Source organism: Bacillus sp. Xin1, from assembly GCF_013314535.1.
Classification (GTDB): Bacteria; Bacillota; Bacilli; order Bacillales; family Bacillaceae_G; genus Bacillus_A.
Genome location: NZ_JABUAE010000017.1, coordinates 1 through 93,473, shown reverse-complemented (window position 1 = coordinate 93,473; position 93,473 = coordinate 1). Strand labels below are relative to the sequence as shown.

Here is a 93,473-nt window from a genome sequence, read left to right as displayed (position 1 = left end):
GTTTATTCTTTCCCTCCCGACTTTTAATCAAATACTCATTGTCTTCTCTTTCTTCAGTGTACCAACGTAGTTCTCTTTTTAGTGCTGGAGTCAATTGAATCCGTTTCTGCTTGCCTGTCTTTTTTTCTCGCATTGAAATATGACTACCTTTTAAATCACTAACTCTTAGTTTTAAAATATCACTAATCCGTAAGCCTGTATTAATTCCCATTACAAAAAGAATATAATTACGCTCATTCTTTTCCTTGAGGTGCTCTTTAATTTGTTGTATTTGCTCTGGATCTCGGATAGGTTGGACAAAGTTCATAGATCATCCCCTCCGTGATGCTCTTCTGTCTCATATATTTCTAATCTAAGAGCAAAAGCTAGTTTATAAAAAGCGTTGGACTTATTGCGTCTATATGTACGCTCACTCATGCCAATCTCGTTATAGACCATGTAATCAAAGACCTCTTCACCTTCTAAATATCGTTTTACAATAATGTCTCTTTGATTCTTACTGAAACGACTTAACACCTTATCAATCTGAAAAGATAGACGCTTTAATCTCTCTTCTCGTTTATTCAATTCTAAATTAGCCAAAGCAACATCCTCAGCTGGTTTGCCTACAACGTTTGTTGGGCCATGATATCTTACTTCACAAGAAGCTGTAACCTTCATCTCATGTCTAATCATCCCAAACTGTCTATAAATACGAACGTCTTCAAGAATCTTTTCTAAACGAGCCTGTGTTGCTTTACGATCAATCTTTGGCAAGAAAGTTAATTGAGTCATATATAAACACTCCTTGTCTATTTTATTAATGAAATAAAAAAAGCAGACATCAAACTACAGAGCAATATTATTAATGCTCTTTATAGTTTGATGTCCGCTGGTTCTTCCAGTAGGACTGATAATTCAATTGTATTTATTATACCATTTTCTTCTTTTTTGGTAATTTATAAAAGGATTATTTTATTAAGTTTTGTTCCCTTAACTGAAACCAAGTTTCCATGCCTCTTATATCTTTCTTATACAACGGCATTACATATATCTCTTCATTGATTAACAGTTGCAACTCTACACATTGTTTTTCTTTATTCCACCCATAAGATGCCATAGGTACCATTTTCCGCTCTTTTTGCTCTACCATTTCCCTCTACCTCCCTATTCCCAGCTATAAACACAATCCCAACAAAATACATCTTCTTCATGTAATAAACCGGTTGTTATTTCTTTTCCACATTCTTTATCCATACCTCTACCCCCTGAATAAAACTCAATATTCCGTCAATAATGTAGATACCCATTTCTCTATTACCCATGACCTGAGCAGTTAGCTTTTGCTAGCTGCTCTTTTAGTTTTTCCGAATAAAAATCCAAGTCTCGGCTACACTATAAACGGGCTGGTGAATATCCATAATCCATTTTTGCAGTACCAAAGCTCTTTCTTCCTATTCCCTTGGGCTGAGCAGTTAGCTTTTGCTAGCTGCTCTTTTACTGCTTCACGACATCTTTTGGGCAAACACGTAAAATGTATGGTAATTCTCCTGTTTTAGATAACCCAAAATCCCCCAACCTCGATACCATTACCACTGTATATTCTTCTCCTTTATAGAGAACCTTGTCCCCTTTTATGATCCCGTTATAACCGACTATTCTGTTGTACCCATACATCGTTATACCTTTTAATTTTTTATCAATTTCAATCATTGCTATTGTTTTGATTCCATCATTATTATCATCAGCTTCATGCCATTCTACATTACCCATATCAATCACCCCTTGAATAAACTCAACATCTTGGCATATAATGTCTATGCATCGAATCATCATTTTTGGAGAGAGCAGTTAGCTTTTGCTAGCTGCTCCTTTTGGTTACATTTACCATTAGTAACCATATCGATTACACCTTATAATGTAGAGGCTTGATTAAATCGAGTTGTTATACCCATTACCCTAGGAAACTAGGGTTTTGTTTTGTATAAAATGAAATTTTTATTAATTTCTCTAACATTCGTGAATACTTATTCAAATATCGTGCAAATTATAGATAGGCTACCAGCCATAATTCTATTCCCGTGAAATCGCGCTAAACTCTAACTCCTTAAGAGACAGTTGTGACAACCGAGCAGTTGGTTTATTGAGCCAGCTGCTTTGTTGTATAGATTTTCAATGTAAGTACATACTACCTTTGTAGGGCTTGATTAATTGTCATCTGAGAGGCTCTCTGGTTTACCCCACTTCTGTTTAGGAGAATAGCTTTAAAAACTGTTCTTCTCTATTTAGTGGGACAAAGTTTTTGTTCTCAAGTGAAATTTTATTAGGTTCTTTCAATCCCGTATAATATTTCAAATCCCGTTTAAACTATAGCTGTAACTTTAGGTTACAAACCATTGCTGTAAGCGCGGCGCTTCTTTTATGCAACAAATAGTTAGCTAATTGAGCTAGCTGCTTTGTTGCATAAAACTCCATTACTAGTACATACTATTTCTGGGATGCTTAATTGATTGTCATTTGAGATGTTATTTAACTTCGATGCTCCTGCTCCTTGGGAGAACAGTTTATACAACTGTTCTCCTATTTTTATTTAATTTTCACCTTTCAATAAAAAAATATATACTATCATGAAGTTACCTCTTACTATTAGGATGCATCTTAGCAAGAGCACTATTTGAAGGTGCTCTTTTTTCTTTAGCGAATAAATATTTTGTCTGCCTTTACATATTTTTAGGAAAAATACACACGCTATCCATAAGCCATTCGAACTAGTGGCTTCACTCTTCTTGTAATAAGAATGCGATTCATTACAATTAGATAACTCATTCAACTCACAGGCAGGCAACTCAAAATGTTGTCTGCCAATCATTAACAAATTTTGTATAATTAGCACTGATTTTGTACATACTCTTTAAAGAGCTATTGACATTTCCATAATTTCTCCAACGGACTCCCCTCCGTTATCCGAGAGCTTTAATAACAGACAAGTGAAAAAAGTTGTCTGTTATTTTTTTGTATAATTCTTTTCCGTTCACACATACTATCCATGAGCCAGTTTACCAATACGAGTCATTTTGGTGATTTTAAAATCTTCCTAAGTTATTTTACTCCTCATAGGACAAGCAATTTAGCTTGTCCTATTCGCAATAAAAGTTTTATATTTCTTTTCCCTATTCTCTATTCAAATGAAGTATTTATTAAGTTATCGTTTCATTCCGCATAATATTTCCAAACTCGTTTATACTAAAACTGTAACTTCAAGTTACAAATCATTGCTTGTAGGGCCTAGTTTCTTTTGTACAACAAACAGCTAGCTAATTAAGCTAGCTGCTTTGTTGTGCAAAATAGCGTGTTTGTTCAAAATGATAGGTCTTATTCATTTGGACACATTTACCAATATCATTTCCAAAAAGTTCATGTTATGGTTAATTAGTCGAGTACGTCATTACTTGACGATTACCCTTAGAAGCCCCGTAGATAACGGGGTCTCTTTTGTTTAAATAACTATTTTGTTATAAAGTCACTGCTTCTGCTGCAGGTTTATTTTTCTCTAATTGCTCAATGGCCATTTGTAGCCCCAACCAGTAGCCAATTAAACGACGCGGTAACCTTTCACCGAAATTCCAAACATCTTCCATCGTGTCAGAATCTAATGAGCTATTATGATAAACATCACTTAACCAAAAGTGGTAACTTTCCATAGATGAACTCTCATCAATCGCTGAAATAATGCCATCATATACTTCTTGTCCGCTTTCTGTTGTTTCATTCATATCGTATTCTTTCCAATATTCATCAAGTTCCCTTTTAGCCTTTTCTTCATCGAAATTCCAACGTTCTTCACAAAAAGCCGTTAACTTTCCAGTAAAATACCCTAAATCGAATCCTTTGATATTTTCTAATGTTGCTGGACATGTAAGGTTGTACACCGCTTCACCAATATCACCAGAAACAAACACGTTATATCCTGAAAGAACAAATTTAGTGCGATACATATTCGTCCCAGGCTTGCCCCAATAAATAACCTGTAATCCTTCTTCACCTTGAATTTCAGCCACATGTTCTTCAAACCAATTCTCTTTAATGTCTTTAGTTGCTTTTTCAATATATTCCATCTCTCATTCCCCTTTACGAATAATCTTTTTTGTATTACACATACTACCTCTGAGCCGGCTTCCCTACGGCTGTACTCTTTCAAAACGGAGCTCTCTCCTCCGTGTCGTTTAAGAACAGGCGGGTAACTTAATTAGTTGCCTGCCTTTTTGTGTATAGACGTAAAAATATTGTCCATACTTATTGGTGAAGACATTGTTAGCTATTCGTAGCGACCTCCAACAAATGCTTCTTTCAGGACCGTTCTCATAAAAGGAGCGGTCTTATTTCATCTCCGCATCCCCCATTTCGATTAAAATAACGCTTTTGTTATAAATCAATCATTTTGAAAAGTCTTTTATTTTACTATTATTAGAAAATCAGGAAGCATTTCCCCTTTGTTTTTTCTGAATAATCATGATACTATTCGGTTGCTGGCGTTCATCATCTCACGAACTCAGTAACTTCATCCAAGGACCCTGCTCTCATTATTGAGAGCAGGGTCTTTATTTATAGAATTATCCCACTCCCTTACTTTTCTATAAAATTCAAATTTGGTATTAAATCAACTGCGTCTTCCGTTCATCCATACGAGTTACTTTTCCACTTTTATATACAAAGGACTGTTCCCCGTGACCACTTGTGGGTGGCTCTATTGGATGAACTTGTCCATCTTTCACAACATAAATCATATTTTCTGCTAATGAAATTTCAGCCTTCATTTCTGCAATGTTTTCCTTAATAATTGCCACCGGAACCACTCCTATTTGTGTTATAATTACTTTGCCGAATAATTATGTCGGGAGTGATCCCGGCTTTTTTATTTGCCTATAAATATTGCACAACATTCTCTGGAATGAACGGTTGCTCAATAGATAAGTGAAGCCGTATCGAAATTGGCTTTTTACTATCCCTTGCTCGCTTACACATTTCTTCCGCTTCTTCCCACTCAAATTGTTTATCCTCCGCTCGTTTATAACGCCAAACCCCAATTGCGTACTCTTCAAATAATTCATAACGATCATCTGGTGCTGTCGTTGGTTTCAATTCATCAATTGCTTTGGCTTGACGAGGTATTTGTACAACTACATCAGCAAAACGTAATTTTGAATTCAATCGATGAACATTCGCTTTATTGAGATCAAATGAAACAACAGGCTCAACATCAAAAATCGTTAGCTGCTTCATAATCTTCACTCTTTTCTTTTCTCATCATTACAACATAACAAGTATCAGCATCCGTTTGTTTAAAGCTATAATTAGCTGTACTAATCTTTCCGTTCGTTCGCTTATGAATGAATTCTCTCTGCCACTGCACTAACGATCTAATCGGATGAACACATGAATATCCTCTTTTTTCTAAATCCTGTACGGCATGTAGGATATCTTTAAATTTTTTACGTTTGAGATGAATCGTATCTCCATTACGCCAATTTCTTGTTAGAATCATTTTTTGTTCCCTCCAGCACTTGCAAGCTTGCTGCTAAAATCCCTTCAAGCTGCGTTAACGTTAATTGGTCTAATGTTTGTCCGTTTATTTCAGATAATCCTAAATCTAGTAATTTACGAATAATAAATAACTTTCTTCTTTCAACTTCCCGTCGTAATAACATTACCGTGCCTCCTGTTGGTTATCGTATCTTCTCTCTAAATTAATGAATTTGCTAAACTCTTTAATGAATGCAAGCTCTACTGTACCGACAGGCCCATTTCTCTGCTTGGCCAGAATAATTTCAGTTATGTTTTTGTTCGCTGTTTCTGCATCGTAATAATCTTCACGATATAAAAATGCAATCAAGTCAGCATCTTGCTCAATTTGCCCTGTCTCACGTAAATCAGATAACAGAGGACGTTTATCTTGTCTGCTCTCAACAGCACGACTTAATTGTGATAAAGCAACTACACATACATCTAATTCCCTGGCCATCAATTTCAACTTACGACTAATCTCACCAATCTCTTGCATACGATTGCCTCGATGCTTTAGATCACCAACAATAAGCTGTAAATAATCAATCGCTATTAATACCTTTTTATCTGGATGTTTACGTTTTAGTTTTCTGGTTTTTGCATAAATTTCTTGCATTGTTACATTTGCTTTATCGTATATTTCCAGCGGTAAATTATTTATCAGCCCCATCGCTTGACTAATATTTTCCCAATCTTTGATATTGCAAAGCTTCTTAGGATTTTTCATTTTGGTTGCATCAACATTACCAGCACTAGAAATCATTCGCTTGAGCAATTGTTCTTCTCCCATCTCTAAAGAAAAGATTCCAACTGCTGTATCCGAGCTTGCCGCATGATAAGCAACGTTCAGTACAAATGCTGTTTTACCCATTGCTGGACGTGCACCAACGATGATTAAATCTCCTGCTTGTAATCCAGAAGTCATTCGATTCAAGTCGCTGTATCCTGTATCGATGCCTGTTAAATCACCAACATCGATTTGCATTTTCTTATATAGATCAACAAGCGTTCCCTTTAAATCAAACTCACCTGAATAACCTGTTTCCTCTATCGCATTTAATTCATCAATTGTATTGCTGATTACACTAATATCTTTGTCCTTCTGAAGACGCTTATATAAATCACCAGCAACCTCTTGAGCATGTCGCATTTTCCATGCTTCTATCACAAGACCCTCGTGATACGAAAAGTTTTTTGTTGTTGAAACGCCCTCAGCTAAATTAACTAAAAACTGAATGCCACCAATTTGATTTATAAAACTATCTAATTTTTCAACTACAGTCACAAGATCTATAGGACTTTCAGCATCTTCAAGTTCTCTCATCGCTTTAAAAATGGCTTGATGTGTTGGAAGAGAAAACTGATTTTGTTTTAACTGACAATCTTTTATCAAATCCCCTTCGATGATGATGCTACCTAAAACACTTTGTTCGGCTTCTACATTGCGAATGATTTCGTTACTCATTGCATCATCCATCCATTCTGTTGGTTAAGTGCTGCAAGTTCCTCGTCTGTAGGAATGTTTTGTTTCCATGATTCTTGCTGCTGTAACACTTGCTTAGTAGATTCAGACATAGCTGCCGATTGATATACAGGTTGTTGCTTTGCTTGTGCTGTTCGTTTATCACGAAATGCTTTATCAGCTGCCTCAACATCACCTACTGTTTTCAAGCCTTTAAGATGCCAATCTCGTAAAATCGTATTTACGTAAGACATGTTTCTAGTATTTTTTTCTAAAGCAATCTCCATTGCCTTAACAACTAACTCTGCATTTAAGTCATCTACCCATGCGTTAATGCCTTCTGCGATAAAAGGTGTAATGAATCCGAAGTTTTGTTCGTAAAAAGAAATTGGATTAACAACAACCTCTTCCGCATTCGCACGTTCTTCTTGTTGTTGTTCTTCTTTTTCTTTTTCTTCTTCTTTTTCCCCACTTATCGTGGGCGTATCGTGGCACGTATCGTTAACAGCAAGAAATTCTTCAAAAATAGTACGGATTTTATCATTTTTAACTTTTGGAGCGACTAAACTAACAAGACTAATATCAACTACCCCATCCAGTTCTTTGCGAACACAATCCTCAATTGGTTTACCTCCTCTATTAAGGTTGTATTTCCCCCAGTTGATAATCGCTAGTTCGCGTGTTTCTGGATTATACTTAACTAATTTATGATGGTTTTCAAAACGATCTAAGAGTGAATTAACACTTTCCATGGAGTAACCTAAATCAAAAGCCATTTGCTTTTTGGTGATTTGGTATACACCTATTTGAGTAGTACATGGGTTTGTAAGAAGATACAGATTAAATAATTTATCTTCTGGAGTCATCTCCTCAATAACTTTTGCATCCTGCCAAAATGAAACTTGTACTGGTCTAAAAACTGCCATGCTATTCATCCTCCCGTTTACATATCGCAACCCCGTCCTCTACACGTAATAAGCGATAATTTTTATAACCTTTTTTAAGATATTACTGTACTAAATAAGTAAGGTGTTGTTTTGGCTTTACCTTTTGAACAATCTTGGGGTTTAACAACACTCTATGTAATGTTTTGTCTAAAAGCATGCAATACACTCCATTGTTATACCGTTTATGATTTGGTATAATTAACCTAACCAAAATTTACCTACCACTATTTATCTATCACTCGGCAAAGTGATAGATTTTTTATTTCCTACGACTTACCAGTGAAGCGTTAACGTCTTTAGAACGAGGTCCTTTAATAATCACACTATAACTTTTAGATACTTCATGTTCTTCCTTTTCTTCACGAAGCATCTTAAACTCTTTTACACATCGATTAAGCTCTTCTTCCCAATAATTCGCTTCCTTATGAGATTTAGCGTTGAACATGTTGTAAATGCATGTATTCATGCAATCATGAAGTTCATTTGCAAACGAAAAGTCTCCTAGAAGAACAAGATTATGCAGACAATTGTATTCAGTTGTCATGGTTTTCACCTCTTTACTATGTAAATTAATGCTGTACGCATCGTTACAACCAGAAAGGGATATCTTTAAAGGGGATGGAGGGGTAACAATCCTTTCTGGTCATAACGACAAGCACAACGGCTTGTCCAAACAAATAATAAAGTGTTATAATTGCTTCATCATATTTTTTCAGAGCTACTGTTTCCTAGGCGGTAGCTTTTTCTTTTGCCCATTTATGTTTTAACGTAAATGACGCTTCAATAATTTTTATACGAATTCCCACTAACTTCTTTTCCCTTTGTAACGCTTCAAGTTTTTTTGCATCGTTAAATGTTTTAGCTATTTTTATCTCACCATCTAGCTTTGCCTCGTAACGAATTAAACTCTTATAATCGTTTAAATTAGGATTCTTATAATCTACTGTCATATGTATTCCCCCTTACAACACTTTTGTTAAATTCATTAAACTGTCCACGGTTTGTACAACAACGTTTTCCGAAATCGCCTTTTGCAACCAACTTCTTTGTATTTGGTCCATAATTCCAAAATGAATTTGATCTAACGCTTGTACTACACATTGTGTGGCTTGCATCATATCGAATATTTCTTTTGCGTGCCTTGCATATTCATGTTTTTGTTTTTCATCTAGCTGCCAAGAACGGTTTGTAACTTGTAATTTCATGATTTCCTTCGCGGCCGCAATACCCTCTTCAGCTTGCTTGATGTAATTCATAAGCTGTAAGTTCACATCGCTTGTTAAACGTGGATCTGTAGGTGGTAACCCTACACCATAAATATGTTTGATTGCTTGTTTGTTTATCGGTGCTTCCGTTGCATCACACCAATCCATTGCTAATTCAAAAGGCACTTTAGAAAAACCAGATTCAATATTTTTCAAACGTTCGTAAGTGATGCCGAGGTATTCTGCTAGACCTTTCTTTGTTCGATAATGTGCATTTCCACAACGTTCTCTCGCATTACGTAATAATGTTCCTACTGATGAATTGCAATATATACTTGTTCCCATATTTGTTCGCCTCCGTATTCATCTTTCAAAGGATTACAATAAAGTATAAAGAATATATAACTTGTCTATTCTTTATGTAAGAAGAGAGGAATTAATCCTCGATACTTTCTTTTGCTTGCATTTCTTTGATGATGGCCCAACCAGCCTCGTAATATGCTCGAAGGATTTTATCAATTTCCTTTTGCGATTTTGGTTCAGGAGCCACAACATGGACTTTCGTTTTTCCGAATTCATAAGTCGCTGCATATTCTTCTTGTTGGCTCATGGTGTCACCTCTTGAAGTGCTTTTTACATTTGTATGCTGCTGATCTGTTGGTACTGCCATTTGAATTGCTGTCATTTTCCCACCTTCTTTCTAACTAGTTTATACGTGCGTTTTTCGAACTTTATATTTAAAAATTTTTTCTACAGTACTTTCTAATGCTTCTGCGATTTTTAAGGCTACATCTAAAGATGGTTTATGCTTTCCATTTTCTAGATTTGATAAGTAAGCTCTTGTTATTCCGATTTTTACAGCTAACTCTTCTTGGGTTATTCCTTTTTCTTTTCTTAAGTTTGTGATCTTATTCAATTTTTCACCACCTTACGTGCGTTTTTCGAACTTTATAAATACATAATATGTTCTTAAAACGAACATGCCAATAGGTTTGTTCGTTTTTCGCACTGTTTTTTCCACGAACATATCATGTTAAAATCTTATTTATAAAGGAGGGATAAATTTGTCATTTTCTACAAAATTAAGAGAACTCAGGGAATCTAAAGGACTTTCGCAAGAAGAATTAGCAGCTAAACTAAATATCCCTCGTTCTTCTATCACGCATTATGAAAATAGTGACGATCGTTTACCAAGAAAATCACGTTTACTCGAAATCGCAAACTTTTTTGGTGTTTCTGTAGATTTTCTTCTTAATGAAGAATCCATCCTTCCGAAAGAAAACGAGATAGATCATAATTTAGAAAAAACACTTAACGATCCTGAACTTGGTCTTTGGTTTAAAGATATAAAGGATGCTTCTCCTGAAAAACAAGAAGAGCTTAGACAGTTTTGGGAATTTATTAAAAATAAAGAAAAAAATCGTAAACCTGGGGATAAACAAAGCTAATTAAATAAGATACATAATAAATTACACGCTAAATTGCGTGTATTTATTTGGTCAATGAATGGTTAATTGTTCCTATATTATTAGATTTTAGAAAAATGGAGAAATCACCTTAGATACTTGGAGTTATATTTTTAGCCCCTTCACGGGCTTTTCTTTTTACAGTAAAATAAGAACGTACGTTTGTATTTTTTTGACAATGGAGTGAAATGATATGCATAAAACACAGCCTTACTACACAACACAAATCGAAGATTATATTAAAAATTTGTATCATTCTTTATCTATTTTTATTCCAGAACAAATTGATATGATAACAATTACCCAAAAACTAAATATTTGGTTACATTTTGCTCCATTTGGAAGTCGTGCTATTTGTAGAAATAATTTGCCCAGTATTATTATTGATAATCGAAACATGGCTTATCAACAATGGGAGGACTTTGGTCATGAGCTTTGTCATATTCTATTCCATGTAGGAAATCAGCTATACATACCGAAATTATTTTTAGACTACCAAGGAGCAAAAGCAAACAATTTCAAGCTACATTTTTGTATTCCTACTTTTATGTTAAGGACACTAACCCTCCCCGAAACCAGAAAAGAATCGATTTACCTCATTGCAAAAACTTTCAATGTTTCATTTCATACTGCGGAGCAACGCTTGTTGCATTATGAAAATCAGCTGCTAGCTAGTCATTTGCAAAACGTTTTTTCACAAACATATTTAATTATGCAGTAAAAACTATAGATTCTACTTGAATGCACTTAATGACTAACTCACTTAACTTTTTATAATTTATACCACTTGCTTTTCGTATAATTAATACTACTCAAAGGAGGATTCTCTATGAAAACCGCAATCTACCTACGTAAATCCCGTGCCGACCTTGAAGCGGAAGCACGCGGTGAAGGCGAAACTTTAGCAAAGCACCGTACTACCCTGCTGAAAATCGCTAGGGAGAAAAACTTAAATGTTTTAGCTGTCCGTGAGGAAATCGTTTCTGGTGAGAGCTTAGTGAAACGTCCTGAAATGTTGGCGCTTCTTGAAGAAATTGAAGATAACAAATATGATGTTGTTCTTTGTATGGATATGGATCGTCTAGGTCGTGGTGGTATGAAAGAACAAGGAATCATCTTAGAGACGTTCAAACGCTCGAATACGAAGATTATGACACCAAGGAAGACTTATGATCTTAATGATGAGTGGGACGAAGAATACAGCGAATTTGAAGCGTTTATGGCACGTAAGGAATTAAAGATTATTACACGTCGTATGCAACGTGGGCGTATTGCAAGTGTAGAAGCTGGTAATTACCTTGGTACACATGCACCATACGGATATGATATCCATCGTCTAAATAAGCGTGAACGTACATTAACGATTAATTCAGAAGAAGCTTCTGTTGTCAGAATGATATTTGAATGGTATGCCAATGAGGATATGGGTGCAAATGCAATTATGCGAAAACTAAACGAACTTGGCTACAAAAGTAAGTTAGGTAACGCTTGGAATCCATATAGTATATTAGATATGTTAAAAAATCACGTCTACATTGGAAAAGTAACATGGCAAAAGAGAAAAGAAGTAAAGCGTCCAGATGCTACGAAGCGTAGTTGTACAAGGCAAGATAAGTCAGATTGGATTATCGCGGACGGAAAGCATGATCCGATTATCCCAGAAAGCCTATTTGAAAAAGTACAGGAGAAATTAAACACGAGGTATCATATTCCCTATAATACAAATGGATTAACGAATCCACTAGCTGGAATTATTAAATGCGGGAAATGCGGCTATAGTATGGTACAACGATATCCAAAGAATCGAAAGAATACAATGGATTGTAAACATCGCGGTTGTGAAAACAAATCCAGTTATACAGAATTAATTGAAAAACGTTTACTCGAAGCATTAAAAGAGTGGTACATCAATTATAAAGCTGATTTTGAAAAACATAAGCAAGATGAAAATACAAAAGAAACGCAAATTATCCAAATGAACGAGGCTGCATTACGAAAACTTGAAAAAGAGTTAGTGGATGTCCAAAAGCAAAAAAATAATTTACATGATTTATTAGAGCGTGGTGTTTATACTGTCGATATGTTTTTAGAACGTTCTAATGTTGTTTCTAATCGTATTAATGAAATTACTGAAACGATGGAAAATCTCAAGAAAGAAATTAAAATAGAAATCAAAAAGGAAAAAGTAAAGAAAGATACAATTCCCCAAGTCGAGCATGTTCTTGATCTGTACTTCAAAACAGATGATCCGAAAAAGAAAAACAGCCTCCTAAAGTCGGTTTTAGAAAAGGCTGTTTATAAGAAGGAAAAGTGGCAAAGACTCGATGATTTCGAACTTGTGCTTTACCCTAAGCTCCCTAAAGATGGCGACAAATAAGCGTTCGCGCTTTGTTGCCATCTTGTTGGTGTAATTAGGTTTACGCCATTTAAACCAAGAGCATCATTTGTAGAAACAGCTAATACAACCGGTTTTCCATTTCGAAGCGTTGCCTTCGCTGCCATTAATACTGGAGAATCTGTCATTGCATTTGCAAATTTACTCATTGAATTTCCTGTTAAAGGAGCGATAACCATACAATCTAGCGGAATCTTTGGACCAAGAGGTTCTGCTCCAACGATTGAATTAATTACTTTATGTCCCGTTACTTCTTCAATCTTTTTAATCCACTCTGCCCCTTCACCAAATCTAGTATTTGTCGATTGTACAGTATAGGAAACAACCGGTCTCACTTCCGCTCCTTCTGCAACTAACTTTTCTAAATGTGGCATAACTTCTTCATACGTACAATGAGAACCTGTAAACCCAAACCCAATTCGTTTCCCTTTTAAACTCATCTTCCATTCTCCTCCTTCGCAATCATATCTGCTGTTAATAACTGAGAAAGAACATTTGCTAAAATTTGTCCTGCTGTTTTTGGCGCAACAATCCCTGGAAGACCAGGTGCTAACAAAGCTTTAATCCCCCGCTTCTCTGCATAACGAAAATCCGTACCACCAGGCTTAGATGCCAAATCAATGATCAATGTATGAGCTGGCATCCGCGAGATAACACTTGCCGTTACAACAAGATGTGGAATTGTATTAATGACAATATCAACATCACTTGCTTCTTTCTCAATATCCTGCATATAAAAAGGAGAGAACATCATTTCCGAAATACGAGCAATATGTTCTGAGCGTCGTGCTCCTACTTTGACATGAGCTCCTAGTGATTGAAAAGCTCTCGCTACACTCATTCCTGTTCTACCAAACCCTAAAACCATGACATTTGAACCATGAATTGTATAATCTGTATGTTGAATAACCATCATTAATGTTCCTTCTACCGTTGGGATTGAATTGTAGATTGCCACATCATCACGATCGAATAGTTTTACAAGTTTTCGATTTGTAGTAGATACAATGCTCTCTAAATACGGCGTACCAATTCCTGAATATATAGTAAAGTTTGCTGGTGTTTTTTCAATCTGTTCTTTCGTTAGCATAACTTTTTCGTTTGAAAAAATAGTATCTACTTCTCCTTTTGCATTTGTTCCTGCTACCGGCAAAATAATTGCATCTAAAGAAGTGAAATCTAGATTTTGCATACTCTCTTTTGCTGCCCCTGTAAAACCATGATCCAGTTGATCAAATCCTACTAATGAAAGTTTCGCATCAAGTTCAACCAACTTACGAATCACTTCTAGCTGCCTTGCATCTCCTCCTATGACAGCAATGTGCATCTCAGTCAACATTCCCTACTTCACCTTCTTTTTTCTTTCATTTATAAGAAAAGTGCCTACTTTTTCTTTTTCCTCCACATCATATGTACTGTATAAGCTTTGGGTGATTGAATTCAAACGGAAAGGTGTACTATTTTAAAATATAATATTAAGATAAACAAATTTATTAATGACACTTGTCCAAAAAGGAAAAAATTAATATAAAACCCTTCGCCAGCTTCTACATATAGTATCAGTGTATTGACAATCAAGAACGAGCTGTTGCACTGACAAAATTAGCTCTTTTTAGCTTACTTCCATTACTAGCTGTATTGTTAAAACTTTTGGTAGTATTGGGAAGTTTATTTTTGTATAGAGTGGAGGGGAGATCTCTTGGCTGAACAAATAGGATATGGATGCGGTGGTTACGGAGGATTTGCTTTACTAGTCGTGTTGTTTATTCTCCTTATTATTATTGGAGCAAGCTGTTGGAGTGGCGGATTTAATGGTGGTTAAGTAACACCTTTCGCATCTTTTTAAAGTCACATAATGGATTGCTTCACATTGTGTGAAGCAATCCTTAATTCATATATCATATGTTTAAGATAATCTATATGTTCATTTTTAATCATTTACGTTACCTTAAATTATAAATTTCTACTGTATTTGCTACTATTCCAAATCAAAAATAATCATATCATGTCCAACCTTCTTAATCCTGCTCCACTCTACCTTTACTTCTTGCTGTTCTCTTTTGAATCCACCCCATTTTCCAACTGGTATGATGAGGGCTTGAATCTTCCCGTCTTTTTCATTAATTTCTAAATCAGCGTGACCTAAAACCCCCATTTTTTCTGCCCGCTCTAGGTCCACAATTTCTTTTCCACTTAATTCACTTAAACGCATATGACTCTCTCCTTTCTAAACATCTTTCATACAGTATCCTCAAATCCCATCCTATAATAAGTACGTATTCTGCATGTCTGTAAAAAATACCAAAAAATGCGCTCCACTCCCCCTATTCAAAAGTTTTATAATTGCAAAAGCTTTGTACACAAAAAACCGCATCTCCTCGTAAGAGATACGGTTTTTCTCCCTATTTCATTCCTTTTGGAAGCTCTCCATTTGGACTAATAAGCGCTGCAGAAAATTCAGTTGTAAACATACTGCGAATCAGTGAATCTACATCTGATTTCGTAACGCTGTTTACACTCTCAATAATTTCATCAAGAGAACGATGCTTTCTAAGAAGCAATTCATTTTTACCATTACGGCTCATACGGCTATTCGTGCTTTCTAAACTTAACATCAGATTTCCTTTAAGCTGCTCTTTACTATTCACAAGTTCCTTCTCTGTGATACCTGTATTTTTTAACGTCTCTAAAGTTTCTTGCATTGTATCATATAAAGTATCCAATTGTTGGCTTCCTGTACCACCATAAAGTGTTAGCATTCCTGTATCTTCATAAGAAGAATGATAAGAGAACACTGAGTATGCTAAACCACGTTGTTCACGCACTTCTTGGAACAAACGGCTACTCATACTACCACCTAATATATTATTTAATACAATTAAGTTATAAATATCATCATGACCCATTTGCAAACCTTGGAATCCTAAACATAAATGAGCTTGTTCTGTTTCCTTTTTGCGGGCCACTTTGTTAAAATGAAAAATCGGGCTATGTACTTGTTCACGATTTGTTGTTCCCTCGTAGTTACCAAAATATTGTTCCACTGTTTGCACAAATGCTTCATCAATATTTCCAGCAATCGAAACGACAACATTTTCAGGTGTATAATGATCTTTTATATATTGACGCAGTGTATCCCCTGTAAATGTTTCAAGTGTTTCTTCTGTACCTAAAATTGGGTATCCCAATGGATGCGTTTCATAGGTCGCTTTTGTTAACATGTCATGTACGATATCATCTGGTGTGTCCTCGTACATTTTAATTTCTTCAAATACAACGTTCTTCTCTTTTTTCAATTCTTCCTCATCAAATGTGGAGTTAAAGAACATGTCAGCTAACACATCAAGCGCATATTTTGCATGTTCATCAAGTACCTTTGCATAATAGCACGTGTATTCTTTTGAGGTAAATGCATTCACTTGACCACCAATGCTATCAAATGACTCTGCAATTTCTCTTGCACTACGTGTCTCTGTCCCCTTAAAAAACATGTGTTCTAAAAAGTGTGAAACCCCATTATTTTTTTCATTTTCATTTCTTGAACCTGCATGAATCCATATACCAATTGCAACAGAACGAACAGTTGGTATATTCTCCATAACAATTCTTACACCATTTTTACAAGTATATTTTTTAATCAAAAACTTTCCTCCTAATGCCAGTTTATCTAAATAATTGCTATTATTTAATGATAACAAGTTTGCACATGAATGTCATGCAAATGTATTTAATCAATACGTTTTTCATCTAGTAATTCTGTAATATTTCCTACTTTATACCCTTGTTTTTTTAACTGTGCAATCATCGTATCTAATGCCTCAGCTGTTGGAGATGTCGGATGCATCAATACAATTGCACCTGGGTGCACTTTCCCCATCACACGCTGGAGAATCACTTCAGGCTCCGGACGTTTCCAATCGATTGTATCTACTGTCCACATAATAGTCCCCATCTTTAATCCATCCGCCACTTCTACAACTTCATCGCGGAAACTTCCACTTGGTGGTGCAAACCATCGTACTTTTTGATTTGTAGCTGCCTCAATCATTTGATTTGTCTTTTGTAATTGCTCTAGTATTTGATTTTTAGACAGCGTTTTCATATCTGGATGTGTATAAGAATGATTTCCTACTTCTTGCTTTGCATCTACAATCATTTTTGCGAATCTTAAATTTTCTTTTACCCAGCGTCCTTCTAAAAAAAAGGTTGCCTTTACATCATGCTTTTTCAACGTTTCTAATATACGCGGAAGATACTCATTTCCCCATGCCACATTTATTGTTAATCCCACCATCTTTTTATGTGGATGTCCACGATAAATGGGAGAAGGCGATAAATCTTCTAAATGCGTGTTTGGTGAAACTTCCCGATATACAAATTGCTTCTCATCAAATTTCCCTATTTTCTTCATGTTATTATATGACGCTTCAATATCAACCTCTTTACCATTATATCCTGGCGTAGCCTTCCAAATCTTATCAATTATTGCATTTTGCGGCGCAATTGAATATTGTTTGGCTTGTTTCTGAATTTCCTCATAAAGATTATCATTTGCTAGCGCTGAATATGAGCATAAACTTATACAAAGAAAGAATACAGATATGAATATAACTATACGAGTTCTCATATAAACCCTCCCATTAACTATACAAATAAGAAAAATCCTTTTTCCTATTATCCTTGTTAATTTGAGCGTTATCATGAAAACTATACCTTTTTATCAATAAAAATCAATGTATCAAATATATTTTGTTTAACAAAAAAAGCCAGGAAACCTGGCTTTTTTACTTATTTTTGTTCTTGTGTATTTTCTTGTTTTGAAGCTTCTTCTTTTGCCACTTCTTTTTCTTGCTCTTCTTTTAGCAATACTTTTCTAGATAAGTTTACACGACCTTGTTTGTCAATCTCGATAACTTTTACTGAAATCTCGTCGCCAATTTTCACTACGTCTTCTACTTTACCTACGCGCTCAAGCGCAAGCTCAGAAATATGAACAAGACCATCTTTACCACTGAACAATCCAACGAAAGCACCGAACTTCTCGATACGTTTTACTTTTCCTAAGTAGATTTCGCCTACTTGTACTTCGCGAACGATATCTTCGATAATTTTCTTCGCCTTTTCATTCATTTCTTGATCAACGGATGAAATAAAGACTGTACCATCTTGCTCAATATCAATTTTCACGCCAGTTTCTTCAATAATTTTGTTAATTTGTTTACCGCTTGGCCCAATAACATCACGGATTTTATCCGGATTGATTGTCATTGTAATGATTTTCGGAGCATATGCAGATAGCTCTTTGCGAGGCTCAGCGATAGCAGTTAACATGTGATCTAGAATATGCATACGACCAATCTTAGCTTGTTGCAATGCTTCTTCTAAAATTTCACGAGATAACCCATCGATTTTAATATCCATTTGCAATGCAGTTACACCATTCGCCGTACCTGCCACTTTAAAGTCCATATCACCTAAGTGATCTTCCATACCTTGGATATCCGTTAAAATTGTGTAGTGCTCACCAGATTTCACTAGTCCCATAGCAATACCAGCAACCGGTGCTTTTAATGGTACACCAGCATCCATCATCGCTAAAGTACTACCACAAATACTTGCTTGTGAAGTAGAACCATTTGATTCTAAAACTTCAGATACAAGACGAACTGTATACGGGAAGTCTTGCTCAGATGGAATAACAGGTTCAAGAGCACGTTCACCTAATGCACCGTGACCGATTTCACGACGACCTGGTCCACGCATTGGTCTTGTTTCACCAACACTAAAGGATGGGAAATTGTAATGGTGCATAAAACGTTTTGATTCTTCTACACCTAGGCCATCTAAAATTTGCACATCTCCTAATGCACCTAATGTACAAATACTTAATGCTTGCGTTTGTCCACGTGTGAATAATCCAGAACCGTGAGTACGAGATAGAATGCCTACCTCTGACGCTAAAGGACGAATTTCATCACTTTTACGTCCGTCTGGGCGGATTTTTTCAACTGTAATAAGACGACGTACTTCTTCTTTTACAATTTTATATAAAATCTCATGTACTTGTCCTAATACTTCTGCTTCTACTTCCAGCTCTTCATAGTGTGCAATGACGCGTTGTTTTACTTCATTAATTGCGTCTTCACGTGCATGCTTTTCATGTACTTGAATTGCTGCATGCATATCTTTCTCTGCCATTTCACGAATAGCTTTTTCAAGATCAGCATCCACTTCATAAAGCTTTACTTCCGCCTTTTCTTTTCCGACAGCTTGTACAATCTCTTCTTGGAAAGCAATTAGACGTTTAATTTCTTCATGACCGAACATGATTGCTTCTAACATTGTTTCTTCAGGTACTTGATCTGCACCTGCCTCTACCATGTTAATTGCATCTTTTGTCCCAGCTACAACAAGATGCATATCACTTTGTTCCTGTTGTTCTACTGTTGGATTAATAATAAATTCGCCGTCGATACGACCAACCGTCGCACCAGCAATTGGACCTTCAAATGGAATATCTGAAATCGATAACGCTAATGAAGAACCAAGCATAGCCGCCATCTCAGAAGAACAATCTTGGTCAACACTCATAACGATGCTGACAACTTGCACTTCATTACGGAAACCATCTGCGAAAAGTGGGCGAATTGGTCGGTCAATTAAACGACTCGCTAAAATTGCTTTTTCACTTGGACGGCCTTCACGTTTAATAAAACCGCCTGGGATTTTTCCGACTGCATATAAACGCTCTTCATAGTTTACTGTAAGCGGGAAGAAATCTACATTTTTTGGCTCTTTTGATGCCGTTGCAGTTGATAGAACTGCTGTGTCGCCATATCTTACTAATACCGCGCCGTTTGCTTGTTTTGCAAGCTGGCCTGTTTCAATCGTTAGCTGGCGACCAGCTAAATCTATCGAGAAGACTTGCTTTTCTTGACTCATTTAAGTACCCCTCTCAATTTAAAATATTCAATTCTTCTATGTAAATGGATCATATATCACAATATTCTTCCTCTAGTATTACCGAAATTTAAGTAAGCTATTAAGAGTAGAAGATATATTTTTACCTAACAAAAAAGCGGGAATATTCCCGCTTCTTTGACTATCGACGTAAGCCAAGCTTTGTGATTAATTCACGGTAGCGTGTGATATCGCTATTACGAAGGTAAGTAAGTAAGTTACGACGTTTACCAACCATCTTTAATAGACCACGACGTGAATGATGATCTTTCTTGTGAGTACGTAAGTGCTCGTTTAGAGTGTTAATTTGCTCTGTTAGGACAGCAATTTGAACCTCTGGAGAACCAGTATCAGTCTCATGAGTTCTAAATTGTGCAATGATTTCATTTTTACGCTCTTGTGTTAAAGCCATCCTATTTCACCTCCTAATAATTAAACCCCCAATTACCTAGCAAGCGTCGGTGAGTCGCAATGCCAAGCAATGGTTGTCATAAAGTACATAACATAGAATACTACTTTTCATTGGAAAAAGCAAGCATATTCTTCGCCATGCTAAAATATTCTTGTGCTGTTTTCTTATCTTTTGCAATTTGAGCAACTAGTTCGTCGATACCATTAAACTTCTTCTCTTCTCGAATGCGTATATGCCACTCCACGGTAACAACTTGATCATATATGTCCTCATTGAAATGGAATAAATGCACTTCAATAGACAGTTTACGCTCATCTTCTTTAAAAGTTGGTTTATAACCGATATTACATACACCGTCATGCCACTCATCATGGACTTTTAACCTTACTGCATACACACCAACAGGTGGCAGAAGATATTCATCACTTAAACCTACATTAGCTGTCGGAAAGCCGATTTGACGTCCACGTTTATCCCCGTGAACAACCGTTCCTTCTACTGTATAAGCTCTACCTAAAATAGATGGAATCTGTTCCATTTCTCCATTTCGGATTAGTTTTCGTAATGCTGTGGAACTTACTTTTTCTTCTTGGAATTCAACTTTTTCAATCACGGTCTGTGTAAACTCCCCTCTTGCATGAAATGGTAAAGTCTCCATCGTCCCTTTTCCTAAACGTCCATATGAATAATCAAAACCTGCTACTACATGCTTTACATTTAGACCAATAATATATTCATCTACAAACTGTTGTGGCAGTAATCCAGCAAATGATTCATCGAATTTCACCACATATAACATATCAATCCCTAAATCTGCAATTACTTTTTCTTTAACGGATAGTGGTGTAATATACTCCACATGCGCTTCCTTTTTTCCTAATACAACAGATGGATGTGGATGAAATGTTATAACCGCACTTTTACATCCTCTTTCATCCGCTATTTTTTTTGCTGTTCGAATTACACGTTGATGTCCTAAATGAATGCCATCAAAAAACCCTAATGCCATTACAGTAGGTGGTAATTCTATTTTATTTTGTTTATGTGGATGAGTTAAATGAATAAGTTTCACGCTTGAATTCACCTTTTTCTGTAATAATCCTTCCAATAATCCATTATAGCTTTAGTTCCTGATTATTCACAAGTACTTTCATTGGCTTTAACATGCCAGGGTGTTTTGGATGATGCTCATAAATTGCTAGACAACGTTCATTTTTATCAAACACTGTAATAAATGGCGCTGTCACTTGTAATTCATTCCTTAAAAACATCCCATTTTTTATTTTTTCTGCTTGTTTTTCATCTACAACCATTTTTGGAAATTTACTTAACGCTTCATCAATTGAGATAAAAATAGACTCTACTGTTCCATTTTGCATGTTTTCTTCAATTTCTTCAAATGATATGCAATCTTCTAGCAAAAATTCTCCTGAAGCTGTGCGCACAAGATGTGACATATGTGCCGGGAATCCTAATTTTTCACCAATCATAACCGCTAATGTTCTCACGTATGTTCCTTTGCTACATGTAACACGGAAGCGGAATGAAATGTTCTCACCTTCAAATACTTCCCGGTCATCAAGTAACACAAATTCATGAATTGTTATCGTACGAACTGGACGTTCCACTTCTTGTCCTGCTCTTGCATATTCATACAGTTTCTTTCCGTTTACTTTTACAGCTGAGTACATGGGAGGGACCTGCTCAATTGTTCCTGTTAACTCTGCTAATACAGCTTCCACTTCCGCACGTGTAATGATACGATTTACATCTTGTTTTTCTACTACTTCACCAGAAGCATCTTCAGTTGTGGTTGAAAATCCCAGTGTAACTTCACCTTCATAGGTTTTCGTTTCACTTGTCAAAAATTGTGCAATTTTCGTTGCACGACCTACACAAATCGGTAATACTCCTGTCACATCTGGATCTAATGTTCCTGTATGACCAATTCTTTTTTCACGTAATATCTTTCTTAACTTAAATACACAATCGTGTGATGTCATTCCTTTTGGTTTATGTAATAGTAATACACCTTCCATATGTTCACCTCATCGTTATACTTTTGTAGAGGATGTTCAAGAAATCCGGTACAAATAGCAATCGCATTTCTTCATTTCGTCACCAGTCCTCATGTAAGTCTCAGCTATACTCTGTCTCCCTCTGGCCTCTTCACCCCGAAATGCTCTACTCTCTTTATCCTTCCTTTTGAACACTCACTTGTATGCAATACTTACTTTCCATTGAAAAAATGGATAGACAAATGTCTATCCATTATTCTTCACGTTTACCGTCTTTATTAATTTCATGTAAAAGTGTATCAATTCGATGACCATATCCGATAGATTCATCAAATTCAAAAGAAATCTCCGGTGTTTTACGAAGACGAATACGTTGGCCAATTTCTGAACGAATAAAGCCTTTTGCCTTCGCTAAGCCTTTTAATGTATTTTCTTTCTGTTCTTCGTCTCCTAAAACAGAAATATATACTTTGGCAATTTGTAAATCTCCACTCACTTGTACATCTGTTACTGTAACAAATCCAACACGTGGGTCTTTAATTTTACGACTAATGATGTCGCCTAATTCTTTTTTCATTTGCTCGCCCACACGGTTCGCACGTAATTTCATAGCTTTTCACCTCATTCAATGCCATTCCAATTGTGTTATCGTACGTTCAATTTCAGGAAATGAATCGATATACTCAAGTACACGATTCATTTCTTTTTCACAGACAACACGATTTGAGGATACGGAAACAATCGCAATTTCTGTACGTTGCCATACATCTTGGTGTCCTATTTCGGAAACAGCTACATTGTAACGCTGTTTCACACGAGTTAGCACACGCTGTAAAATTGCTCGTTTCTCTTTTAAAGAATGCACATCATAAATCATACACTCGAATGAGAGTGAAGCGATAATCATCGCTTCACTTCTTCCATAATGTATGCTTCAATGATGTCTCCTTCTTTAAGATCGTTGTATTTCTCAATTGTAATACCACACTCGTAGTTTTGCGCAACTTCTTTTACGTCGTCTTTGAAACGTTTTAGCGTATCAAGTTGTCCTTCGTAAATTACTACACCATCACGGATAATCCGAACACCGCTATCACGCGTGATTTTACCGTCTGTTACATAACATCCTGCAATTGTTCCAACTTTTGTTACTTTGAATGTTTGACGAACTTCCGCTTGACCAATTACTTTTTCTTCGAATTCAGGATCAAGCATACCTTGCATTGCTGCTTCAATCTCTTCGATTACTTTGTAAATAATACGGTGTAAGCGAATATCAACATTTTCTAGCTCAGCTGTACGTTTCGCGTTCACATCAGGGCGTACGTTAAATCCGATTACAATCGCATTAGATGCAGAAGCTAAAATAATATCAGACTCTGTAATCGCACCTACGCCTGTATGGATAATTTTTACTTTTACTCCTTCAACATCAATTTTACGAAGTGATGCCGCCATTGCTTCCACAGAACCTTGTACGTCTGCTTTCACAATTAGGTTAATTTCTTTTACATCGCCCTCTTGGATTTGTTGGAATAAATCTTCAAGGCTTAATTTAGATTTTTCACCGCGCTGTGCAAGCAATGCTTGTTGTGCACGTGATTCACCAATTTGACGCGCTTTCTTCTCATCAGCAAATGCCATGAAACGATCGCCCGCTTGTGGTACCTCATTTAAACCTGTAATTTCGACAGGAGTAGATGGTCCAGCAACTTTTACTCGACGTCCGATGTCATTTACCATTGCACGAACACGTCCAAATGATGTTCCAACAACGATTGGATCTCCCACTCGAAGTGTACCATTTTGTACAAGTAATGTTGCAATTGTTCCTTTACCTTTATCAAGCTGTGCCTCAATTACAGTACCAGTTGCATAACGGTTTGGATTTGCTTTGTATTCTTCTACTTCACTTACAAGTAGAATCATTTCTAGCAAGTTGTCAATCCCTTCACCTTGAATTGCAGAAATTGGTACAAAAATTGTATCTCCGCCCCAAGCTTCTGGAACTAATTCGTATTCTGTTAATTCTTGCATTACACGGTCTGGATTTGCAGCTGGTTTATCCATTTTATTCACAGCTACAATAATTGGTACTCCAGCTGCTTTTGCATGGTTAATTGCTTCAACTGTTTGTGGCATAACACCGTCATCCGCTGCAACAACAAGGATTGTAATATCCGTTACTTGTGCACCACGTGCGCGCATTGTTGTAAACGCCGCGTGACCTGGTGTATCTAAGAACGTAATTTTCTTATCATTTACTTCAACTTGGTATGCACCAATGTGCTGCGTAATTCCACCAGCTTCGCCAGCAGTTACTTTTGAATTACGGATAGAATCAAGTAATGTTGTTTTACCATGGTCAACGTGTCCCATAATTGTAACAACAGCTGGACGCTCTTTTAAGTTTTCTTCATTATCTTGCTCATCAATGAATGTTTCAAACTCAGTTTCACTTACAATTACTTCTTCTTCTACTTCAATACCGTAATCAGCAGCGATTAACTCAATTGTATCTTTATCTAAATCTTGGTTAATTGTCGCCATAATGCCTAGCATAAAGAGCTTTTTAATAAGTTCAGATGGCTCTTTGCTTAGTTTCTTTGCAAGATCACCTACTGTAAGTGTACCAGAGAAAGTGATTTTATCTGGTGTTTCTACTGTTTGTGTTTGCTGTCTTCCAGCAAAGTTTTCTTGACGTTTGTCTTCATTTCCTTTGCCTTTTTTCTTCTTCTTATTACTGTTCTTTTTGCTACGAACAACTTTTTCTTCTACTTCAAACTCATCTGCAACAGAAGGCTTTTCTGCTCCAGTATTGTATTGATTATCTAATTTGTTTACTACTTCATCGTCTAACATTGTCATATGATTCGAAACCTCGATATTCATTTCTTTTAGTTTTGTAATAATATCTTTACTTGAGATATTGTGTTTCTTTGCATATTCATACACTCGAATTTTACTCACACCTTCACCCCCGGTAAGTTGTATCGAGCATGCTACGCAGCTTTTTCGCAAAGCCATCATCTAACACAGCTACAACGACTCGCTCGTCTCTCCCAATCGCATGCCCTAATTGTTGTCGATTTTCGACTTTTCTCATTGGTATGTTGTAGTACGTGGTTTTATCAATAATGCGCTTTGTAGTGTTCGCTGACGCATCTTCAGAAAGCAATACAAGCTTTGCCTTGCCACTTCGTACTTCTTTTAAAACGAGTTCTTCACCCGAAATTATTTTTCGAGCACGGTTTGCTAGTCCTAAAAACGATTTCCAATCGGACACTTATTTCGACTCCTTCTCAACAAGCTCAAGAAGTTCCTCGTAAAGAGAACTGTCGATCTTCGCTTTTAGATGATGTTCCAAAATATTTTTCTTCTGCGCTTGGATAATGCATTCCTTGTCTTTTGACAGATATGCACCACGTCCTGATTTCTTTCCAGTTAAATCAATGGACACTTCGCCCTCTTTGGAACGAACAATGCGAACGAGCTCGCGTTTTGATTTCATTTCTTGTGTTGCGATACATTTTCGTAACGGAACTTTTCGATTGCTCACATTCATCACCTCTATTCGATTTCGTCTTCAACTGAATCGAATGCGATCATGTTGTCTTCTTCTGTTACAATGCCAAGTTGCTTCGCATCAGACTCGCTTTTAATATCAATTTTCCAGCCAGTTAATTTTGCTGCAAGACGTGCATTTTGCCCGCGCTTCCCAATTGCTAATGAAAGCTGATGATCTGGAACAACAACAGTTGTTGCTTTTTCCTCTTCATTCACAAGTACTTTTACAACTTGTGATGGACTTAATGCGTTTGCTACATATTCAATTGGATCATTTGACCAGCGAACAATATCAATTTTTTCACCTTTTAGTTCATCAACAATACGTTGTACACGTTGTCCTTTTGGACCTACGCAAGAACCTACTGGATCAACATCGATATTCTCTGCATATACAGAAATTTTAGAACGGTCGCCTGCTTCACGTGCTACAGAACGAATTTCTACAGTTCCATCATAAATTTCTGGCACTTCAATTTCGAATAAACGTTTTAAAAGACCTGGATGTGTACGTGATACGTAAATCTGTGGTCCTTTTGTCGTTTTTTCTACTTTTGTAATGAACACACGAATTCGATCATGTGGTTTATATTGTTCATTTGGCATTTGCTCACTTACTGGTAGTAAAGCTTCTACTTTTCCTAGACTTACATAAATAAAACGAGCATCTTGGCGTTGCACAATACCAACCATGATGTCTTCTTCGCGGTCACTAAATTCTGAATAAATGACACCACGTTCTGCCTCACGTACACGTTGTGTCACAACTTGTTTTGCAGTTTGTGCTGCAATACGTCCGAAATCTTTTGGTGTTACTTCAATCTCTAATACATCACCATCTTGATAGTTCGGATTGATGTGTCTTGCTTCTTCTACAGAAATTTCAAGACGTGGATCAAACACACTATCTACAACGTCTTTACGTGCTAAAACTTGAATTGTTCCCACTTCTGGGTTAAAGCTAACACGTACGTTTTGTGCTTGGTTAAAATTTCGTTTATAAGCAGAGATTAAAGCTGCCTCAATTGCATCAATAATAATATCTTTGCTAATACCTTTTTCTGATTCTAATACGAGCAAAGCATCTAACAACTCAGTGCTCATGAAGATCCCCCTTCTTACTAAAACGTAACAGCAAGTCGCGCGTTCGCAACTTTATCCATTGGAATTTGGATTTCTTTTTTACGTGTTTTAATTGTTAATAATAGTGTAATTGTTGTACCATCATAGGACAGTAGCTTTCCTTCAAACATCTTTTCACCATTAATCGGCTCATATGTTTTAATTGCCACTTGTCTTCCTACCGCTTGCTGGAAGTCTTTTTCTTTCTTTAATGGGCGTTCTGCTCCAGGAGATGATACATCCAAAAAGTAAAGATGAGGAATTGGATCCTCTTTATCTAAAGCTTCGCTTAAACGTTCACTTACCGCACCGCATTCTTCAATGTCTACTCCTGTCTCAGAATCGATGAATACGCGTAGGAACCAGTCTTTTCCTTCTTTCACATATTCTACATCTACAAGTTCAAGATTTAACTCTTCAACAATCGGCTGCGCAAATGCTTCAACAACTTCTGTGACTTTCTTATCCATAAACAGCCTCCTTCCTGCCGCCATGTACCATTTGAAAGAAAAAGAATCCGCTCATAAAGACGGTCTATCTTATTCTTTCTCGTTAGCTAACAAAAGCCCCTGCCGCTTAGCAGGGAATATCTGTCTTAGTATTACCAAATTTAAGAAGTAAAACTTGTAACAAAATATGTATATACGACAGAAATATTTTACCTATATGCATAGGTAAAACATAGATAGTAACACGAAAGAGTGGGTTTCCCCACTCTTTTTTTTGCAAAATATACATGACATGGTTATCTCGGTTAATAGTATACCATAGCAAATACTGATTTGCAAAGACTTTTCCTGCCCGCTAGAACAGTGACAATTGGTTTTTGTCTGGCAAATCTCCTAAACAACCTTGGCTATCTAAATATTCAATAATTGTTTTGGAAATCTTACTACGTTGTTGCAAATCTTCTTTTGATAAGAATTCACCATTTTCACGTGCTTCAACGATACTTATGGCAGCGTTAGTACCAAGACCAGGTATTGCATTAAATGGAGGAATTAATGTTTCTCCATCAATAATAAAGTCCGTTGCATGTGAACGATATAAATCAACCTTTTGGAATGAATAACCACGTTCGCACATTTCAAGTGTCATTTCTAATACAGTTAGTAAACTTTTTTCTTTCGGTGCTGCATCTAACCCTTTTTGTGCAATCTCATCAATCCGCGCCCTAATTGATGCCGAACCTTTTGCCATCGCCTCTACATCAAAGTCATCAGCACGTACTGTAAAGTATGCTGCATAGAACAATAGTGCAAAATGCACTTTGAAATATGCGATACGTACAGCCATAAGTACATAAGCAGCCGCATGGGCTTTAGGGAACATGTACTTAATTTTTTTACAAGAATCAATATACCAACCAGGTACATTGTTATTGCGCATTTCCTCTTCCCACTCTTCTGGTACACCTTTACCTTTACGTACCGATTCCATAATTTTAAACGCTAACGATGGATCCAATCCTTGATAAATTAGATAGACCATAATATCATCACGACAACCGATAACTTCGCTCAGCGTACATGTACCGTTATAAATCAGTTCATTCGCATTACCAAGCCATACGTCTGTACCATGAGATAGTCCAGAAATTTGGACAAGCTCTGAGAATGTCGTTGGCTTCGTTTCTTCTAACATCTGTCTTACGAATTTCGTACCAAACTCAGGAATACCAAGTGTACCTGTTTTACAATTAATTTGTTCTTCTGTCACACCTAATGATTCTGGACCAGAGAAGATTTTCATTACTTCTGGATCATCTGTCGGTATTGTTTTCGGATCCACACCGCTTAAATCTTGCAACATACGAATAACAGTCGGATCATCGTGCCCTAGTATATCTAGTTTCAACAAATTATCATGAATCGAATGGAAGTCAAAGTGCGTCGTTCTCCACTCTGCTCCTATTGAATCAGCAGGAAACTGAATTGGTGAAAAGTCAAAAATATCCATGTAATCTGGCACAACGATAATACCACCTGGATGCTGTCCTGTTGTACGTTTTACCCCTGTGCATCCCGAAACAAGACGATCAATCTCTGCATTTCGAATTGTTAAATTATGATCATTGGCATAACCTTTTACATAACCGTAAGCCGTTTTTTCTGCTACTGTACCAATTGTTCCAGCGCGATATACATAGTCCTCACCGAACAGTACTTTCGTATAGTTATGGGCACGTGGTTGGTATTCTCCGGAAAAATTCAAATCAATATCGGGAACCTTATCCCCTTTAAACCCAAGAAACGTTTCGAACGGAATATCATGTCCGTCTTTTACGTAAGGAATATTACATGTTGGACAATCTTTATCAGGTAAGTCAAAACCAGAACCTACAGAACCATCATTGAAGAATTCTGATTGCTTACACTTCGGACATACATAATGCGGTGGTAATGGGTTTACTTCAGTAATCTCCATCATTGTCGCAACAAATGATGATCCTACCGACCCACGTGAACCTACAAGATAACCGTCTACAAGTGATTTTTTCACAAGCTTATGTGAAATTAAATAAATAACGGCAAATCCATGTCCAATAATACTTTTTAATTCTTTTTCTAGGCGCGCTTCTACGATTTCTGGTAGTTCTTCACCATAGATGCTGCGTGCCATTTCATAGCTCATATCACGCGTTTCATCATCTGCACCTTCAATTTTCGGTGTGTATAGATCATCTTTTACTGGATGAACGTCACCGATTAACGATGCAACCTTTTGTGTATTTGTCACAACAATTTCTTTTGCTTTTTCTTCTCCTAGGAATGAGAAGCAATCTAACATTTCATCTGTTGTGCGGAAATATACAGGTGGTAATGAATGACGATTTAATGGGTTTGCCCCGCCTTGCGAACTTATTAAGATTTTGCGATACATCGCATCTTCAGGGTCTAAGTAATGCACATTTCCTGTCGCAACAACAGGTTTATCTAACGTTTCACCTAATTTTACTAAGTTAGAAATAATTGTTTTTAACTGCCCTTCATCTCGAACGAGTTCACGTTCTACTAAATGACGTAACACCTCTGGAGGCATAACCTCAATATAATCATAGAACTGCGCAATCTCCTCTACTTCTTCAGGAGCCTTTTGCATCATCGCTTCAAATACTTCTCCTTTATCACAAGCAGTACCTACTATTAAACCTTCACGATATTTTTTTAATAGTGAACGTGGCACACGTGGTACACGGTAAAAATAATTCAAGTGAGAATACGAAACAAGTTTATATAAATTTTTCAATCCAACATCAGATGTTGCAAGTAAAGTTACATGGCTCGGTCTCCCACGTTTATATGCATCGCCCTGTCCCATACTATCATTTAATTGATCGTGATATTCAAATCCTTTTTCAATCACATCTTTTAACATTTTCACAAGTAAATATCCCGTTGCTTCTGTATCATAAATCGCACGGTGATGCTGTGTTAATTCAATATCAAGCTTTTTACACATTGTATTTAAGCGGTGGTTCTTCATTTCTGGGAATAAAAATCTAGCTAATTCCAATGTATCAATAACTGGGTTTTCCGGCTTGTCTAAGCCACATTTCTTAAACCCTACATTTATGAATCCCATATCAAAGCTTGCATTATGGGCAACGAGTGTATGATCACCCATCCACGCTTCAAACTTTTTAAATACTTCTCCCACTTCCGGTGCATCAGTTAACATATCGTCTGTAATACCGGTTAACTCAATAATTGTAGCTGATAGCGGTTGATGCGGATTTGCAAAGGATTCAAAGCGATCAATAATTTCTCCGCCCTTCACTTTTACAGCAGCTAACTCAATGACCGTGTCATATACAGCAGATAACCCTGTCGTCTCAACGTCAAAGACAACATATGTTTCGTCAACTAGTAGTCGATGCGACTCATTATAAGCAATTGGAACACCATCATTCACTAAGTTGGCTTCCACACCATAAATAACTTTTATACCAGCCTTTTTGCCAGCAGAATATGCTTCCGGGAAAGACTGCGCAACAGCATGGTCTGTAACCGCAATCGCTTCATGTCCCCATTTTCCGGCTTGCGCGACAAGTTTAGATACTCCGGTAACAGCATCCATTTGGCTCATTGGTGTATGCAAATGTAGTTCTACTCGTTTTTCTCCTTCAGGTGCTTTATCTTTACGAGAAGGTCCTGTTATTTCGTTAATATCATTCGCAATCATGACTAAATCACGAACAAACGTATCATTTTGAACCGAACCTCGCGCTTTTACCCACATTCCTTTTTTTAATGATTGCAGAAGCGGAAGATCCTCTTTATCACGCGAGAACATTTTAATCATAATGGAATCCGTATAATCCGTCATTTTTAAAGTTAGTAACGTACGTCCACTACGAAGCTCTTTTGTTTCCACATGGAAGACATAACCTTGAACAGTTTTTCGTCTTTCTTCATCTTGAATTTCACGCATCGGTGTGATTTCTTCGTCAGGCTTAATAAGATACCCAAGTACAATCGGCCCTTCGTGTACCATATCGCTTTCTTCGGCTTGCTTCTTCGCCATCTCTTCCATAGCTTGTATAACACGTTGACGATCCTCTTGCTGTGTTTGCTCACGAAACTTTTGAACTTCCTCTTCATTTTGCTTTATATTTGTTTCCAGCTGAAAACGTGGAAATCCGAAAATTTCATATTGATCACCGACTGGCTTCGCAAGATTTTTCTTTAATGCTGTAGATTCTAACTCGTTATTTACATCAAGTAACAACTTCACTCCATTTACATGAGGAAGTTGCTTTTTTAAATACGCAAACATAGGCGAAAAAGTAATTCGATCTGTACAAAGCGGCCAATATTCCTTGACCTCGTCTTCCGTAAATTGTTTATTCTCTGTTTCTAGCGCAAATGACGTTTTGGCAATATGAGAAAATGACTGCTTTATCTGTGTTTCAAGCAATTCATATAATTCTGCTGGCAAAATACGTGGCACTTGCAAATCAAAATGCCAACTTTTATTTGCTTTATCGACAACTAGCCTTTGTATGCCACCACCTTGTAAATATTGATTGATAAGGTCTTCAGGCATCTGCAGCTGCTGGAGCAAAATTTGAAATCGCTCTTGTTGTTCATTGGTTAACGACATAAGCAACCCCCTTCCATTTGCTATTATAAATTGAAATGTTCCGTTCAGCAAAGAAGGTTTCTCACCTCTTCGCTAAAAAGCTTACTCTACAAAGAAAGAGAAGGTACCTCATAACGAGGTACCTCTTCCTATTTTAAAATATTAGTGATATATGTGTGAAGTGCTTCAACTTTCACTTCTGCAGATTCATTTGTAGCACGTACTTTTACTTCAACAATACCTTCATCAGCCTTTTTACCAACTGTTACTCGAACTGGAAGACCGAATAAGTCTGCATCAGCAAATTTAACACCTGCACGCTCTGCACGATCATCTAACAGTACTTCATATCCTTGTTCTTGTAATGAACTGTAGATCGTTTCGCCCACTTCTCGCTGTGCATCAGACTTCATATTTACTGGAATCACATGTACATGGAATGGAGCTACAGCTTTTGGCCAAACTAAACCATTTTCATCATTAAACTGTTCAGCAATTGCCGCAACTGTACGAGATACCCCAATGCCGTAGCATCCCATGATAAGCGGCTTCGTTTTTCCATTCTCATCTAAGAATGTAGCATTCATTGCCTCACTGTAACGTGTACCTAATTTAAATACATGTCCAACTTCAATACCACGAGCAAAACGGATTGTCCCATTTCCATCTGGAGATTGATCTCCTTCTTGAATGAATCGTAAATCAGCATATTGACTTACTTTGAAGTCGCGCTCTGGATTTACATTTACATAGTGGAATCCTTCTTCATTTGCACCACAGCAACCATTTACAACCGCTGCTACAGCGTGATCAGCAATAACTTCAACATCTCCTGTTACACCGATTGGACCTAAAGAACCTACTTCACAATTTAATAGACTTCTTACCTCTTCATGGGAAGCAAGTTCAACAACTGAAGCACCATATACGTTCTTCACTTTTACATCATTTACTTCGTGATCTCCACGAACAAGTACAACAACAAATTTCTCATCTACTTTAAAGACCATCGATTTAATGCAATTAGATGCTTCAATGTTTAAAAATGCAGATACTTCTTCAATTGCCTTTTGATCTGGTGTTGCTACTTTTTCAAGTACCTTTTCAGTTTCATCACTCTTTGTATACGAAGCAACAACAGGAGCCATTTCAATATTCGCTGCATAATCAGATGTATCAGAATACGCAATTGTATCTTCTCCTACATCAGATAATGCCATAAACTCATGTGTATCTTTACCACCCATTGCTCCAGAATCGGCAATAACCGCACGGAAATTCAAACCACAACGAGTAAAAATATTAGAATATGCTTGATATAAACGGCTATAAACTTCATCTAAACTTTCTTGTGTTGCATGGAAAGAATATGCATCTTTCATTAAAAACTCTCTTCCGCGTAATAAACCAAAACGTGGTCTTTGCTCGTCACGGAATTTTGTTTGGATTTGATATAATGTTAATGGTAGTTTTTTATAAGATTTAATCTCATCACGTACAAGGTCTGTAATAACTTCTTCATGCGTTGCTCCTAGCGCAAACTCACGATCATTACGATCTTTCATACGCATTAACTCAGAACCATAAGAATACCAACGACCTGATTCTTGCCATAATTCAGCAGCTTGTAATGCTGGCATTAATAATTCTACAGCTCCTGCTTGTTCCATTTCTTCTCGAACGATACGCTCCACCTTATGCAATACTTTTAGACCCAGTGGTAAAAAACTATAAATACCAGAAGCATTTTGACGCATAAATCCTGCACGAAGTAGCAATTGATGACTTTTAATCTCAGCATCTGCTGGCACTTCACGTAATGTAGGACTAAATACCATACTTTGTTTCATCTATTCGCACCTCTTTAGTTTACTCTCATACGCAGTAAACCCCCCACCTCAGATCAGGTGAGGGATTACAACTCTCAGAGCTCTATTCATTTCATTCGCTTTCCAAAAAAACATTGAGAATTTCACACTTACTACAAGTTTCACTTCATTTTACAAGAAAAACTTCCGAATGTCATTCCACGTTACAACTAACATAAGTAACATTAATAACGCAAAACCAATAAAGTGAACCATTCCTTCTTTTTGACGATCAATCGGTTTCCCGCGCAATGCTTCAATTAAGAAGAAGAACAAACGTCCTCCATCAAGTGCTGGAACCGGTAATAAGTTAAATAAACCGAGGTTTATGCTTAAAACAGCTGCCAAGCTAAGAACACGAATGACACCATAATCTACTACTTGGTCTGTTAAATTATAAATTCCTACTGGACCTGATAAATCATTAATAGAAAACTGACCCGTTACTAATTTTACCAAGGAATCAAAAATTAGTTTTGTCCATGTATACGTCTGCTCAAAACCTGATTTAATTGAACCAAAAATAGATTTCTCTACAGGAGAGTATACACCAATTCTACCAACCTTTTCTTTCCCCTCTGTATCAGCTGATGGCGTTACTTTTACATTAAATTGTTCGCTGTCACGTTTTACATGAAGCGTAATTTCCTTATTTGGGTGTTCCCGTACAATCGTTACAACATCATTCCATGTGTTCGTGTCTTTTCCATTAATTGCTTGAATCATATCATCTTGTTTCAAGCCTGCTTGTTCTGCCACACTATCCTTCATTACTTTCCCAATCATTGGTTTATCCACAGGAATACCTTGTACCAATCCAATGATAACAAAAATAACAAATGCAAGAATAAAGTTCATAGCAGGGCCTGCAAAGATTGTTAATGCTCGCTGTCCTAACGTTTTAGAACCAAATTGTCTGTTAAACGGAGCAATTTGTATTTCTTCTCCTGCTGAAACAATACGAGCTTTTTCACTCACACGGAATGTTTGCAATTCCTCTTCATACTCTTCGTAACCAGAAATTGTGAGATTATTTTCTAAATCAGCTTGTTCTACTTCAATCACTCGAACATTCGGATACTTTTCGCGCCCGTCTAAAACTAATTTCATAACCTCTTCGTTTTCATTTAACACAAGTCCAACTTTTTTCCCTGGTTTTAATTCAACCGTTTCGGCATCTTCGCCGGCCATTCTAACATAGCCTCCAAGAGGTAACAGCCGAACTGTATAAACTGTTTCATTCTTTTCAAATGAAAATACTTTTGGTCCAAAACCAATTGCAAACTCACGGCATAAAATACCTGCTCTTTTTGCGAAATATAGATGCCCTAGCTCATGGAAAAATACGAGTGCACCGAAAATTAATATAAAGGCAATCGCTGTATTCAATTCCATAACCACCTTTGCTAAATTTGTTCCATCACAAACCGTCTTGTGGCTGCATCAATTTCCTGAATTTCCCCTAAGCTCGGACGTGCAATGACATTGTGATGGTGCATTGCTTTTTCAATGAGGTCTTCTACTGTTAAGAAACCAATTTTCTTTTGTAAAAAGGCTGCTACAGCTACTTCATTCGCCGCATTCATTACTGCTGGCATGCTTCCGCCCATTTTTCCAGCTTCATACGCAAAACGGAGACAACGAAAACGTTCTTGATCCATTTTTTCAAAATGCAGTGTTCCGATTTCCCACAAATTCAACTGTTTTGTATCTAAAAGTGGTAATCTGTCAGGATATGTAAGTGCATATTGAATTGGTACACGCATATCTGGTGAGCCGAGCTGCGCCATTACACTACGATCTTCAAATTCAACCATAGAATGAATAATGCTTTCTTTATGTAAAACAACATCGATTTGCTCATAAGGTATGCCGAAAAGCCAATGTGCTTCAATCACTTCCAGCCCCTTATTCATCATTGTAGCAGAATCAATTGTAATTTTCGAACCCATTGACCAGTTAGGATGACGAAGCGCATCCTCTACTGTCACATGATACAATTCATCTCTCGTTTTATCACGAAAACTCCCGCCTGAAGCAGTGATAACTAAACGAGAGATGCGCTTTTCATTTTCTCCATTCAAACATTGAAAAATAGCCGAATGCTCGCTATCTACTGGAAGTAACGACACATTATGTTTGTGCGCAGCTTCCATAATAATATGTCCCGCAGTTACTAATGTTTCTTTATTTGCAATTCCAATTGTCTTTTTCGCCTCAATCGCACGAAGTGTAGGTAACAATCCTACACTACCTACAACAGCAGTGATTACAACTTCTGCATCTGGGTGAAGAGCTACCTCTAATAGTCCGTCTTCACCGTATACTACTTTTGTATTTCCAGAAACGGATTGTAACCTTACAACATCTTCTTCTCTTTGCACTGAAACAAGCTGAGGAGAAAATTCTTGAATGACTTTTACTGCATAGTCAATATTTTTCCCTACAGAAAAAGCAACGAGACGGAATTGGTCTGGGTGCGAGCGTAGTACATCTAAAGTTTGTGTTCCAATTGATCCACTTGCACCTAATAAACTAATGTTTTTCATAACTCCAACCCCTCGTTTTATTATGAAATGAAATGTAAGAAATGTAAAATCGGTAATACGAACAACCAACTATCTGTTCGATCTAATATTCCACCGTGTCCAGGTAAGATTGTACCTGAATCTTTCACACCGTAATGACGTTTAAATGCAGACTGTACTAAATCACCAATTTGTCCAAAAATGGAGATTGCAATTGTAACAATAATTAACATTCCCACATTTTCTTGAACTGTGAAGAACATATTGTATACAAAAGCAACGGCAATCCCACAAACAATACCACCTAATGAACCTTCTATCGTTTTATTCGGACTAATCTCTGGCCATAATTTTCTTTTTCCAATTGCTTTCCCTATGAAATATGCGCCTGAATCAGTTGCCCAAATGACAAATAATGCATAAAACACATAATGGATTCCTGCTATTCTCGTTTCATTTAGATATAAGAACCCCATTGCAACATACGTTGTTGCCATAAGTAAAAATGAAGCATTGTCAAAAGTAAATGTATTCTTCGAAAGGACTGTATATGATAAAAGTAATAAAACAATCAAAAATGTGATTTCTAATTTATCTAATCCAATCCGATCAAAAATACCTAGCGCATTACTTGGAACTAAAATAACCCATAATAATAATGCAGCTAAAAACGTTGGTACCGAAATAAGTGTAAGCTTGTTCATACGAACTAATTCATATAATCCAATAGAAGCAAGTGCATACACTAAAACTGTAAAAGGCACGCCACCGTAAAATACGATGGGAATGAATAGCGCGGCAGCAATCACTCCAGTAATAATTCTCTGTTTCACTACCAAACCCTCTCTTTCTACACGCCTCCGAATCTGCGCCCTCTATGTTGAAAGTCTGTAATCGCATTTAGCAAATGTTCCTCGGTAAAATCTGGCCAATACACATCTGTAAACCAAAGCTCCGAATACGCAATTTGCCATAGCATGAAATTACTAATACGCAATTCCCCACTTGTACGAATAAGCAAGTCTGGGTCAGGTAAAGAACTTGTCATTAAATATGAAGATATCATTTCTTCATTTATATCTTCTGAACGAACTTTCCCTTCTTCGCTGTCTTTCATCATATGCTGCACAGCAGAAACGATTTCATCGCGACTTCCATAGTTTAACGCAAAATTGAGAATTAATCCCGTGTTCTCTTTTGTATCTTCCATGGCCTTCTCCATCGCTCTGCGCGTATGCGTAGGAAGACGATCTTTTTGTCCAATTACTCGAACTTGTACATTTTCTTCAATCAATTCTGGTAAAAATGCACCTAAAAATTCTTCTGGAAGCTTCATTAAATAGTCGACTTCCTTTTTCGGTCTTTTCCAGTTCTCAGTAGAAAAAGCATAAAGAGTCAGCACTTTTACATCAAGTTTACTAGCAAATTTCGTAATCTTTTTTACTACTTGCATTCCTTCATGATGTCCAGCAATGCGAGGCATTGCTCTTCTTTTCGCCCATCTTCCATTACCATCCATAATGATCGCAATGTGCTCCGGAATATATCCCTTTTTCACTTCTTCAATGAGATGATCAAACGATGTGACCTTTTTACCTTTAAAAAAAGGAAACTTTTTAAACATCATTCATACCCTCCAACAAGCAGACGTATGCCTAAAAGTGTAAAAAGACCCCCTTAAGAAGAGGGTCATATTTGCGAAGGGATCGCTATTACACTTCCATGATTTCTTTTTCTTTGTTTTTTGCGATTTCGTCAACTTTTGCAATATATTTATCTGTTTCTTTTTGGATATCTTCTGTGTATCCTCTTAAGTCGTCTTCTGTAATATCGCCAGCTTTTTCAAGCTTTTTAAGATCGTCATTAGCATCACGGCGTACGTTACGAACAGCAACTTTTGCTTCTTCAGCATATTTTTTAACAGTTTTCACTAGGTCTTTACGACGCTCTTCTGTTAACGCAGGGAATGCAATACGAATTACTGATCCATCGTTAGAAGGGTTTAAACCTAAATCTGCTTTTAAAATCGCTTTTTCAATATCACCGATAGATGTTTTATCATAAGGTTGAATGACAAGTAAACGTGCTTCAGGAACTGTAATGTTCGCTAATTGCACAACAGGTGTTGGCGCACCATAGTAATCAACTTGTACCTTATCTAAAGCAGCCGCGCTTGCACGACCAGCACGAACTGACGCTAATTCGCGAGAATAAGCACCAACTGCTTTTTCCATTTTTTCATTTGCAGCTTTTAATACTTGTTGTCCCATGTTTATTTCCCCCTTACAATTGTTCCAATATTTTCGCCTAAAACGGCACGTTTAATATTTCCTTTTTCCATAACTGAGAATACAATTAGTGGAATGTCATTATCCATACATAATGAAGAAGCAGTAGAATCCATTACACCTAAACCTTCTTTCAATACATCTAAGTATGTAAGTGATTCATATTTCGTAGCTGTTTCATCAACAGATGGATCCGCACTGTAAACACCGTCTACATTATTTTTTGCCATTAAAATAACATCAGCTTCGATTTCCGCTGCACGTAAAGCCGCAGTTGTATCTGTAGAGAAATATGGGTTACCCGTACCCGCTGCGAAAATCACAACACGTTTCTTCTCTAAGTGACGAATCGCTTTACGACGAATGTAAGGTTCTGCCACTTGACGCATTTCAATAGAAGTTTGAACACGCGTTTGAATCCCAATGTTCTCCAAGCTATCTTGAAGAGCTAATGAGTTCATAACTGTCGCTAACATGCCCATGTAATCCGCGCCCGCACGGTCCATGCCCATTTCGCTTCCGATTTTTCCGCGCCAAATGTTACCGCCACCTACAACAACAGCAACCTCTACATCAAGTTCTGCAATTTCTTTCACTTGTTCTGCAACTGATTTAATAACAGATGGATTAATTCCAAATCCTTTTTCACCAGCTAAAGCTTCACCGCTTAGCTTTAAAACAACACGATTATATTTCGGTTTACTCATAATGAACCTCCAATTGCTTACATCTTTATTTTAAAAAAGGGAACACAATGTGTTCCCTAATCTGTATTAGTTGCTACCTTTTACTTGGTTCATTACTTCTTCAGCAAAGTTGTCTTCACGTTTTTCGATTCCTTCACCAACAGCGTAGCGAACGAATCCTTTTAGTGTTCCTCCTTTAGACTCAACGAACTGACGAACTTTCATATCCGGGTTTTTAACGAATGCTTGGTCAAGTAAGCAAATCTCTTCGAAGAATTTGCCTAGACGGCCTTCAACCATTTTTGCAACGATTTTTTCAGGCTTGCCTTCATTTAACGCTTGTTGCGTTAATACTTGACGCTCATGCTCAACTTCTTCAGCTGTTACAGCATCGCGGTCGATGTATTTAGGGTTAACTGCTGCAACGTGCATTGCTACATCTTTAGCAGCTGCTTCATCAGTAGAACCTTCAAGAACTGTTAGTACACCAATGCGTCCACCCATGTGTAGGTAAGCACCGAATGCATCTGCATCAGTTTTTGATACGATTTCGAAACGACGAAGTGTAAGTTTTTCACCAATTTTAGCGATTGCTTCGTTGATGTGCTCTTCTACTTTTTTGCCATTTTCCATTGTTTGAGCCATAGCTTCTTCAACGTTAGCTGGTTTGTTAGCTAATAAGTGAGCAGCTAATTCTTTAATTAATGTTTGGAAACCTTCATTTTTCGCAACGAAATCAGTTTCAGAGTTTAATTCTAAGATTAAACCGTCGTTACCGTTTGTTTCGATGAAAGTTAAACCTTCAGCAGCGATGCGGTCTGCTTTTTTAGCAGCTTTTGCAATACCTTTTTCACGTAAGAAGTCAATTGCCTTCTCCATGTCACCGTTAGTTTCTGTTAAAGCTTTTTTGCAGTCCATCATACCTGCGCCAGTTTTTTCGCGAAGTTCTTTTACCATTTGTGCAGTGATTGCCATACTTTTCATCCTCCTAAAATATGTATTTATACCTTAAAAAAGGTGATAAAAGGCCGAACCCCTTATCACCTTTCCAAATTTGTTACGCAGTAACAGTTTCTTCACCTTGTTTTGCTTCAAGGATCGCGTCTGCCATTTTAGATGTAAGAAGTTTTACAGCACGAATCGCATCATCGTTTGCTGGAATTACGTGATCGATTTCGTCTGGATCACAGTTCGTATCAACGATACCGATGATTGGAATGTGTAATTTACGTGCTTCAGCAACTGCAATACGCTCTTTACGAGGGTCTACTACGAATAATGCACTTGGAAGACCTTTCATATCTTTAATACCGCCTAAGAATTTCTCAAGACGCTCTAACTCTTTTTTAAGTTGAACAACTTCTTTCTTAGGAAGTACATCGAATGTACCATCTTCTTGCATTCTTTCGATGTCTTTAAGACGCTTGATACGTTTTTGGATTGTTTGGAAGTTTGTTAACGTTCCACCTAACCAACGTTGGTTAACGAAGTACATACCTGCACGAGTTGCTTCTTCTTTAATAGCTTCTTGTGCTTGTTTTTTAGTACCTACGAATAAAATGTCGCCACCTTCAGCAGCGATGTTACGCATTACGTTGAAAGCTTCTTCAACTTTTTTCACAGTTTTTTGTAAGTCGATGATGTAGATACCGTTACGCTCTGTGAAAATGTAACGTTTCATTTTTGGGTTCCAACGACGAGTTTGATGTCCGAAGTGAACACCAGCTTCAAGCAATTGCTTCATAGAAATTACTGACATAATTTAGTTCCTCCTAAATGGTTTTTGATATCCTCCGTTTACTTCAACTCTAAGCGAAACTACAAACGTAGCACCAACACTTAAATCAGTAAACGTGTGTACTTTGTACTGACACCACTGCTTACTATACCATAATGAAATATTACAATCAAGTTGAAAATGCGAACAATGTAAAACTTTCTTTTTAATTATGATTTTACTATTCTGCTCTCAAGTCCAATTCCAATATGATCATCCCAATTCTACCTTAAGCACCACTGATAGTTAAACCTTACTACCAGGCTTTTACAGAGCATTTAGCTTCCACTACTAAAATGCAACATTTAGAAAATAAAAAAGCCCTCCTCATGATGAAGAGAGCCTTTTTGTAAAATTAGTTTGTTTTTAATTTAGCAAGTTCATGTAAAAATTTGTCGTTTAATACTTTAATATACGTTCCTTTCATACCTAAAGAACGAGATTCGATAACGCCTGCACTTTCTAATTTACGAAGTGCATTTACGATTACAGAACGAGTAATTCCAACGCGATCAGCAATTTTACTTGCAACAAGTAGACCTTCTGTTCCGTTTAATTCTTCGAAAATGTGCTCAATTGCTTCTAACTCACTGTATGATAACGAGCTAATCGCCATTTGAACGACAGCTTTACTACGCGCTTCTTCTTCGATTTCTTCCGCTTTTTCGCGTAAGATTTCCATACCTACTACAGTTGAGCTATACTCAGCAAGAATTAAATCGTCATCTAAGAATTCTTGGCCAAGACGAGCTAACACTAATGTACCTAGACGCTCACCACCACCAACGATTGGTACGATTGTAGTTAAACCTTGACCGAATAGTTCTTTATTTTCTACAGGGAATGCTGTAAATTGACTATTTACATCTAAGTTTGAAGATGTTTCTGTAACGTTGAATAAACTTTGCGTATACTCTTCTGGGAATTGACGCTCTGCAAGCATTTGTTTCATGCGCTCGTTTTCGATTTGTTGGTGAATTGCATATCCTAATAATTTACCGCGACGACTTACTACGAATACGTTCGCTTCAATTACTTCACACATTGTGTCTGACATTTCTCTAAAGTTTACAGGCTTTCCTGCTGCGCTCTGTAATAACGCATTTAATTTTCTCGTTTTTGCTAATAATTCCATTTCTAAAGTTCCTCCTACATGTTACTCACATATTTTTTCATCACTTGGAAACTAGGGCGAGTCACCTGATGATACTATTACAAAATAAACTGGCTCACATCTTTATTTTTAGCAATCGTTGCTAATTTTTCCTCTACATATTGAGGTGTAATCGTTATTTTTTCTAACGTAATTTCAGATGCTTCAAACGATAAATCTTCAAGTAGCTTCTCCATAATGGTATGAAGTCTTCTCGCTCCAATATTATCCGTATCTTGATTAACTTGATAAGCAATCTCAGCAATCTTACGAATAGCATCGTCAGAAAATTCAATTTCTATACCTTCAGTTGCTAATAACGCTATATATTGTTTCACTAAAGCATTATCAGGTTCTACAAGAATTTTAACAAAATCATCTACCGATAATTTTGTTAATTCCACTCGGATTGGAAATCTTCCTTGCAGTTCTGGAATTAAATCAGACGGTTTGGACATATGAAAGGCACCAGCCGCAATAAATAAAATATAATCTGTTTTCACCGATCCATATTTCGTTGCAACGTTCGATCCTTCGACAATCGGCAAGATATCACGCTGTACACCTTCACGTGATACATCCACGCTATTCGACTGCTTACCAGCAATTTTGTCAATTTCATCAATAAAAATAATTCCGAGCTGTTCAGCACGATAAACAGCCTCTTGTGTAACTTCATCCATATCAATTAAGCGCTGTGCTTCCTCATTTGTCAAGACTTTTCTTGCTTCTTTTACAGAAAGTTTTCGTTTTTTGGTCTTTTTCGGCATAAAACTTCCTAATGCATCTTGAAAATTCATTCCCATTTGTTCCATGCCTGTTCCTTGCAACATATCAAACATAGAGGACTGTTGTTCTGTCACTTCAATTGATACAATCTCCTCTTCAAGTAAACCTGAAGCAAGTTTCTTTTCAACTTCTCGGCGCTTATTTTCAATTTCTACGTCATCTTGTGTTTCAGATGTCTGATTTGCGTTTTGATTTCCACCAAACAACATTTCTAATGGATTTTTAAACCCAGATTGTTTTTGCGGACTTGGCACCAAAATTTCAACAAGTCGTTGATTCGCTTGTTCCTCAGCCTTATCTTTAACTTTCACGACCAGTTCTTCTTTTACGATGCGAACTGAAGTTTCTACAAGGTCGCGTACCATAGATTCTACATCTCGGCCGACATATCCAACTTCTGTGAATTTCGTCGCTTCAACCTTAATAAAAGGTGCTCCAACGAGCTTCGCCATTCGTCGTGCTACCTCTGTCTTTCCGACTCCTGTCGGTCCAATCATTAAAATGTTCTTTGGCGCAATTTCATCGCGTAAGTTTTCTGCTAGTTTACTGCGACGATATCGATTTCTAAGCGCTACTGCAACCGCCTTTTTTGCATCTTTTTGCCCAATAATATATTGATCCAATTTTTCTACAATTTGACGCGGAGTAAAATGTAAATGCATCTAAAATGCCTCCCTTACGATTCTACAATTCTTCCACAATAATGTTGTGATTTGTATATACACAAATGTCACCAGCAATTTCTAAACTGGCTTTGGCAATTGCTTTTGCTGTTAAATGTTCACTTGCATGTTGTTTTAAAGCTCGACCAGCTGCAAGTGCATAATGTCCACCTGAACCGATTGCTAAAATGCCATCATCCGGTTCTATTACTTCTCCTGTTCCTGAAACAAGGAGTAACGTTGTTTGATCCATCACAATTAACATCGCTTCCAATTGACGCAGCATTTTATCACCACGCCATTGTTTCGCCATTTCAACTGCAGCACGTTGTAGGTTTCCATTATACTCTTCTAATTTCCCCTCAAACATTTCAAAAAGTGTAAACGCATCTGCAACAGAACCTGCAAATCCAGCTAACACCTTTCCTTGAAATAGCTTTCGAACTTTGCGTGCTGTATGTTTCATCACAACGGCATTACCAAATGTCACTTGTCCGTCGCCAGCCATAGCACACTCTCCATTATGGTGAATGGCAAATATCGTTGTAGCGTGGAAATTTCCCATAGAAAAAACTCCTTTATATGTTTTTATAGCTTTAAAAGCAATTTATGCCCGTGGGTGGTGCTTCATGTAAACAGAACGTAATCTTTCTTTTGAAACATGCGTATAAATTTGTGTCGTTGATAAATTTTCATGACCTAATAGCTCCTGCACAGTTCGTAAATCTGCACCTTCATCTAACATATGTGTAGCAAATGTATGCCTTAACATATGTGGACTTATTTTCATTGTAAGAGACGCTTTCTTAATGAGCTCATTCAAAATATAACGCACACCTCGATCTGTTAACGGCGTACCCTTTGCATTTAAAAACACCATTTGAGAGTGTTCCTCTGTTTTTTTAGCTAACTGTTTTCTCCCGTTTTCTATATAAGTAATTAAAGCATCTTGTGCATAACTTCCAAACGGAACGTATCTTTGCTTTTTGCCTTTTCCCGTCACTAGAATTGTTCCTACCGAAAAATCAATATCAGCAAGTTGTAAACTTACACATTCACTTACACGAATCCCTGTCGCATACATAAGCTCTAATAAGGCTTGATTCCTTTGACCAAGTGGTGTTTCCGCGTCAGAAACTTCAAATAATTTCTCTAATTCTTCAACGTACAAAAACTTTGGGATTGACCATTCTTTTTTGGGGAGTGACGCAAGTGCAAACGGATTATCTTCTCGATATCCTTCACGCATCAGAAAACGATATAAACTTCGTAAACTTGATACTTTTCTCGCCACAGATTTACGGGCTAGCTTTTCATCGTGTAACGTCGTTAAGTACAAACGAACATCTACATATGTAACATCTAAAAAAGAGGATATGCCTTCTCGCTCCATAAATTGCACAAAATGTTCTAAATCATTTTGATAACTTGCAATTGTATATTTTGAATAATTTCTTTCAATTTGTAAATATCCAACGAATAATTGTAACAATTTCTTCACATTCATATAACTCACCTCAATAAAGGCTACTAAATCGTATCACAACTCAGTAGCCTTTGCAAGAAATTTAACTAAATATTTACAAAATTTTGAATTGTTTCTAAAGCGCGTGTTGCATATGCTTCGTTTCGCTCTTGTTTCTTTTTAATTTTCTTTTCTAACGGTGCAAATAAACCAAAGTTTGCATTCATCGGTTGGAAGTTTTTCGCGTTTGTTGCAGTAATATAATTCGCCATACTTCCCATTGCAGTTACAGGAGGCAATACAACAGGCTCCTCTCCCTTTACAAGACGAGCTGCATTAATACCTGCTAATAGTCCTGAAGCAGCCGATTCTACATACCCTTCAACACCTGTCATTTGTCCCGCAAAGAATAAATCATCACGATGCTTATATTGGTATGTTGGACGAAGTAATTTCGGTGAATTAATAAACGTATTACGATGCATGACACCATATCGTACAATTTCTGCATTTTCGAGTCCAGGAATTAATTGTAATACTTCTTTTTGAGGTCCCCACTTTAAGTGTGTTTGGAACCCAACAATATTGTATAACGTTCCTGCTGCATCATCTTGACGTAATTGAACAACAGCGTATGGCGTTTTACCCGTTTTCGGATCTTCTAACCCCACCGGTTTCATCGGTCCAAATAACAATGTCTGTCTACCACGGCTTGCCATTACTTCTACAGGCATACAACCTTCAAAGAATACTTCCTTCTCAAATTCTTTTAATGGTACTGTCTCTGCAGCAATTAAAGCATCATAAAAACGGTCGAACTCTTCTTCTGTCATTGGACAATTTAAATAAGCAGCTTCTCCCTTATCATAACGAGATTTTAAATATACTTTGTTCATATCGATGCTTTCTTTTTCCACAATTGGTGCAGCTGCATCATAGAAATAAAAATAATCTTCACCCGTTAACTCTTTTAGTTGTGCAGAAAGATCTGGAGATGTAAGTGGACCTGTTGCGATAACAGTTGGCCCTTCTGGAATTCCCGTCATTTCTTCATTCATCACAGTTACGTTTGGATGATTTTTCACATACTCCGTTACTTTTGCTGCGAATTCATGACGATCTACAGCCAATGCTCCTCCTGCTGGAACAGAACACTCATCTGCCGCACGAATAATAACAGAATCCATTTTGCGCATTTCTTCTTTAATGACACCAACAGCATTTGTTAATGTATTTGCACGAAGTGAGTTACTACATACTAACTCGGCAAATTTATCTGTATGATGAGCTGGGGTTTGTCTTACTGGTCTCATTTCATATAATTTTACTTGGACACCACGTTTTGCAATTTGATAAGCTGCTTCACTTCCTGCAAGACCTGCGCCAATGACGTTTACTACTTGTGTTGTCATGTATTTATCACCTTTCCTTTTCTATCCCGAAAAAAATGTGAGCAGTTACGCTCACATTTGTTGTTCTTCTTCATAATCACAAGAAATACATTGTACTTGAACGCCTTTTTTCAGCTTCTTCTCTACGAGCATACCTTCACATTTCGGACATTTCCGGCCAATCGGTTTATCCCAAGATACAAAGTCGCATTCTGGATACGTACCACATCCATAGAAAAGACGTTTCTTTTTATTGCTTCGGCGTTCAATAATTTGTCCTTTATCACATTTCGGACAAGTTACACCAATTTCTTTCACAATTGGTTTTGTATTACGACAATCTGGAAAATTAGAACAAGCCATAAACTTCCCGTATTTGCCCATTTTAAAGACCATTGGGTGACCGCATAATTCACAATCTTCCCCAGCGGGTTCATCTTTAATTTCGACTTCACGCATCTCCTTTTCCGCTTTTTCTAAACGGGGTTCAAAGCCTACGTAGAAATCATCAACAATTTTTACCCAATTTGCTTTCCCATCTTCTACTTCATCAAGGTTTTGCTCCATATTGGCCGTAAATTCAATGTTAATAATTTCTGGGAAAAACTCTAAAATAAGTTCAATTACAATTTCTCCAAGTTCAGTCGGAACAAATCGTTTATTGTCTAATGCAACATATCCTCGCTTTTGAATCGTTTCAAGTGTCGGTACGTAAGTAGACGGTCTCCCAATTCCAAGTTCTTCAAGTGTTCTAACTAAACGAGCCTCTGTATAACGTGGTGGCGGCTGCGTAAAATGCTGCTTTGGCTCCACATCTTTTGAAAATACAGTTTCCCCTATTTCTAAAGAAGGTAGCATTTTATCTTTTTCTTCCGCACCATCATCTTTCGACTCCACATATACTTTCATAAAACCTGGGAATTTCACTACTGATCCACTCGCGCGGAATTGAACATTATTATTAATGAGTCTAGCTGTAACAGTATCCATTATAGCAGATGCCATTTGACTTGCAACAAATCGCTCCCAAATCAATTTGTACAAACGATGTTGGTCACGACTTAAGAAACTCTTCAGTTCCTCTGGCTTCCTCATTACAGAAGTTGGACGAATTGCTTCATGCGCATCCTGTGCATTCGCTTTTTTTGTTTCCTTCTTCTTCTCTGTTCCTATGTATTCCGAGCCAAACGCTTCAGTAATGTAAGAACGTGCTTCTTCTTGAGCTGTTTCTGAAATACGCGTTGAGTCTGTTCTCATATACGTAATAAGACCTACAGTTCCCTGTTTGCCAATATCTATTCCTTCGTATAACTGCTGCGCAAGCATCATTGTTTTCTTTGCTCGCATATTTAATTTACGTGCAGCTTCTTGCTGTAAGGAAGACGTTGTAAATGGTAATGCAGGATTACGTTTCCGCTCTTTTTTCGTTACATTTTCAACTGAAAACGCATTATCTTTCATTGTTTCAATTATGCTTTTTACTTGCGCTTCATTTGTTAATTGAACCTTTTCTCCGTTTACACCGTAAAAAGATGCTTCAAATGTGTCTTTTCCTTTTACAAATTCTGTTTTAATTGTCCAAAACTCTTCCGGAATAAAACTTTGAATTTCTTTTTCACGATCAATAATTAAACGAACTGCTACAGATTGTACACGTCCTGCACTTAATCCTTTTTTGACTTTCTTCCATAATAAAGGACTAATATTATACCCAACAAGGCGATCAAGTATCCGTCTTGCTTGCTGTGCATCTACTAAATCCATATTAATTGCACGAGGATGCTTAAACGACTCTTTAATCGCATCTTTTGTAATTTCATTAAACACAACCCGGCAATCTGATTCAATATCCACATTTAGCGTATTGGCTAAATGCCAAGCAATCGCTTCCCCTTCGCGGTCTGGATCGGCCGCGAGATAGACTTTTTTTGCTTTTTTTGCTGCTGATTTTAAATCTTTTAAAACAGGACCTTTACCACGGATGGTAATATACTTCGGGGTGAAGTTATTTTTTACTTCTATCCCCATTTGACTTTTAGGTAAATCGCGAACATGTCCCATAGACGCGACGACTTTGTATTTTTTCCCTAAATATTTCTCAATGGTTTTCGCCTTAGAAGGCGACTCCACGATTACGAGGTAATCTGACATGCTAGTGCCTCCTTAAGAGGTGGATTCAAGTCTTCATTAATCTTATTGATTTCTCTTGTTTTTGTCAATCAAGAATGAGTATAACATACAGTGCCAATCTACCATTTGTCAATAATTGTTTAATAAAAACATAAAAATATACGGTTAATTTGAAAATTCTTCAAGAATATCCTCTGCTTTCTGAACAAGTTTTGCTCCTTGCTTTATGAGTTGATTTGTTCCTACTGCACTTTCCGTAAAAATAGGACCTGGAAGAGCAAATACCTCCCTATTTTGTTCTAAAGCGAGATCTGCTGTAATAAGCGAGCCACTTTTTGATTTTGCTTCCACTACTAGAACTCCTTTACAAAGACCGCTTATAATTCGATTTCTCTTTGGGAAATACCATTTCCTAGGAGGATAGTGTGGCGGATATTCTGTTAATAGCAGGACGTCATCCCTCCATCTTTTATAAAAATACCAATTATCTTTCGGATACATATACTTTAATCCATGGCCTAAGACAGCAATAGTGGAACTATGTTGCTGCACTGCGATTTGGTGAGCAATCGTATCAATCCCACTTGCAAAACCACTTACAATTAACCATTCTTTATCTAGTAGCGGTTGTAAAATAGATTGTATGCTTCCTCTCCCGTATAAAGAAGGTTTTCTTGTTCCAACCACTGCAATTTTATTTGTTTTTTCTAATAATTCTCTCTTTCCTTTCCCATATAAAACGAAAGGCGGATCTGCTATTTCACGTAATAATTCCGGATAATCATCATCCCATATTGTGACGCAAAAAATATGATTTTCTTCTAAATGACATGTACATTGTGAGGGAATAGATGTTTGTAAGAAGCGAACTAATTCAGAAGATTTTTTCGGAGTTAACCCAGCATATTTTTCAAATTCTACCGAGCTAAAACTGTACAGTTTCTTTATTTCTGGATCTATACGCAGTAAGCGATTCAATACTTTCCAATAATCTGCTAATACATAATGAAGATGGAGCAATCGTTCCCTTTTCATGACCATTCTCCTTACCCATAATTTTTATTATGTAAACAGAAAAAAGTGTAAAAAGACACCTTCTAGCATGAAGGTGTCTTTCAAAAAGATTAATAGTTTTTACAAGTTTCAAATAATCCCTTTTCTTTTAAAACAGAGATTAAAGTTTCACCCATAACAGCTGGTGTTTCAGCAACTTTGATACCACAAGCTTCCATTGTTTTAATTTTTTCAGCAGCTGTACCTTTGCCGCCAGAAATAATGGCACCAGCATGGCCCATACGTTTTCCTGCAGGCGCTGTTTGACCACCGATAAATCCAACAACAGGTTTTGTCATATTTGCTTTTACCCACTCAGCAGCTTCTTCTTCTGCTGTTCCGCCGATTTCACCAATCATAATCACAGCATGTGTTTCTTCATCTTCATTAAACGCTTTTAACGCGTCAATAAAGTCTGTACCATTAACAGGGTCACCGCCGATACCTACAGCAGTAGATTGACCAATGCCTTCTTGTGTTAATTGATGTACAGCTTCATATGTCAATGTACCAGATCGAGATACAATACCTACATGACCTTTTTTATGAATATATCCTGGCATAATACCAATCTTACATTCATCTGGTGTAATAACACCTGGACAGTTTGGACCAAGTAAACGTGTCTGTTTACCTGCCATATATTTCTTAACTTGAACCATGTCTAATACAGGGATTCCTTCTGTAATACATACTACTAAGTCAATCTCTGCATCAACAGCTTCCATAATTGCATCAGCCGCAAAAGCGGGTGGAACGTACACAACTGAAGCATTTGCACCCGTTGCTTTTACAGCATCTTCTACTGTATTAAAGACAGGTACACCTTCAATTTCAGTGCCACCTTTACCAGGTGTTACACCACCGACAATTTTCGTACCATATTCAATCATTTGTTTTGTATGGAATAAACCTTGTGAACCAGTAATACCTTGTACAATAACTTTTGTATCTTTATTAACTAATACGCTCATTTTTCTCCCCCGCTTTCTATTAGCCCACTAGTGAAACAATTTTTTGTGCACCGTCTGCCATAGATTCTGCTGCAACGATATTTAAACCAGATTCATTTAAAATCTTCTTACCTAACTCAACATTTGTACCTTCAAGACGAACAACAAGTGGTAATTCAAGACCTACTTGTTTAGTCGCTTCAATAACACCTTCTGCAATTACATCACATTTCATAATGCCACCAAAAATGTTAACGAAAATACCTTTTACATTTTTATCAGAAAGAATAATTTTGAATGCTTCTGTAACTTTTTCAGCTGTAGCACCGCCACCAACATCTAGGAAGTTAGCTGGATCACCATGGTAATGTTTAATGATATCCATTGTTGCCATCGCTAATCCTGCACCATTTACCATACAACCAATATTTCCATCTAAAGGAATATAGTTTAAGTCATATTTAGAAGCTTCAATTTCTTTCGGATCTTCTTCTTCAAGATCACGAAGTTCTAAAATATCTTTATGACGATATAATGCATTAGAATCAAAGTTTAATTTTGCATCTAACGCCATAACTTTCCCGTCACCTGTTGTAACAAGTGGGTTAATTTCTGCAATAGAGCAATCTTTTTCGATATAAGCACGATATAATCCCATCATAAACTTCACAGCTTGTCCTACAAGCTCGTTTGGAATATTGATGTTAAATGCAATACGGCGTGCTTGGAAACCTTGCAGACCTACTGCTGGATCAATATATTCTTTAAAGATTTTTTCTGGTGTTTTTTCTGCTACTTCTTCAATTTCTGTTCCGCCTTCTTCAGAAGCCATTAAAACAACTTGAGAAGTCGCACGATCTAAAACTAGACCAACATAATATTCTTTTTTAATATCGCAACCTTCTTCAATAAGTAAGCGTTTTACTTCCTTACCTTCAGGACCTGTTTGATGCGTAACAAGCGTAGTACCTAATATACTTTCCGCATATGTACGAACTTCATCTAAGTTTTTCGCAACTTTTACACCGCCAGCTTTGCCGCGTCCACCAGCGTGAATTTGCGCTTTTACTACACATACATCTGTTCCTAATTCTTTCGCTGCTTCTACAGCTTCTTCTACTGTAAAGGCAACCTTCCCGTTCGGAACGCTAACCCCATAGCTTCTAAGGACTGCCTTACCTTGGTACTCATGGATATTCATGGTCCCATCCTCCCCTATTTTCCTGTTTTACTCAAAAAGTTTTTTAATGTTTAAAAAACACTACATTGCCATTGTATAAAATGATTGCCACGCTGTCTACAATAAAGTTTCAGAAAACTGAAATCGCTTTATTCTTTTTTGAAAATAGTAATGTTAATATGCGAAAATAAAAAAATAAGCTGTGAATTCACAGCTTATTTTTGAATCATATCTTTAATTGGTGCAAATGTTTTTCGATGCTCCTCCAATACCCCATATGTATCAATTGCCTCTAAGTGTTGTTTCGTTCCATATCCCATATGCTGTTCAAATCCATATGCAGGATACTTTTTCCCAAGTTCTTTCATCATACGATCTCTCGTCACTTTGGCAATAATAGATGCAGCTGAAATAGAAATACTTTTTGCATCACCTTTTACAATTGATGTTTGCGGAATTGGTGTAGGAAGCTTCATCGCATCAATTAATAAATATTCTGGTGTACATGATAATTTTTCAATCGCATCTAACATCGCTTGTTTCGTTGCTTGATAAATATTTATTTCATCAATAACTTGTGGTGACACAATTCCAACACCAATTGCAATGGCTTTCTCTTTAATTTCATCATAAAAACGCTCACGTTTCGCTTCACTTAATTTTTTCGAGTCATTTAAACCTGGAATATAAAAATCTTCTGGAAGGATCACAGCAGCCGTTACAACAGGCCCTGCTAGAGGCCCCCTTCCCACTTCATCGATACCAGCAATGTATGTAAGTCCTTTTTCACGTAGCGCTTTTTCATACTTTGACATTTCTAAAAACTTTTCTTTTTCCTTTTGTGCTAACTCTTTTTGTTTATACCACTTCAAAATTAACTTTTGGACACCTTTCCGTTCGTCTTTCATCAACATTTGAAACCGTTCATCTTCTTCATTCGTAATTTCTTGTAGCAAACCTTCCACTTCTTGTATCGTGATTTTTTCCATCAGTGTACACTCCTTTTAAACACAGCCAAAAAGAAAAGACGCACAAACGCACGTCTTATACTCCCTCTACCTCTACTTCTTCTACAAATTCATCTGGTGTTTCAAATGTCATTTTCCCGAGTTTACCACCACGAAGTTCTCGAAGAACAAGTTCTGATGTTTTGTCATAATCAACAAGGCCACCGCCCATTAAACATCCTCTATTCTTTCCAATCGCATCAAATAATTCTACGATGTCTTCTGGAATTACATCTAATTTATAACGCTCTTGTAAGCGTTCTGGATAATGTTTTTCCATAAAGCGAAGCGCATAGACCGCTACATCCTGTAAATTTAAAATAGAATCTTTAATTGCACCAGTCGTCGCAAGGCGAAGTCCTACTAATTCATCTTCAAATTTCGGCCATAAAATCCCCGGTGTGTCTAACAACTCCATTTCCTTGCCTACTTTAATCCATTGCTGAGCTGTTGTAACACCTGGTCGATCACCTGTTTTCGCGATATTTTTCTTTGCTAATTTATTAATTAACGTAGATTTCCCGACGTTCGGAATCCCAACGATTAATGCGCGAATCGCTCTTGGTTTAATCCCTTTTGCAATCATTTTATCAAATTTTTCTTTTACAAGTACTTTACATGCCGCTGTAATTTCTTTCATACCTTGTCCAGCTTGTGCATTAATCGAAATCGCTTTATGACCCTTCTCTTCAAAATAAGCGATCCATTGCTTAGTTAAACGATCATCTGCCATATCAGCCTTATTTAAAACGACCAATCTCGGTTTATGTGTAATAATTTCATCGATCATCGGATTTCGGGAAGATAAAGGTAAACGGGCGTCTACAAGTTCAATTACAGCATCGATTAACTTTAATTTTTCTGTTACTTGGCGCCTCGCTTTTGCCATATGCCCTGGAAACCATTGAATTACCATGTTGCCACCTTCTTTTTTTCGTTTATTTCACAATACGTGCATCTTTTAACGGCCAATATAACATATTTGCTTCTCCAATTACTTGGTCCATTGAAATTGTTCCAATGGTACGACTATCTTTACTAAAACGACGATTGTCACCTAGTACAAATAATTGACCTTTAGGAACAGTTTTTTTACCTATAATCTCTTCAAGCTTAAAATCATATGTAAGTGGTCCATCAGCAAGTTGTTTTTTCTGCTTGTCTAAATACGGTTCCTCATAAGGTTTTCCGTTAATATAGAGTGTATCATTACGATACTCAATTTCATCGCCCGGCAAGCCGATAACACGTTTAATATAATCTTTTTCTTCTGTTGCTCGGAATACGATTATGTCAAAATGTTTCGGTTCTCCAATGTGATAGCCAATTTTATTGACGATCATTCGATCACGATCATGTAACGTCGGTGACATTGATACACCATCTACAAGAATTGGTGCAAAGAAAAACTGTCTAATGACACCAGCTAACACGACAGCAATCAAAATTGCTTTTATCCATTCCCAAAGCGAACTCTTCTCTTTCTTCATGTATTTCCCCTCCACAATTATGTAAGCTGCCCGTATTATATCAAAATTTCATATAGATTGGAAAAAGGGAGCTTGTGCATTTACAAGCTCCCATACATGTCTTATCGAATTTCTTTAATACGTGCTGCTTTACCGCGAAGGTTACGTAAGTAGTATAACTTAGCACGACGTACTTTACCACGGCGAAGTACTTCGATTTTCGCGATTCTTGGTGTGTGAATTGGGAATGTACGCTCAACACCTACACCGTAAGAAATCTTACGAACTGTGAACGTTTCACTAATTCCGCCACCACGACGTTTAATTACAACACCTTCAAAAAGCTGAATTCTCTCACGAGTACCCTCAACTACTTTTACGTGTACACGTAAAGTGTCACCAGGACGGAATGAAGGTAGGTCAGTTTTTAATTGGCCTTTTGTAATTTCTGCGATTAATTGTTGCATATTCAATTCTCTCCTTTAAACAGATGCTCTTATAAAGTCATTAATAAATTACAGCGGAACATCGTTAATACGGCTACTGCTTTCAGTAGCACAAATGTTATAATAACATATCGCTAGGCCTGTTGCAATAGAAAATATATGAAGTTGTTATCGTTCTTCTTTAATCTGCTCAAGCCATTTTTCTTCTTGTTTCGATAACTCGCGTTCTTCAAGTAAATCCGGTCTACGCGTATATGTACGGCGCAATGATTCTTTATGGCGCCATTCTTCGATATGCTTATGATTTCCTGACATAAGTACATCCGGTACCTTCATACCACGAAAATCAGCAGGGCGCGTGTAATGTGGATGTTCTAATAAGCCAGTACTAAAAGAATCCTCGATCTGTGAATTCTGATTACCTAGCACGCCCGGCAAAAGACGTACAACGCTATCCGTAACAACCATAGACGCTAATTCTCCGCCCGTTAACACATAATCACCAATAGAAATCTCATCTGTTACAAGATGTTTACGAATCCGTTCGTCATACCCTTCATAATGACCACATACAAAAATAACATGTTCTTCGCTAGCAAACTCTTCTGCCTTTTTCTGCGTAAAGCGTTCTCCTTGCGGGCACATTAACACGACTCTTGGTTTACGCTCTGTTTCTTTCGTTAATTCTTCTACAGCATCAAAGATTGGCTGCGGAGTTAAAACCATACCTGCCCCACCGCCATATGGATAATCATCTACACTATTATGTTTACTTGTAGTATAATCTCGAAAGTTTACAACTCTAAGCTCCACTGCCTCTTTTTCTTGCGCTTTTTTTAAAATCGAAGATCCAAACACACCAGTGAACATCTCTGGAAATAATGTTAAAATATCAATTTTCATTATAGCAATCCTTCCATTACATGAATGGTTACTAGTTTATTTTCGATGTTAACTTGCAGTACAACATCATCAATGTATGGGATTAAAAGATCTTGCCCTTTCGGACGTTTAATTACCCATACATCATTCGCGCCAGGAGATAGAATCTCTTTTATCGTACCTAACGCCTCTCCATCCTCTGTTACAACGTTACAACCAATAATTTCATGGTAATAATACTCACCTTCAGCAAGTTCACCCAATTGTTCTTCTGGCACTTTTAATAAGGAGCCTTTAAACTTCTCTACTTCATCTACATTCCCATATCCTTCGAATGTCAATAAATCGAATGTTTTATGTTGACGATGAGAAGTGATTTTTACTGGGAGCGGTTCTGTCCCTTTATCACTCCATATGTATAGCGTATTTCCTACCTTATATCGCTCTTCTGGAAAATCAGTACGAGAAATGACACGAATTTCTCCTCTTACACCATGAGTATTTACAATTTTCCCTACGTTAAACCATTTTGTCATAAACAGCATGTCACCCCTGTTTTCTATATATTTTAAGCATCTCCATTCCATATATGGAACATGCAACTTCTCTTAAAATGTTAAAAAAGGGAGAGGAATAAATCCTCGCCCTTTTCATATTTATTGAATTTCCAGTGTAACTTTTTCATGATTATGATGTCCCACTGAATACAAGAGCATTCGAATCGCTTTTGCAACCCGCCCTTGCTTTCCAATGACTTTCCCAACATCCTCAGGATGTACAGTTAATCGATATTTTATCTCTCCGCTGCAAAGTTCCTGTGTAACCTTTACATCTTCAGGATGATCTACAAGAGGCTTGACGATCGTTTCGATTAACCCTTTCATAGTCATTGCCTCAATTACTTACCTTGTTTAGATAAGTGGAATTTCTCCATGATACCTTGGTTAGAGAAAAGATTACGAACTGTATCAGATGGTTTCGCACCGTTTCCTAACCATTTTAATGCTGCTTCTTCGTCGATTTTTACTTCAGCTGGTTGAGCAACTGGATTGTAAGTACCGATTTCCTCAATGAAACGTCCGTCACGAGGAGAACGAGAATCTGCAACAACTACACGATAGAAAGGAGTTTTTTTAGCTCCCATACGTTTTAAACGAATTTTAACTGCCATTTATAAAGCACCTCCGAATTTATTTCACACAGATAATTATATTAGCAAAAAGACTATTGCTTTGTAAAGTATTTTTTCTTAACAGAGCCATCTTTTTTTCCTTACATAAATGGAAACTTCAATCCACCTAGTCCTTTTTTCTTACCTTTTTGCATGCCTGTCATCGTCTTCATCATTTTCTTCATATCTTCAAACTGTTTCAGTAGACGATTGATTTCTTGTACGGTTGTACCGCTACCTTTGGCAATACGTTTTTTACGACTAGCATTGATTATTTCCGGTTGTTCTCGCTCTAAGATTGTCATAGAACGAATAATTGCCTCAATATGCCCAATTTGTTTTTCATCAACTTGTGCATTTTTCAGCCCTTTAATTTTATTTGCACCAGGAAGCATTCCTAGCAATTCATCAAGCGGTCCAAGTTGACGCACTTGTCCAAGTTGCTCTAGAAAATCGTCAAGTGTAAACGAAAGCGTACGCATTTTTTGCTCAAGTTCTTTTGCTTTTTCTTCATCAACTGTAGCTTGCGCTTTTTCAATTAATGTTAGAACGTCACCCATCCCTAAAATACGAGATGCCATGCGTTCAGGATGGAACGCTTCAATTGCATCTAACTTCTCACCCATACCAGCAAATTTAATTGGTGTGTTTGTTACTGCTTTAATAGATAATGCTGCACCACCGCGCGTATCACCATCTAATTTCGTTAAAACAACACCTGTTAAACCTAACTGTTCATGGAAGCTTTGTGCAACATTGACTGCATCTTGTCCTGTCATCGCATCGACAACTAGGAAGATTTCATCCGGTTTCGCAACTTCTTTCACTTTCGCTAATTCATCCATTAGTTCTTCATCAATATGCAGACGACCTGCCGTATCGATTAAAACATAATCATGATGATCTTCTTTTGCTTTTGCAATCGCTTGTTTCGCAATTTCAACAGGACTTACTTGATCTCCTAATGAGAAAACAGGCATGTCCAATTGCTTCCCTAATGTTTCAAGCTGTTTAATTGCTGCTGGACGGTAAATATCTGCCGCAACAAGCATCGGTTTACGATTATGCTTTTTACGAAGCAAATTCGCTAGCTTACCTGTTGTCGTTGTTTTACCTGCCCCTTGAAGTCCAACCATCATAATAACAGTTGGTGGCTTATTAGCGACAGCGATTTTACTTTGCTCTCCGCCCATAAGTTCTGTCAGTTCTTCCTGTACAACTTTAATTACTTGTTGTCCAGGTGTCAAACTTTTCATTACATCTTGTCCGACAGCACGCTCAGACACACGCTTTACAAAATCTTTTACTACTTTAAAGTTAACATCCGCTTCTAAAAGAGCAAGACGAACTTCTCTCATCATTTCTTTCACATCGGCTTCAGAAACTTTTCCTTTGCCGCGGATTTTTTGCATCGTCTGTTGAAGTCGGTCGGCTAATCCTTCAAATGCCATATTGCCGCCCTCCTAATCTAATTTTTCGATAGCTTCAACAACTTGTTTCATTTCTTCATTCACATGCTCTTCTTCGCTGATTAGCTGTTTAAGCTTTGCAACAAGTCGCTGTCGCTCTTGAAACTTTTGAAGTAATACTAATTTTTCTTCATATTCTTCAAGCATCGCTTCAGTCCGTTTAATGTTATCATACACGGCTTGGCGACTTACATCAAATTCTTCCGCAATTTCACCAAGAGATAAATCATCTAAATAATAAAGCGACATATAACTTCTTTGTTTTTGCGTTAACAACGATTGATAAAAATCAAATAAATAATTCATTCTCGTTGTTTTTTCGAGCATGTTGGATCATCCTTTGTTAAGTGATTTCCCTTTACATGGATTAGTTTACATGGAGTATAAAAGAGTGTCAAGTTTTTTTCTTAACATCTTATATTTTTTATAAAAAAGAAGCGGGAATACCGCTTCTTTCACTTTATACTTCTTCTTTTTCTACTAAGTTCGCAAATAAACCGTACACATATTGTTCTGGATCAAATTGCTGCAAGTCGTCCATTTGTTCTCCAAGTCCAACAAACTTCACTGGTACGTCCATCTCATTACGAATTGCTAGTACAATACCACCTTTAGCAGTTCCATCTAATTTCGTTAAAACAATACCTGAAACATTCGTTGCTTCGCGGAATGTTTTTGCTTGACTTAAACCATTTTGTCCTGTCGTTGCATCAATAACAAGCAAAACTTCATGAGGAGCACCGGGAACTTCGCGTTCAATAACACGTTTTACCTTTTCTAGTTCTTTCATTAAATTTACTTTATTTTGCAACCGCCCTGCCGTATCACATAGCAAGACATCTACTTTACGTGCTTTTGCTGCTTGAACAGCATCATACATAACAGCTGCTGGATCAGAACCAGACCCTTGCTTAATTACTTCCACACCAACGCGATCTCCCCATACTTCTAGCTGTTCAATCGCTCCTGCACGGAACGTATCCCCTGCTGCTAATAAAACAGACTTACCTTCCGATTTAAACTTATGAGCCATTTTACCAATTGTTGTCGTTTTTCCAACACCATTAACACCAACAAATAAAATAACCGTTAATTGATCTTGTTGCATGTTAATTTCATTACTGAACTCTTCGTCACCTTTGTAAATTCCTACTAATTTCTCTGAGATAACAGCCTGTACTTCCTTTGGATCTTGAATGTTACGACGCTGCACTTCTTCTTTCAGCTGATCGATAAGCTCCATTACTGTTGCAACACCAACATCTGCACCAATTAAAATTTCTTCCAATTCTTCAAAGAAATCCTCATCGACTTTACGATAGCGATATACTAAATCATTTACTTTATCCGCAAATGAATTTCTCGTTTTTTCTAACCCCTGTTTAAATTTTTCTGTTACAGTATCTGTTTGTTTTGAAATCTTTTCTTTCAACTTTTTAAAGAAACTCATTCTTCTCATCCTTCCTATTCACTTGTAACAAGCTCTTCTTCTCCGTCACCTAATCGAACGGACACAAGCTTAGAAACACCTGATTCTTGCATTGTTACTCCGTACAGTACATCGGACTCTTCCATTGTACCTTTTCGGTGTGTAATCACAATAAACTGCGTTTCATCACTAAATTTCTTCAAATACTGCGCAAAGCGAGCTACATTCGCTTCATCAAGAGCAGCCTCCACCTCATCTAGTACGCAGAACGGAACAGGCCGTACTTTTAAAATACCAAATAGCAATGCAATTGCAGTTAAAGCACGTTCTCCACCTGACAATAAACCTAAGTTTTGCAATTTCTTACCTGGTGGCTGCGCTACAATATCAATGCCCGTATTTAATAAATCTTGCGGATTCGTCATTACTAAATCTGCTCTTCCGCCTCCAAACAATTCACAGAATACAGATTGGAACTCTGTTCTGATCGCTTGGAATGTAGTAGAAAAGCGTTTTTTCATTTCTTCATCCATTTCCGTTATAACTTGGTGCAATGTCGCCTTCGCTTCTTCCAAGTCATCCCGTTGTTCTAGCAAGAATGTATGTCTTTCGGCTACACGTTCATATTCATCGATTGCGCCTAAGTTCACTGTTCCCAGCTCTTCGATGGATAACTTAATTAATTTCACCTTTTTACGCGCATCCTCTGCAGGCATCGTCATTGTATATTTCGGTTTTGCTGCTTCAAATGAAATCGTATACGTTTCACGTAAATGTTGCAATCTATTTTCCAATTCAACATCAAGACGATTGATTTTCACCTCTTGATCTTTTAGAATCTCAAGAACATATTTATATCGTCCTTTTGTTTCTTTTACTTCACGTTCTATATGTTCTACTCGTTCCTGTAGGGTTAGGCGTTGCTCACGACGTGAACTAATTAATTCCGATGTTTGATTTCGATCGTATGCTTTCTTTTCAATCATATTCGTAATTTGCTCTTCACCGCTCGAATTGGATGTCATTTCTTGCTTTAAAAACGCTAGATCTTCCTTTGTTTTTACAAGTGTTCGCTGCGTTTCTTCTTGTTCTTTCGTTAAGCGATCTACTTTTTCTTTTTGATTGGACAAACGTTGCTGCTTTTCTGCAGCTTGTACTTTCAACTCCGTCATCTCCATTTGAACTTTTTCTTTCGAAGAATGTTGCTCACTTTTCTGCTTTGTTAAGTCAGCAATTTTTTCATCCAGTCCTGTGATATCTTTTTGAAGACTCGCTAAAATTCCTTCTAATTCTTCTTTACGCCCTTGCATCTTGACTTGATCTTGTAGAAAGCCTTCTATTTCTAAATCATAGATAGACAAACGATCATTAATACGGTGCTCTTCTAACTCTAGCTGATTAATTTCTTCTTTTAACTTTTGCTCATCTACGCGCTCTTGTTCCACATCGTAACGTAGCTCTTTTATTTTAACTTCTTTTTCTTGAATTTCTTGTTTTAGCGCTTTAACGAAGTTTTCTAATTTAGAAGTTTTTTCTTCCATTTCAGCAAGCTTCTTACTCCACTCTTCTAATTCTCGCTGTCGTCCTAATAAAGAAGATTTCGCTTGTTTTACAGCTCCACCAGTCATAGAACCACCAGGATTCACAACATCGCCTTCCACCGTTACAATACGGTAACGATATTGCAACTGCTTCGCTAGCTCATTTGCACCTCTTAAATCTTTCGCAACAACGACTGTTCCTAATAAATTTGAAACTATATTTTCATATTTATTATTATAGTGTACCAATTCTGCTGCAACACCTATAAATGATGGATGTTGTTTTATCATTCTTAGTTGTTCAAAAGATAATGACCTTCCCTTAATAACAGCCTGCGGTAAAAACGTTGCACGTCCATGGCGATTTTGTTTCAAAAATGCAATTGCCGTGCGAGCATGCTCTTCTGTTTGTACAACAACGTGTTGCATCGCTGCACCAAGTGCAATCTCCATTGCAATTTCATATTCCTTCGGTACAGTAAGCAGCTCAGCTACCGCACCTTCAATACCATGTAATTTACCTTCACGGGCCTTCAATACTTCACGTACACCTTGATAAAATCCAGAATAATCTTCTTGCATCTCTTCTAGCATTTCTTTTCGAGAGCGAGCTTGTTGAACAAATTGATACGCTTGATACAATTTTGTTTCATTTTCACTATATTGCGTCTTACATTTTCCAAGCGCCGCTTCTGTTTTTTGTATATTTGTGATAACGCTTGTAACTTTCTCTCTTACTTGTTCGTAACCCTCTACAAGTTTTGCCTTTTTAGCTGTAATTTGCATACGCATTTGTACATATTTTTCATTTTCTTCATCAAGGCGTTGATTTTTAGAGTTTTGTTGTTTAAATTGTTCCTCAAGCATAGATAGTTCGTTGCGATGACTTGCTTGTTGGTTTAAAAGTTCAATGTAATCCCCTTTTAAATGCTCAATTTGCTCTTCCAGGTTTTCTGCATATGTAGAAAGAAGTTTCTCATTTTCGTGCAGCTTCTGCTCTAACTCTTTTACCTGATTTGCGAAATTCATGAGTTCTTCCGTACTTGTTTCGATTTCTCCATCATAAACCTTAGTTTTTTCTGTTAACTCAATGATTAATTGTTCAAGCTGCGCACAATGCGTTGTTGCATTTTGTTTTCTTTCCTTTAACAATTCACGCTGTCCCTCTAACTTTTCTAACTCTTTACTGGAAAGAAGGAGGACTTCTTGCAAGGAATCTACAGATTCATCAATCGCTTGCAATTGTCCGCGTAATTCTTCGAGCTCTGCTTCACTTTTTTGTAAGTGCGTTGACATTTTTACTTCTTCATCTTTATTGTGTCCAAACTGTTTTCTAAGTGCTTCCCATTTTTCATGTAATTCTTCAATTTCATATACAATGAGAGCCGCTTCTACTTTTTCTAGTTCTTCTTTTTTCTCAAGATAGTCTTTCGCAATAGAAGCCTGTTTTTCAAGGGGCTCTACTTGACTACTTAGTTCATGAATGATATCTTGCACACGATTTAAATTTTCTTGTGTTTCTGCTAATTTTCCTTCGGCTTTCTTTTTGCGAAGTTTATATTTTAATACGCCCGCCGCTTCTTCAAATACACCACGACGTTCTTCAGATTTACTACTTAAAATTTCTTCTACTTTCCCTTGACTAATAATCGAGAAAGCTTCTCGCCCCATACCGGAGTCCATAAACAAATCAACAATATCTTTTAATCGACAAGACTGTTTATTAATAAAAAAGTCACTATCTCCTGAGCGAGAAACACGGCGTGTTACACATACTTCATTATATTCAATTGGCAAACGCTGATCTTCATTATTTAAAGTTAACGTTACTTCTGCAACATTAACTGCTTTTCGCGTATCGCTTCCCGCAAAAATAATATCCTCCATCTTTGCACCGCGTAATGATTTTGCAGATTGTTCACCAAGTACCCAGCGGATTGCATCGGTAATATTACTCTTTCCACTCCCGTTAGGACCAACTACAGATGTTACACCCGGAACAAAATCAACAGATACACGCTCAGCGAAGGATTTAAATCCTGCTATTTCTAATCTCTTTAAAAACACGAAAGGCCTTCCCCCTATTCTCCGTTGTTATAGTCTGTGCCTGTAAAAACAAGCTACTGCACGGATTCATATTTATCTTTTTTATATCTAAATAAAAATAAAGTTTCATTCTATGCACAAGGAATCCCCCTCATATAAAGGGGGATTCCTTATGATTGTTCTTTTAACTTTTTCAACGCCTCTGCAGCAGCTTGTTGTTCTGCCTCTTTTTTTGACTTACCGCTACCAAGACCAAGAGCCACGCTATTTAATGTAACACGTGACACAAATTCTCGATTGTGAGCAGGTCCTTTTTCTTGCAAAATTTGATACTCAATATTACCGCTACCATCACGCTGAATTAATTCTTGTAATTGACTCTTATAATCCATCACATGAGAAAAAGCACCTTCATTAATTTTTGGATATACGATTTCTTTTAAGAATCCCCACACTGTATCCAATCCTTGATCAAGATAAAGGGCACCAATAAACGCTTCAAAGACATCCGCTAATAAGGCCGGTCGTTCACGCCCACCTGTCATTTCTTCACCTTTTCCTAATAGAACGAGATTCCCAAATGACAATTCATTCGCAAAGCGGACAAGAGATGGCTCACACACAATAGCTGCACGTAACTTCGTTAGTTCTCCTTCGCTCATTGTCGGATATTTTTGAAACAAATACTGCGATACAGTTAGTTCTAATACAGCGTCTCCAAGAAATTCAAGACGTTCATTGTCTTCATGTGGCTTTTTTCGATGCTCATTCACATACGATGAATGCGTAAATGCTTGAATCAATAATTTTTCGTCTGTAAACGTAATACCTATTTTTTGTTGAAACATTTTAAAGACTTCACGATATTTTGTTTCATATTTTTTTTCTCTATATTTTCGGTACGGCATAGGTCCCTCCAGATATAAGCCGAGAAAGCCCCGCTATAAAACGGGACTTCACTCAAACATTATAGATGACTCTCTATGTAAGTCACAGCATCGCCAACAGTAGCAATTTTTTCTGCTTCTTCATCAGAAATTTCCATTTCAAACTCATCTTCTAATTGCATTACAAGTTCAACTACATCTAGGGAGTCTGCACCTAAATCTTCTTTAAAGCTTGCAGCTGGTACTACTTCTGTTTCTTCTACTCCTAAACGATCCACGATGATTTTCGTTACACGCTCTAAAACATCTGCCATAATTCATTCACCTCCCCTCAAATATTATATTAAATATTTCACAAAAAAACTAGGTGAAATCGTTTCTTTTATTACATTACCATACCGCCATCAACATGTAATGTTTGTCCTGTAATATATTTGCTGTGATCAGCAGCAAAAAACGTTACAGCATTCGCAATATCTTGCGCTTCTCCAAACTTAGCAGCAGGGATCAATTTCAACATTTCTTCTTTTAAGTTTTCTGCTAGTACGTCCGTCATATCGGTAGCAATAAATCCTGGCGCAATGGCATTTACAGTTATATTTCTACTAGCTAATTCTTTAGCAGACGTTTTTGTCAATCCTATTACACCCGCTTTTGCAGCAACGTAATTTGCTTGACCAGGATTTCCTGTAACACCAACAACAGAAGCAATATTAACAATACGGCCGTGACGTTGACGCATCATATAGCGAGATACGGCTTTCGTACATAAGAATACACCTTTTAAGTTTGTATTAATAACTGTATCCCATTCTTCTTCTTTCATACGCATTAATAAATTATCTCTTGTTACACCTGCGTTATTTACAAGAATATCAACTTGTCCAAATGTGTCTACAGTTTGTTTTACCATATTTGCAACATCTTCACCATTAGCAACATCAGCTCTTACTGCGATTGCTTCTGAGCCAAGCTTTTTTATTTCATCGACTACTTCATTTGCTTTTTGTTCATTACCAGCGTAGTTCACTACAACCGTCGCACCTTGCTTCGCTAAATCAATTGCAATTGCACGACCAATCCCGCGTGATGCACCTGTTACTAATGCTACTTTCCCTTTTAACATCCGCTTTCTCCTCTCAAATTTGAAATGGTATCTCTCAATGTCTCTTCATCATATATCGCATATACTTTCACAGATGGAGCGATTGATTTCATAAGACCAGCTAGCACTTTTCCGGGTCCAATTTCAATAAATGTATCTACCCCTTGTTCTACCATACGTTCAATCGATGGGTACCATAAAACAGGTGAATAAAGTTGTTCAATTAGTTTTTCTTGAATATCCGTACTACGTGTAATGCAATCTGCCGTAACATTTGCGATAACCGGAATTTTTGCATCTTGAATTGCAATTTCACTTAGTACGCCTTGAAACTTCTCAGCAGCTGGCTTCATTAATGAAGAATGGAATGGACCGCTCACTCGAAGTGGAATTGCACGTTTCGCACCATTTTCTTTCGCTTTTTGAGATGCAAGTTCTACACCTTGTTTTGTTCCAGATATAACAATTTGCTTCGTGCTATTCATATTAGCAACTTGCACCGGATATCCTTCATTCGTCACTTCTTCTGTAACTTGTTTCAGAACATCTGGATCCGCTCCTAAAATAGCAGCCATTGCTCCTTCTCCACTCGGCACAGCTTCTTCCATATATTCACCACGTTTTCTCACAGCATACACAGCATCATCGAATGTCAATGCTCCAGCTGCTACAAGCGCACTATACTCACCCAAACTATGTCCTGCCACATAGTCTGGTGTAATATCATATTCTTTCAAAGCTGTTAAAATCGCAAAACTTGTCGTCAACAATGCAGGCTGTGCATTTGTCGTTAATGTCAGTTTTTCCTGCGGCCCTTCAAAAATCACCTCTGAAAGAGACTCCTGTAAAACTTCATCTGCTTTTTGAAATACTTTTGCAACCTCTTTATAATTCTCTGCTAACTGTCTACCCATTCCAACTGCCTGTGAACCTTGGCCCGGAAAAAGAAATGCTAGTTTTCCCATTTCAAATCCTCCTCTTATTGAAGCGGCTCTTTCTCCATTACACTTGAAATAGTAGGAATTACTTCTTTCGCTACCATCTCTCTCGTTTGACGAATCGCACTGAATATCGATTGATCATTAGAAGAACCGTGAGCCTTAATGACTGGAGCTTTTAATCCAAATAATGCTGCTCCGCCATACTCCGAATAATCCATTTTATCTTTTAATACCATAAGTTTTGGTTTTAATACTGCTGCTGCTAATTTACTTGTAAATGAACTCATTAATTGTTCTTTTAGCATAGAGAATAACGCAAGTGCTGTTCCTTCTAATGATTTTAATGCTACATTTCCAGTAAAACCATCACATACAACTACATCCGCTACACCTTGTAGTAAATCTCTTGATTCAATATTTCCAACAAAGTTAATCGGTGCATCTTTTAACATAGCAAATACTTGTTTTGAAAGGTCGTTTCCTTTCCCATCTTCTGTACCAACATTTAAAAGTCCAACACGTGGATTTTGAATCCCTCTTACTTTTTCAGCGTAAACAGAACCCATAACCGCGTATTGATATAAATGAATTGGTTTTGCGTCGACATTCGCTCCAACATCTAGCATAACAAAGCCTTCTCCATCAACAGTTGGCATTGTGGGTGATAAAGCAGGTCGTTCAATCCCTTCCATACGTCCTACCACAAACAATCCAGCAGCCATTAAAGCGCCTGTGCTACCTGCTGATATACAAGCATCTGCTACACCTTCCTTTACTTGCTGTGCTGCAAGTACCATTGAAGCTTGTTTTTTACGGCGAACAGCTCTTACTGGTTCATCCGTTGCTTCAATCATTTCGTCTGTATGAAGTATAGTAATACGCTCTTCATTTGTTAAATGCTGACGAATTTCTTCTTCTTTCCCTACTAGGGTAATATGTAAATCCGAATATTCCTTAATAGCTTTCATTGCTCCTAATACTACTGCTTTTGGAGCGTGATCGCCACCCATTGCATCTATTGCGATTTTCATAAATTGTTACCTTCCTCACTATAATTACTAGATCGATACATTTCAAAAGTGCCTGAAAAAACAAGTTCTTCACCAACAAAGCTACGCACTTTGACAACCGTCCGTCCTTTATCATTCTCCACATCTTCAACGCGTGCTTTAGCAACAACACGTTCTCCTAATTTTACAGGACGAATATATCGAATGGTAGACTTTGCAGTTAAAGCTAGTTCTTCATCAATAACTGCAACAGCTAGTGAGTTTGCTTGAGCAAATAAATGATGCCCACGTGCAATTTGATTTCTTTTAAATACATGCTCCACCTTTACTTCGAAAATGGAAATTGCATGCCTATCTAATTCTATATCAATAATTTCGCCAACTACTTCTTCTAACGGCAAAGATTTCACATCTTCTTCATGCTGGCGTGTCGCTACATGTTTAATTCGTTCTCTTAACTCCGGAATGGATAACTCCATTCGATCAAGACGAACTGTTTGTATACTTACTTGAAACTGCTCTGCTAACTCTTCATCCGTTATAAACGGATTTGTTTCTATTGTTTGTTGCAATAACGCTTGTCTTTCTTTCTTGCTTTTTCTCTTTTTCATACCGCACCATCCATTTTTATGACTAGGTACTAACAGTAGTATATAATCATTAAAAGTAGAATGCAACAAAAAATTTCGCACATTCGACTTTTAATCAAGCTTTTCTCCTTGAAACACACCTGTTCCTTCAAGATATACGCGAAGCGATGCATACTGTTCATTATGCCAAAACGCTTCTGAATCAACCAGTATGGCTGCATCTTGTCTCGCTGTTTCCAATGCTCGATAATCATGTACCATATCAGCTACCTTAAACTCTGGCAGACCACTTTGCTTACTTCCAAAGAAATCTCCAGGACCACGTAATTCTAAATCTTTTTCTGATAATACAAATCCATCATTTGTTTCCGTCATAATGCGCATTCGCTCTTTTCCAGTCTCCGATTTCGGATCTGCAATTAACAAACAATACGACTGCTCACTTCCACGACCAACACGTCCTCGAAGCTGATGCAATTGCGATAAACCAAAGCGCTCCGCATCATAAATTACCATAACTGTTGCATTTGGCACGTTAACACCAACCTCAACTACCGTTGTCGAAACAAGAATTTGCACTTTATTTTCACTAAATTGCTCCATTACCTCTTCTTTTTCTTGAGAAGATAGACGCCCATGCATTAATCCAACGTGAAACTTCCCTTGATAGTGATGAATCAGCATACTATGCAAATCAATTGCATTTTGCACATCAAGCTTCTCAGATTCTTCAATAAGCGGACAAATGACATAAGCTTGTCTCCCCTTCTTCACTTCCTTTTCTACGAATCCAAGAACACGCTCTAACATATCATGTTTTGCCCAATACGTTTCAATCACTTTACGCCCAGCCGGCATTTCATCAATAATGGAAACATCCATTTCTCCAAAAGCAGTAATCGCCAATGTACGCGGAATTGGTGTCGCTGTCATAAACAACACGTCCGGACTTTCACCTTTCTCTCGTAAAACACGGCGCTGCGCCACACCAAAACGGTGTTGTTCGTCAGTAATAACCAGTCCAAGCCTATGGAAAATGACCTCATCCTGAATTAAAGCATGTGTCCCAACAAGAATATCTATTTCTCCTTGTTCAAGTTTCGCTAAAATCTCACGACGACGTGCCCCTTTAACTGAACTTGTTAATAATTCCACATTCATATTAAAATGAGAGAATGTCTCTGCTAGCGATTGATAATGTTGCTCAGCTAGAATTTCTGTAGGGACCATTAACGCGCCCTGATAATGCGCAAGTTTCGCTGCATAAAGAGCAATTGCAGCTACGACCGTTTTTCCCGCCCCAACATCTCCTTGTAATAACCGATTCATTCGGTAAGGAGACTCCATATCCTTCATAATCTCAGAAACAACACGGCGCTGCGCACCAGTAAGTGGGAATGGAAGCGCATCAGTGAATTCTTCTAATTCTTTCATTGAAATCTCTTTTTTCGTTCCCTTCGAACTCTCTCTTTCAATTTTACGCAACGCTTGCATTTTGAGCTGGAATAAGAAAAATTCCTCATATACAAATCGACGACGTGCCTGTTTTAAATCTTCTTGACCAACCGGGAAATGCAGTGCCCGAAGAGCTTCATATCGAGGTAACAACTTGTAACGACTTAGCAAACCACCTGGTAATACTTCAGTTATAGAGTTACCGTATTCTTTTAAAGCTTGCGCAATAAAACGACGCATTTGTTTTACTGTTAATTTCCCTTTTACTGAATACACAGGTTCCACTTCTTGCTGGCGTACGACTGGACCAAAATGAAGCTCGGATACAGAGATTGTTTGGCGATGCTGATCCCATTTACCAGTAATCGCCACCGTTTCATCAAGTTTTAATTTTTGCTTATAATATGGTCTGTTAAAACATACAGCCGTAATTAAATAACGGCCAACAAGTACACGAACAGTAAGGCGCGACTTCTTCTTCCCATAATATTGTAATAAAGGAGCACTATGTACTTTTCCTTCCACCGTTACACGCTCTTCATGCTTCACATCTGCCAAATCTTTCATCGCATAGTCTTCATAACGGTACGGAAAATGCTCTAATAGATGAGAAACTGTATAAATCCCCATCTCATGTAATAATTCAGATGTCTCTCCTCCGATTCCCTTTACATCCGTAACAGGAACTTGCACAATTTCATTCAAGATTTTCACGCTCCGTCACATCATTTTCTTCATTTCATTCTCATCTTATTTCATAGCATTCTATTCACATCTCATTTACAACGATTACCTACTTCCTATAGTAATCGCCCTCTTTCACCTTTTCTATTTTATCATAGGCGTTTTAAAAGAGACTACTCTTACACAACAGTCCAAGGTTTATCTATTACAATTATAGTGAAGAAACTTATAGAAGTTATACACGAAAGAAAAGAGCCTTACTATAACAGTAAGGCTCTTTTTATCATCAATATGCTAGCCTTTTGAATAAGAATCACAGGCAATATATGTCATGCGTTCTCGCTCATTAGCAAGTAAATAATCTATCCCTTAGGAAAACTTCATCTTATTCTACAGAGAAAATGAAAGAATATACAGGTTGATTTCCTTGATGAACTTCTACCTCTACATCTTCAAACTTCTCTTCTACAAATGAAACTAACTCTGCAACTTCTTCATCTGCTGCATCTTCACCTTGCAAGATTGTTACGATCTCAGAATCTTCATCAATCATACTTTCTAGCAACTGCTTCGCTGCACCTACTTTTTTAGCATTTGTAGATACAATCTTTCCATCTGCAATGCACATGAAATCATCTTTTTGAATTGATACGCCGTCAATTTCCGTATCACGAACTGCATACGTAACTTGACCTGTTCTCACATGCGCAAGCGCTTCTTTCATATTCTCTTCATTTTCTTCTAGCGTTCCAGCTGGGTTAAATGCTAACATAGCTGCCATCCCTTGCGGAACAGTTTTCGAACGCACTACAATAACTTCTTGATCAACAACAGAGGCAGCTTGTTCTGCAGCCATCACAATATTGCCATTGTTCGGCAAAATGATAATTTTTTCAGCATTCGCCTCTTCAATTGCTTTCACGATATCCTCCGTGCTTGGATTCATCGTTTGACCACCTTCGATAACTTGTGTTGCACCAATGCTCTCGAATAAGTTCTTAATTCCAGACCCCATTGCTACAGTTACAATACCATATGGTTGTTTCTCTTTCACTGGAGTTACCTTCTCAGGCGTTGTTACTGGATCGTCTAATAACGCAGTATGCTGTTCACGCATATTTTCTACTTTAATCTTAATTAAACTACCATAACGTTGACCATAGTTCATCGCATCTCCCGGATGCTCCGCATGAATATGAACTTTTACGATTTCATCATCTGATACAACAAGTAGTGAATCACCATATACGCTAATATCTTCACGGAATTTTTGTTCTGAGAAATTATGTTCCTTTACTTTTTCAGGCTCTAATTTCACCATAAACTCCGTACAATATCCATATTCAATATCTTCTGTACTCAATTGGCTTTGTACACTACGGTGATGCTCCGCACGTACCATTTCATTCATAGATGGTTGCGCCGGTACATCAGAAGAAATTGTTTCTCCTTTTAAATCAGCTAAAAAGCCTTCATATACAACTACAAGACCTTTACCACCGCTATCTACAACGCCAACTTGTTTTAATACAGGTAATAAATCCGGCGTACGATTTAACGATGCATTCGCTTCTTTTACAACGTCCTCCATAAACAAAACAAAGTCGCGCTGTTTTTTCGCAACTGTGACTGCATATTTACCCGTTTCTCTTGCAACTGTTAGAATCGTTCCTTCAATCGGCTTCATAACCGCTTTATACGCCGTTTCTACACCAGCTTCTAAAGCTGCCGCAAAATCAACTGTTGTTAATTCTTCTTTTTGTTCAATGGATTTAGAGAAGCCACGGAACAACTGAGATAAAATAACACCTGAGTTACCGCGAGCTCCCATTAATAATCCTTTTGCTAAACTTACGCCGACTTTACCAGCATGCTGTGAAGGGTTTGCTTTCACTTCACGCGCACCTGAAGTCATTGATAAATTCATATTTGTACCGGTATCGCCATCTGGAACTGGAAAAACGTTTAATGCATCAACAAGCTGCACATTGTTTGTTAAATTATTCGCTCCTTGAATAATCATTTGTGATAAACGTTTTCCATCAATTTTTTGAATTGACACAGATTTTCCTCCTTAATGCACATTACAAGTTTATTACTTTAACTCCTTGTACGTAGATGTTTACAGAATCTACTGCTAGTCCTACCGTTTGGTCTAATGTATATTTCACTTTCGTTTGGACGTTATGTGCTACCTCTGAAATTTTTGTACCATAGCTCACAATAATATACATATCAATATGTACTTCATCTTCGTCTTTACGAACAATAACGCCTCTAGTGAAGTTTTCTTTTCGTAAAATTTCTGTTAATCCATCTTTTAATTGATTTTTTGAAGCCATACCAACGATACCGTAGCAATCTACCGCGGCACCTCCAGCAATCGTTGCAATTACATCTGTACTAATATCAATTTGACCGTACTTCGTTTTAATTTCAATTGACATCTCGTTTCCCCCTTCATAAATGGTGAAAGTGAGCTAGACTACTTTAATTACTATCATATAATCTTTTCAAAGAAAATTCCATCGTTCTTTCTTTTCGCTCTCATATTTTGTACTCATTATTACAATTTTCCATGACGAGCAAAATAGTCCATTGTTATTATACAACATGTATCACTATAATATGTCAAGTGATTTTTCTTGATTTCTACTTTTCTTTACTGACATTTAGTGTCAAGTAATTTTTCTTGATTTCTTTTTTATACACTGTTGCATTCTCTTTTTAGTTGTGTTAAATTATAGTAGTGTTTTTAGCATCGCATAAAAGACTAACATTGAAAAATTACGTATGGTAAGGTAGTTAAGGGAGGGAAATATAGATGGCTCGTGTTTGTGCTATTACTGGAAGAAAAGCTCGTTCTGGTAACTCTCGTTCTCACGCAATGAACGCTACAAAACGTAAATGGGGCGCTAACCTTCAAAAAGTTCGCGTACGCATCGACGGTAAAGTTCAACGTGTTTACGTTTCTGCTAGAGCATTAAAATCTGGCAAAATCGAACGTGTTTAATAATAAAAAAAAGAGCCACTAGGCTCTTTTTTTATTATCACCATGAAAAAAGCACCATTAATGGTGCTTTTTTAGTCCTTTTTAAAGGTATTTAACACCGCGCGAACAATTCCACCAAGAAATTTAGGTAACTTAATTGTATAAAATCTCATGGTTTCCCTCCTAATCCCCATTACTCCACTTGTTTACTATATGATGCAAGTAGCAAAAGTGTTTCTTCAATCCGTGCTTCTTATCACCATTAATATGCCAGAAGTAAATGAAAAAGTACCTTTTTCCGCAACGAGTTCATTACTAATACAAAGCGTCGATCCCCATTCTATCGTTTTATCAGTGAGAGGATATTTAAAACCACGAAGTGTAATACCTTTTACAATTTCCGTAACAGGCACAAAAGATACGTATGGAAATTGCTCCTTTTCTTCAATTATATATGTACCTACTTTTTTTACAGAGATTTCATTTTTATTATCGACGATATACATTTCAGTATATGCTTCCAGCCCTTTTAAAAGCATCTGTATGTTCGCTAATCCATGATCAAGCCTTCCACCTGTAGCGCCAAAAATACGAATCAAATCCGGTTTTTGCTCCAATGCCCAATGAATTGCAATTTCTAAATCCGTTTGATCTTTTTCGCGCGGAACAATATGCAACTCATCTGTCTGTTTTTGCATCCACGCTAATTCTTCATCTGTAACTGAGTCATAGTCACCAAATGCAACTGTTGGCATGATTCCTCTTTGTAATAAACGATATACACCACGGTCAACTGCCGCCCATACAACTTCCTCATTTTCATACCGAGATAAATCAGCGCAGTACTCCTCAGGCCCTCCAGCTAGTATATGAATAATCATCTTTTCTTCCCCTTCTATAGAAAAAGACAATCTGCCAGTCGGTAGATTGCCTTTTTCACATTTTTCCCGTTCTAACAGGTCATGAAAGTTTTCTTACATCTATTCCTTATCCACGAATTACGCGAATTGCCTCACCGCGGTCTTTTTGATTATATACTGCTGATCCAGCTACAAGGACATTTGCTCCAGCTTCTACACAAAGTCTCGCAGTCTCAGCGTTTACACCACCATCAACTTCAATTTCTACTTGTAAATTACGCTCTTTGACCATTTCTGCAACTTGTTTAATTTTCGGTAATACAGAATGAATAAACTTCTGTCCGCCAAATCCTGGATTTACTGTCATAAGTAATACCATATCAACATCTTCTAATACATGTTCAATCATTGACACTGGTGTATGCGGGTTTAATACCACTCCCGCTTTGATATCATGTGATTTAATTAATTGAATCGTACGATGTAAATGTGAACATGCCTCTACATGGACAGTAATAATATCCGCTCCAGCCTTCGCAAAAGTAGGGATATAATTATCAGGATTTTCAATCATCAAATGTACATCTAATGGTAAGGATGTAATTGGACGAATTGCCTCTACAATTAGCGGACCAATTGTAATGTTCGGAACAAAATGTCCATCCATTACATCAACATGGATATAATCCGCTCCGCCTTTTTCTACATCTTTAATTTCTTCCCCTAATTTTGAAAAATCTGCTGATAAAATCGATGGTGCAATTTTAATCATGACTAATACCTCGGCTTTCTCTCTCTAATTTCTTCTACGAATTGTTTATAATGTTCGTAACGATAATCGGTAATCTTCCCTTCCTCTACCGCAGCTTTCACCGCGCATTTTGGTTCAGAAAGATGTGTACACCCTCTAAATTTACAGTATTGACTCTCTTCTTTCAACTCTGGAAAACAATATGTAAGATCTTCTACTTCTATATCGATAAAATCAAGGGAACTAAACCCCGGTGTATCTGCTACCAGACCACTTCCAACCGAAATCAATTCTACGTGTCTTGTCGTATGCTTACCACGCCCTAAATGCGAAGAGATATCATTTGTTTTCAGTGCTAAATCTGGGCGTAATACGTTTAACATGGATGATTTTCCTACACCAGATTGTCCTGCAACCACTGATACACAACCTTCTAAAAATGGTTTTAAAATATCAATACTTTCCGATGTGTTGATTGAAGTAAATAGCACATCATATCCCATTTCACGATAATCCTTTGCATAAGATTCAACGGTTTCTCGCATCTTTTCACTAACTAAATCCATTTTACTAATACAAATAATCGGTTTAATGTTATGATATTCAATTAAAACCAGAAATCGATCTAACAATCCAGGGTTAAAATCTGGTTCAACTGCCGAGAAAACAAGGATTGCTTGATCAACATTGGCGATTGGCGGTCTAACAAGTTCATTCTTTCGCTCAAAAACCTCCAAAACATACCCTTCATTCGGATTCTCTGCTTGAAAAACTACTTGATCTCCTACAAGCGGTGTAATTTTATTTTTTCTGAATACACCACGACCGCGGCATTGTGTAATACCACCTTCATGCTGCACATAATAAAAACCGCTTAAAGCTTTTATAATTTTTCCTTCTGCCATATAACTCTCCTTTATTCTATATAAAATGAAATGATTATCAGTCCCTGATCAAGTAGGGTTATATATATTATTAACCCTCTCTCAAAATTTCGAGACGGAGTAATGGGATAAGACTGATTGTTTACCAGTTTAGATTACCCTTTATTCCTACTTTACTTTTAGGCTGTTCTTCTATTTCAAATCACAACTTCTCGTCCTTTTTCTACCCACGTTAACAGCATAACAGGCACGAGTAACAAATTCCACTGTCCATACAAAGAAGGTGGAATCCACTAAATGGAGACACACCTTTACTCGGCCGGATATGGCACTTCTTTATCAATGATTGTTGTTCCATCTCGAACAATCTTATAATGTCCTTTTGTTCCTTCTTGAATCACAAATTCTAAAGAAATAGTAGTTGATTCCGTTATCGTTCGTGTTTCAATCGGCTTATCCATTTTTTGCGCCATATCTTCTTTATAAATTTCTATTGTCTGCGGCTTTTTCTCACCTTCTACAGGAGATTCATATGGGATTGCAATATTATCAACTTTTACAGTCTTCGTTACTTTCGGTTTTGGCCCATCTGATATAGTAACCGTTACTTTATCTCCTTCTTTTAAAGGTGTTCCCGGTTTTGGTGATTGCGAAATCACTAAACCTTTCTCAACTGTATCTGAATACTCTCTTTTTATATTAGAGATCAGTTTATTTTCATTCAAATAGCTATTCACATAATTTTCGGTCCAACCTGAAAAATCACCAAGCCTAATTTGATAAGGCCCCTTACTTATCCAAACTTTCACATCTTGCTCTGCTTCCACAATCATTTGATCAGCCGCTGGACTCTGGTCTAAAATTTGACCTTTCGGTTTATCGCTTTCAATATAGGATGGAACAATAATTTTATATTTTCCTTCTAATTCGTCCTTCAAGCTCTCAAAATCTTTTCCGATTAAATTACTCATTTTGTTCTTTTTTTTCCCACCGGATTGATAGATTGTGATTTTAGAACTTTCCTTTACAACTCTTCCTGCTACTGGATTTGTTTTAATTACTTTCCCAGCTTCAACATCATCTGTATAAACAATGTTAGGCTCAGCAACTTCAAATCCTTTCTCAACAAGAGCATTAACAGCAGTCTCATACTTCATACCAGATACATCCGGGATTTTCACATCTTTTGGTATAAAGAATCCTGGAATTACAGTAAGAGCTAACGTTATACCAATTGCTAAAAGTAAAAATGTTGTAATTAGTACTTTCAACCATTTATTACTTCGCTTTTTTTCTACCTTTGGTTTGGCTTCTTCATTTTTTATCTGTCCATCGGCTTTGTTTCCATTCAATACAATTGTTTCATCACTTACATTTCCAAACAATTGCTCTTGTTGAATAATCGGAATGGCCTTCGTCGCTTCCATATCTTCCGGTATATAAAACGGTTGTTCATTAATACGTTCTGGATATAGCGCTGTTTCAACATCTCTCTTCATCGCATTAGCAGACTGATACCGATGAAACGGATCTTTTGCAGTTGCTTTTAAAATAATATTTTCTACACTTTGTGGAATATCTGGATTCCAACGTTTTGGAGATGGTGTTTCATTCTGTAAATGTTTTAAAGCTATCGCAACCGCAGACTCTCCTGAAAATGGTTGTCGCCCTGTTAACAATTCAAACATTACAATTCCAAGTGAATAAATGTCTGATTGTTTATTCGCTATCCCTCCGCGTGCTTGCTCTGGAGACAAATAATGAACCGAACCAAGCACTGAGTTCGTATGCGTTATCGTCGTTGCACTTGTAGCTGTCGCAATTCCAAAATCGGTTACTTTCACAACTCCATCATTCCGAATTAGAATGTTATGTGGCTTTATATCTCGATGTACAATTTCAAAATGATGAGCATGTGCCATTGCAGATGTTAACTGTTCCATAATATCAAGAGCTTCTCCTATAGGTAACATTCCACGCTGATTTATATATTGCTTCAATGTTTGCCCAGGTACATACTCCATAACAAGATAATAAATCCCATCTTCTTCACCAACATCATACATACTCACAATATTCGGATGCGACAACGTTGTAACAGATTGCGCTTCTCGATGGAAACGTTTGATAAACTCATCATTATTTGCATAATCGAGTCGTAATATTTTTACCGCTACATCCCGGCCCAGTATATCATCATGAGCCAAATATACATTGGCCATTCCTCCGCCACCAATCATTTTCAGTAGCTTGTAGCGGTCATTTAGGCGTTTTCCAATCAGCACGTTGTAATTCACCTACTTTCGTTTGCCGAACCCGTATAATCAACAATGACAAGGGTAATATTATCTTCTCCACCACGATCATTCGCAAGTTGAACAAGACACTCCCCCTTTGTCTCGAGTTGTTCGTTTAATAGCAAAATTTTTCGCATATCATCCATAGCAACTTTATTTGATAATCCGTCAGAGCAAAGAAGCAGTTGATCATTTTCTTCTAACACTAATGTTTTCACATCTAATCCAACTTTTTCTTCTGTTCCAAGCGCTCGTAAAAGCACATTCTTTTTTGGATGATACTCTGCATCTTCTTTTGAAATCTCACCATATCTCACAAGTTCATTTACAAGTGAATGATCTTCGGTTATAAGCGAAATCTCTCCATCTGATAACATGTAACAACGACTATCTCCTATATGTCCAATTGTTACAAATCCCGCCGTACAAATCGCAACAATAACAGTAGTTCCCATGCCACTACATTCAGTATGCTTCTTCGAGTATTCGTATACCCTCTCGTTAATCATTTCAACGTTTGTATGTAACCATTCTTCTGCTTTTTTTGGTGTATCCATATTATACGTTTGCTTCCAATAATCATGGAATAATTGAATGGCCATCGAGCTAGCAACATCGCCTGCTCGATGACCTCCCATTCCATCAGCTACTACAGCTAAAATATCTCCATCTAAATTATGAAAAACTCCTGCACTATCTTCATTGTGTTGACGAACTTTACCTTTATCCGATAGAAACACGGCTTTCATCTTGTCACCTCGTCTCTTCTTTGCGCTCCTTTGCACGCAACTGACCGCAGGCAGCATCAATATCATGACCTTGTTCACGGCGAATCGTTACATTTACTCCACGGTCTTTTAGCGTTTTTTCAAATAAGAAAATTTGCTCACGTGGCGTTCTTACATAATCACGCTCTGGTACGTAGTTTACCGGAATTAAGTTCACATGACACTTTACACCTTTTAACAATTGAGCAAGTTCTTCAGCGTGCTCAACTTGGTCGTTTTCTCCTCCAAATAAGCCATATTCAAATGTAATACGACGACCCGTTCTATTTACATAATATTTAATAGCCTCCATTAAATCCGGCAATTTATAAGCACGGTTAATTGGCATTAATTTTGAACGTAATTCTGTATTTGGAGCGTGCAATGAAATCGCAAAGTTAATTTGCATATCTTCTTCAGCGAATTTATAAATTTTTGGGATAATTCCACTTGTTGAAACCGTCATATGACGTGCACCAATATGGATTCCTTTCTCATGATTTACAATGCGTAGGAATGCCATTAAATTATCGTAATTATCAAATGGCTCACCAATACCCATTACAACAAGGGAACTCACGCGCTCTTCCGTTTCATCAAGCGCACGCTGCACTTCCACTACTTGCGCTACAATTTCCCCAGCTTCTAGATTTCGTTTTAAACCACCTAGTGTAGATGCACAAAACGTACATCCAATACGACATCCAACTTGCGTTGTTACACAAATGGAATTTCCATATTCATGTCGCATTAATACTGTTTCAATAGAATAACCATCGTATAGTTGGAATAAAAATTTAATCGTTCCATCTGAAGATGTTTGTTTTACTAACGTATTTAAAGTAGTTATATCAAAGGAATTCGACAATTTATCACGCAATCCTTTGGAAAGGTTTGTCATATCCTCATAATTTTTTACACGTTTTTTATATAACCAATCAAAAATTTGACCTGCACGGAATTTCGGTTCCCCTTGTTCCTTTAACCAATCTTGCATTTCATGAAGTTGTAAAGAGTAAATAGATGGTTTTTTCGTTTCTAGATTTTTCTTTTGTTTTCTTACAGTTGTTTCCATGATGCTACACCTTCTTTCTTAAACAAGCAATATAAAAGCCATCTGTTGCAAAATAATGCGGTAAAATTTGCACTTGTCCTTCATTGATATAAGGACGTAACTTTTCTGGCATGCGCTCTTTCATAGTAGTATCCCATTCAAATTCAGGATGCTCTTGTAAAAATTGCTCTATTACTTGCTCATTCTCTATTTTTTCAATTGTACACGTACTATAAACAAGGCGACCACCTGCTTTTAACAGAGGAGCTACCTTTTCTAGTATCGATAGCTGAATTGTCGACAGTCTTTCACTATCTCCTTTTTCTTTACCTAATTTAATATCAGGTTTACGTCTGATTACACCAAACCCAGAGCAAGGTGCATCTACTAATATTTTATCAAAACTTTCACTTGCAAAATGTTCTTGAACTTTTCTAGCATCAAGTGCCTTTGTTTCAACATTTTCTAGACCTAGACGCTTCGCTTGTTGCTGAATTAAGCGAACTTTATGTGGATGCAAATCAAGTGACATCACCTGACCCGTTCCCTTTAAGCGCTCTGCAATATGCGTTGTTTTTCCGCCAGGTGCCGCGCAGCTATCTAAAACCTTATCTCCTTCTGCTGGTTCTAGAGCACGTGCAACAAGCATAGAGCTTTCATCTTGAATAGAAAGGAAACCTTTTTGGAATGCTTCTGTATGGGCCACATTTCCTTTTTCAATTTGAATCGCATCATCAGATAAATCTCCGCTTTGCGCTTCGACACCTTCTTGCTTTAATAAATCAATTGCTTCTTCTACCATTACTTTATCAACATTCACACGTGCTGTTGGTACAGGGGGCAACATATTTACTTCACACATTTTCTCTGCAGTTTCTAAATCATATGCTGTCGTCCATTCTTGTACAAGCCACTCTGGATGACTCGTTGCAACAGCAAGTCGTTTTACAGGGTTTTGTATTTCATCTAAGGACGGGACACCTTCACGCTGAATAGAACGTAATACCCCATTTACCATTCCGGCAATCCCTTTATGTCCACGACGTTTTGCAATTTCAACTGCTTCATGAATTACCGCTCTTTCTGGAACACGATCTAAATATATCATTTGATATAAGGACAAACGTAGTAAAACTTTTACCCATGCCTCTACCTTTTTTCTTAAAAACGGTTGTAAATAGTAATCAAGTGTATCGCGGCGTTGAATCGTTCCATATACAATTTCTGTTAGTAGACCGATATCTTTTCGATCAATTTCGCTTTTTTCAATTAAATTATTTAAAAGCAAATTGCTATAAGCACCGCTTTTTTCAACTTGCATTAAACCATCGAGAGCTAACTCACGAACATTTTGTCTCATGCGTCTTCTCCTAACTTCGTACCAATTTCAGGTTTTGTTCCACGTAAAAATTGCGAACAGCTCATACGTTTTTTACCAGATGGCTGCAACTCAGTAATTTTCACTCCAGTTTCATTTCCTGTCGCCACAACGAAACCATCTTCTTCAATTGCTACAATAGAACCCGCTTCAGCCTGCATAGTTACAGGAACTTTTTCACCCCACCATACTTTTACAACTTGTTCTGCTAAAGTCGTATAAGCAACTGGCCATGGATTTAAACCGCGAATGTGATTGTACACTTCTTCTCCAGTTTTCGTCCAATCGATTTTTTCTTGTTCGCGCTTAATATTATACGCAAATGTTACTTCAGCTTCATTTTGTTTAATCGGCTCTAATTTTCCTTGGATTAATAAAGGCACCGTTTTCGATAATAAGTGAGCTCCAGCTTCACTTAATTTATCAAATAATGAACCGGTTGTTTCACGTTCTTCAATTTCAACTTCCACTTGCGTTAAAATATCACCAGCATCTAATTTTTCCACCATATACATAATTGTGATACCTGTCTTTTCTTTTCCTTGCATGATGGAATAATGAATTGGTGCACCACCGCGAAGTTCTGGAAGTAAGGAAGCATGGACGTTAATACATCCGTACTTTGGTGCCTCTAAAATTTCGTTTGGTATAATTTGCCCAAACGCAGCTGTTACAATTAAATCTGGCTCTAACGCCAATACTTTTTCATATTCATCTTTTTCACGAATTTTTAACGGTTGTAATACGGGGATACCGTGTTTTTCCGCTTCAACCTTAACAGGTGTTGGTGTCATAACCTTTTTTCTTCCTACCGGGCGATCAGGCTGCGTTACAACACCTATTACATCATATCCATCTTCAATAAGACGACGAAGCACCGGTACAGAAAAGTCCGGTGTTCCCATAAACACTACTTTTATCATTCAAAAACCGCTCCTTTTACATCTCTTCTAATTCGTTTTCCTCATAATATCTCGTCACTTTTGACGTGAATAATACACCGTGTAAATGATCGATTTCATGTTGGATTGCGCGTGCTAGGAAATCATCTGCCTCTAATAAAAAGATTTTACCACGACGATTTTGTGCACGTACTTTAATATACTCCGCACGCTCCACTTCACCATAAAGTCCCGGAAAGCTTAAGCAACCTTCGGGACCTACTTGTTCACCACGTTTTTCTAAAATAACCGGATTAATGAGTTCGATTTTTCCCGTATCATCACCAATATCAACAACTGCTACTTGCAAACTTACCCCGACTTGCGGTGCTGCTAAACCGACTCCATCTGCAACTAACATTGTTTCGTGCATATCTTTTAATAAATTCACTAACTTCTTATCAAAGTTCATTACCCGTTCACATGGGGTTTCTAACACTTCATCTGGGTGCTTTACAATTTCTAAAACTGCCATATTTTCCTCCACTACATTAACATTGTTGGATTAAAGTCGATTGAGATCTGCAAATCTTTTTGCATTTCCGCTTGATAATGTTCATTTACCATTTTGAGCACGTACTTTAAGTTTGGTTCCCGCTTGTATTTTATCATGCATTGGTATCGATATCTATCTTTTATCCTTGGAATTGCTGAAGCAACTGGTCCTAGCACCATTGTTTGCTGCAAGCAATGCGTTCGTAAATAACCAACAATTTTTTCCGTTACTTGTACTGCTTTTAATAACTCTGGATGTGAAACGGTTACAAGCGCAACATAGTAGTACGGTGGATATTGTCTCATTTTTCTCATTTGCATTTCTTGTTCAAAAAATACATCGTACTGCTGATTCTTTGCTAATTCTACGCTATAGTGTTCTGGCGTGTACGTTTGAATCACTACTTCTCCCGGTAATTCATGTCGTCCTGCACGTCCACTTACCTGTGTTAATAACTGATACGTTTTTTCACTTGCTCTGAAATCTGGTAAATGTAGCATCGTATCAGCTGTTAAGACACCAACAAGTGTAACCTTTGGAAAATCAAGCCCTTTAGCAATCATTTGTGTACCAAGTAAGATATCCGCTTTCTCTTCACCGAACGCTTTTAATAGTTTTTCGTGCATCCCTTTACGACTCGTCGTGTCAACATCCATACGGATAACCCGCGCCTCTGGAAATAACTTTGTAATTTCTTCTTCTACCTTTTGCGTTCCTGTACCAAAGAAACGAATATGCGAACTATTACAAGCAGGACAAGCAGTTGGCATATTTTCCTCATAACTACAATAGTGACATTTTAAACGATGATTCATTTTATGATAAGTGAGTGATATATCACAATGAGGGCATTGTACTACATAACCACAATCACGGCACATGACAAACGTTGAATGACCTCTTCGATTTAAAAAAAGTACCATTTGTTCTTTCTTTTTTAATCGATCCGCTATTTTCTCATGAAGTAATTTAGAGAACATAGAGCGATTTCCATCACGCAATTCCTCACGCATATCAACAATTTCCACTGTCGGCAATGCTTGTTCATTCATACGCTTTTGCATTGTTAATAGCTCATAAACACCCTTCTTCGCTCTAGCAAACGATTCAAGTGTCGGTGTTGCACTACCGAGTACGATTGGACAATTATGATATTGACCTCTCCAGACGGCGACATCTCTAGCGTGATACTTTGGATTATCTTCTTGTTTATAGCTTGATTCATGTTCTTCATCAATAATAATAATCCCTAAATTTTCAAATGGCGCAAAAATAGCAGAGCGTGCTCCAACGACCACTTTCACTTCTTTCCGTAAAATTTTTCGCCATTCATCATATTTTTCACCAACAGAAAGTGCACTATGAAGAACCGCAACTTGCGAGCCAAATCGTCCTTTAAAACGGTCCACCATTTGCGGCGTTAACGCAATTTCTGGAACGAGGACAATGGCTTCTTTTCCTTTTTTTAACACCGCAGCAATGGATTGTAAATACACTTCTGTTTTACCGCTTCCTGTAACACCATATAGTAAAAATGGATTATATGTTTCATTTTCGATAGATGACAAAATAGGTGTAATCACTTGGTTTTGTTCATCCGTGAGTGGAAATGGCTTTGTCTGTTCAAAAGCCTCATCATCATATGGATTACGATATACTTCAACATACTTTTCTAAAAGCAACCCTTTTTTCACAAGCGACTTTATTGGTGCATCTGTTATTTGTAGTTCTTCTGTTAACGTTTTTAAGGCCACACTGTGATAATTTTCTACAAAGTAATAAAGTACATCTTGCTGCTTTTTACTTTTCAGCTCAAATGCAGCTGCCTCTAATTGTTCCTGTGGCAATTCTGGCTGAACCACTCTTTGTTTCTTCTTTTGAACTTTATCCTTTACTTTATAGATGACTTCAATCGTTCCATTTGTTATCTCTTTTTGAATCTTACGATACATATGTGGGTGCGTGGCAATTTCTTCCCAATCTATCGCTTCTTTTCCTTGAAACCAATCACGAATTTCCGGCGCTACTTCTTCTGGTTTATACAGCTGTAGTCGCTTTTTATACGTTGCTTTTATTGCAGTTGGAAGCATAACTTGAAAAGCTGAAATTGTATAACATAACGTTTCATCCGTCAGCCAAAATCCAATTTTCAATAATTCCTCATTTAAAACTGGAGTAACATCTAGTATTTCATGTAATGCTTTTAACTTCTTACTTTCCACATCGACTGAATCTTTTATTTCAATAATAAAACCTTGTAATTTTCTTGGGCCAAATGGAACGACTACACGCATACCTGTTTGTACAATATCTTCCCATTTCTTTGGGATAACATAATCAAACGGGCGGTCTGTTTGACGTGCCGGTACATCAACGATTACACTTGCAAATTTCATATATGATCCTCTTCTAACATTGCTTCGATTTGCAGTAAGATTTCACGTGCAACTTCTTTCTTTGTTAAAAGAGGCAATCGAATAACTTCTCCATCTTTTCTATACATTGTTACAATATTCGTATCTGTACCAAATCCTGCTCCTTGTGCTTTTACATCGTTTGCAACAATCATATTCGCATTTTTTTCACGTAATTTTTTCGTTGCATATTCTTCTATATTTGTCGTTTCAGCAGCAAAACCGACAAGTACCTGATGTTCTTTTTTCTCACCGAGTGTTTTTAAAATATCGATTGTTCTCTCTAATTCAATGATTGCATCGCCACTTTTCTTTTTCATTTTCTGATCATGCATAATTTTCGGGCGATAATCTGCTACTGCAGCTGTTTTAATGACAACATCCATAAATCCATAATGTTGCATGACAGCTTCTAACATTTCTTGTGCAGATTCTACTTGCACAGTTGTTACATTTACAGGCGGTGTTATTGCAGTCGGACCTGAGACAAGAATGACATCCGCTCCTAAATTAGCCGCAACTTCCGCTAGAGCATAACCCATTTTCCCTGAAGAAAAATTTGTCATAAAACGTACCGGATCAATTTTTTCTCGAGTTGGGCCAGCTGTTACTAAAATTTTCTTCCCTTTTAATGGTCTATGTTCTGAAAAAGCTTCTTGCAATCGAGCAAGAATCGTTTCCGGTTCTTCTAATCGACCTTTCGCAACATATCCACACGCTAAAAAGCCTTCTCCAGGCTCAATAAATGTATATCCTAACGCTTTTAACGTCATCATATTCTTTTGAACAATTTTATTTTCATACATATGCACATTCATCGCAGGTGCAACCCAAACTGGTGCTGTAGTAGCTAGCAATGTTGTTGTAATCATATCATCAGCAATACCATTTGCTAGTTTTCCGATACAGTTTGCTGTCGCTGGAGCAACAAGTACAACGTCTGCCCAATCTGCTAAATCAATATGAGCAATAACTGCAGAATCTTTTTCATCAAACGTATCCGTGTATACATCATGGCGAGAAAGCGCTTGAAATGTAAGAGGTGTAACAAACTTCATAGCTGATTCACTCATCATTACTTTTACAAGTGCTCCTGCTTGTGTTAATTTACTCGTTAACGCAGCCGCTTTAAAAACAGCAATGCCCCCTGTTACACATAGAAGTATCTTTTTCCCTTTTAGCATATGACTCGTCCTCTTTCTTTTTCAAACTTATTCTGTTGAAATATATTTATTTTAGCTTGTCAGCGCTAGCAGTTCACGAAATAAAACCTATTTTTTTAACTCAGTTCTATCGTAAAAAAATAACAACCTACTTGTAAATAGGTTGTTACCGTTACATAGAAAAGTATAAAGTCTATGTTTTCATTTGTCGAAGAGAATGCCTTACTCAGACACTTTCTCTTCGCTTGGTACATAATTTAACGATTCTGCATCAATTTCTTCTAATGCTTTACCTACACATTTATGTGAAACAGGTTTTTCAACAGCACAGTCGTTAGCCATTTGCATTTCGCGAGCACGTTTTGCTGCTACTGTTACTAATGTATATTTAGAGTCGATTTTTTTTAGTAATGAATCAATTGATGGATTTAACATATTATATACCCTCCGTCATTTCTTTGTAATATTTTGCTACTCTTTCGCGGCGGCAATGTTCACCAACCACAATAGCTTTAATTCGTTCACAAGCAAGTTCTACTTGATCGTTTTCTACTACATAGTCATAAGCGTCCATCATTTCGATTTCTTCTTTTGCTACAGTTAAACGATTTTCAATTACATCTTCAGTCTCTGTACCACGACCTACGATTCGGTTCTTTAGTTCTGATAGGCTCGGAGGAGCTAAGAAAATAAATACACCTTCTGGGAAGGCCTTCTTCACTTGAATTGCTCCTTGGACTTCAATTTCTAAGAACACATCTTTTCCTTCTTGTAATGTCTTTTCAACATAATCAATTGGTGTTCCATAGTAATTTCCAACGAACTCTGCCCACTCAAGTAACTTTTCGTTACGAATCATTTCTTCAAACTCTTCTCTCTCTTTAAAGAAATAATCCACACCATCCACTTCACCCTCACGTGGTTTGCGTGTTGTTACTGAAATAGAGTATTGAAACTTTGTATCTTCATGGCTGAACAGCTCTTTACGAACTGTCCCTTTCCCAACGCCAGAAGGTCCTGAAAGAACGATGAGCAACCCTCTTCTACTTCTCATAAATATGTAAAACCTACCCTTCCTCACTTAAATCTTCTTTATTATTTAAACGATGTGCAATCGTCTCTGGCTGAATTGGACTTAATACAATATGCCCATCATCCATAACAATAACCGCCCTTGTTTTTCTCCCATACGTAGCATCAAGTAACACGTTATGTTCACGCGCTTCCTGCACTGTTCGTTTAATAGGAGCTGACTCCGGACTTACAATAGCAATAATTCGATGAGCAGATACGATGTTTCCATATCCAATATTTAAAAACCGCATGGCCATAGTTTGCGCCTCCTAGTAAGTCTATCCGATTTCTCCACCACGTATAACTTTATATATTTTTTGACAGCTACTCAATATTTTGTACCTGTTCACGAATTTTTTCAAGGTTATTTTTCATTTCTACAACATATTTTGAAATTGTTAAGTCGTTTGCCTTAGAGCCAATCGTATTAATCTCTCGATGCATCTCCTGTACAATAAAGTCCATTTTCCTTCCAACAGGCTCTGCAATTTCAAGCGCTTCACGAAATTGATCTAAATGACTTTGTAAACGAACTAATTCTTCATGAATATCCGAGCGCTCTGCAAACATCGCTACCTCGGTTAACAGTCGTTGTTCATCTAAATCCTGATTATGTAATTCTTTCAATCGACTTTCTAATCGTTCACGATATCTTTGAATGACAATTGGGGCATGCGGGATAATCGCATTCACACAATTGTGAATTTCTTGTAAACGATATGCTATATCTTTATGTAATCGTTCTCCTTCGCCATCCCTCATCGTTTTTAACATACGAGCAGCTTGGCGAACAGCTTCATATAAATTTTGCTCAAATTGTTCATTTACATTTTCCATTTCTTCAATCGCCGTTACTTCTGGCATTGCCATTAATTGTTGAAGTGTAATGGAGTCTTGTAATTGAAATTTCATTTTCACGTCTTCCATAATGGATCTATACTGCTCAAGAAGTGGCCAATTCACACTTAACTTTCTTTCAATAAGCCCTTCCCCTGTAATAATAATAGACACTTCAATACGTCCGCGGCGAACTTGTTCTGCAATTAACTTACGAATTTTATCTTCAAAAACCATCATTTGTTTCGGAAGTCGAATGTTCATCTCTAAAAAACGATGATTCACTGACTTCATTTCTACTGTAATTTGAAAAGCGTCGTTTTCCACCTTCGCTCGTCCAAATCCTGTCATACTAGAAATCATCTTTATCACATCCAAGGCATGAAATAACTCAATGAAAAAGGTAATAGAGATATAGCTCTACTACCTTTTGTAAATTATATCACATTTTCATATCATTGACTATTTCAAGTTTAGTCCTTTCTTATACAATACAGGCTTCTTTTTTTCCTTTTTCCCTGTCAATAAAGAACCGACTAATAAAAATGTTGGAATAGACGATAAACCAGCGATTAATAACCAATCTCTCGCTTGAATTGGCATTGTGCTAAAAATTGGTTGCAACGGTGGATAATAAATAACCACAAGCATTAACAACACCGAAATAACAACTGCTCCAACTAAATATATATTTCCAAAAGGATTACGATGGAATATAGAATGTTCACTCCGGCAGTCAAATACATGAATAAGCTGTGCTAAGACCAGTGTAGCAAAGGCTACTGTTTGCGCATATTTCAATTCATTTGGGTGCTGATTAAACGCAATAATAAATGCAAGTAAGGTTACAATACCAATTAAAAATCCCCGGCTCACAATTTTCCAAGCAAGCCCCCTTGCAAACACCCCTTCTTTCGGATGCCTTGGATTTCTGCGCATAACATCCCCTTCAGCTTTATCTAACCCAAGCGCCATTGCTGGTAAACCATCTGTCACTAAATTCACCCATAAAATTTGAATCGGAACCATTGGAAGCGGCAATGCAAGCATCATCGCAAACAACATCACTAAAATTTCTCCAACATTTGACGCTAATAAATAACGAATGAATTTCCGAATATTTTCATATATGTTTCTACCTTCTTTAATTGCCGATTTAATTGTAGCAAAATTGTCATCTAACAATACGAGAGAGGAGGCTTCTTTGGCCACATCCGTTCCGGTAATTCCCATCGCAATCCCAATATCAGCTGTTTTAATAGCCGGAGCATCATTCACTCCGTCACCTGTCATCGCCACAATATGATCTTTATTTTGAAGGGCCTTTACAATTTTCAACTTATGCTCCGGTGATACACGTGCAAACACATAAGTATCTTCCACAATATCTTCTAGTTCATCTACAGACATGTTTGCTAACTCTACACCCTCTACGACGCGACCATTTGGTGGTAAGATTCCTAGTTGTTCTGCAATAGCCATTGCTGTCACTTTATGATCTCCTGTAATCATTACCGTTTTAATACCAGCCTCTTTACACTCTTTTACAGCCTGTTTTACTTCTGGTCTTGGCGGGTCTATCATTCCTTGTATCCCAACAAGCATAAAATCTTTCTCTACTTCTCTTTCATGTTCAATTGAATCCGTTACTTTTAACGGCTTAAACGCCACTGCAATTGTTCTGAGCGCTTGACTCCCAAGACTATGAATAGCCGCCTGCACTTCTTTACGGTACAATTCACTTAAAGGTTGCTGTTTATTTCCCCACAAAATGGTTTGACTCATTTGTAAAAGAACATCAGGTGCTCCTTTTGTGACTACAAATTTTTTACCATCACGATCCCGAACGATAACACTCATCATCTTACGTGTGGAATCAAAAGGGAACTCATGAATAACTTCAAACTTCTCTTTCAAAGTTTCACGTGATATTCCAGCTTTCATCGCCGCTGTAACAAGCGCACCTTCTGTCGGATCCCCATCTAAGACATACGCTTTTTTCTTCTTTACTATGTTAGCATTATTGCATAGACATCCAAATGTTAACAATTGATATAAAGACCTTGTAGATGTCGGATTAATCTTCTGTTCACCTTTCATGAATGCCCCAACAGGCTCGTAACCTTGCCCTGTTACATGCCATGTTTCGCCGCCTGACCACATATGCGTAACCATCATTTTATTTTGCGTCATCGTTCCTGTTTTGTCTGAACAAATAACAGAAGCACATCCTAAAGTTTCTACAGCTGGCAATTTCCGTACAATCGCTCTCTTCTTAATCATACGTTGTACACCAAGTGATAATGCGACCGTAACAATCGCTGGTAGTCCTTCGGGAATTGCCGCAACAGCAAGTGACACCCCTGCTAAAAACATATGATACACTTCATTTCCTTGATAGACCCCAGCTAGTACGACAAGTGCTGTTAAAATAAGTGCAACAATGATTAGAATCTTTCCGAGTTGTTCCAGCCTTCTTTGCAGCGGTGTTTCCATTTGTTCCGCATTTTGTAACATATTCGCAATCTGTCCCATAGCCGTATTCATTCCTGTTGCTACTACTACACCAACTCCAGAACCTCTCGTTATCATTGTCCCCATAAATGCCATGTTTTTTTGATCCCCAATTGCAACACCTTGACCTTTCAATGCTTCCACTTTCTTTTGAACTGGTACAGATTCACCTGTTAATGCCGATTCTTCAATATATAAACTAGATGCTTCAATAAGACGGATATCAGCTCCAATACGATCCCCGCTAGAGAATTTAATGACATCCCCAAGAACTAGCGCTTTTGATGGTGCCTTTATCCATTTTCCATTTCGTAAAACTATCACTTGCGGGGCGGCGAGTTCCTTTAAAGCTTCAAGTGATTTTTCTGCTTTTCGTTCCTGAAAAAAACCAAGAATTCCATTAATAATCACAATTGCTACAATCGCAATTGCATCAATATACTCTCCTAAAAATGCTGAAATAATCGTTGCACCGAATAAAACAAGTACCATAAAATCTTTAAATTGTGATAAAAATACAACGATTGCAGAAGGCCGCTTTGCTTCTTGTAATTCATTTGGACCTAGCTTCTTTAAGCGCCCTTCTGCTTCTTGCTCTGAAAGTCCTACTTTCACATTCGTATTCGCTCTTTCTTCCACTTCATTTGCACGCATTTCATACCAATTCATCTCGCTATCGACCTCCTGATTGCAGACATGCTCTAATGAAAGCTTATTCAGCCCCGTCCAAAAAAATGCTATAATTAACATTTAGTTAGAAAGGAGTGTTCATAATGGCATTCGATGGATTATTTACAAGAGCGATTACACATGAAATTGAAAATTCTCTTCAAACAGGAAGAATTTCAAAAATATATCAACCTTCAAAATATGAGATTTTGTTACATATTCGAGCGAATGGAAAAAATCAAAAATTAATTCTTTCCGCGCACCCTACATATGCACGTATGCACCTTACAACTCAAAGCTATGATTCACCGGCGTTACCACCAATGTTTTGCATGCTTCTTCGCAAACATTTAGAAGGTGGATTTATTGAGAAAATTGAACAAATCGATTTAGAACGAATCATTCAAATTACCGTTCGAAGTCGTAACGAAATTGGTGATGAATCGTTAAAAACATTAGTCGTTGAAATTATGGGCCGTCACAGCAATATTATTTTAGTAGACGCGAAAACGAATATTATTTTAGATAGCCTAAAGCACGTTTCTTTAGCGGTAAATCGCCATCGTACTGTATATGCTGGAGCTGAGTATGTTGCACCACCAGCTCAACATAAAATCAATCCCTTGCAGATTGAAACACAAGATGAATTTATTAGGCCACTAGACTTTTTAGCGGGAAATATGGATAAACAACTTGTAGGAGCATTTATGGGGATTTCTCCGTTATTTGCAAAAGAAGTTGTAAAAACAGCTGGTATGGTAAATGAAAAGACATTATCAGAAGCATTTTTCACATTACAAAAACCGCTGCAAGTACACCAATATGAACCAACAATGATAACTGCAAATGGAAAAGAGTTCTTTTATCTATTCCCACTCGAACACTTAAAAGGTGATGATAAAACATTCTCATCTGTGAGTGAATTATTAGATCGATTCTTCTTTGGAAAAGCAGAGCGCGACCGTGTAAAACAACAAGCTCATGATTTAGAGCGATTTATGCATAACGAAAAAACAAAGAACGAAAAGAAATTAATTAAATTACAAAAAACACTACAAGATGCCGGGAAAGCCGATAAATATCAATTATTTGGGGAGCTTCTTACAGCTAACATGTATGCATTAAAAAAAGGTGACAAAGAAATTGAAGTTGTGAACTACTACGATGAAAATAGTGGAACTATAAAGATTACGTTAGATCCGCTAAAAACACCGTCAGAGAACGCACAACGTTATTTCCAAAAGTATCAAAAAGCAAAAAATTCTGTCGCGATTGTAGAAGAACAAATTGAAAAAACAAATGAGGAGATCCTTTATTTTGATAGCTTACTGCAGCAAATGGAAGCTGCCTCTTCAAAAGATATTGAAGAAATTCGCGAAGAATTAGCTGAAGAAGGTTATATGCGTAATCGTAAATCAAAGAATGTAAAGAAAAAACCTACAAAACCAGTATTAGATAAATATATCGCTAGCGATGGAACTGAAATTTTAGTCGGTAAAAACAATAAACAAAACGACTATTTAACAACCAAATTTGCACGCCGTGATGAAATTTGGTTACATACGAAAGATATTCCTGGTTCTCACGTCCTCATTCGTTCATTAGAACCTACTGAAGAAACTTTATTAGAAGCTGCTAAACTCGCTGCTTATTACAGTAAAGCAAAAGATTCTAGCTCTGTTCCTGTAGATTTCACAAAGATTCGTCATGTCAAAAAACCGAGTGGTGCAAAACTTGGATTTGTTACATATGATAATCAACAAACGTTGTATGTAACACCAGATGCTGATACTGTGATGAAATTAAAAGCTTAAGATTATAGGAAACACAAACACGCAATGATTGTGAGTAATCATTGCGTGCTTTCTTATATAATTATATACTCCATCTTTAACAAAGACTTTACCGCCTCATCTCCCCTCCATCATGCCAATATAAATGATAAAAAAATTGACACTTTATATGTTTCATGTAAAAAAATATAGACACAAATGAGGGTTATTCCCCCTTAACTTTTCGATATCTTAGGTAATAATCGTTTCTTATACAAAGAAAATCACATTGGCACAATTATTGCTTCATATAAGAAGATGAAAGGGAGGAATCAAAATGACTTCAAGAATAGAAAAAATACAGAAACAACTAGA

General features: G+C 37.2%; 94 protein-coding genes and 1 pseudogene. 6 read left to right on the top strand and 89 right to left on the bottom strand.

Features of this window, described 5'->3' with window-relative positions; genetic code table 11:
* The 16 genes from HRG09_RS16205 to HRG09_RS16130 form a co-directional block, all read right to left on the bottom strand.
* Positions 1-307, bottom strand: a 307-nt coding sequence (locus HRG09_RS16205; RefSeq protein WP_174101899.1) for a tyrosine-type recombinase/integrase, incomplete at its 3' end; no start/stop codon positions are given.
* Complete coding sequence (locus tag HRG09_RS16200; protein WP_174101897.1) at positions 304-774, bottom strand: ArpU family phage packaging/lysis transcriptional regulator; 471 nt, start codon at positions 772-774, stop codon at positions 304-306. The genes HRG09_RS16205 and HRG09_RS16200, both read right to left, overlap by 4 nt.
* 175 nt (positions 775-949) lie before the next feature.
* Positions 950-1,132: a hypothetical protein gene (locus tag HRG09_RS16195; protein WP_174101895.1), complete on the bottom strand. Its 183-nt coding sequence runs from the start codon at positions 1,130-1,132 to the stop codon at positions 950-952.
* A 344-nt stretch (positions 1,133-1,476) separates the two neighbouring features.
* Positions 1,477-1,752: a hypothetical protein gene (locus tag HRG09_RS16190; protein ID WP_174101893.1), complete on the bottom strand. Its 276-nt coding sequence runs from the start codon at positions 1,750-1,752 to the stop codon at positions 1,477-1,479.
* A gap of 1,739 nt (positions 1,753-3,491) precedes the next feature.
* Complete coding sequence (locus HRG09_RS16185; protein WP_174101891.1) at positions 3,492-4,094, bottom strand: hypothetical protein; 603 nt, start codon at positions 4,092-4,094, stop codon at positions 3,492-3,494.
* Positions 4,095-4,631: 537 nt separating this feature from the next.
* Positions 4,632-4,823: a DUF3954 domain-containing protein gene (locus tag HRG09_RS16180; protein ID WP_174101889.1), complete on the bottom strand. Its 192-nt coding sequence runs from the start codon at positions 4,821-4,823 to the stop codon at positions 4,632-4,634.
* A gap of 76 nt (positions 4,824-4,899) precedes the next feature.
* Positions 4,900-5,262: a cell division protein SepF gene (locus tag HRG09_RS16175; RefSeq protein ID WP_174101902.1), complete on the bottom strand. Its 363-nt coding sequence runs from the start codon at positions 5,260-5,262 to the stop codon at positions 4,900-4,902.
* Entirely contained in the window at positions 5,237-5,521 is a 285-nt protein-coding gene (locus tag HRG09_RS16170; protein WP_174101887.1) for a hypothetical protein, read from the bottom strand. Before HRG09_RS16170 ends, HRG09_RS16175 begins: the two co-directional genes overlap by 26 nt.
* The gene (locus HRG09_RS16165; RefSeq protein WP_098100898.1) at positions 5,496-5,684 is read right to left on the bottom strand and encodes a hypothetical protein; all 189 of its coding nucleotides are present in this window, start codon (positions 5,682-5,684) and stop codon (positions 5,496-5,498) included. Before HRG09_RS16165 ends, HRG09_RS16170 begins: the two co-directional genes overlap by 26 nt.
* Complete coding sequence (gene dnaB, locus HRG09_RS16160; protein WP_174101885.1) at positions 5,684-7,006, bottom strand: replicative DNA helicase; 1,323 nt, start codon at positions 7,004-7,006, stop codon at positions 5,684-5,686. Before dnaB ends, HRG09_RS16165 begins: the two co-directional genes overlap by 1 nt.
* Positions 7,003-7,929: a DnaD domain-containing protein gene (locus HRG09_RS16155; protein ID WP_174101884.1), complete on the bottom strand. Its 927-nt coding sequence runs from the start codon at positions 7,927-7,929 to the stop codon at positions 7,003-7,005. The genes dnaB and HRG09_RS16155 overlap by 4 nt, the downstream gene beginning before the upstream one ends.
* A gap of 280 nt (positions 7,930-8,209) precedes the next feature.
* The gene (locus HRG09_RS16150; RefSeq protein WP_174101882.1) at positions 8,210-8,494 is read right to left on the bottom strand and encodes a hypothetical protein; all 285 of its coding nucleotides are present in this window, start codon (positions 8,492-8,494) and stop codon (positions 8,210-8,212) included.
* Between the two features lie 184 nt (positions 8,495-8,678).
* Positions 8,679-8,900 (bottom strand): RNA polymerase subunit sigma, encoded by a 222-nt coding sequence (locus tag HRG09_RS16145; protein WP_174101880.1) that lies wholly within the window; start codon positions 8,898-8,900, stop codon positions 8,679-8,681.
* A 12-nt stretch (positions 8,901-8,912) separates the two neighbouring features.
* Positions 8,913-9,500, bottom strand: coding sequence for a helix-turn-helix domain-containing protein (locus tag HRG09_RS16140; RefSeq protein WP_174101878.1), 588 nt, complete (start codon positions 9,498-9,500; stop codon positions 8,913-8,915).
* Positions 9,501-9,591: 91 nt separating this feature from the next.
* Positions 9,592-9,840, bottom strand: a complete 249-nt coding sequence (locus HRG09_RS16135) for a hypothetical protein (RefSeq protein ID WP_174101877.1) — start codon at positions 9,838-9,840, stop codon at positions 9,592-9,594.
* A 24-nt stretch (positions 9,841-9,864) separates the two neighbouring features.
* Entirely contained in the window at positions 9,865-10,071 is a 207-nt protein-coding gene (locus tag HRG09_RS16130) for a helix-turn-helix transcriptional regulator (protein WP_174101875.1), read from the bottom strand.
* Positions 10,072-10,219: 148 nt separating this feature from the next.
* On the opposite strand from HRG09_RS16130, the gene HRG09_RS16125 reads away from it, so the two are divergent.
* The 3 genes from HRG09_RS16125 to HRG09_RS16115 all read left to right on the top strand — a co-directional run bounded on the left by HRG09_RS16125 (position 10,220) and on the right by HRG09_RS16115 (position 12,998).
* Positions 10,220-10,603 (top strand): helix-turn-helix domain-containing protein, encoded by a 384-nt coding sequence (locus tag HRG09_RS16125; protein WP_174101873.1) that lies wholly within the window; start codon positions 10,220-10,222, stop codon positions 10,601-10,603.
* A gap of 211 nt (positions 10,604-10,814) precedes the next feature.
* Positions 10,815-11,342, top strand: a complete 528-nt coding sequence (locus HRG09_RS16120) for an ImmA/IrrE family metallo-endopeptidase (protein ID WP_174101871.1) — start codon at positions 10,815-10,817, stop codon at positions 11,340-11,342.
* 108 nt (positions 11,343-11,450) lie between these two features.
* On the top strand, positions 11,451-12,998 hold the full coding sequence (locus HRG09_RS16115) for a recombinase family protein (protein WP_174101869.1): 1,548 nt from the start codon (positions 11,451-11,453) through the stop codon (positions 12,996-12,998).
* On the opposite strand, the pseudogene dpaB reads toward HRG09_RS16115, so the two are convergent.
* Both dpaB and dpaA read right to left on the bottom strand, forming a co-directional pair.
* A pseudogene (gene dpaB / locus HRG09_RS16110) lies at positions 12,986-13,456 on the bottom strand (dipicolinate synthase subunit B); the annotation flags it as partial. The gene HRG09_RS16115 and the pseudogene dpaB sit on opposite strands and share 13 nt — an antisense overlap.
* Positions 13,453-14,355 (bottom strand): dipicolinic acid synthetase subunit A, encoded by a 903-nt coding sequence (gene dpaA / locus HRG09_RS16105; RefSeq protein ID WP_174101867.1) that lies wholly within the window; start codon positions 14,353-14,355, stop codon positions 13,453-13,455. The gene dpaA and the pseudogene dpaB, both read right to left, overlap by 4 nt.
* Before the next feature lie 339 nt (positions 14,356-14,694).
* Between dpaA and HRG09_RS16100 the strand changes: the two genes are divergently transcribed.
* Complete coding sequence (locus tag HRG09_RS16100) at positions 14,695-14,838, top strand: YjcZ family sporulation protein (protein WP_375335763.1); 144 nt, start codon at positions 14,695-14,697, stop codon at positions 14,836-14,838.
* A 156-nt stretch (positions 14,839-14,994) separates the two neighbouring features.
* Here the strand turns inward: HRG09_RS16100 and HRG09_RS16095 are convergent, their stop codons facing one another.
* The 54 genes from HRG09_RS16095 to HRG09_RS15830 all read right to left on the bottom strand — a co-directional run bounded on the left by HRG09_RS16095 (position 14,995) and on the right by HRG09_RS15830 (position 72,682).
* The gene (locus HRG09_RS16095; protein ID WP_174101866.1) at positions 14,995-15,228 is read right to left on the bottom strand and encodes a YlmC/YmxH family sporulation protein; all 234 of its coding nucleotides are present in this window, start codon (positions 15,226-15,228) and stop codon (positions 14,995-14,997) included.
* A 190-nt stretch (positions 15,229-15,418) separates the two neighbouring features.
* Positions 15,419-16,657, bottom strand: coding sequence for a M16 family metallopeptidase (locus HRG09_RS16090; RefSeq protein WP_174101864.1), 1,239 nt, complete (start codon positions 16,655-16,657; stop codon positions 15,419-15,421).
* Between the two features lie 86 nt (positions 16,658-16,743).
* On the bottom strand, positions 16,744-17,643 hold the full coding sequence (locus tag HRG09_RS16085; RefSeq protein ID WP_174101862.1) for a polysaccharide deacetylase family protein: 900 nt from the start codon (positions 17,641-17,643) through the stop codon (positions 16,744-16,746).
* A 161-nt stretch (positions 17,644-17,804) separates the two neighbouring features.
* Complete coding sequence (gene pnp, locus HRG09_RS16080) at positions 17,805-19,958, bottom strand: polyribonucleotide nucleotidyltransferase (protein WP_174101860.1); 2,154 nt, start codon at positions 19,956-19,958, stop codon at positions 17,805-17,807.
* 160 nt (positions 19,959-20,118) lie between these two features.
* Positions 20,119-20,388: a 30S ribosomal protein S15 gene (gene rpsO / locus HRG09_RS16075; protein WP_001229392.1), complete on the bottom strand. Its 270-nt coding sequence runs from the start codon at positions 20,386-20,388 to the stop codon at positions 20,119-20,121.
* A gap of 100 nt (positions 20,389-20,488) precedes the next feature.
* Positions 20,489-21,460, bottom strand: a complete 972-nt coding sequence (ribF, locus tag HRG09_RS16070; RefSeq protein WP_174101859.1) for a bifunctional riboflavin kinase/FAD synthetase — start codon at positions 21,458-21,460, stop codon at positions 20,489-20,491.
* Between the two features lie 43 nt (positions 21,461-21,503).
* Entirely contained in the window at positions 21,504-22,427 is a 924-nt protein-coding gene (gene truB, locus HRG09_RS16065) for a tRNA pseudouridine(55) synthase TruB (protein ID WP_174101857.1), read from the bottom strand.
* 232 nt (positions 22,428-22,659) lie between these two features.
* On the bottom strand, positions 22,660-23,016 hold the full coding sequence (gene rbfA / locus HRG09_RS16060) for a 30S ribosome-binding factor RbfA (protein ID WP_017151269.1): 357 nt from the start codon (positions 23,014-23,016) through the stop codon (positions 22,660-22,662).
* Between the two features lie 15 nt (positions 23,017-23,031).
* Positions 23,032-23,313 carry a DUF503 domain-containing protein gene (locus tag HRG09_RS16055; RefSeq protein WP_174101855.1) on the bottom strand — a complete coding sequence of 94 codons (282 nt, stop codon included), beginning with the start codon at positions 23,311-23,313 and terminating at the stop codon, positions 23,032-23,034.
* Positions 23,310-25,376 carry a translation initiation factor IF-2 gene (gene infB, locus HRG09_RS16050; RefSeq protein WP_174101854.1) on the bottom strand — a complete coding sequence of 689 codons (2,067 nt, stop codon included), beginning with the start codon at positions 25,374-25,376 and terminating at the stop codon, positions 23,310-23,312. The genes HRG09_RS16055 and infB overlap by 4 nt, the downstream gene beginning before the upstream one ends.
* A gap of 4 nt (positions 25,377-25,380) precedes the next feature.
* Entirely contained in the window at positions 25,381-25,692 is a 312-nt protein-coding gene (locus tag HRG09_RS16045) for a YlxQ family RNA-binding protein (protein ID WP_174101852.1), read from the bottom strand.
* Complete coding sequence (gene rnpM, locus HRG09_RS16040; protein WP_033796365.1) at positions 25,693-25,965, bottom strand: RNase P modulator RnpM; 273 nt, start codon at positions 25,963-25,965, stop codon at positions 25,693-25,695.
* An 11-nt stretch (positions 25,966-25,976) separates the two neighbouring features.
* Entirely contained in the window at positions 25,977-27,077 is a 1,101-nt protein-coding gene (gene nusA / locus HRG09_RS16035; protein WP_174101850.1) for a transcription termination factor NusA, read from the bottom strand.
* 17 nt (positions 27,078-27,094) lie between these two features.
* Complete coding sequence (gene rimP / locus HRG09_RS16030) at positions 27,095-27,565, bottom strand: ribosome maturation factor RimP (protein ID WP_174101848.1); 471 nt, start codon at positions 27,563-27,565, stop codon at positions 27,095-27,097.
* Positions 27,566-27,899: 334 nt separating this feature from the next.
* Positions 27,900-32,201, bottom strand: a complete 4,302-nt coding sequence (locus tag HRG09_RS16025) for a PolC-type DNA polymerase III (RefSeq protein WP_174101846.1) — start codon at positions 32,199-32,201, stop codon at positions 27,900-27,902.
* A gap of 128 nt (positions 32,202-32,329) precedes the next feature.
* Positions 32,330-34,030: a proline--tRNA ligase gene (locus HRG09_RS16020; protein WP_174101844.1), complete on the bottom strand. Its 1,701-nt coding sequence runs from the start codon at positions 34,028-34,030 to the stop codon at positions 32,330-32,332.
* Positions 34,031-34,180: 150 nt separating this feature from the next.
* Positions 34,181-35,437, bottom strand: coding sequence for an RIP metalloprotease RseP (gene rseP / locus HRG09_RS16015; RefSeq protein WP_174101842.1), 1,257 nt, complete (start codon positions 35,435-35,437; stop codon positions 34,181-34,183).
* A 17-nt stretch (positions 35,438-35,454) separates the two neighbouring features.
* Complete coding sequence (dxr, locus tag HRG09_RS16010) at positions 35,455-36,597, bottom strand: 1-deoxy-D-xylulose-5-phosphate reductoisomerase (RefSeq protein WP_174101840.1); 1,143 nt, start codon at positions 36,595-36,597, stop codon at positions 35,455-35,457.
* A 20-nt stretch (positions 36,598-36,617) separates the two neighbouring features.
* Positions 36,618-37,409, bottom strand: coding sequence for a phosphatidate cytidylyltransferase (locus HRG09_RS16005; RefSeq protein WP_174101838.1), 792 nt, complete (start codon positions 37,407-37,409; stop codon positions 36,618-36,620).
* Positions 37,410-37,426: 17 nt separating this feature from the next.
* Positions 37,427-38,203, bottom strand: a complete 777-nt coding sequence (uppS, locus tag HRG09_RS16000; protein ID WP_174101836.1) for an undecaprenyl pyrophosphate synthase — start codon at positions 38,201-38,203, stop codon at positions 37,427-37,429.
* Between the two features lie 85 nt (positions 38,204-38,288).
* Positions 38,289-38,846 (bottom strand): ribosome recycling factor, encoded by a 558-nt coding sequence (gene frr / locus HRG09_RS15995; protein ID WP_174101834.1) that lies wholly within the window; start codon positions 38,844-38,846, stop codon positions 38,289-38,291.
* A 2-nt stretch (positions 38,847-38,848) separates the two neighbouring features.
* On the bottom strand, positions 38,849-39,571 hold the full coding sequence (pyrH, locus tag HRG09_RS15990; protein ID WP_098490016.1) for a UMP kinase: 723 nt from the start codon (positions 39,569-39,571) through the stop codon (positions 38,849-38,851).
* Positions 39,572-39,637: 66 nt separating this feature from the next.
* Positions 39,638-40,525, bottom strand: a complete 888-nt coding sequence (gene tsf, locus HRG09_RS15985; RefSeq protein WP_174101832.1) for a translation elongation factor Ts — start codon at positions 40,523-40,525, stop codon at positions 39,638-39,640.
* 82 nt (positions 40,526-40,607) lie between these two features.
* Entirely contained in the window at positions 40,608-41,309 is a 702-nt protein-coding gene (rpsB, locus tag HRG09_RS15980) for a 30S ribosomal protein S2 (RefSeq protein WP_018764712.1), read from the bottom strand.
* A 373-nt stretch (positions 41,310-41,682) separates the two neighbouring features.
* The gene (gene codY / locus HRG09_RS15975; RefSeq protein WP_000421292.1) at positions 41,683-42,462 is read right to left on the bottom strand and encodes a GTP-sensing pleiotropic transcriptional regulator CodY; all 780 of its coding nucleotides are present in this window, start codon (positions 42,460-42,462) and stop codon (positions 41,683-41,685) included.
* Between the two features lie 77 nt (positions 42,463-42,539).
* On the bottom strand, positions 42,540-43,931 hold the full coding sequence (gene hslU / locus HRG09_RS15970) for an ATP-dependent protease ATPase subunit HslU (RefSeq protein ID WP_174101830.1): 1,392 nt from the start codon (positions 43,929-43,931) through the stop codon (positions 42,540-42,542).
* Between the two features lie 22 nt (positions 43,932-43,953).
* Positions 43,954-44,496 (bottom strand): ATP-dependent protease proteolytic subunit HslV, encoded by a 543-nt coding sequence (gene hslV / locus HRG09_RS15965; RefSeq protein WP_003199482.1) that lies wholly within the window; start codon positions 44,494-44,496, stop codon positions 43,954-43,956.
* A 42-nt stretch (positions 44,497-44,538) separates the two neighbouring features.
* A complete protein-coding gene (xerC, locus tag HRG09_RS15960) occupies positions 44,539-45,438 on the bottom strand; it encodes a tyrosine recombinase XerC (protein WP_174101829.1) in 900 nt (299 codons plus the stop codon).
* Positions 45,439-45,503: 65 nt separating this feature from the next.
* Positions 45,504-46,808 (bottom strand): FADH(2)-oxidizing methylenetetrahydrofolate--tRNA-(uracil(54)-C(5))-methyltransferase TrmFO, encoded by a 1,305-nt coding sequence (gene trmFO, locus HRG09_RS15955; RefSeq protein WP_174101827.1) that lies wholly within the window; start codon positions 46,806-46,808, stop codon positions 45,504-45,506.
* 51 nt (positions 46,809-46,859) lie between these two features.
* Positions 46,860-48,938: a type I DNA topoisomerase gene (gene topA / locus HRG09_RS15950; RefSeq protein ID WP_174101825.1), complete on the bottom strand. Its 2,079-nt coding sequence runs from the start codon at positions 48,936-48,938 to the stop codon at positions 46,860-46,862.
* Between the two features lie 144 nt (positions 48,939-49,082).
* Entirely contained in the window at positions 49,083-49,952 is an 870-nt protein-coding gene (dprA, locus tag HRG09_RS15945; protein WP_174101824.1) for a DNA-processing protein DprA, read from the bottom strand.
* 89 nt (positions 49,953-50,041) lie between these two features.
* On the bottom strand, positions 50,042-50,944 hold the full coding sequence (gene sucD, locus HRG09_RS15940) for a succinate--CoA ligase subunit alpha (protein WP_174101823.1): 903 nt from the start codon (positions 50,942-50,944) through the stop codon (positions 50,042-50,044).
* Positions 50,945-50,963: 19 nt separating this feature from the next.
* Positions 50,964-52,124, bottom strand: coding sequence for an ADP-forming succinate--CoA ligase subunit beta (sucC, locus tag HRG09_RS15935; RefSeq protein WP_026590313.1), 1,161 nt, complete (start codon positions 52,122-52,124; stop codon positions 50,964-50,966).
* Between the two features lie 194 nt (positions 52,125-52,318).
* Complete coding sequence (locus tag HRG09_RS15930; RefSeq protein WP_174101822.1) at positions 52,319-53,092, bottom strand: ribonuclease HII; 774 nt, start codon at positions 53,090-53,092, stop codon at positions 52,319-52,321.
* A 55-nt stretch (positions 53,093-53,147) separates the two neighbouring features.
* Complete coding sequence (ylqF, locus tag HRG09_RS15925) at positions 53,148-54,026, bottom strand: ribosome biogenesis GTPase YlqF (protein ID WP_174101821.1); 879 nt, start codon at positions 54,024-54,026, stop codon at positions 53,148-53,150.
* A gap of 22 nt (positions 54,027-54,048) precedes the next feature.
* The gene (lepB, locus tag HRG09_RS15920; protein ID WP_174101820.1) at positions 54,049-54,600 is read right to left on the bottom strand and encodes a signal peptidase I; all 552 of its coding nucleotides are present in this window, start codon (positions 54,598-54,600) and stop codon (positions 54,049-54,051) included.
* 101 nt (positions 54,601-54,701) lie between these two features.
* Positions 54,702-55,046: a 50S ribosomal protein L19 gene (gene rplS / locus HRG09_RS15915; protein ID WP_017151244.1), complete on the bottom strand. Its 345-nt coding sequence runs from the start codon at positions 55,044-55,046 to the stop codon at positions 54,702-54,704.
* 147 nt (positions 55,047-55,193) lie between these two features.
* Positions 55,194-55,928, bottom strand: coding sequence for a tRNA (guanosine(37)-N1)-methyltransferase TrmD (trmD, locus tag HRG09_RS15910; RefSeq protein WP_174101819.1), 735 nt, complete (start codon positions 55,926-55,928; stop codon positions 55,194-55,196).
* The gene (gene rimM, locus HRG09_RS15905; RefSeq protein ID WP_174101818.1) at positions 55,928-56,443 is read right to left on the bottom strand and encodes a ribosome maturation factor RimM; all 516 of its coding nucleotides are present in this window, start codon (positions 56,441-56,443) and stop codon (positions 55,928-55,930) included. Before rimM ends, trmD begins: the two co-directional genes overlap by 1 nt.
* A gap of 120 nt (positions 56,444-56,563) precedes the next feature.
* Positions 56,564-56,791 (bottom strand): KH domain-containing protein, encoded by a 228-nt coding sequence (locus tag HRG09_RS15900; RefSeq protein WP_174101817.1) that lies wholly within the window; start codon positions 56,789-56,791, stop codon positions 56,564-56,566.
* A 14-nt stretch (positions 56,792-56,805) separates the two neighbouring features.
* Positions 56,806-57,078, bottom strand: coding sequence for a 30S ribosomal protein S16 (rpsP, locus tag HRG09_RS15895; protein ID WP_000268748.1), 273 nt, complete (start codon positions 57,076-57,078; stop codon positions 56,806-56,808).
* Positions 57,079-57,179: 101 nt separating this feature from the next.
* Complete coding sequence (ffh, locus tag HRG09_RS15890; protein WP_174101815.1) at positions 57,180-58,529, bottom strand: signal recognition particle protein; 1,350 nt, start codon at positions 58,527-58,529, stop codon at positions 57,180-57,182.
* Between the two features lie 12 nt (positions 58,530-58,541).
* Positions 58,542-58,874 carry a putative DNA-binding protein gene (locus HRG09_RS15885; RefSeq protein WP_000891062.1) on the bottom strand — a complete coding sequence of 111 codons (333 nt, stop codon included), beginning with the start codon at positions 58,872-58,874 and terminating at the stop codon, positions 58,542-58,544.
* Between the two features lie 133 nt (positions 58,875-59,007).
* The gene (gene ftsY / locus HRG09_RS15880; RefSeq protein ID WP_174101814.1) at positions 59,008-59,997 is read right to left on the bottom strand and encodes a signal recognition particle-docking protein FtsY; all 990 of its coding nucleotides are present in this window, start codon (positions 59,995-59,997) and stop codon (positions 59,008-59,010) included.
* A 14-nt stretch (positions 59,998-60,011) separates the two neighbouring features.
* A complete protein-coding gene (gene smc / locus HRG09_RS15875; protein WP_174101812.1) occupies positions 60,012-63,584 on the bottom strand; it encodes a chromosome segregation protein SMC in 3,573 nt (1,190 codons plus the stop codon).
* A gap of 149 nt (positions 63,585-63,733) precedes the next feature.
* Complete coding sequence (gene rncS / locus HRG09_RS15870; RefSeq protein ID WP_174101811.1) at positions 63,734-64,471, bottom strand: ribonuclease III; 738 nt, start codon at positions 64,469-64,471, stop codon at positions 63,734-63,736.
* Positions 64,472-64,530: 59 nt separating this feature from the next.
* Complete coding sequence (gene acpP, locus HRG09_RS15865) at positions 64,531-64,764, bottom strand: acyl carrier protein (protein WP_000786063.1); 234 nt, start codon at positions 64,762-64,764, stop codon at positions 64,531-64,533.
* Between the two features lie 71 nt (positions 64,765-64,835).
* Positions 64,836-65,576 carry a 3-oxoacyl-[acyl-carrier-protein] reductase gene (gene fabG / locus HRG09_RS15860; protein ID WP_174101810.1) on the bottom strand — a complete coding sequence of 247 codons (741 nt, stop codon included), beginning with the start codon at positions 65,574-65,576 and terminating at the stop codon, positions 64,836-64,838.
* Positions 65,570-66,520, bottom strand: a complete 951-nt coding sequence (gene fabD, locus HRG09_RS15855; protein ID WP_174101808.1) for an ACP S-malonyltransferase — start codon at positions 66,518-66,520, stop codon at positions 65,570-65,572. The genes fabG and fabD overlap by 7 nt, the downstream gene beginning before the upstream one ends.
* Positions 66,521-66,534: 14 nt before the next feature.
* Positions 66,535-67,527, bottom strand: a complete 993-nt coding sequence (gene plsX / locus HRG09_RS15850; RefSeq protein ID WP_174101806.1) for a phosphate acyltransferase PlsX — start codon at positions 67,525-67,527, stop codon at positions 66,535-66,537.
* Positions 67,524-68,117 carry a transcription factor FapR gene (fapR, locus tag HRG09_RS15845; RefSeq protein ID WP_174101804.1) on the bottom strand — a complete coding sequence of 198 codons (594 nt, stop codon included), beginning with the start codon at positions 68,115-68,117 and terminating at the stop codon, positions 67,524-67,526. Before fapR ends, plsX begins: the two co-directional genes overlap by 4 nt.
* Positions 68,118-68,207: 90 nt before the next feature.
* Entirely contained in the window at positions 68,208-70,256 is a 2,049-nt protein-coding gene (gene recG / locus HRG09_RS15840) for an ATP-dependent DNA helicase RecG (RefSeq protein ID WP_174101803.1), read from the bottom strand.
* Positions 70,257-70,620: 364 nt separating this feature from the next.
* Complete coding sequence (locus tag HRG09_RS15835) at positions 70,621-72,297, bottom strand: DAK2 domain-containing protein (RefSeq protein ID WP_174101801.1); 1,677 nt, start codon at positions 72,295-72,297, stop codon at positions 70,621-70,623.
* A gap of 22 nt (positions 72,298-72,319) precedes the next feature.
* Positions 72,320-72,682, bottom strand: a complete 363-nt coding sequence (locus HRG09_RS15830; RefSeq protein ID WP_000021111.1) for an Asp23/Gls24 family envelope stress response protein — start codon at positions 72,680-72,682, stop codon at positions 72,320-72,322.
* A gap of 377 nt (positions 72,683-73,059) precedes the next feature.
* Here HRG09_RS15830 and rpmB point away from each other — a divergent pair, with 377 nt between their 5' ends.
* Positions 73,060-73,248: a 50S ribosomal protein L28 gene (rpmB, locus tag HRG09_RS15825; RefSeq protein ID WP_000124776.1), complete on the top strand. Its 189-nt coding sequence runs from the start codon at positions 73,060-73,062 to the stop codon at positions 73,246-73,248.
* Between the two features lie 71 nt (positions 73,249-73,319).
* On the opposite strand, the gene spoVM is transcribed toward rpmB, so the two are convergent.
* The 17 genes from spoVM to HRG09_RS15740 form a co-directional block, all read right to left on the bottom strand.
* The gene (gene spoVM / locus HRG09_RS15820; RefSeq protein WP_001213600.1) at positions 73,320-73,400 is read right to left on the bottom strand and encodes a stage V sporulation protein SpoVM; all 81 of its coding nucleotides are present in this window, start codon (positions 73,398-73,400) and stop codon (positions 73,320-73,322) included.
* A 66-nt stretch (positions 73,401-73,466) separates the two neighbouring features.
* A complete protein-coding gene (locus tag HRG09_RS15815; RefSeq protein WP_174101799.1) occupies positions 73,467-74,108 on the bottom strand; it encodes a thiamine diphosphokinase in 642 nt (213 codons plus the stop codon).
* Between the two features lie 106 nt (positions 74,109-74,214).
* Positions 74,215-74,859 (bottom strand): ribulose-phosphate 3-epimerase, encoded by a 645-nt coding sequence (rpe, locus tag HRG09_RS15810; RefSeq protein WP_174101797.1) that lies wholly within the window; start codon positions 74,857-74,859, stop codon positions 74,215-74,217.
* Between the two features lie 2 nt (positions 74,860-74,861).
* Positions 74,862-75,743 (bottom strand): ribosome small subunit-dependent GTPase A, encoded by an 882-nt coding sequence (rsgA, locus tag HRG09_RS15805; protein WP_174101796.1) that lies wholly within the window; start codon positions 75,741-75,743, stop codon positions 74,862-74,864.
* Between the two features lie 290 nt (positions 75,744-76,033).
* The gene (pknB, locus tag HRG09_RS15800) at positions 76,034-78,007 is read right to left on the bottom strand and encodes a Stk1 family PASTA domain-containing Ser/Thr kinase (protein WP_174101794.1); all 1,974 of its coding nucleotides are present in this window, start codon (positions 78,005-78,007) and stop codon (positions 76,034-76,036) included.
* Between the two features lie 8 nt (positions 78,008-78,015).
* Positions 78,016-78,768, bottom strand: a complete 753-nt coding sequence (locus HRG09_RS15795) for a Stp1/IreP family PP2C-type Ser/Thr phosphatase (protein ID WP_174101792.1) — start codon at positions 78,766-78,768, stop codon at positions 78,016-78,018.
* Positions 78,769-78,772: 4 nt separating this feature from the next.
* Positions 78,773-79,861 carry a dual-specificity RNA methyltransferase RlmN gene (rlmN, locus tag HRG09_RS15790; RefSeq protein WP_174101790.1) on the bottom strand — a complete coding sequence of 363 codons (1,089 nt, stop codon included), beginning with the start codon at positions 79,859-79,861 and terminating at the stop codon, positions 78,773-78,775.
* Positions 79,862-79,865: 4 nt separating this feature from the next.
* The gene (rsmB, locus tag HRG09_RS15785) at positions 79,866-81,200 is read right to left on the bottom strand and encodes a 16S rRNA (cytosine(967)-C(5))-methyltransferase RsmB (protein WP_174101788.1); all 1,335 of its coding nucleotides are present in this window, start codon (positions 81,198-81,200) and stop codon (positions 79,866-79,868) included.
* A complete protein-coding gene (fmt, locus tag HRG09_RS15780; protein WP_174101787.1) occupies positions 81,197-82,141 on the bottom strand; it encodes a methionyl-tRNA formyltransferase in 945 nt (314 codons plus the stop codon). Before fmt ends, rsmB begins: the two co-directional genes overlap by 4 nt.
* Before the next feature lie 16 nt (positions 82,142-82,157).
* Positions 82,158-82,634, bottom strand: coding sequence for a peptide deformylase (def, locus tag HRG09_RS15775; protein WP_003199655.1), 477 nt, complete (start codon positions 82,632-82,634; stop codon positions 82,158-82,160).
* 11 nt (positions 82,635-82,645) lie between these two features.
* The gene (priA, locus tag HRG09_RS15770) at positions 82,646-85,051 is read right to left on the bottom strand and encodes a primosomal protein N' (protein WP_174101786.1); all 2,406 of its coding nucleotides are present in this window, start codon (positions 85,049-85,051) and stop codon (positions 82,646-82,648) included.
* Complete coding sequence (gene coaBC, locus HRG09_RS15765) at positions 85,048-86,253, bottom strand: bifunctional phosphopantothenoylcysteine decarboxylase/phosphopantothenate--cysteine ligase CoaBC (RefSeq protein ID WP_174101785.1); 1,206 nt, start codon at positions 86,251-86,253, stop codon at positions 85,048-85,050. The genes priA and coaBC overlap by 4 nt, the downstream gene beginning before the upstream one ends.
* Positions 86,254-86,454: 201 nt before the next feature.
* Positions 86,455-86,667, bottom strand: a complete 213-nt coding sequence (rpoZ, locus tag HRG09_RS15760; protein WP_174101784.1) for a DNA-directed RNA polymerase subunit omega — start codon at positions 86,665-86,667, stop codon at positions 86,455-86,457.
* 1 nt (position 86,668) lies between these two features.
* Positions 86,669-87,286, bottom strand: a complete 618-nt coding sequence (gene gmk, locus HRG09_RS15755; protein WP_174101783.1) for a guanylate kinase — start codon at positions 87,284-87,286, stop codon at positions 86,669-86,671.
* Positions 87,287-87,299: 13 nt separating this feature from the next.
* Entirely contained in the window at positions 87,300-87,563 is a 264-nt protein-coding gene (gene remA / locus HRG09_RS15750; RefSeq protein ID WP_001251459.1) for an extracellular matrix/biofilm regulator RemA, read from the bottom strand.
* A 67-nt stretch (positions 87,564-87,630) separates the two neighbouring features.
* Entirely contained in the window at positions 87,631-88,506 is an 876-nt protein-coding gene (locus HRG09_RS15745) for a YicC/YloC family endoribonuclease (RefSeq protein WP_174101782.1), read from the bottom strand.
* A 99-nt stretch (positions 88,507-88,605) separates the two neighbouring features.
* Positions 88,606-91,326, bottom strand: coding sequence for a calcium-translocating P-type ATPase, SERCA-type (locus HRG09_RS15740; protein WP_174101781.1), 2,721 nt, complete (start codon positions 91,324-91,326; stop codon positions 88,606-88,608).
* A gap of 104 nt (positions 91,327-91,430) precedes the next feature.
* Between HRG09_RS15740 and HRG09_RS15735 the strand changes: the two genes are divergently transcribed.
* Entirely contained in the window at positions 91,431-93,140 is a 1,710-nt protein-coding gene (locus tag HRG09_RS15735; RefSeq protein WP_174101780.1) for an Rqc2 family fibronectin-binding protein, read from the top strand.
* The last annotated feature ends 333 nt before the right edge of the window (positions 93,141-93,473 follow it).

What these genes read in the sequence shown, in the direction of transcription:
- HRG09_RS16200 (WP_174101897.1), bottom strand. Translation starts at nt 774, where the DNA reads ATGACTCAATTAACTTTCTTGCCAAAGATTGATCGTAAAGCAACACAG.
- HRG09_RS16195 (WP_174101895.1), bottom strand. Translation starts at nt 1,132, where the DNA reads ATGGTAGAGCAAAAAGAGCGGAAAATGGTACCTATGGCATCTTATGGG.
- HRG09_RS16190 (WP_174101893.1), bottom strand. Translation starts at nt 1,752, where the DNA reads ATGGGTAATGTAGAATGGCATGAAGCTGATGATAATAATGATGGAATC.
- HRG09_RS16185 (WP_174101891.1), bottom strand. Translation starts at nt 4,094, where the DNA reads ATGGAATATATTGAAAAAGCAACTAAAGACATTAAAGAGAATTGGTTT.
- HRG09_RS16170 (WP_174101887.1), bottom strand. Translation starts at nt 5,521, where the DNA reads ATGATTCTAACAAGAAATTGGCGTAATGGAGATACGATTCATCTCAAA.
- HRG09_RS16165 (WP_098100898.1), bottom strand. Translation starts at nt 5,684, where the DNA reads ATGTTATTACGACGGGAAGTTGAAAGAAGAAAGTTATTTATTATTCGT.
- dnaB (WP_174101885.1), bottom strand. Translation starts at nt 7,006, where the DNA reads ATGAGTAACGAAATCATTCGCAATGTAGAAGCCGAACAAAGTGTTTTA.
- HRG09_RS16155 (WP_174101884.1), bottom strand. Translation starts at nt 7,929, where the DNA reads ATGGCAGTTTTTAGACCAGTACAAGTTTCATTTTGGCAGGATGCAAAA.
- HRG09_RS16150 (WP_174101882.1), bottom strand. Translation starts at nt 8,494, where the DNA reads ATGACAACTGAATACAATTGTCTGCATAATCTTGTTCTTCTAGGAGAC.
- HRG09_RS16145 (WP_174101880.1), bottom strand. Translation starts at nt 8,900, where the DNA reads ATGACAGTAGATTATAAGAATCCTAATTTAAACGATTATAAGAGTTTA.
- HRG09_RS16140 (WP_174101878.1), bottom strand. Translation starts at nt 9,500, where the DNA reads ATGGGAACAAGTATATATTGCAATTCATCAGTAGGAACATTATTACGT.
- HRG09_RS16135 (WP_174101877.1), bottom strand. Translation starts at nt 9,840, where the DNA reads ATGACAGCAATTCAAATGGCAGTACCAACAGATCAGCAGCATACAAAT.
- HRG09_RS16120 (WP_174101871.1), top strand. Translation starts at nt 10,815, where the DNA reads ATGCATAAAACACAGCCTTACTACACAACACAAATCGAAGATTATATT.
- HRG09_RS16115 (WP_174101869.1), top strand. Translation starts at nt 11,451, where the DNA reads ATGAAAACCGCAATCTACCTACGTAAATCCCGTGCCGACCTTGAAGCG.
- dpaA (WP_174101867.1), bottom strand. Translation starts at nt 14,355, where the DNA reads ATGTTGACTGAGATGCACATTGCTGTCATAGGAGGAGATGCAAGGCAG.
- HRG09_RS16095 (WP_174101866.1), bottom strand. Translation starts at nt 15,228, where the DNA reads ATGCGTTTAAGTGAATTAAGTGGAAAAGAAATTGTGGACCTAGAGCGG.
- HRG09_RS16085 (WP_174101862.1), bottom strand. Translation starts at nt 17,643, where the DNA reads ATGAGAACTCGTATAGTTATATTCATATCTGTATTCTTTCTTTGTATA.
- pnp (WP_174101860.1), bottom strand. Translation starts at nt 19,958, where the DNA reads ATGAGTCAAGAAAAGCAAGTCTTCTCGATAGATTTAGCTGGTCGCCAG.
- rpsO (WP_001229392.1), bottom strand. Translation starts at nt 20,388, where the DNA reads ATGGCTTTAACACAAGAGCGTAAAAATGAAATCATTGCACAATTTAGA.
- truB (WP_174101857.1), bottom strand. Translation starts at nt 22,427, where the DNA reads ATGGAAGGTGTATTACTATTACATAAACCAAAAGGAATGACATCACAC.
- rbfA (WP_017151269.1), bottom strand. Translation starts at nt 23,016, where the DNA reads ATGAAATTACGTGCGAACCGTGTGGGCGAGCAAATGAAAAAAGAATTA.
- HRG09_RS16055 (WP_174101855.1), bottom strand. Translation starts at nt 23,313, where the DNA reads ATGATTATCGCTTCACTCTCATTCGAGTGTATGATTTATGATGTGCAT.
- nusA (WP_174101850.1), bottom strand. Translation starts at nt 27,077, where the DNA reads ATGAGCACTGAGTTGTTAGATGCTTTGCTCGTATTAGAATCAGAAAAA.
- rimP (WP_174101848.1), bottom strand. Translation starts at nt 27,565, where the DNA reads ATGGATAAGAAAGTCACAGAAGTTGTTGAAGCATTTGCGCAGCCGATT.
- HRG09_RS16025 (WP_174101846.1), bottom strand. Translation starts at nt 32,201, where the DNA reads ATGTCGTTAACCAATGAACAACAAGAGCGATTTCAAATTTTGCTCCAG.
- HRG09_RS16020 (WP_174101844.1), bottom strand. Translation starts at nt 34,030, where the DNA reads ATGAAACAAAGTATGGTATTTAGTCCTACATTACGTGAAGTGCCAGCA.
- dxr (WP_174101840.1), bottom strand. Translation starts at nt 36,597, where the DNA reads ATGAAAAACATTAGTTTATTAGGTGCAAGTGGATCAATTGGAACACAA.
- uppS (WP_174101836.1), bottom strand. Translation starts at nt 38,203, where the DNA reads ATGATGTTTAAAAAGTTTCCTTTTTTTAAAGGTAAAAAGGTCACATCG.
- frr (WP_174101834.1), bottom strand. Translation starts at nt 38,846, where the DNA reads ATGGGACAACAAGTATTAAAAGCTGCAAATGAAAAAATGGAAAAAGCA.
- pyrH (WP_098490016.1), bottom strand. Translation starts at nt 39,571, where the DNA reads ATGAGTAAACCGAAATATAATCGTGTTGTTTTAAAGCTAAGCGGTGAA.
- tsf (WP_174101832.1), bottom strand. Translation starts at nt 40,525, where the DNA reads ATGGCAATCACTGCACAAATGGTAAAAGAACTTCGCGAAAAAACTGGC.
- rpsB (WP_018764712.1), bottom strand. Translation starts at nt 41,309, where the DNA reads ATGTCAGTAATTTCTATGAAGCAATTGCTTGAAGCTGGTGTTCACTTC.
- codY (WP_000421292.1), bottom strand. Translation starts at nt 42,462, where the DNA reads ATGGAATTATTAGCAAAAACGAGAAAATTAAATGCGTTATTACAGAGC.
- hslU (WP_174101830.1), bottom strand. Translation starts at nt 43,931, where the DNA reads ATGCATTTACATTTTACTCCGCGTCAAATTGTAGAAAAATTGGATCAA.
- hslV (WP_003199482.1), bottom strand. Translation starts at nt 44,496, where the DNA reads ATGGGAAATTTCCACGCTACAACGATATTTGCCATTCACCATAATGGA.
- xerC (WP_174101829.1), bottom strand. Translation starts at nt 45,438, where the DNA reads ATGAATGTGAAGAAATTGTTACAATTATTCGTTGGATATTTACAAATT.
- trmFO (WP_174101827.1), bottom strand. Translation starts at nt 46,808, where the DNA reads ATGACAACACAAGTAGTAAACGTCATTGGCGCAGGTCTTGCAGGAAGT.
- topA (WP_174101825.1), bottom strand. Translation starts at nt 48,938, where the DNA reads ATGTCAGATTACCTCGTAATCGTGGAGTCGCCTTCTAAGGCGAAAACC.
- dprA (WP_174101824.1), bottom strand. Translation starts at nt 49,952, where the DNA reads ATGAAAAGGGAACGATTGCTCCATCTTCATTATGTATTAGCAGATTAT.
- sucD (WP_174101823.1), bottom strand. Translation starts at nt 50,944, where the DNA reads ATGAGCGTATTAGTTAATAAAGATACAAAAGTTATTGTACAAGGTATT.
- sucC (WP_026590313.1), bottom strand. Translation starts at nt 52,124, where the DNA reads ATGAATATCCATGAGTACCAAGGTAAGGCAGTCCTTAGAAGCTATGGG.
- HRG09_RS15930 (WP_174101822.1), bottom strand. Translation starts at nt 53,092, where the DNA reads ATGGAAAAAATCACGATACAAGAAGTGGAAGGTTTGCTACAAGAAATT.
- ylqF (WP_174101821.1), bottom strand. Translation starts at nt 54,026, where the DNA reads ATGGTAATTCAATGGTTTCCAGGGCATATGGCAAAAGCGAGGCGCCAA.
- lepB (WP_174101820.1), bottom strand. Translation starts at nt 54,600, where the DNA reads ATGAAGAAAGAGAAGAGTTCGCTTTGGGAATGGATAAAAGCAATTTTG.
- rplS (WP_017151244.1), bottom strand. Translation starts at nt 55,046, where the DNA reads ATGCAACAATTAATCGCAGAAATTACAAAAGGCCAATTAAAAACTGAC.
- trmD (WP_174101819.1), bottom strand. Translation starts at nt 55,928, where the DNA reads ATGAAAATTGATATTTTAACATTATTTCCAGAGATGTTCACTGGTGTG.
- rimM (WP_174101818.1), bottom strand. Translation starts at nt 56,443, where the DNA reads ATGACAAAATGGTTTAACGTAGGGAAAATTGTAAATACTCATGGTGTA.
- HRG09_RS15900 (WP_174101817.1), bottom strand. Translation starts at nt 56,791, where the DNA reads ATGAAAGGGTTAATCGAAACGATCGTCAAGCCTCTTGTAGATCATCCT.
- rpsP (WP_000268748.1), bottom strand. Translation starts at nt 57,078, where the DNA reads ATGGCAGTTAAAATTCGTTTAAAACGTATGGGAGCTAAAAAAACTCCT.
- ffh (WP_174101815.1), bottom strand. Translation starts at nt 58,529, where the DNA reads ATGGCATTTGAAGGATTAGCCGACCGACTTCAACAGACGATGCAAAAA.
- HRG09_RS15885 (WP_000891062.1), bottom strand. Translation starts at nt 58,874, where the DNA reads ATGCTCGAAAAAACAACGAGAATGAATTATTTATTTGATTTTTATCAA.
- ftsY (WP_174101814.1), bottom strand. Translation starts at nt 59,997, where the DNA reads ATGAGTTTCTTTAAAAAGTTGAAAGAAAAGATTTCAAAACAAACAGAT.
- rncS (WP_174101811.1), bottom strand. Translation starts at nt 64,471, where the DNA reads ATGCCGTACCGAAAATATAGAGAAAAAAAATATGAAACAAAATATCGT.
- acpP (WP_000786063.1), bottom strand. Translation starts at nt 64,764, where the DNA reads ATGGCAGATGTTTTAGAGCGTGTAACGAAAATCATCGTGGATCGTTTA.
- fabG (WP_174101810.1), bottom strand. Translation starts at nt 65,576, where the DNA reads ATGTTAAAAGGGAAAGTAGCATTAGTAACAGGTGCATCACGCGGGATT.
- fabD (WP_174101808.1), bottom strand. Translation starts at nt 66,520, where the DNA reads ATGGGAAAACTAGCATTTCTTTTTCCGGGCCAAGGTTCACAGGCAGTT.
- plsX (WP_174101806.1), bottom strand. Translation starts at nt 67,527, where the DNA reads ATGAAAATCGCAATAGATGCAATGGGTGGCGATCACGCTCCAAAAGCA.
- fapR (WP_174101804.1), bottom strand. Translation starts at nt 68,117, where the DNA reads ATGAAAAAGAGAAAAAGCAAGAAAGAAAGACAAGCGTTATTGCAACAA.
- HRG09_RS15830 (WP_000021111.1), bottom strand. Translation starts at nt 72,682, where the DNA reads ATGTCAATTGAAATTAAAACGAAGTACGGTCAAATTGATATTAGTACA.
- rpmB (WP_000124776.1), top strand. Translation starts at nt 73,060, where the DNA reads ATGGCTCGTGTTTGTGCTATTACTGGAAGAAAAGCTCGTTCTGGTAAC.
- spoVM (WP_001213600.1), bottom strand. Translation starts at nt 73,400, where the DNA reads ATGAGATTTTATACAATTAAGTTACCTAAATTTCTTGGTGGAATTGTT.
- HRG09_RS15815 (WP_174101799.1), bottom strand. Translation starts at nt 74,108, where the DNA reads ATGATTATTCATATACTAGCTGGAGGGCCTGAGGAGTACTGCGCTGAT.
- rpe (WP_174101797.1), bottom strand. Translation starts at nt 74,859, where the DNA reads ATGATTAAAATTGCACCATCGATTTTATCAGCAGATTTTTCAAAATTA.
- rsgA (WP_174101796.1), bottom strand. Translation starts at nt 75,743, where the DNA reads ATGGCAGAAGGAAAAATTATAAAAGCTTTAAGCGGTTTTTATTATGTG.
- HRG09_RS15795 (WP_174101792.1), bottom strand. Translation starts at nt 78,768, where the DNA reads ATGAAAGCCGTGTTTCTATCGGATAAAGGTAAAGTTCGTCAACACAAT.
- rlmN (WP_174101790.1), bottom strand. Translation starts at nt 79,861, where the DNA reads ATGGAAACAACTGTAAGAAAACAAAAGAAAAATCTAGAAACGAAAAAA.
- rsmB (WP_174101788.1), bottom strand. Translation starts at nt 81,200, where the DNA reads ATGAGACAAAATGTTCGTGAGTTAGCTCTCGATGGTTTAATGCAAGTT.
- fmt (WP_174101787.1), bottom strand. Translation starts at nt 82,141, where the DNA reads ATGATAAAAGTAGTGTTTATGGGAACACCGGACTTTTCTGTACCGGTG.
- def (WP_003199655.1), bottom strand. Translation starts at nt 82,634, where the DNA reads ATGGCAGTTTTAGAAATTGTAAAGCACCCAGATGAAGTGTTAGAAACC.
- priA (WP_174101786.1), bottom strand. Translation starts at nt 85,051, where the DNA reads ATGAAATTTGCAAGTGTAATCGTTGATGTACCGGCACGTCAAACAGAC.
- coaBC (WP_174101785.1), bottom strand. Translation starts at nt 86,253, where the DNA reads ATGCTAAAAGGGAAAAAGATACTTCTATGTGTAACAGGGGGCATTGCT.
- rpoZ (WP_174101784.1), bottom strand. Translation starts at nt 86,667, where the DNA reads ATGTTAAATCCATCAATTGATTCATTACTAAAAAAAATCGACTCTAAA.
- gmk (WP_174101783.1), bottom strand. Translation starts at nt 87,286, where the DNA reads ATGAGAAGTAGAAGAGGGTTGCTCATCGTTCTTTCAGGACCTTCTGGC.
- remA (WP_001251459.1), bottom strand. Translation starts at nt 87,563, where the DNA reads ATGGCCATGCGGTTTTTAAATATTGGATATGGAAACATCGTATCTGCT.
- HRG09_RS15745 (WP_174101782.1), bottom strand. Translation starts at nt 88,506, where the DNA reads ATGATTTCTAGTATGACAGGATTTGGACGAGCGAAGGTGGAAAACGAC.
- HRG09_RS15740 (WP_174101781.1), bottom strand. Translation starts at nt 91,326, where the DNA reads ATGAATTGGTATGAAATGCGTGCAAATGAAGTGGAAGAAAGAGCGAAT.
- HRG09_RS15735 (WP_174101780.1), top strand. Translation starts at nt 91,431, where the DNA reads ATGGCATTCGATGGATTATTTACAAGAGCGATTACACATGAAATTGAA.